General features: G+C 48.0%; 113 protein-coding genes, 3 tRNA genes, 2 pseudogenes and 1 riboswitch (1 of these 119 cut by a window edge). Of the genes and pseudogenes, 42 read left to right on the top strand and 76 right to left on the bottom strand.

Annotated features, from left to right (window positions below):
• Positions 1–30: 30 nt before the first annotated feature.
• Positions 31–978, top strand: a complete 948-nt coding sequence (gene prs / locus BN1044_RS02895) for a ribose-phosphate diphosphokinase (protein ID WP_008813270.1) — start codon at positions 31–33, stop codon at positions 976–978.
• Between the two features lie 197 nt (positions 979–1,175).
• Here prs and ychH read toward each other — a convergent pair whose 3' ends face one another.
• Positions 1,176–1,448 carry a stress-induced protein YchH gene (ychH, locus tag BN1044_RS02890; protein WP_025801841.1) on the bottom strand — a complete coding sequence of 91 codons (273 nt, stop codon included), beginning with the start codon at positions 1,446–1,448 and terminating at the stop codon, positions 1,176–1,178.
• A gap of 314 nt (positions 1,449–1,762) precedes the next feature.
• Here ychH and pth point away from each other — a divergent pair, with 314 nt between their 5' ends.
• From pth to BN1044_RS02875, 3 genes are all read left to right on the top strand, one after another.
• Complete coding sequence (pth, locus tag BN1044_RS02885) at positions 1,763–2,353, top strand: aminoacyl-tRNA hydrolase (protein ID WP_025801839.1); 591 nt, start codon at positions 1,763–1,765, stop codon at positions 2,351–2,353.
• A 135-nt stretch (positions 2,354–2,488) separates the two neighbouring features.
• Positions 2,489–3,580, top strand: a complete 1,092-nt coding sequence (gene ychF, locus BN1044_RS02880; protein ID WP_025801837.1) for a redox-regulated ATPase YchF — start codon at positions 2,489–2,491, stop codon at positions 3,578–3,580.
• 464 nt (positions 3,581–4,044) lie between these two features.
• Positions 4,045–4,959, top strand: coding sequence for a hypothetical protein (locus BN1044_RS02875; protein ID WP_139130873.1), 915 nt, complete (start codon positions 4,045–4,047; stop codon positions 4,957–4,959).
• A gap of 105 nt (positions 4,960–5,064) precedes the next feature.
• Here the strand turns inward: BN1044_RS02875 and BN1044_RS02870 are convergent, their stop codons facing one another.
• From BN1044_RS02870 to eutS, 20 genes are all read right to left on the bottom strand, one after another.
• Complete coding sequence (locus BN1044_RS02870) at positions 5,065–5,538, bottom strand: hypothetical protein (protein ID WP_072307472.1); 474 nt, start codon at positions 5,536–5,538, stop codon at positions 5,065–5,067.
• A 184-nt stretch (positions 5,539–5,722) separates the two neighbouring features.
• Positions 5,723–6,772, bottom strand: coding sequence for an HTH-type transcriptional regulator EutR (gene eutR, locus BN1044_RS02865; protein WP_072307471.1), 1,050 nt, complete (start codon positions 6,770–6,772; stop codon positions 5,723–5,725).
• Positions 6,773–6,798: 26 nt separating this feature from the next.
• On the bottom strand, positions 6,799–7,332 hold the full coding sequence (locus tag BN1044_RS02860) for a BMC domain-containing protein (RefSeq protein WP_247650392.1): 534 nt from the start codon (positions 7,330–7,332) through the stop codon (positions 6,799–6,801).
• Positions 7,333–7,392: 60 nt separating this feature from the next.
• Complete coding sequence (locus BN1044_RS02855; protein ID WP_072307469.1) at positions 7,393–8,745, bottom strand: 4Fe-4S dicluster domain-containing protein; 1,353 nt, start codon at positions 8,743–8,745, stop codon at positions 7,393–7,395.
• Positions 8,738–9,304 (bottom strand): BMC domain-containing protein, encoded by a 567-nt coding sequence (locus BN1044_RS02850; protein WP_072307468.1) that lies wholly within the window; start codon positions 9,302–9,304, stop codon positions 8,738–8,740. The genes BN1044_RS02855 and BN1044_RS02850 overlap by 8 nt, the downstream gene beginning before the upstream one ends.
• 12 nt (positions 9,305–9,316) lie before the next feature.
• Positions 9,317–9,976 carry an ethanolamine utilization microcompartment protein EutL gene (gene eutL, locus BN1044_RS02845; RefSeq protein WP_072307467.1) on the bottom strand — a complete coding sequence of 220 codons (660 nt, stop codon included), beginning with the start codon at positions 9,974–9,976 and terminating at the stop codon, positions 9,317–9,319.
• 12 nt (positions 9,977–9,988) lie between these two features.
• A complete protein-coding gene (gene eutC, locus BN1044_RS02840) occupies positions 9,989–10,870 on the bottom strand; it encodes an ethanolamine ammonia-lyase subunit EutC (protein ID WP_072307466.1) in 882 nt (293 codons plus the stop codon).
• Positions 10,871–10,888: 18 nt separating this feature from the next.
• Positions 10,889–12,250: an ethanolamine ammonia-lyase subunit EutB gene (locus BN1044_RS02835; RefSeq protein ID WP_025801782.1), complete on the bottom strand. Its 1,362-nt coding sequence runs from the start codon at positions 12,248–12,250 to the stop codon at positions 10,889–10,891.
• Positions 12,251–12,262: 12 nt separating this feature from the next.
• A complete protein-coding gene (eutA, locus tag BN1044_RS02830) occupies positions 12,263–13,675 on the bottom strand; it encodes an ethanolamine ammonia-lyase reactivating factor EutA (RefSeq protein WP_072307465.1) in 1,413 nt (470 codons plus the stop codon).
• A 1-nt stretch (position 13,676) separates the two neighbouring features.
• Complete coding sequence (gene eutH / locus BN1044_RS02825; RefSeq protein WP_072307464.1) at positions 13,677–14,924, bottom strand: ethanolamine utilization protein EutH; 1,248 nt, start codon at positions 14,922–14,924, stop codon at positions 13,677–13,679.
• A gap of 34 nt (positions 14,925–14,958) precedes the next feature.
• Positions 14,959–16,173, bottom strand: coding sequence for an iron-containing alcohol dehydrogenase (locus tag BN1044_RS02820; RefSeq protein WP_072307463.1), 1,215 nt, complete (start codon positions 16,171–16,173; stop codon positions 14,959–14,961).
• On the bottom strand, positions 16,166–17,008 hold the full coding sequence (eutJ, locus tag BN1044_RS02815; protein WP_072307462.1) for an ethanolamine utilization protein EutJ: 843 nt from the start codon (positions 17,006–17,008) through the stop codon (positions 16,166–16,168). The genes BN1044_RS02820 and eutJ overlap by 8 nt, the downstream gene beginning before the upstream one ends.
• Positions 17,009–17,019: 11 nt before the next feature.
• Complete coding sequence (locus BN1044_RS02810; RefSeq protein ID WP_072307461.1) at positions 17,020–18,447, bottom strand: aldehyde dehydrogenase family protein; 1,428 nt, start codon at positions 18,445–18,447, stop codon at positions 17,020–17,022.
• A 194-nt stretch (positions 18,448–18,641) separates the two neighbouring features.
• Positions 18,642–18,929, bottom strand: a complete 288-nt coding sequence (gene eutN / locus BN1044_RS02805; protein ID WP_025801770.1) for an ethanolamine utilization microcompartment protein EutN — start codon at positions 18,927–18,929, stop codon at positions 18,642–18,644.
• 135 nt (positions 18,930–19,064) lie between these two features.
• Positions 19,065–19,358 carry an ethanolamine utilization microcompartment protein EutM gene (eutM, locus tag BN1044_RS02800; protein WP_005189879.1) on the bottom strand — a complete coding sequence of 98 codons (294 nt, stop codon included), beginning with the start codon at positions 19,356–19,358 and terminating at the stop codon, positions 19,065–19,067.
• A gap of 74 nt (positions 19,359–19,432) precedes the next feature.
• Complete coding sequence (gene pta / locus BN1044_RS02795) at positions 19,433–20,485, bottom strand: phosphate acetyltransferase (RefSeq protein WP_072307460.1); 1,053 nt, start codon at positions 20,483–20,485, stop codon at positions 19,433–19,435.
• Entirely contained in the window at positions 20,475–21,329 is an 855-nt protein-coding gene (gene eutT / locus BN1044_RS02790) for an ethanolamine utilization cob(I)yrinic acid a,c-diamide adenosyltransferase EutT (RefSeq protein ID WP_072307459.1), read from the bottom strand. Before eutT ends, pta begins: the two co-directional genes overlap by 11 nt.
• A gap of 37 nt (positions 21,330–21,366) precedes the next feature.
• Positions 21,367–22,116 (bottom strand): ethanolamine utilization acetate kinase EutQ, encoded by a 750-nt coding sequence (gene eutQ, locus BN1044_RS02785; RefSeq protein ID WP_072307458.1) that lies wholly within the window; start codon positions 22,114–22,116, stop codon positions 21,367–21,369.
• Positions 22,116–22,577 carry a EutP/PduV family microcompartment system protein gene (gene eutP / locus BN1044_RS02780; RefSeq protein WP_072307457.1) on the bottom strand — a complete coding sequence of 154 codons (462 nt, stop codon included), beginning with the start codon at positions 22,575–22,577 and terminating at the stop codon, positions 22,116–22,118. The genes eutQ and eutP overlap by 1 nt, the downstream gene beginning before the upstream one ends.
• 2 nt (positions 22,578–22,579) lie before the next feature.
• Positions 22,580–22,915 (bottom strand): ethanolamine utilization microcompartment protein EutS, encoded by a 336-nt coding sequence (eutS, locus tag BN1044_RS02775; RefSeq protein WP_025801761.1) that lies wholly within the window; start codon positions 22,913–22,915, stop codon positions 22,580–22,582.
• A gap of 399 nt (positions 22,916–23,314) precedes the next feature.
• Here eutS and BN1044_RS02770 point away from each other — a divergent pair, with 399 nt between their 5' ends.
• Both BN1044_RS02770 and BN1044_RS02765 read left to right on the top strand, forming a co-directional pair.
• Positions 23,315–24,649 carry an AppA family phytase/histidine-type acid phosphatase gene (locus tag BN1044_RS02770; protein WP_072307456.1) on the top strand — a complete coding sequence of 445 codons (1,335 nt, stop codon included), beginning with the start codon at positions 23,315–23,317 and terminating at the stop codon, positions 24,647–24,649.
• Between the two features lie 94 nt (positions 24,650–24,743).
• On the top strand, positions 24,744–25,244 hold the full coding sequence (locus BN1044_RS02765) for a YqhG/Tai3 family protein (RefSeq protein ID WP_072307455.1): 501 nt from the start codon (positions 24,744–24,746) through the stop codon (positions 25,242–25,244).
• Positions 25,245–25,308: 64 nt separating this feature from the next.
• On the opposite strand, the gene BN1044_RS02760 is transcribed toward BN1044_RS02765, so the two are convergent.
• The 21 genes from BN1044_RS02760 to BN1044_RS02655 all read right to left on the bottom strand — a co-directional run bounded on the left by BN1044_RS02760 (position 25,309) and on the right by BN1044_RS02655 (position 44,084).
• Positions 25,309–25,944 carry a helix-turn-helix transcriptional regulator gene (locus BN1044_RS02760; protein ID WP_072307454.1) on the bottom strand — a complete coding sequence of 212 codons (636 nt, stop codon included), beginning with the start codon at positions 25,942–25,944 and terminating at the stop codon, positions 25,309–25,311.
• A gap of 144 nt (positions 25,945–26,088) precedes the next feature.
• Positions 26,089–26,601, bottom strand: a complete 513-nt coding sequence (locus BN1044_RS02755; protein ID WP_072307453.1) for a hypothetical protein — start codon at positions 26,599–26,601, stop codon at positions 26,089–26,091.
• Between the two features lie 13 nt (positions 26,602–26,614).
• A complete protein-coding gene (locus BN1044_RS02750) occupies positions 26,615–27,508 on the bottom strand; it encodes a hypothetical protein (RefSeq protein WP_072307452.1) in 894 nt (297 codons plus the stop codon).
• A 3-nt stretch (positions 27,509–27,511) separates the two neighbouring features.
• Positions 27,512–28,225 (bottom strand): hypothetical protein, encoded by a 714-nt coding sequence (locus BN1044_RS02745; protein ID WP_072307451.1) that lies wholly within the window; start codon positions 28,223–28,225, stop codon positions 27,512–27,514.
• Complete coding sequence (locus tag BN1044_RS02740) at positions 28,212–30,776, bottom strand: TcfC E-set like domain-containing protein (protein ID WP_072307450.1); 2,565 nt, start codon at positions 30,774–30,776, stop codon at positions 28,212–28,214. Before BN1044_RS02740 ends, BN1044_RS02745 begins: the two co-directional genes overlap by 14 nt.
• 16 nt (positions 30,777–30,792) lie before the next feature.
• Positions 30,793–31,308: a hypothetical protein gene (locus BN1044_RS02735; protein ID WP_072307449.1), complete on the bottom strand. Its 516-nt coding sequence runs from the start codon at positions 31,306–31,308 to the stop codon at positions 30,793–30,795.
• Positions 31,309–31,361: 53 nt separating this feature from the next.
• Positions 31,362–31,904 (bottom strand): hypothetical protein, encoded by a 543-nt coding sequence (locus tag BN1044_RS02730; protein ID WP_025801741.1) that lies wholly within the window; start codon positions 31,902–31,904, stop codon positions 31,362–31,364.
• Positions 31,905–32,272: 368 nt separating this feature from the next.
• Positions 32,273–33,523: a TadE/TadG family type IV pilus assembly protein gene (locus tag BN1044_RS02725; protein ID WP_072307448.1), complete on the bottom strand. Its 1,251-nt coding sequence runs from the start codon at positions 33,521–33,523 to the stop codon at positions 32,273–32,275.
• A gap of 347 nt (positions 33,524–33,870) precedes the next feature.
• Positions 33,871–34,458, bottom strand: a complete 588-nt coding sequence (gene tadF, locus BN1044_RS02715; RefSeq protein ID WP_081329524.1) for a tight adherence pilus pseudopilin TadF — start codon at positions 34,456–34,458, stop codon at positions 33,871–33,873.
• Positions 34,421–34,912 (bottom strand): TadE/TadG family type IV pilus assembly protein, encoded by a 492-nt coding sequence (locus BN1044_RS02710; protein WP_072307446.1) that lies wholly within the window; start codon positions 34,910–34,912, stop codon positions 34,421–34,423. The genes tadF and BN1044_RS02710 overlap by 38 nt, the downstream gene beginning before the upstream one ends.
• On the bottom strand, positions 34,912–35,649 hold the full coding sequence (locus BN1044_RS02705; RefSeq protein WP_072307445.1) for a tetratricopeptide repeat protein: 738 nt from the start codon (positions 35,647–35,649) through the stop codon (positions 34,912–34,914). The genes BN1044_RS02710 and BN1044_RS02705 overlap by 1 nt, the downstream gene beginning before the upstream one ends.
• Positions 35,636–36,475 carry a type II secretion system F family protein gene (locus BN1044_RS02700; protein ID WP_072307444.1) on the bottom strand — a complete coding sequence of 280 codons (840 nt, stop codon included), beginning with the start codon at positions 36,473–36,475 and terminating at the stop codon, positions 35,636–35,638. The genes BN1044_RS02705 and BN1044_RS02700 overlap by 14 nt, the downstream gene beginning before the upstream one ends.
• Positions 36,475–37,347, bottom strand: coding sequence for a type II secretion system F family protein (locus BN1044_RS02695; RefSeq protein ID WP_072307443.1), 873 nt, complete (start codon positions 37,345–37,347; stop codon positions 36,475–36,477). The genes BN1044_RS02700 and BN1044_RS02695 overlap by 1 nt, the downstream gene beginning before the upstream one ends.
• 3 nt (positions 37,348–37,350) lie before the next feature.
• Positions 37,351–38,631, bottom strand: a complete 1,281-nt coding sequence (locus BN1044_RS02690; RefSeq protein ID WP_025801730.1) for a TadA family conjugal transfer-associated ATPase — start codon at positions 38,629–38,631, stop codon at positions 37,351–37,353.
• Positions 38,632–39,759, bottom strand: coding sequence for a tight adherance operon protein (locus BN1044_RS02685; RefSeq protein WP_072307442.1), 1,128 nt, complete (start codon positions 39,757–39,759; stop codon positions 38,632–38,634).
• A 12-nt stretch (positions 39,760–39,771) separates the two neighbouring features.
• Entirely contained in the window at positions 39,772–40,266 is a 495-nt protein-coding gene (locus BN1044_RS02680) for a hypothetical protein (RefSeq protein WP_072307441.1), read from the bottom strand.
• Positions 40,263–41,666, bottom strand: a complete 1,404-nt coding sequence (locus tag BN1044_RS02675) for a type II and III secretion system protein family protein (RefSeq protein ID WP_072307440.1) — start codon at positions 41,664–41,666, stop codon at positions 40,263–40,265. The genes BN1044_RS02680 and BN1044_RS02675 overlap by 4 nt, the downstream gene beginning before the upstream one ends.
• Positions 41,663–42,484 carry an SAF domain-containing protein gene (locus BN1044_RS02670; RefSeq protein ID WP_081329523.1) on the bottom strand — a complete coding sequence of 274 codons (822 nt, stop codon included), beginning with the start codon at positions 42,482–42,484 and terminating at the stop codon, positions 41,663–41,665. The genes BN1044_RS02675 and BN1044_RS02670 overlap by 4 nt, the downstream gene beginning before the upstream one ends.
• A gap of 19 nt (positions 42,485–42,503) precedes the next feature.
• Positions 42,504–42,941: an A24 family peptidase gene (locus tag BN1044_RS02665; protein WP_072307439.1), complete on the bottom strand. Its 438-nt coding sequence runs from the start codon at positions 42,939–42,941 to the stop codon at positions 42,504–42,506.
• A gap of 142 nt (positions 42,942–43,083) precedes the next feature.
• On the bottom strand, positions 43,084–43,320 hold the full coding sequence (locus tag BN1044_RS02660; protein ID WP_025801724.1) for a Flp family type IVb pilin: 237 nt from the start codon (positions 43,318–43,320) through the stop codon (positions 43,084–43,086).
• Between the two features lie 173 nt (positions 43,321–43,493).
• On the bottom strand, positions 43,494–44,084 hold the full coding sequence (locus BN1044_RS02655; RefSeq protein ID WP_072307438.1) for a winged helix-turn-helix domain-containing protein: 591 nt from the start codon (positions 44,082–44,084) through the stop codon (positions 43,494–43,496).
• Between the two features lie 1,052 nt (positions 44,085–45,136).
• Here BN1044_RS02655 and BN1044_RS02650 point away from each other — a divergent pair.
• The 11 genes from BN1044_RS02650 (at position 45,137) to BN1044_RS02600 (ending at position 56,212) form a co-directional block, all read left to right on the top strand.
• Complete coding sequence (locus BN1044_RS02650) at positions 45,137–45,697, top strand: fimbrial protein (RefSeq protein WP_072307437.1); 561 nt, start codon at positions 45,137–45,139, stop codon at positions 45,695–45,697.
• 129 nt (positions 45,698–45,826) lie between these two features.
• A complete protein-coding gene (locus tag BN1044_RS02645) occupies positions 45,827–46,519 on the top strand; it encodes a fimbrial biogenesis chaperone (protein WP_072307436.1) in 693 nt (230 codons plus the stop codon).
• A 70-nt stretch (positions 46,520–46,589) separates the two neighbouring features.
• Positions 46,590–49,214 carry a fimbria/pilus outer membrane usher protein gene (locus tag BN1044_RS02640; RefSeq protein WP_247650374.1) on the top strand — a complete coding sequence of 875 codons (2,625 nt, stop codon included), beginning with the start codon at positions 46,590–46,592 and terminating at the stop codon, positions 49,212–49,214.
• Between the two features lie 15 nt (positions 49,215–49,229).
• On the top strand, positions 49,230–50,156 hold the full coding sequence (locus BN1044_RS02635; RefSeq protein ID WP_072307434.1) for a fimbrial protein: 927 nt from the start codon (positions 49,230–49,232) through the stop codon (positions 50,154–50,156).
• Positions 50,157–50,165: 9 nt separating this feature from the next.
• Positions 50,166–50,675, top strand: a complete 510-nt coding sequence (locus BN1044_RS02630; RefSeq protein ID WP_072307433.1) for a fimbrial protein — start codon at positions 50,166–50,168, stop codon at positions 50,673–50,675.
• Between the two features lie 30 nt (positions 50,676–50,705).
• Positions 50,706–51,239, top strand: coding sequence for a fimbrial protein (locus BN1044_RS02625; protein ID WP_072307432.1), 534 nt, complete (start codon positions 50,706–50,708; stop codon positions 51,237–51,239).
• A gap of 24 nt (positions 51,240–51,263) precedes the next feature.
• On the top strand, positions 51,264–51,797 hold the full coding sequence (locus BN1044_RS02620; protein ID WP_072307431.1) for a fimbrial protein: 534 nt from the start codon (positions 51,264–51,266) through the stop codon (positions 51,795–51,797).
• A gap of 511 nt (positions 51,798–52,308) precedes the next feature.
• Positions 52,309–53,256: a LysR family transcriptional regulator gene (locus tag BN1044_RS02615; protein ID WP_072307430.1), complete on the top strand. Its 948-nt coding sequence runs from the start codon at positions 52,309–52,311 to the stop codon at positions 53,254–53,256.
• Between the two features lie 335 nt (positions 53,257–53,591).
• Positions 53,592–54,443 (top strand): aldo/keto reductase, encoded by an 852-nt coding sequence (locus tag BN1044_RS02610; RefSeq protein WP_072307429.1) that lies wholly within the window; start codon positions 53,592–53,594, stop codon positions 54,441–54,443.
• Positions 54,444–54,491: 48 nt separating this feature from the next.
• Positions 54,492–55,481: an aldo/keto reductase gene (locus tag BN1044_RS02605; RefSeq protein ID WP_072307428.1), complete on the top strand. Its 990-nt coding sequence runs from the start codon at positions 54,492–54,494 to the stop codon at positions 55,479–55,481.
• Between the two features lie 296 nt (positions 55,482–55,777).
• On the top strand, positions 55,778–56,212 hold the full coding sequence (locus BN1044_RS02600; RefSeq protein ID WP_072307427.1) for a putative periplasmic lipoprotein: 435 nt from the start codon (positions 55,778–55,780) through the stop codon (positions 56,210–56,212).
• A 102-nt stretch (positions 56,213–56,314) separates the two neighbouring features.
• On the opposite strand, the gene BN1044_RS02595 is transcribed toward BN1044_RS02600, so the two are convergent.
• Positions 56,315–57,328 (bottom strand): magnesium transporter, encoded by a 1,014-nt coding sequence (locus BN1044_RS02595; RefSeq protein ID WP_072307426.1) that lies wholly within the window; start codon positions 57,326–57,328, stop codon positions 56,315–56,317.
• Positions 57,329–57,385: 57 nt separating this feature from the next.
• A riboswitch (M-box (ykoK) riboswitch) is annotated at positions 57,386–57,570 on the bottom strand.
• A 199-nt stretch (positions 57,571–57,769) separates the two neighbouring features.
• On the bottom strand, positions 57,770–58,342 hold the full coding sequence (locus tag BN1044_RS02590) for a TetR/AcrR family transcriptional regulator (RefSeq protein ID WP_072307425.1): 573 nt from the start codon (positions 58,340–58,342) through the stop codon (positions 57,770–57,772).
• 119 nt (positions 58,343–58,461) lie between these two features.
• Between BN1044_RS02590 and BN1044_RS02585 the strand changes: the two genes are divergently transcribed.
• From BN1044_RS02585 to BN1044_RS02575, 3 genes are all read left to right on the top strand, one after another.
• Positions 58,462–59,928: an MFS transporter gene (locus BN1044_RS02585; protein ID WP_072307424.1), complete on the top strand. Its 1,467-nt coding sequence runs from the start codon at positions 58,462–58,464 to the stop codon at positions 59,926–59,928.
• 22 nt (positions 59,929–59,950) lie between these two features.
• The gene (locus BN1044_RS02580; protein ID WP_072307423.1) at positions 59,951–60,472 is read left to right on the top strand and encodes a DedA family protein; all 522 of its coding nucleotides are present in this window, start codon (positions 59,951–59,953) and stop codon (positions 60,470–60,472) included.
• 89 nt (positions 60,473–60,561) lie between these two features.
• Entirely contained in the window at positions 60,562–60,909 is a 348-nt protein-coding gene (locus tag BN1044_RS02575) for a nitrous oxide-stimulated promoter family protein (protein ID WP_072307422.1), read from the top strand.
• Between the two features lie 75 nt (positions 60,910–60,984).
• Here BN1044_RS02575 and BN1044_RS02570 read toward each other — a convergent pair whose 3' ends face one another.
• On the bottom strand, positions 60,985–61,557 hold the full coding sequence (locus BN1044_RS02570; protein ID WP_072307421.1) for a DedA family protein: 573 nt from the start codon (positions 61,555–61,557) through the stop codon (positions 60,985–60,987).
• A gap of 290 nt (positions 61,558–61,847) precedes the next feature.
• Between BN1044_RS02570 and chaA the strand changes: the two genes are divergently transcribed.
• From chaA to BN1044_RS02555, 3 genes are all read left to right on the top strand, one after another.
• The gene (gene chaA / locus BN1044_RS02565) at positions 61,848–62,957 is read left to right on the top strand and encodes a sodium-potassium/proton antiporter ChaA (protein ID WP_040046923.1); all 1,110 of its coding nucleotides are present in this window, start codon (positions 61,848–61,850) and stop codon (positions 62,955–62,957) included.
• A gap of 191 nt (positions 62,958–63,148) precedes the next feature.
• Positions 63,149–63,433, top strand: a complete 285-nt coding sequence (locus BN1044_RS02560) for a type II toxin-antitoxin system TacA family antitoxin (protein ID WP_046457807.1) — start codon at positions 63,149–63,151, stop codon at positions 63,431–63,433.
• Positions 63,424–63,906 (top strand): GNAT family N-acetyltransferase, encoded by a 483-nt coding sequence (locus BN1044_RS02555; RefSeq protein WP_072307420.1) that lies wholly within the window; start codon positions 63,424–63,426, stop codon positions 63,904–63,906. The genes BN1044_RS02560 and BN1044_RS02555 overlap by 10 nt, the downstream gene beginning before the upstream one ends.
• Positions 63,907–63,968: 62 nt before the next feature.
• Here BN1044_RS02555 and BN1044_RS02550 read toward each other — a convergent pair whose 3' ends face one another.
• Both BN1044_RS02550 and phoH read right to left on the bottom strand, forming a co-directional pair.
• Entirely contained in the window at positions 63,969–64,811 is an 843-nt protein-coding gene (locus BN1044_RS02550; protein WP_072307419.1) for a DMT family transporter, read from the bottom strand.
• A 153-nt stretch (positions 64,812–64,964) separates the two neighbouring features.
• A complete protein-coding gene (gene phoH / locus BN1044_RS02545) occupies positions 64,965–65,753 on the bottom strand; it encodes a phosphate starvation-inducible protein PhoH (protein ID WP_025801705.1) in 789 nt (262 codons plus the stop codon).
• 523 nt (positions 65,754–66,276) lie between these two features.
• On the opposite strand from phoH, the gene BN1044_RS02540 reads away from it, so the two are divergent.
• A complete protein-coding gene (locus BN1044_RS02540; RefSeq protein WP_025801704.1) occupies positions 66,277–66,711 on the top strand; it encodes an Rrf2 family transcriptional regulator in 435 nt (144 codons plus the stop codon).
• Between the two features lie 87 nt (positions 66,712–66,798).
• Here the strand turns inward: BN1044_RS02540 and cheZ are convergent, their stop codons facing one another.
• From cheZ to flhD, 12 genes are all read right to left on the bottom strand, one after another.
• A complete protein-coding gene (gene cheZ, locus BN1044_RS02535) occupies positions 66,799–67,443 on the bottom strand; it encodes a protein phosphatase CheZ (RefSeq protein ID WP_025801703.1) in 645 nt (214 codons plus the stop codon).
• A 9-nt stretch (positions 67,444–67,452) separates the two neighbouring features.
• Entirely contained in the window at positions 67,453–67,842 is a 390-nt protein-coding gene (gene cheY / locus BN1044_RS02530; protein ID WP_025801702.1) for a chemotaxis response regulator CheY, read from the bottom strand.
• Positions 67,843–67,876: 34 nt separating this feature from the next.
• On the bottom strand, positions 67,877–68,929 hold the full coding sequence (locus tag BN1044_RS02525) for a protein-glutamate methylesterase/protein-glutamine glutaminase (protein WP_025801701.1): 1,053 nt from the start codon (positions 68,927–68,929) through the stop codon (positions 67,877–67,879).
• Complete coding sequence (cheR, locus tag BN1044_RS02520) at positions 68,926–69,801, bottom strand: protein-glutamate O-methyltransferase CheR (protein WP_072307418.1); 876 nt, start codon at positions 69,799–69,801, stop codon at positions 68,926–68,928. Before cheR ends, BN1044_RS02525 begins: the two co-directional genes overlap by 4 nt.
• Positions 69,802–69,868: 67 nt before the next feature.
• Entirely contained in the window at positions 69,869–71,500 is a 1,632-nt protein-coding gene (locus tag BN1044_RS02515) for a methyl-accepting chemotaxis protein (protein ID WP_072307417.1), read from the bottom strand.
• 254 nt (positions 71,501–71,754) lie between these two features.
• Positions 71,755–73,419 (bottom strand): methyl-accepting chemotaxis protein, encoded by a 1,665-nt coding sequence (gene tsr / locus BN1044_RS02510; protein WP_072307416.1) that lies wholly within the window; start codon positions 73,417–73,419, stop codon positions 71,755–71,757.
• 179 nt (positions 73,420–73,598) lie between these two features.
• Positions 73,599–74,093 carry a chemotaxis protein CheW gene (cheW, locus tag BN1044_RS02505; protein ID WP_040046929.1) on the bottom strand — a complete coding sequence of 165 codons (495 nt, stop codon included), beginning with the start codon at positions 74,091–74,093 and terminating at the stop codon, positions 73,599–73,601.
• A gap of 77 nt (positions 74,094–74,170) precedes the next feature.
• Positions 74,171–76,222, bottom strand: a complete 2,052-nt coding sequence (cheA, locus tag BN1044_RS02500) for a chemotaxis protein CheA (protein ID WP_072307415.1) — start codon at positions 76,220–76,222, stop codon at positions 74,171–74,173.
• Positions 76,223–76,231: 9 nt separating this feature from the next.
• Positions 76,232–77,221 (bottom strand): flagellar motor protein MotB, encoded by a 990-nt coding sequence (gene motB, locus BN1044_RS02495; protein WP_072307414.1) that lies wholly within the window; start codon positions 77,219–77,221, stop codon positions 76,232–76,234.
• Positions 77,218–78,111, bottom strand: a complete 894-nt coding sequence (motA, locus tag BN1044_RS02490) for a flagellar motor stator protein MotA (RefSeq protein ID WP_040046931.1) — start codon at positions 78,109–78,111, stop codon at positions 77,218–77,220. The genes motB and motA overlap by 4 nt, the downstream gene beginning before the upstream one ends.
• Before the next feature lie 183 nt (positions 78,112–78,294).
• Positions 78,295–78,876, bottom strand: coding sequence for a flagellar transcriptional regulator FlhC (gene flhC / locus BN1044_RS02485; RefSeq protein ID WP_046457813.1), 582 nt, complete (start codon positions 78,874–78,876; stop codon positions 78,295–78,297).
• A gap of 2 nt (positions 78,877–78,878) precedes the next feature.
• The gene (gene flhD, locus BN1044_RS02480; protein ID WP_025801692.1) at positions 78,879–79,229 is read right to left on the bottom strand and encodes a flagellar transcriptional regulator FlhD; all 351 of its coding nucleotides are present in this window, start codon (positions 79,227–79,229) and stop codon (positions 78,879–78,881) included.
• 1,106 nt (positions 79,230–80,335) lie between these two features.
• Between flhD and BN1044_RS02475 the strand changes: the two genes are divergently transcribed.
• The 4 genes from BN1044_RS02475 to BN1044_RS02460 all read left to right on the top strand — a co-directional run bounded on the left by BN1044_RS02475 (position 80,336) and on the right by BN1044_RS02460 (position 82,468).
• Positions 80,336–80,755, top strand: a complete 420-nt coding sequence (locus tag BN1044_RS02475) for a universal stress protein (protein WP_046457814.1) — start codon at positions 80,336–80,338, stop codon at positions 80,753–80,755.
• Positions 80,756–80,963: 208 nt separating this feature from the next.
• Positions 80,964–81,194, top strand: a complete 231-nt coding sequence (locus tag BN1044_RS02470; RefSeq protein ID WP_072307413.1) for a (4Fe-4S)-binding protein — start codon at positions 80,964–80,966, stop codon at positions 81,192–81,194.
• 10 nt (positions 81,195–81,204) lie between these two features.
• On the top strand, positions 81,205–81,477 hold the full coding sequence (locus BN1044_RS02465; protein ID WP_072307412.1) for a GNAT family N-acetyltransferase: 273 nt from the start codon (positions 81,205–81,207) through the stop codon (positions 81,475–81,477).
• A gap of 85 nt (positions 81,478–81,562) precedes the next feature.
• Complete coding sequence (locus BN1044_RS02460) at positions 81,563–82,468, top strand: alpha/beta hydrolase (protein WP_072307411.1); 906 nt, start codon at positions 81,563–81,565, stop codon at positions 82,466–82,468.
• 56 nt (positions 82,469–82,524) lie between these two features.
• On the opposite strand, the gene BN1044_RS02455 is transcribed toward BN1044_RS02460, so the two are convergent.
• Complete coding sequence (locus BN1044_RS02455) at positions 82,525–83,028, bottom strand: DUF2501 domain-containing protein (RefSeq protein WP_072307410.1); 504 nt, start codon at positions 83,026–83,028, stop codon at positions 82,525–82,527.
• Positions 83,029–83,401: 373 nt separating this feature from the next.
• Here BN1044_RS02455 and ftsI point away from each other — a divergent pair, with 373 nt between their 5' ends.
• From ftsI to BN1044_RS02440, 3 genes are all read left to right on the top strand, one after another.
• Positions 83,402–85,174 carry a peptidoglycan glycosyltransferase FtsI gene (ftsI, locus tag BN1044_RS02450; RefSeq protein ID WP_072307409.1) on the top strand — a complete coding sequence of 591 codons (1,773 nt, stop codon included), beginning with the start codon at positions 83,402–83,404 and terminating at the stop codon, positions 85,172–85,174.
• Between the two features lie 363 nt (positions 85,175–85,537).
• Positions 85,538–87,145, top strand: a complete 1,608-nt coding sequence (locus BN1044_RS02445) for a phosphoethanolamine transferase (RefSeq protein ID WP_072307408.1) — start codon at positions 85,538–85,540, stop codon at positions 87,143–87,145.
• A 503-nt stretch (positions 87,146–87,648) separates the two neighbouring features.
• Positions 87,649–89,013, top strand: a complete 1,365-nt coding sequence (locus BN1044_RS02440; RefSeq protein WP_072307407.1) for a GGDEF domain-containing protein — start codon at positions 87,649–87,651, stop codon at positions 89,011–89,013.
• 7 nt (positions 89,014–89,020) lie between these two features.
• On the opposite strand, the gene BN1044_RS02435 is transcribed toward BN1044_RS02440, so the two are convergent.
• The gene (locus BN1044_RS02435) at positions 89,021–89,725 is read right to left on the bottom strand and encodes a DUF2461 domain-containing protein (protein ID WP_072307406.1); all 705 of its coding nucleotides are present in this window, start codon (positions 89,723–89,725) and stop codon (positions 89,021–89,023) included.
• Between the two features lie 73 nt (positions 89,726–89,798).
• The gene (locus tag BN1044_RS02430) at positions 89,799–90,371 is read right to left on the bottom strand and encodes a hydrolase (protein ID WP_072307405.1); all 573 of its coding nucleotides are present in this window, start codon (positions 90,369–90,371) and stop codon (positions 89,799–89,801) included.
• Between the two features lie 275 nt (positions 90,372–90,646).
• Here BN1044_RS02430 and BN1044_RS02425 point away from each other — a divergent pair, with 275 nt between their 5' ends.
• Positions 90,647–91,831 carry a multidrug efflux MFS transporter gene (locus BN1044_RS02425; RefSeq protein ID WP_072307404.1) on the top strand — a complete coding sequence of 395 codons (1,185 nt, stop codon included), beginning with the start codon at positions 90,647–90,649 and terminating at the stop codon, positions 91,829–91,831.
• A gap of 60 nt (positions 91,832–91,891) precedes the next feature.
• Here BN1044_RS02425 and brnQ read toward each other — a convergent pair whose 3' ends face one another.
• From brnQ to BN1044_RS02400, 5 genes and pseudogenes are all read right to left on the bottom strand, one after another.
• The gene (brnQ, locus tag BN1044_RS02420; RefSeq protein ID WP_072307403.1) at positions 91,892–93,181 is read right to left on the bottom strand and encodes a branched-chain amino acid transport system II carrier protein; all 1,290 of its coding nucleotides are present in this window, start codon (positions 93,179–93,181) and stop codon (positions 91,892–91,894) included.
• Positions 93,182–93,752: 571 nt separating this feature from the next.
• On the bottom strand, positions 93,753–94,652 hold the full coding sequence (locus BN1044_RS02415; protein WP_072307402.1) for a DUF4434 domain-containing protein: 900 nt from the start codon (positions 94,650–94,652) through the stop codon (positions 93,753–93,755).
• Complete coding sequence (locus tag BN1044_RS02410) at positions 94,652–97,624, bottom strand: NfrA family protein (protein WP_072307613.1); 2,973 nt, start codon at positions 97,622–97,624, stop codon at positions 94,652–94,654. The genes BN1044_RS02415 and BN1044_RS02410 overlap by 1 nt, the downstream gene beginning before the upstream one ends.
• A pseudogene (gene nfrB, locus BN1044_RS02405) lies at positions 97,624–99,846 on the bottom strand (cyclic di-3',5'-guanylate-activated glycosyltransferase NfrB). The gene BN1044_RS02410 and the pseudogene nfrB overlap by 1 nt, the downstream one beginning before the upstream one ends.
• A gap of 521 nt (positions 99,847–100,367) precedes the next feature.
• Positions 100,368–101,309, bottom strand: coding sequence for a nickel/cobalt efflux protein RcnA (locus BN1044_RS02400; protein WP_072307401.1), 942 nt, complete (start codon positions 101,307–101,309; stop codon positions 100,368–100,370).
• 120 nt (positions 101,310–101,429) lie between these two features.
• On the opposite strand from BN1044_RS02400, the gene rcnR reads away from it, so the two are divergent.
• The 3 genes from rcnR to BN1044_RS02385 all read left to right on the top strand — a co-directional run bounded on the left by rcnR (position 101,430) and on the right by BN1044_RS02385 (position 104,052).
• Positions 101,430–101,702 carry a Ni(II)/Co(II)-binding transcriptional repressor RcnR gene (rcnR, locus tag BN1044_RS02395; RefSeq protein WP_072307400.1) on the top strand — a complete coding sequence of 91 codons (273 nt, stop codon included), beginning with the start codon at positions 101,430–101,432 and terminating at the stop codon, positions 101,700–101,702.
• Between the two features lie 513 nt (positions 101,703–102,215).
• Positions 102,216–102,818, top strand: a complete 603-nt coding sequence (locus BN1044_RS02390; protein WP_072307612.1) for a TetR/AcrR family transcriptional regulator — start codon at positions 102,216–102,218, stop codon at positions 102,816–102,818.
• 79 nt (positions 102,819–102,897) lie between these two features.
• On the top strand, positions 102,898–104,052 hold the full coding sequence (locus tag BN1044_RS02385; RefSeq protein ID WP_072307399.1) for an MFS transporter: 1,155 nt from the start codon (positions 102,898–102,900) through the stop codon (positions 104,050–104,052).
• Positions 104,053–104,485: 433 nt separating this feature from the next.
• Here the strand turns inward: BN1044_RS02385 and BN1044_RS24170 are convergent, their stop codons facing one another.
• The 9 genes and pseudogenes from BN1044_RS24170 to uvrY all read right to left on the bottom strand — a co-directional run bounded on the left by BN1044_RS24170 (position 104,486) and on the right by uvrY (position 109,258).
• Positions 104,486–104,695: a DUF4113 domain-containing protein gene (locus BN1044_RS24170; protein ID WP_254663912.1), complete on the bottom strand. Its 210-nt coding sequence runs from the start codon at positions 104,693–104,695 to the stop codon at positions 104,486–104,488.
• Positions 104,696–104,724: 29 nt separating this feature from the next.
• A pseudogene (locus BN1044_RS24165) lies at positions 104,725–105,097 on the bottom strand (DNA polymerase V subunit UmuC); the annotation flags it as partial.
• Complete coding sequence (gene umuD, locus BN1044_RS02365) at positions 105,076–105,453, bottom strand: translesion error-prone DNA polymerase V autoproteolytic subunit (protein ID WP_432613000.1); 378 nt, start codon at positions 105,451–105,453, stop codon at positions 105,076–105,078. The gene umuD and the pseudogene BN1044_RS24165, both read right to left, overlap by 22 nt.
• A gap of 260 nt (positions 105,454–105,713) precedes the next feature.
• Positions 105,714–105,800 (bottom strand) — tRNA-Leu (locus BN1044_RS02355).
• Between the two features lie 10 nt (positions 105,801–105,810).
• A tRNA-Cys gene (locus BN1044_RS02350) sits at positions 105,811–105,884 on the bottom strand.
• A gap of 52 nt (positions 105,885–105,936) precedes the next feature.
• Positions 105,937–106,012: transfer RNA gene (locus BN1044_RS02345), tRNA-Gly, on the bottom strand.
• A gap of 158 nt (positions 106,013–106,170) precedes the next feature.
• Positions 106,171–106,719 carry a CDP-diacylglycerol--glycerol-3-phosphate 3-phosphatidyltransferase gene (pgsA, locus tag BN1044_RS02340; protein ID WP_025801668.1) on the bottom strand — a complete coding sequence of 183 codons (549 nt, stop codon included), beginning with the start codon at positions 106,717–106,719 and terminating at the stop codon, positions 106,171–106,173.
• Positions 106,720–106,776: 57 nt separating this feature from the next.
• Complete coding sequence (gene uvrC / locus BN1044_RS02335; protein ID WP_072307395.1) at positions 106,777–108,609, bottom strand: excinuclease ABC subunit UvrC; 1,833 nt, start codon at positions 108,607–108,609, stop codon at positions 106,777–106,779.
• Positions 108,602–109,258, bottom strand: coding sequence for a UvrY/SirA/GacA family response regulator transcription factor (uvrY, locus tag BN1044_RS02330; protein ID WP_025801666.1), 657 nt, complete (start codon positions 109,256–109,258; stop codon positions 108,602–108,604). Before uvrY ends, uvrC begins: the two co-directional genes overlap by 8 nt.
• Positions 109,259–109,863: 605 nt before the next feature.
• Here uvrY and BN1044_RS02325 point away from each other — a divergent pair.
• The 7 genes from BN1044_RS02325 to BN1044_RS02295 all read left to right on the top strand — a co-directional run.
• Positions 109,864–110,088: a DUF2594 family protein gene (locus BN1044_RS02325; RefSeq protein WP_072307394.1), complete on the top strand. Its 225-nt coding sequence runs from the start codon at positions 109,864–109,866 to the stop codon at positions 110,086–110,088.
• 128 nt (positions 110,089–110,216) lie between these two features.
• Complete coding sequence (locus tag BN1044_RS02320) at positions 110,217–110,561, top strand: GlpM family protein (protein ID WP_072307393.1); 345 nt, start codon at positions 110,217–110,219, stop codon at positions 110,559–110,561.
• A 119-nt stretch (positions 110,562–110,680) separates the two neighbouring features.
• Positions 110,681–110,941 carry a DUF2545 family protein gene (locus BN1044_RS02315; protein WP_072307392.1) on the top strand — a complete coding sequence of 87 codons (261 nt, stop codon included), beginning with the start codon at positions 110,681–110,683 and terminating at the stop codon, positions 110,939–110,941.
• Positions 110,942–111,551: 610 nt separating this feature from the next.
• Positions 111,552–111,998, top strand: coding sequence for a VOC family protein (locus BN1044_RS02310; RefSeq protein ID WP_072307391.1), 447 nt, complete (start codon positions 111,552–111,554; stop codon positions 111,996–111,998).
• A gap of 694 nt (positions 111,999–112,692) precedes the next feature.
• Positions 112,693–112,938, top strand: coding sequence for an acyltransferase family protein (locus BN1044_RS24160; RefSeq protein ID WP_072307390.1), 246 nt, complete (start codon positions 112,693–112,695; stop codon positions 112,936–112,938).
• Positions 112,839–114,482, top strand: coding sequence for an acyltransferase family protein (locus BN1044_RS02300; RefSeq protein ID WP_081329520.1), 1,644 nt, complete (start codon positions 112,839–112,841; stop codon positions 114,480–114,482). Before BN1044_RS24160 ends, BN1044_RS02300 begins: the two co-directional genes overlap by 100 nt.
• Positions 114,483–114,949: 467 nt before the next feature.
• Positions 114,950–115,343, top strand: the start of a protein-coding gene (locus tag BN1044_RS02295) for an acyltransferase family protein (RefSeq protein ID WP_302622576.1). The gene runs 1,427 nt beyond the window's last position; only the first 394 of its 1,821 coding nucleotides appear in the window; the start codon lies at positions 114,950–114,952; its stop codon lies off the right edge, out of view.

Raw genomic sequence — 115,343 nt, 5'->3', positions numbered from 1 at the left:
TTCTCTGGACGCAAGCCTGAGGTTCTTCTCGTGCCTGATATGAAGCTTTTTGCTGGTAACGCTACCCCGGAACTAGCACAACGTATTGCCAACCGTTTGTACACCAGCCTTGGTGACGCCGCTGTAGGTCGTTTTAGCGACGGCGAAGTGAGCGTACAAATCAACGAAAATGTACGCGGTGGTGATATTTTCATCATCCAGTCCACCTGTGCACCAACCAACGATAACCTAATGGAACTGGTTGTTATGGTTGACGCGCTGCGCCGCGCTTCTGCCGGCCGCATTACCGCAGTTATCCCTTACTTTGGCTATGCCCGTCAGGACCGCCGCGTGCGTTCTGCGCGTGTGCCAATCACGGCGAAAGTCGTGGCTGACTTCCTGTCAAGCGTAGGTGTTGACCGCGTTCTCACCGTGGACCTGCATGCTGAACAGATTCAAGGCTTCTTCGACGTGCCGGTAGACAACGTATTCGGTAGCCCGATCCTGCTGGAAGATATGCTGCAACAGAATCTGGAAAACCCAATTGTGGTTTCTCCGGATATCGGTGGTGTTGTTCGCGCCCGTGCTATCGCTAAACTGCTTAACGATACTGATATGGCTATCATCGACAAACGTCGCCCTCGTGCTAACGTTTCTCAGGTGATGCACATTATCGGTGACGTTGCAGGCCGCGACTGCGTGCTGGTTGATGACATGATCGACACCGGTGGTACGCTTTGTAAAGCCGCTGAAGCACTGAAAGAACGTGGTGCTAAACGTGTATTTGCTTACGCAACCCACCCTATCTTCTCTGGCAACGCGATCGACAACATCAAAAACTCTGTGATTGATGAAATCATCGTCTGCGATACCATCCCTCTGTCTGACGAAATCAAGGCGCTGAAGAAAGTTCGCACCCTGACACTGTCTGGCATGTTGGCTGAAGCTATCCGCCGTATCAGCAATGAAGAATCTATCTCTGCGATGTTCGAACACTAAGATTTCGTTCAACATGCAGCAAAACGGCGGAGAAATCCGCCGTTTTTTGTTTGTACTGGGTAGGACGCAAACAAAAAAACGCCGCGTTGCGAAAGCAGTGCGGCGTTTTAATTTATCAAGCTAATATTCATTTAATCTTATTCACTAACAACTTCTAAAACGCAATCTTATTATTCAAAGCAACCGTTTGTGAAAGGTTAAGAATGACGAGTATTACGATTACAGCGTTTATCAAAGTGGCGAACCCACCAGTAACGGTCGGCAACACGTTCATGACCACCAATACGCGCACCGGCCAACCATAACAGCGCCCCAACGAAGATACTCATAACAGCGCCGTGTGACAGAAACTGAGGTAAATTGAGCTGAGGCAGCTGGGCAAGAACGGAGTAACCTACGCCGCCAACCATGGTGATCAGGCCTAACCCCATAAAAACGTTACCGAGCCTCATGGCAGTTTTACGTTTCATAAATCACCTCCTCAAGTTAGAACACTTAATGTGTTACGCCTTTCGGCGTTCAATCTTTCCTTATGCTTAAAGTATAGACTCATATGGCGTATGGTTATTGCGCCATACATCACAATTTGTGCTTTTTCGCTTATCTTTCTTTACGTTATTTTTACATAAACCTTAACACCACGGGTTCATAGCGTGCTCATGGTTTATCCAACCAATAATTATTTTTTAACTCCCCCTCCCTCCTTTAAGCCAAGTTTTTGCATTCCCGCCGCATAGGGGTAAAATGCGCGGCTGAATTTCTTCTCTGATACGTGGAATAAAACGTGACTATCAAATTAATTGTCGGCCTTGCCAATCCTGGAGCGGAATACGCACAAACACGTCATAACGCAGGGGCATGGTTTGTCGATGCGCTGGCTGAGCGTAACGGCCAGTCACTGAAAGAAGAAAGTAAATTTTACGGCTATACCGCACGCCTGAATCTGGCTGGCAACGACGTACGTTTATTGGTGCCAACCACCTTTATGAACTTAAGTGGTAAAGCCGTTGCCGCCCTCGCCACTTTTTACCGTATTCAACCCGATGAGATTCTGGTTGCGCACGACGAGCTCGACCTACCACCGGGCGTTGCCAAATTAAAGTTAGGCGGCGGAAACGGCGGTCATAACGGCCTCAAAGATATTCAGAGCAAACTGGGTAATAACCCAAACTTTTACCGTCTACGCATCGGTATTGGCCATCCAGGCGATAAAAGCAAGGTTGTCGGCTTTGTGTTGGGCAAGCCGCTCGCCAGCGAACAGCCATTGATTGACGACGCTATTGATGAAGCGCTGCGCTGTACCGAAGTACTGCTGAAAGAAGGCATCGATCGTGCAATGGCGCGTATGAACGGATTCAAATCTACGCCACGCTGATGATATACGCGCGCCCTTTCCCGATGGATGATTCGAGAAAAAGGTACTTTGCGTGTATAATTGGCGGATAATTTCCAATTTCTTCGACATACTATAATTTAGTTGTTGATATTCAATAAGTTAAGGTGATAACACATGGGATTCAAATGCGGTATTGTGGGCCTGCCAAACGTTGGTAAATCCACTCTGTTCAATGCGCTGACCAAAGCGGGTATCGAAGCAGCGAACTTCCCGTTCTGTACCATTGAACCGAACACCGGCGTCGTTCCTATGCCTGATCCGCGTCTGGACAAACTGGCTGAGATCGTAAAACCACAGCGCATCCTGCCAACCACCATGGAATTCGTTGATATCGCAGGTTTGGTAAAAGGTGCCTCTAAGGGCGAAGGCTTGGGCAACCAGTTCCTGACCAACATCCGTGAAACCGAAGCGATCGGCCACGTTGTTCGTTGTTTCGAAAACGACAACATCATTCACGTGAACAACAAAGTTGATCCTGCTGACGATATCGACGTTATCAACACTGAACTGGCGCTGTCTGACTTAGACACCTGCGAACGTGCCATGCATCGCGTGCAGAAGAAAGCCAAAGGCGGTGATAAAGATGCAAAAGCTGAACTGGCTGCGCTAGAGAAATGCCTGCCACAGCTGGAAAATGCAGGCATGCTGCGTGCGCTGGATTTAACCGATGAAGACAAGGCTGCCATCCGCTACCTGAGCTTCCTGACGCTGAAACCAACCATGTACATCGCTAACGTCAACGAAGACGGTTTTGAAAATAACCCGTATTTGGATATCGTACGCGAAATTGCTGCAAAAGAAGGTTCTGTAGTCGTTGCCGTGTGTGCTGCGGTTGAATCTGATATCGCTGAGCTTGACGATGCCGACCGTGACGAATTCATGGCTGAACTCGGCTTGGAAGAACCCGGTCTGAACCGCGTTATTCGCGCGGGTTACGAACTGCTGAATCTGCAAACCTACTTCACCGCTGGCGTGAAAGAAGTGCGCGCATGGACCATTCCTGTTGGCGCTACCGCACCACAGGCTGCCGGTAAAATCCACACCGACTTCGAAAAAGGCTTTATCCGCGCTCAAACCATCGCGTTCGACGACTTCATCACCTACAAGGGTGAACAAGGCGCGAAAGAAGCCGGTAAAATGCGTTCAGAAGGTAAAGACTACATCGTTAAAGATGGCGATGTGATGAACTTCTTGTTCAACGTCTAAATCGCCCCTTCTTGCTCTTGCTAGCTAAAAAAATCCACGCTTCGGCGTGGATTTTTTATTTCATAATGCCTTAGATAATATCTTATAAACGTAGCTAAAATTAATTACAGCGGTGAGTACAATAATGGTATAAAAATACAGATGGCATCGTTATGTTCACCAACACTCAATTTCGCAGATTATAATCCAATAAAAAACCCACCTATTCAATGACTTAAGCAACATTTACCTCGAAGTTAAATCCATAAGCCCAAAGATATGCCGATATAGATTCAGGCTAAGCGAAAACCGTCGTGGTACGCACTGAATATTGAAGAAATAACCTATGGCGTTAATTTAACATACAATGATACAATTGACTGGTGAGTCTGATGCCCTTCTTGTAAGCATCATGTAACTTATTTACATGGGAGATAATGATATAAATGGAATATGTTTATCTTGATTGGAATGTAATCCAGTACATGAAACACTCAACAGTTAGAGATTCAATTAATGGTCCAGAATTCAACAATCTGATAAATCGATTATCTAAAAAATACAAATTTCCATTTTCAGAGGGACACCTGAAAGATCTCGCTATCAGTTTTAACCCAGATAACCAACAAAATATAAAATCAGACTTAGAATATCTTAATAACCTATCGCAGGGATATGCTCTTGGAATTATAGGGCCAACAGAAAAAATCCTTCCTACAAACAATGTTAATATTTATAACTTTTTTAAAAAAATAGTCAGTGAAACTCAAGAAGAGCCAGATATTAAATTATCAGGTGGAAGCTACTCCGTTGATATGAATATTTTGCCAAAAGATGATATTTTTAGACCTTTCTTAGAGAGAAGTGGTGGCATACTTGATTCAGACGTAATGACAGAATTTTTACAGCATATGTGGCTATCTATGGACGACCCAGAGCATTACAAAAAATTCAGAATACAAGTCGCTGACATCAAGAAAAGCCTTAACAATAGAGATACAATTCTTAATAAAAAATCAGAATATGCAAAAAAGCTTATTCCATTTTTAGATTTCATTACATCAGAGCAGCCTGAAAATTACTTACACAACTTTGATGATGTCATCAAATCATTTTGCCATATCAACGGTAGGTCTTTTGATGATATGACTATTGGTGGAAAAATAGAATTATCATACATGCTACTTGATTTTCATCCAAAATTCAAAGATAAAATAAATAAGAAGAATAGACCGTCGAATATAATGCGTGATTGCAAAAACCTTTATTTTGCATCTCAGGCTAAATATTATGTCACAGAGGATAGTTCTACAACAAAGAAAGCTAAATTTGTATGTAGCGCTCTATCATTAAAGGTAAAAATAACAACGATGAGTGAATTTATGTCTAAATTTTGTTGAAATTTATGTGATTTTTACGCTTCAGCGCTATTTGATAGTAAGTTAGGATATTAAGAAAAACATGTGGGGATTACGAAATAATGAACGTCAGAATATCAATCCCCTTTAAATACTACAAAACCCTGTCATCTCAAGCTTCTTTTCACCACGGCTTGTTTTAATAACAACAACGGCGTTAAAGTCGCTTTCTTCTTCGCTGCCTACCTCTGCTTTGGGGTTTTTAATCGGAGTCAGCGTTGTGATGATAGTCGTATTATCATTTTTGAAAACGCTAGTGCCATTGTCTGACGATAATTGCTTCAAGATGGCTATCTTTCCATTCAATTTCATAACGCCTGAGTATGTGCATCGTTCCCCACCGGCAGGGCACATTTCGCCTTCAACAAAGTGATAAAAGTTCTCTTTCTTATTATCGCCTAAATTCCATGTGCAAACGGGATACGCTAAATCAGTAATCACACTAACGTCAAAATCCTCAGTAACGATGCTGCTTGGTGATATATTCTCGGGTATCACAGCAGCGTAAGCAGCAACACACGGTGACATCAGAACGGCAAAAAGCGTCATATTCTTAAACATCTATATCCTTCCTTGAATACCAATAATGTTATTTATCTATATATGAAGTGAGATGCCAGGGATTTGCCCTAATAAATATCTTCTGTAAGCCTGTTTACCTTAGCAATACTCTGGCCTGTTGTGAAATACGTTAATCGGTATATCTTTCATTGCCCATATTGCGACAACAAATATGATGGCAAAACTAAATAAACCTTGCCCCACGCGCCGCTAACGAAGCCGAAGGCTTCTCGTTAAACAGGCGCTGATAGTCAGTAGCAAACTGGCTTAAATGCCAAAAACCCCACTGCATGGCGGCATCCTTCACGGTATGGCACTCAGAATATGGGCTGACCAGTTCGCGGCGTACCGCATTCAAGCGCAGTGCTTTTAGCCATGCATTCGGCCCAATGCCCAGCACCTGATGAAATCCATTTTGCAGCGTTCGGCGGCTGACGTGTAATTCACGGCATAAATCGAGCACCGTCACCGGTTCAGACGTTTGGCTCAGCAAATATTCCCGCGCCTGTGAAACTAAGTGCTGGTAGTTAATTCGGCTATAAACTTGGCGAGTTGAAACTGGCTGTGCGCCTTCCAGTAAGTGGGTCATCGCAGTAAGTAGGTTGTGGCATAACACCTTACGCACGTTTGCCTGCTGCATCGATTCTGGATCAACGCTGCCGTGCGATAACGCCTGATTAATGAAATACCACAGCGCTTCTTTTTGATACGCATTGACTTCGAGCGCGGGGTTATTGTTAAGCAGTTGCAATAGTCGGTCGGGATCGATGAGCGACGAGGCGTGGCTAAACAACACATCGTACGAAACCACCACGCCAAGAATGGTGTAATCATCTGGCGTACTAAGCTCAAACTCTTTGCCTCCGGGACGTACCGCAATTTCTTGCGAATCCAACGGCTGTGAGCCGATAAAACCGTGCTCACCGCGCACATCAGGAATGCCAAACCAGAACGCATTCGGCCACACCATGCAAGATTGACGCAGCGTCAGGTTGGTGTACTCGCGGAAAATCTGCACGCCGTCGAACAGGATTTCGGTGAGTTCGCCTTTAAACTTGCCGGGGCGGAGCTGATCATAAAGTTGCTGCCATGCCGTGATGGTACAGGCATGTTCATACACATCTTGCGACTCGCGCTGATGAACATTTTCACGCTCAACCAGCGGTTTACTGTTTACAGGGTCGATATCCCCCGAAAAAAGATGATGCAAATTACGATCTGGCTTCTTTTTCATATGCGCTCCTCGACGGCAACCACGCGTTAACTCACCAGTTGCTGCCAGAATTCTGGATGTGGGTTAGGCACCACCATGCTGTATACCAGCGCGCCTTTTTCTCCTGCTGATTCACTTGCCGCCTGCGTAGCCGTAGTAACGCCAGCCACATCGCCGCTCATCACCACATAACATTTCCCGCCAATACCGTACGCCATATGCAAGCGAATTAGTGTGATGTTTGCGGTTTTAACCGCACAATCAGCCGCTTCGATACAGGCCGCTACGCTGAAGGTTTCTATAACGCCCACCGCCTGCTTATCGGGCATATCGGTCACGCCGCTGATAGCGGGCAGGACGTCAGGGTGCACGTTGGCCAGCAAAAAACTGTCAACCAACAGCGTGCCGCCCTGATGCTCGCCGGTACTTATCGCCTGCGTCACGGCGGCAACGTCCCCTCCCACCATCACCACATATTTGCCGGGGCAAACGGTCTTGGCCATTAGCAAACCGACGTTGGCGCTTTTCAGCATGAAGTCTGTCACCTGCATCCCCTTAGCGATGCTCGACAGCTCAACCATCCCGATAGCGTTATAAGTTTTCACCCCAGTGATAACCCTGCTCTGCGACACCATAACTCGCTACTCCCTCACCAACGTGATACTGCGTGATCCCACCTGGCTAACCACGCCGGAAATACTGGCGTGTAGCGCTGCGCCCAAAGCACCGTTCTGCATCTGCGCAATGCACTCACCCTGCGTGATACGCTGTCCGATCTCGACACAAGGCGTGGCTGGCGCACCAATGTGCTGATTAAGCGTCAGCTCGACCCGATGAGGTTGCCACGTCGTCTCTTGCATCGGCGCTTTATGCATGAAGGGAGCCAATCCCAAACGCGCCACCAGCCGTTTAACCGGCAGCAGTCGATACTCTGCCATCGGCGAAACTGGGCCTAGTTCACCTTGATAACGAACGCCCTTGGCACGCAGCTCCGCCTTCAGCAATTGATTAATTCGCATCGGGGAGATCTCTACCGGACACGACCACGCCTCGCACACGCCACACTCGGAGCAGGTTAACGCCGCCGTCACAGAAGAAAGTGAAGAGAGCTGACCATAGCTCACCGAACGCACAATCAAATGCGGCGGCAGTTCATGACCCATCAGATGTCGAGGGCACAATTCGGTGCACATGCCACACTGTTCACACACCGTTTTCGCTTGATTGAGCACCGTCCGCTCACTGCGCATTCGACGTTCAATCAACAGGTGATCGCTCGGCAGAACCAGCAGTCCACCGGTCGTTTTCGTGATCGGTTCATCCAACGATGCCAACAAGCGCCCCATCATCGGGCCACCGTTGATAAAGGCAGGATTGGCGACGGTTGCACCGCCGGCCAGCGCCAGCGCCTCGCGTAATGAAGTCCCCAGCGGCAGCGTGAGCGTCATCGGTTCAGCCACCGCGCCGTTAATGGTTAAGGTGCGTTGAGTCACCGGCGTTTGTGTTTCCACCGCTGCGGCAACGTTCAGCAGCGTTTGCACATTGTTCACCACCACGCCAACCGACAGCGGCAGCGACGCAGGGGGAACGCGCCGTCCGGTCGCCAGCCAAATGGTGATCACTTCATCTCCCGCAGGATAGACATCCGGTAAAATATGCAGCCGAATTCCGGCTGTCAGCAACGGCGTTAACGCCTCTATGGCGGCGTGATATTTACGCTTAATCGCAACTATGCCCTCGGTGGCACTCGTGGCACACATGGCATACTGCAGCCCACGCAGCAAGCGAGCCGCCGACTGAGCAGCCAGTTGCTGATCGACCTGCAACAGCGGCTCACATTCAGCGGCGTTGACTAAATAAATCTCCGCCTGCGCCTGAAGTTTCACGTGAGTCGGAAAGCCAGCACCGCCCGATCCCACCACACCCGCCGCTGCTACCCGAGTACGAATCTCCTCGGGCGTTAGCGTCATGCGTATTTGGCTCGGGTTATTCATGCCCCTCCTCCTTCGCCACTTTTATACGATAGCGGCTGCCCCGCTTACGCAGTTTGCCTTCCCGCAACAGCGTTTCTAACGTATGTCTGGTCTGCTTCAAGCTCAGTTGAAAGCGAGCCGCCATTTCACCCGCCGTCATACCTTGGGCATGGCTGGCGATCTCCGCTAGCCATACTTGCGTTACCGCAATTTCATCGTCTGAAGTCTCGGTTTCCGTCAGCGCTGGCTGTGCTATTTCAGGCGCGGGCGCAGCTTCAGGCGTAGGAGACGGTTTTGGCGCTAAACCTCTCAGCCCTAAAATTAACCATTCAGTATCAGGATCGGGGCGGCCAATCTCTTTGCGACTAATCACCATACCGGTTCGGCTGGCTGCCGCCGCACCGGCGTCCAGTGCCGCACGACAGGCCGCCAGATCGCCTTCAATCACCAGCGTCACCAGACCCGGATCAACCACTTCATGATTGAGGACCCGAACCTGAGCCGCTTTCAGCATGGCGTCGGCGGCGTCAATGCCCGCCACCAAACCTGACACTTCCAGTAATCCTAGTGCGTTGATCATGGCCGTCCTCCGTTAAGCGCGCTGAATAGGACAGCGAGCTATTTCCAATACTGCCTCGCTAAACGCATTACACGCCGCTTTGCACGCCGCCTGACTACCGCTTAAAAACGCGGCGGAATAGTTAGTTTCTGACGGCGGTGCAACATAGGTCACCAGCTGCACATCGGCGGCTTTCAGCGCCGCATCAATGCCAAAGGTCGCTTCTAGCGGCGGTGCAACCAAATACGCCAACGGATCGCCTAACCGAATGCCGGAAGAACCAGACAGATAAGAGCCGGTGCGCGAGACCACATGCGCGAGAAACGCCGTGTCTTCGGCATCGCTAGCCCATTGGAAGGCCGGCCCTTGTTCGATCATGGCTTGCATCGCATCTAAACCAGCGCGCACTTCAGCTGGGTTTGGCCCCCCGAGCATAATAATTACCTCACCCGAAGAGGGTGACGGCGAGTGCGCGGCACCGGCGTACAAAGAACGGCCATAAACGACTTCGACCTGAGCCTGTTTAGTGGCCTCATCGGCGGCAATATAAGCCACATCGTCGGAGTCCACGGTAATCAGGCCAAGGCTGCGAATATGCGACGGCAGCTTCAGCTCACGGTGGAAATCTTCCTGCAGCGCGGCAATCACCCTCATCGCTTTGACGCTCGGCTTAATCAAATCTAATGCTGGCATGGTGCTTACTCCTTAACGAGTCATCGAAATACCGGAGGCTTTCTGTTCCAGCATCCGTTTGGCCAAATCCACAATCACCGCTGCTGCTTCTACCGGAGGCGTGCCGCCACGATGGATATTTGAAATGCAGGTACGATCGGCCTCTACCGTGGTAGCCATGCGTGGTGAATAGACCGCATAACAGGAAAGGCTTTCTGACTGCCCCAGGCCTGGACGTTCTCCCACCAGCAAAATCACCACTTTCGCGCCCAATAACTCGCCAATCTGATCTTCTATTTTCACGCGCCCATAGCGCACAAAGAACGGCGTGCCGACGTTCATCCCCGCCTGCTCCAGCCCTTTCAGCAACGGCGGAAGGATCTCGTCATAGTTAGCGGTAATCGCATCGGTTGATAAACCATCAGAAATCACCACCTGTACATCGGGATTGGCTTTGCACTGGGTTTTCAAGGTTTCAATGGCATTAGCGCTAAGACGTCGTCCCATATCTGGACGGGTGAGATACAGATTTTTGTCGCTGATCTCCGACTGCACTTCCAACAGCCCGTGCTTTTGTACCCACTCCGGCGGCACTTCTTTCAACACCGTATCTTTGGAGCGCGAATGGTCAGCCAAAAAACGCAGCAGCGCCTGAGTACGTGGTCGAGGGCCAGCGCGTCCAGTACATACGCGGGCCGCGGTGCTCGCCCGCAGCTCCTGTAGCACGTCTAGGCGATGCGGATTCTTAACCCCGATCCACTGCTTAGCCTCGTCAGAGCCGAGATCGACAGCACAACATTCGCCGCTCTCCACGCCCGTGACGACTCCAGCTGCGGTCGGTTGCGCAGCGGTTTCTGGCTGCGCCATACGTGACATCACGCTGCGCACAATCTCTTCTATTTGCTTTTGATCCATGATGATTTACCTCAGAAATCAGAAAAAGAGCGACGGATCACCGGCGCGCGCAGTCAAACGGCCATTCGCCATCAGCCCCATGGTTTCGAGCCAGCGCTCAAACTCCGGCGATGGACGCAGGTTCAACAGCTGGCGCACCGTAGCCGTGTCGTGGAATGCCGTGGTCTGGTAGTTGAGCATGATGTCGTCGCCCAACGGCATCCCCATGATGTAGTTACATCCGGCAGTCGCCAGCAGGATCATCAGGTTTTCGTTCAGGTTCTGATCGGCATCCGCATGATTGGTGTAGCAGCAGTCGCAGCCCATAGAAATTCCGCTCAGTTTGCCCATGAAATGGTCTTCTAAACCGGCGCGAATAATCTGGCGATCGTTGTACAAATACTCTGGCCCAATGAAGCCGACCACGGTATTCACAATGAACGGATCGTAGTGATGCGCTAAGCCATAGTTGCGCGCTTCCATCGTGACCTGATCGGCACCGAAGTTAGCCCCAGCCGACAGCGCAGAGCCTTGGCCAGTTTCAAAATAGAGACAGTTGCTACCGGCAATTCGGTTGTATTCCGCACCGACTGCGCGTGCTTCATCAAGCATCGCCAGCTCAACGCCAAACTCTTTCAGCCCTTTTTCACTGCCGCAGATACTTTGGAAAATCAGACCACCCGGCGCACCACGCTTGATCGCTTCGATTTGCGTCGTCACATGCGCCAGCACGCAGCCTTGGGTCGGAATAGAAAATTTGTCGATGACGCCGTAGATGGTATCTAACACACGGCTCAGGTTATCGACGTCGTCGGTGACCGGATTCACCCCGATGACCGCATCGCCCAGTCCAAATGAGAGCCCTTCATAAATCTGCGCCACAATGCTCTGCACATCGTCGCGCGTATCGTTCGGCTGTAGACGTGCGCTAAACGTGCCGGGAATGCCAATGGTGGTATTGGCTTTCTTAATCACCGGCATCTTTTTAGCACCGTAGATTAAATCGGCGTTGGAGCAAATTTTCGCCACGGCGGCAACCACTTCGGAGCTGATCCCTTTGCGTAAAAAAGCGATGTCATCCACGCTGGTTTCATCATCCAGAATGTATTCGCGCAGCTCGCTAATGCTCCAGTTTTTTACTCGGGCATAGGCGGTTTCATTGATGTCATCTTGAATAATGCGCGTGACACAGTCTTCTTCATAAGGGATCACCGGATTCATGCGGATATCCGCAATCGTCATCTCGGACAGCACCTGCTTGGCCGCTACGCGCTCTTGCGAACTCTCCGCCACCACGCCAGCTAACACATCCCCCGAACGCAGTTCGTTGGCCTTCGCCAACACCTGCTTCACATCCTTGAACTGATACGACTTACCGAATAGCTGTGTTTTTAGTTTCATAAACAAATTCCCTTAAGAAGGAAAAGCCAGTGACTTGACGGTGACCGGCACCACTGCGCCGCCAAAGAGCGGTGTGCCGATATCGATGTAATCGCCGGTTCGAGTGATCACTTCATCGATCACCGCCAGCTGACGTTGTGCCATCATCGGCCGCAGCAGCATGCCCAAAGCCTTGCCAAAATCCTGACAGGCAACGACCAGCAGCGGATGCGGATTTGAAAAGCGAGTGCTGAATTCCTGCAAGGCGTCGATACAGTGCTGTACCGAGGCATAGTTCACCGGCAGCTCGGTAGGTAACGCCAATGCATAGAGATCGTGCTGGGGCTGTAAATCCATTTGGGTGAGCGCCTGCAACCACGCGTCTACCAGCGAGGTCGCATGACTCGCATCAGGATGAACAACCGGAATATTGCGAATAGGCAGAGATAAGCCATCCAGCCAGATAGTGCTGCCAGAAAGGGAAAGCGTATGCGCCCCCGCGCCGATCACCGTGGCTCGCACGGTTTGATTCGGTACCTGCACCGGCAGCGCGGCAAATCCCGGTTCTTGGTGAATCGCCTGCGCCAACAGCGGGCCGATATCGCCAAACCGGAATGGATTACTATTGTCGTTCGAGCGAAAACACTCGCCCACCCCGCCCGAAAGCGTTAAGGCGTATAGAGAATCACAGGCGGGTAGCGCATCGGTCATCAGTAACCGCTGAGCTAACGGAGAAGGTGCGCCATTGAACACTTCGAGCAGCAGCTGCGCCATGCGTGCGGCAATCTGATCAAGCTGTGCCCGCGTCAGGCTTGTCACGTTAACCCCTGCGCCAAACAGGGAATCCGCGATCCATTGCCCCGCCGGATGGGCACGCAGTACGCGACCGTCGGGGCTGGTTTCAATCAACCGCCCACCCACGTTTAAGCAGGCGGAGCTTATCACCCGTCCCGCTTCAAACAGCACATAGTTCGCCGTGCCGCCGCCGATATCAATGTTTAAAACCCGCGCCATTTTTTGTTCGGATAAGGCCTGTGCCCCCGAGCCAAAACCGGCAATAACCGACTCTAAATGCGGCCCCGCAGTGGCCACCACAAAATCCCCCAGCCGTTGAGAAAGCGCCACGATCGCCGGGCGTGCATTACGGGTTTTGGCCGTTTCACCGGTGATAATAATGGCGCCCGAGTCGATGGTTTCAGGCGCAATGCCTGCGGCCTGATACTGTGCGAGCACCAGAGCCAGCAGCTCTTCTTCGCGCAGAAAACCGGCAAAATCGACCGGTGTAAACAACACCGGGCTTTGCCAAATAATCTCGCGCTTCACGAACTCATAGCGAGGCACCTGAGAAATGGACGCACGGTTCACCAACGACAGGCGCGAGAAGATCACCTGCGTGGTGGTGGTGCCAATATCAATACCAACGCTAAGCAGTTCGAGAGTTTTCACGCTAGGCCTCCTCAGATACAGGTTGCTCAGCGTTAACGGCGACGTCTTCCCCTTTCGGCACTAACATCATGGCGACGCCGATAGCCGTAACCCCACCAACTAACTTGCCGACGATCATCGGGAAAATCATGCTAGGCATATTCGCCGCGGCAAAACCGAGGTGGTCGCCCAGCGCAAAGGCGGCGGATACCGCAAACGCACAGTTGATCACTTTGCCGCGCGCATCCATTTGTTTCATCATGCCAAACATCGGGATGTTGTTAGCCAGCGTGGCGACCATGCCACCCGCGGCCATATTGTTAATCCGCAGAACACCCCCCACGCGCATTAACGGTTTTTCAAACCAACGGGTTAGCAGCAATACCATCGGGTAGGCGCCGAGCAGAACACAGGAGATGGAGCCGATCACTTCAATCGCGCGCATCACCTGACCGGGCTTATCGCCTTCGCTCATGAAGATAGGATCTAGACCAGGAATGATCGTCCAGCCAACGGCAAACTTAGCCACCGCAGCAGCCAACCCCACGGTGATAATCGCCACCAAGATTTTGGCGAAAATCTGAAAACCGTTGATCATTTTTTCGGGGATCAGCTTCAGCCCCAGCGCAACCAGCGCCGCCACGATAAGTACGGGGATCATGTTCATCAGGATCAGGCTAAGCGTAAATACCACCGGCTGACCGTTCACTTCCACGCCGGAATACATCGCGACTAAGCCGCCCGCAATACAGCCAATCGGGATAGTGACAATGCCCGCTAATACACCTAACGCCAAATAACGACGATCTGATTTTTCAATAATCCCCAACGCTACGGGAATAGAGAACACGATGGTTGGCCCCATCATGGAACCGAGAATCAAGCCAGAGTAAAGCCATGCAGCGATGTCTCCGCCCGCCAGCTCTTTGGCAAGGAAGAAACCGCCCATATCACAGGCCAACAAGGTGCCTGCAAACATGGAAGGATTCGCCCCCAGCATTTCATAAATAGGGATAATGATTGGCCCGAGCAAATACGCCAGCACCGGCGCCAGCGCGGTCATCCCCACCATCGCTAAGCCCAAGGCCCCCATCGCCATAAAGCCTTCTTCGAATTGACCACCCGAGCCAGAAATACTCTTTCCTACCGAGCCAAGGCCGATTTTGCCTAAAATCTGTTCCGAGCCGCCAAACTGGGTAAATATGCGATCCACTGCCGCAATCAGCATGAAGATCATCATGATGTACATGATAATTTCGTTAATGCCCATAGCCTGTTCTCCTTCAAAGCCTGTTTAAGTCAGCTCACGAGCCCCGATACAGCGCCACAATTTGAGCCTCAGTGACGGTGCGTGGATTACTTTGAATGCACACGTCTTGTAATGCTGCACGGGCGAATTCGGCGTAGTCAGATTCCTGCCCGCCATAGCTCGCCAGATTGCCGCCCAATCCCACATCGTCAATCAACTGCGCGATTGCACGAATGGTGCCTGCCGCGTCGCAGGTTTCCCGCGTCAGGGCATGACCAATTTCGGCAAACGTTCTTTTGCATACCAAGCGGTTAAAATCCATCACCTGCGGCAGCATGATGGCGTTCGCCACGCCGTGCGCAATGCCATACGCCGCGCCAATCTGATGCGCGCAGGCATGGCATAGGCCTAAACCGGCGTTAGAAAACGCCATTCCCGCCATGTAAGACGCCATCATCAGCGACTCACGCGCAGCCAGATCTTGCCCCTGCCCAACCGCCTGCGGTAATGCCTGACCAATTAGCGTAATCGCACGATGTGCCAACGCACGGGTCAGCCCTGTTACATTGGTAGCCACATAGGCCTCGATGGCGTGAGTCAGCGCATCAATACCGGTGGCGGCCGTCACGTGCGACGGCACGCCCAGCGTTAAACAGGCATCAATAATGGCCATGTCAGGAATGAGCAGCGCGTGAACCAAAACCTGCTTACGGTGCTGGGGCATGGCGATAATGACCGAAACGTTGGTCGCCTCTGAGCCCGTTCCGGCGGTGGTCGGAATGGCAATCAGCGGCAAGCGACGTTTAAGGCGCAAAGACGGAGTCAGCTCAGCAAAATTCAGCGAGGGATTGGCCGCCTGTAGCGCGGCTGCCTTCGCCGCATCCAGCACCGAGCCGCCGCCCAACGCAATCACGCCGTCGCACTGCACCTGTAATAGTTGTGCCACCGCGGCGCTAACATCGGTATCAATAGGCTCACCCGGCGGACAGGCCCAAATTTCATAGGCCACGCCGCTTTGCTCCAGACTTCGCAGCAAAACCTGCGTCATTCCAGCCTGATGCAAACCGCCGTCAACCATCAGAAAGACACGCTCAATGCCGCGATCCACCAGAGACTGACCGCAACGGCTAACCGCCCCCGGCCCCATCAGGGTGGAAGGAGGCACTGCAAACTCACGCACCTGACGCGCATTCATCATGTCCAAGGCCTGATAAAGTGCGGTCTGGACTAAATCGTCCGGTGACGTTTCACATAATGATGCGTTATGCATGGCACCCTTCCTCTTCGCTGATCCCGCAGGCGGCAATCGCCAGCGGCGTCATAAAGATCGACTGCGGTGGCAGATGGATTTGATGTTGCGGAAAGCGCTGTTCAAATAGCGCCTTAACCCCTGGCTGCATACAAGAACCGCCAGCGAGCCAGAGCTCATCCACGCGGTGACCTTGCAGATGCTGCTCAACGATATCCGCCATTTTTTCGTAAACCGGACGCACCGCGGGCCAGATCTCAGCGCCGCGCTCGCGCTTTATTTGCTCGGCCTCTTCTAACGAAATTCGTTGATTTCCCGCAAGCGTAAGAGAAATGTGGTGGCCGCCAGTGGCCTCATCGCCGGAGTAAACCACCTTACCCTGCGCCACCACGGCAATACCGGTGGTTCCACCACCGATATCCACCACCGCCGCGCGGGTTAGGCCCATCATATCCGCCACGGCGGTGGGTTCATCTAACACCATGGTGACGCTGAGCCCTGCGGCTTCCAGCACATTGATGGAAATACGCGGATCGGTGCCCGGAGGAAATGAGGTCGCAGCATATTCAAAACGCCGACCAAACTGCGCCTCTAAGGTGTTTAAGTGCTGGCGCACGATATTGACGGCGCCAAAAAAGTCCCACACCACGCCATCTCTCACCACATCCGCCCAGTCCAAACACACCGCGACGGGAACAGCGTCTGCATCAACCACCATCGACACCACGTCGCAGGTACCCAAATCAATTCCTAGCCAAAGTGGCTGGCTGGTTTCAATTGGCGCGGCGGATCCTTGCTGCAATTCGGCGGCACGTAACAAACGCGGGTGAAGCCATTCCTGTGCGGTTCGAGTCATTGACGCCTCCGTTATACGATGCGGAATGTATCCACCAGCACGCAGCGGCGCAGACGGACAAAGGTTCTGGCGGAAGTCACACCCTCACCGGTTGGCGTGGTAATGGTCATTGACGTCCAGCCTTCACCGCCAAGCCCCAGCCCCGCTATGCACGGCCCGTTTTTGACAAAAATGCTGGTATCAATGGCATTGGCCATCTGGTTGAGATTTTCAATGTGGCGAGAATGCATCGCCGCCGTATGGTGGCAGCCGCCTTCCAATTTCACCGCCAGCGCAATCGCCTGTTCGACGTTGCCCACGCGGATCACCGGCAGTACCGGCATCATCATTTCTGTCACGGCAAAAGGATGTGAAGACGACGTTTCGGCCAGCAGCAGGCGCGTTTTAGCATCCACTTCTAACCCAATCGCCGCCGCAATTTTGGCGGCGTCACGGCCCACCCAGTCACGACAAACCGTTCCTTTGCCATGCTCATCGATATTTTTCAGCAGCAGAGGCATTAGCTGTTCCACCTGCGCCGAGCTCAGTAACACCGCATGTTGCAGCTTCATCTCAGCCAGCAGCTGGTCGGCCACGCTGTCGACGACGATCAGCACTTTTTCATCGGCGCAGATGATGTTGTTATCGAAAGAAGCGCCGTGCACGATAGCGCGCGCCGCGCGAGGAATATCGGCCGTTTCGTCGACGACTACCGGTGGATTACCCGCGCCTGCGGCGATCAAACGCTTGTTAGTATGCTTACGCGCCGACTCCACCACGGCTTCGCCGCCGGTCACGACTAACAAACCGATACCTGGGTATTTAAATAGGCGCTGTGCGGTATCAATGTCTGGGTTGGCGACGGTCACCATCAGGTTGGCTGGCCCACCTGCGGCCACCACCGCTTCATTTAATAGCGAGATGGTTTTCTGGGAGACTTTTTTTGCCGCCGGATGCGGCGCAAAAACCACGCTGTTCCCCGCAGAGATCATGCTGATGGCGTTGTTGATCACCGTTGCTGCCGGATTCGTGGACGGTGTGACGGATGCCACTACGCCCCACGGCGCATTTTCAATCAGCGTTAAACCGTTATCTCCGGTCAGCACCTGCGGCGCTAAGCATTCCACGCCCGGCGTACCGCGAGCCTGAGCCACATTTTTAGCGAATTTATCTTCAACGCGTCCCATGCCCGTTTCAGCCACGGCCATTTCAGCCAACACCTGTGCGTGTTTTTCCGCCGCGTGGCGAATAGCATCCACCGCGATCTTGCGCATACTCACGGTTTTGAGACCCGCAACGGCCGTTTTGGCAGCCGAAACCGCGTCGTCCAGCGAAGCAAAAACGCCTGCGCCGTACACGTGCGTATCGGTTGTTTTAGGTGCCGAAGCCGTTACCGCCGGAGCTGACGCTATGCCAGCGAGTACCGCCTTCACCACTTGTTCGATTTCTTTCTGATCCATGTTCACTGTTCGCCCCGTTTTATGACGGCCTGAACTTAAGCCACCCTCGGTAAGGAATACTTGCCACCTAAGCTCGATTTTAGGGGGAGTACACCGATGGGGTCGTAGCAGCTTTAGCTGCCGGAGCGCCCCGCGGTGTGCTAGACCCGTGTATCTCGATCTCTTAAACGAGCGGCATTACCCACGCTGGGAAATTACTTATGGAAAATCACCTGACTCTCCATCACGGCTTCATCTACGATGCCAATGACGCTGAGATCGACCGGTGACGCCTCGCTGTGCTGTGCGCGGCGGGCGGAACTTCCTCCCACCACCAGCACCCATTCACCGTTGCCTGCACCTATGCTGTCGGTGGCGACGCTGCATTCCCCGCTGGGTTCACCCTGTCGGTTGATGGTCTCAACCAGCAACAGCTTGTCGTGCTCAAGCCCGGGATGCCGCACGGTACATACGATCTGTCCTATCACGACGGCCAATTTCACGTTTAACTCCTTGCTCTGTTAAAAACGTTTTGGGTAAATGCAGGGTAAAAGCGTCCCACACCGCCCGCAGGCAGCAAAAAATGATGTGTTGCTAAAATAGCGTGACGTCAGATGACGACGTCACGCGAACATCGATTAATCCAGCGGGTTGTCGCCAGACATTTTGATAGGGAAAATTTCTTCCAGATCGCCATGCGGACGTGGAATAACGTGCACAGAAACCAGCTCGCCGATACGCTGCGCCGCTGCCGCGCCTGCATCGGTGGCCGCTTTACACGCCGCCACATCACCGCGAACCATCGCGGTAACCAAACCGCCGCCAATTTGCTTCACGCCCACCAATTTAACGCGAGCGGCCTTGACCATGGCATCCGATGCTTCGATCAGTGCGACCAGACCCTTGGTTTCAATCAATCCTAATGCTTCCATGATATATACCTCTCAATGAGATCCCGTTGGGACCGGTTTTATAACCACGTTTTCACTTGATGCAGCAACGCGGGCTACATCAACTCATTTGCAGATGCCGCCATTTCTGGCTGGCGCTGCGTTACTGATTTATTCGCTGTGACTGGCGCGATTGGCGACGTGCACTGCGTTTGTGCCACCAGCACCAGCTCAATAATTTCACGCGCGCTACATCCGCGAGACAAATCATGCATAGGCGCATTAAGCCCTTGAATCAACGGCCCTAAAGCGCGATACCCGCCCAAACGCTGAGCAATTTTGTAGCCGATATTTCCCGCCTCAAGCGAAGGAAACACCATCACATTGGCACGTCCTTCTAATACACTATCCGGCGCTTTTTGCCGCGCAACATCAGGCACAAAAGCCGCATCAAACTGTATTTCGCCATCCACGGTTAAAGCAGGTACGCGCTGACGAACCAGCTCCGCCGCCTGCTGCACTGAGGCCACCGCCGGATGCTTGGCGCTGCCGCGGGTCGAAAATGACAGCATCGCCACGCGAGGCTCTTCGCCCGTAATCGCGTGATAGGTCGCCGCGCTGCTGATGGCAATATCCGCCAGCTGTGCCGACGTGGGCTGAGGAACCACGCTGCAATCGGCAAATCCCAGCGTTTCCCCCTGCGGTGACAGCATTAAAAAGAGCGATGACAGCGTTTGGGTTCCCGCCCGAAGTCCGATAACCCGCAGCCCCGCACGTAATACCGCAGCCGTGGATGAGAGATTACCGGCAATGCATAAATCGGCTTTATCACCGGTCACCATCGCGGCGGCAAACCACAGCGGCTGACGCATTTTCTCTGCGCAGTCGGCGGGCGTTTTCTCACCCAAACGCTGAGTTAGGCGCTGGCAAAACTCATGGTGCCAATCATCGGCGCTTTGCGGATCAATCACCGTTAGGCCGTCCAGCGTTAAACGCTGGCTCAGCGCGAAATGACGTAGGGCAAAGGGATTCGCCAGCAAAATGGGCTGAGCCAAACCGTGGTGCAATAAATAGTGCGCAGCCTCAAGCACGCGCTTATCCAGCGCATCGGGGAACACCACCCGCCGTGGATGGTTCTGCGCTAGGCGGCGGCAGCGATCAATTAACATGAGCCCCTCCGCGTGCGATCGATTGTTTAAGCTGCTCAGCGCTCGGCCATTCACCTTGCTGCCTGTTTTGCCGTACGCACAGGATCATCAGCACATACACCGCGCTGGATAAGCGATTAAGCGCCTGCAGCAAATCGGCTTTCTGCACATGATAATCAGCACCGATAAACACCTTAGCCGCCGTGATTTCCGTTTCACGCACCGAGGCGCGCAGCAAATTCAGCAGCGCAACGTCGCGCCCTTGATTTACGTCGGGAACGATATGATCGTGCCCGAGGAATTTAAGCGGCTGATGCGATAAGCGATGGATCTCATCCGCCGTTAGCCCTGCAATCTCCTGTGCCGCTAAGGGAATATCTAAAGCATCAGCTCGCATGATGTTACCCAGCAGCGAGCGAATATCAGCCAGCCAGTGGGCTGCCGAATCCATCGCGCTCAGTTCACTTTGCAGCCAGACGGCGGTGGCGATACTGGCATCCAAGCGAGCGCGAAAGGCTAAGCGTGGATCGTTTTTAGCAACCATGACCTGTGCATTAAGGTGTGTCAGCGTATCGGGCTTATCCACTACGGCCTGATGACACAGCTCGCAGCTTGCCGCCGCAGCACGATCTTGGCTGGTCAGCCCATGCACCGGCTGCAGCTCAGGCTGCGCTTTATCTTCATCTAGCGACGCTGCGACAAATAATCGCCCTTGCTCATCCTGAAATTTCACCAACAGACGACGCCCTTCTATCAGCTCACGCGCCGATGGCGTCATGCGGCTATCTGACGGCAAACGAATTTCACTTCCCTCACTCAGGGTATGATTGGCTCGTAACCAGTCTTCAGTGATAAAAGTTGTCATAATTGTCCCCCTGCTTAGGGCCTATCCCAGTAGGCTCTTAGCATTCCTGCCAATTAGCGGGCCATGCGACGTAAAGAAAACGCACATGGCTGGTAGTACCAAATTCGATGCTCGAACCGCGCGGGATAAACATCACATCGCCCGCTTTACCCACCAGCGTTTCGCCTTGGTGACGGACGTGCAGTTCGCCTTCCAAAATCATGTCAACTTCGTCGTAGTTCAGCGTCCAAGGGAAAAAACCGTTTTCCCACTGCATGAACCCCGCCGCCATACTGCTGCCGTCTTGGGCCGTGATCAGGTCGGTCAGCCCCACCTGATGCTCTTTCGCCCCGTCAAAACGGCCAAAAGTCACCGAAGAACCATCCACCACTTTGACCCCGCCTTTACCCGTCACAGAACGAAAGCTCGGCTGGGCGCTATTTGATGCAGCCGCTGGCTGCTTCTGCGCACGCTGCTCTTGCTGTACCTTTTCGATAAGCTGCGCGAGGAGTGTTTCCGTCACGCTGCCTTCCGGCAGTTGGGCTAAGATATGTTCGCGGATACGCTGGCGTTCAGCGGCTGAGCTGCCCGCTTGCGACGCAGTGACTGGCACATCCGTGGCGGTGCTTGCCGCAGATGTGAGCGCTGTAGGTGCCGCGGTTAATTGCTCGATAATTTCAACCCCGAGCTGCTCGGCAACCACCCGCGCCTCTGGCGTGACGATGTAGTCGGCTAAAACGATATTGATGCTCTTTTGGCCTTGAACCTGTGCGGTGCGAATGTCATTCGCCGTGATCAGTTTTTTCATCACTTAACCCTTTTGTCCTGACCGTATTGTGCGGTCAAAAATGCCTTAAACTCGTCTAGGCTGTCGCTCGAGTGGCTGTTTACCACGAACATCGGAGGCTTGAATCCGGCCTCTGCCAGCATCTGTTTTGCGCCTGCCACATCTGCATCGGGCAAATCAGCTTTGCTGATCACGGCAACGCGCTGTAAGCGCGGATAAATATCCAGTAACCCTGCTGGAATGCGGCATTCAGGATCGTTGGCGGCGTGAACATAAATCAGCAATTCGCACTCAACTAACGTATTGATTAACGCGTGATAGAGACGTGGGTGACTAAAATATTCACCAGGGGTATCAATATCGCCCTCGTTATTAAACTCAATGGCCTGCGTTTTTCTGGCCAGCGCGTAATCACCCTGTAGCGCATTAAATAAAGTGGTTTTCCCGGCGCCGACCGCGCCCACAAAAATAGCGCGCGTCATCGTTAGCTCCGTGTCAACGAACACACGGCGTAGTTGAGCAAATTGCCCAGCCCGGTGACCGTTTGTTGTAGTGACTCTTCCACCGCACCGACCGAGCCATAAACCACTAACGCACCGGTAAAGCGGTCGAGAAAACCGATTTGCACGTTCGCCGCTTTGGTTGCTAAGTCGCCGGCAATCATTGCGGTTTCACCCGGCGTTAGCGTCATAATGCCAATCGCTTCGGCTCCGGGGACGCCTATCTTTTTGGCTAAATCCTCACCGGGATGCGCAATGATATGAGCCAGAGTCACCTGTTTACCGGGAACAAACTCTTGAATAATCCGTTCCTTTTCCATTGTGTCCCTTGTTTTTTTAAGCCCGATCCCCGCTGCAGCTACAACGGCTATGTTCAGCCCCATAAAGTGATGGGTATCATTTTATGGGGGTTAACCTAACGGCAGCGCCCACTCATCTGAAGTCATCCTCGCAGCAATAATAAAAAGGGAATAACAAAAATCGGCACACAAACAGAAAGGTTGAAGTGGGTCACAACCGGAGGGTTTTGAGCCAGAGGTTTGAACCAGAGTTAAATATTTCCTCACCGTCACACGTAAAACTCGCGCTGGCGCACCGCTCGCTTTCTCTTCTGGCGTATAGTGATTCGCATGCGGCCTATGCTCGGCATCGGCTCCTTGTAAACGCGTTTTTCACGCCGCAATGACTGACATGACAATTCGAAAATTAAGAGGCGATAAATGACAATTTCTCTGTTTACGCACTGCCCCACTCGGTTGCTAAAGCGCATACCTCTGGCACTGATCGCCGCCAGCATCCTAACCACGACGAGCTACGCCAGCGAAACCGTGCCTTCCGGCTATCAGCTTGAGAAAGTGGTTATCCTCAGCCGACATGGCGTTCGCGCCCCGACCAAAATGACGCAAACCATGCGTGACGTTACGCCTGATGCTTGGCCTGAATGGCCGGTCAAACTGGGGTATATCACGCCAAGAGGCGAGCATTTGGTGAGCCTGATGGGCGGGTTTTATCGACAGACATTTCAGCAGTTAGGGATCCTGTCTAAAGATCGCTGTCCGACCGCGAATGATGTCTATGTTTGGGCCGACGTCGATCAGCGCACGCGTAAAACAGGCGAGGCATTTTTGGCGGGGCTCGCACCTGAATGCCATCTGAGTATTCATCATCAGCAAGACATCAAGCAGGCCGATCCGCTATTTCATCCGGTGAAAGCGGGCGTCTGCAGCATGGAGAAAACACAGGTACAGCAGGCCGTCGAACAACAGGCCGGTATGCCCATAGCTCAGCTAAACCAGCACTATCGCCCTGCACTGGCGCTAATGAGCCGCGTGCTGAATTTTCCAAAGTCAGCGTACTGCCAGCAACATAGCGCAGACCAAACCTGCGACTTCGCACAGGCCATGCCAAGCAAGCTCTCAATCAAAGACGACGGTAATAAAGTGGCACTCGACGGGGCCGTAGGTTTATCGTCAACGCTGGCCGAAATTTTCCTGCTTGAACATGCGCAGGGCATGCCGAATGCCGCGTGGGGAAAGATCCATTCCGAGCAAGACTGGAACGCTTTGCTGGCGCTGCATAACGCGCAATTTGATTTGATGTCACGCACGCCTTATATCGCCAAACATAACGGCACACCGCTATTACAAACCATCGTTAGTGCAATCAACTCACAAACGGGCACGCGAGAATTGCCCGAGTTATCAGCGGATAACAAGATCCTGTTTCTGGCAGGGCATGACACCAACATTGCCAATATTGCAGGCATGCTCGGCCTGTCGTGGACACTCCCCGGCCAGCCGGATAACACGCCTCCCGGCGGCGCTTTAGTTTTTGAACGTTGGTCAGATAAAGCGGGTAAAAAATACGTGAGCGTACAGATGATGTATCAAACGCTGGCACAGCTGCGTAATCAAACCCCACTCACGCTGGATGAACCTGCGGGCAGCGTGGCGCTAAAAATACCGGGGTGTGACGATCAAACCGCGCAGGGATATTGCCCGCTAGATACCTTCACTCGTCTGGCGAAACAAAATGAATTGGCGGAGTGTCAATAGTTTAGTTTTACTCTGACTTTCAGCAACGAGATATGTGGGGCGGACCAGGCTATCGCTCGCATAAACCACCCCACATAATTTACAGGAAAGACTAATGCGCCTTTTAATCCTGCTTTTTAGCTTTTTTATCTCAGGCTGTGTGCATCAAAGCGCTGAAAAGCGTACTGAGGATTTTTATCAAAAATACCTTCGTGCTTATGCCGAAAACACATCGGAGATAAAGGATGACTCATCAGTTTCTCACGACTACATTGCCGCCGATACCGCACGGCGACTCACGGAAATTCATGCAATTCGCGAGCAGGAGATAACGGGATCTGACTATTTTACCTACACGCAGGATTATGCGCCAGAATGGATACCGCTATTAAAAGTTGGCCATGCTAGAGATTTTATGGGAGGGAAAGTGGTTGATGTCTGGCTCGGAATAGAGGATACGAAACATATTAAAATTGAGGTTTATCTCCGGTTAGAAGATGGAAAATGGAAAATTTATCGTGTCCGTAATATTTCAGGCAATACGGAGCAATACATTTTCGACGACCGAGCAATCGCTTCAGCAAAAGCCTATGCCGCAACAATACCCACAGAGTGACACTCTATGCAACAAACCTCCGCCCCCTATTTGGGGACGGGAGTCCTATATCATTATCTGCGCACTAAGGAATAAAACACACTTTGGAGTGATTGCTTATTTGCAGCGTCACTTTGCACAGCGTGATTAATTCTACGTTGCTTCTGATATTAAACTTTCGCATCACGCGGCGCTTATGTGCACTCACCGTTTTCACACTCAAACCCAAAATATTCGCAATGCGTGCAATGGTAAACCCGTGAGAAATATAGCTAATGATCTTTATCTCTTGCAGCGAAAGCTCTACCGACTTGCAGTCGCGGCACCCTTTCCGACAGCCGGTTCTTCCATCAACTTTTACTTTTGCACGCATCCATGCAAACAGAATTCGATTCATCAACCGTTTTATCGGCTCTGTTCGATGAATAAAAATCGTATTATCAAAGCAATTCGGCATTAATGATGAGTTTAACGTCTGCATATCCCCTTCATAAATTCCGACCAATAAGCTCCCCTGCTTACGTTCAATCAGCTCTGGGTGACATAATGTCTCTGCCCCTGCGGGATAGGCGCGAATAATAATATCAGCCCGCGTTAATTTTTTCTCTGAGCCTAATAGATGTATTTTTTGATCGGTATGAAGTTCTATAATCTCATGTAATAAACCTAGCAGCCCAAATTTATAATATTCATTCCTATCATCAAAAAAGATGTTTATCACTCAAGAAGCCCCGATAAAATAAAAGCGACATCCACATTCAATCAACTCCCCTATCGCATGAGTCTCATCGCTTTTACTATTCAATAATAAATATCTGATGACCGCTATCAGGGCATTTAAGCATCATTAAATGCCCTGATAGGACTATACGGATGGCGTTACAATAACTTCGTACGTTCCGCTGTAGGTGCCGAGTGGATACGTTTCACTGCGTTTAGCCGAGGTAAACTGCACTTTTACGCCCTGAGACGGATCGGGAATATCCTGAACAGTCGGATAAACAACCTGATTATTCAGTGGATATGATGCTGAAACCTCACCGCCATTCACGCGGATCCATGCGGGGTTAATTTGCATGGTATCGCCGTTATCCCCTACCAGCAGATTCCCTGCTGGCGTATTCAATGAAAGAGAGACTGCGCTGGCATTTCCCACAAAGTTAAATGCCGGCGTAACGCCGTACATATAGCCATTTTTATCGTTGAGCTTCAGGCTAATCGAGCCATTGGTGACATCGTTTCCCGCCACATAGACCCGCACGCTGGTGCTAATTTCAGCCTGCACATCGATGCTGGTTCTCACCGAGATCGCAGCCTGTGAACTGCTTACCGTCGTCAATGACATTGCCGCGAGGCTCAGCGCTAAATAATATTTCATGTCGCTTTTCCTTTTAACTATTTGGCGTAATAACAGCCGTCAACGTATCAATCAGCCGTGTTCCCGCGGCCAATCCACGGGTCGATTTACCGCTCAGTGCAAATTGGATATCCACCCAATCCACCGTTGCCGTGCCGCTGGGTATGGTTCCTCGATATTGAAAACCGGGCGCTATCTCTTTTCCGTCAATGCTTATTCGATACGGGATCGACATCGCGCCTTTCGACGCTCGCAGCTGATAGTGATTATCACGCTGCTGCGTAGACTCGAACGTTAGGATGTAAGGCAGTGCCTCATCGCCGGACTGCGATGTTTTAGCTATCTTCAAGCGCGCGTTAGCCGTGGCGTCGTTGAGTTCGCCCACTAAACCCATCGACAGTGCCGGCTTATCAAAAGAGGCTTGAATGGTGACTGCTTCAGTGTGTAATGCGGTAAGATCCAGATAGATAGGGTAATTTTCGCCATCGCTATCGCCCTCAACGTTAAAGCTGATGTTACCTACCTGCACGCGTGGAAACGCGCCAAACTCGCTGAATGAGCGCTCCCCTTTAACGCTGCGGTTTACCGCCCGCACCCCCACCCGAGTTTCGTTCGGCTGAGCTGAAAATTGCACCAGATCGCCACATACTACGGGGCGTTCCTGCATAAAAAGCTGCAGCGGAAAATGCAGGGTTCCGAGCACCAGATCGCCCCCCTCACAGCGTCCTCCGCCCGCAGGAGAAACCAGTAAAGTCAGCGATTTATGCGCGGGCTGACGCACTGTGAGCGTATCCGCTCCGCTCGCATCGCCGATCCCCTCATGCAGCATACGAATCGCGCCATTCGGCTGGGGCTGAATCACCCAAGCGCCCGCCATCACGCTGCTTGCCTGTAGCAGCAACGCGGCAAATAACACCGGAGATTTCATGAATTACTCCTTAAGCTGGCACTTTTCATAGGTATAAAGTTTGCCATCCATGTTAAATGCCAAGTTGTTATGCACCGCCAGCGTGCGCGAATGCTCTGGATAAACATTGAATATGGCTTTGTCCTTACGCCCATCGATCACTAAATCACGCATTTCACTGCGCACGTTGCCCGTTGCCGTCAACGTCCACTCATTACTGCTACAGCTCACCGCCAGCCCCTGAGTCCGCTTGCCTTCGGGCAAATAACGCAGCAAAACGTCATAGCCGATAGCAAAACGCACCTTACCTTTATCCATCTCTTGCTCTGGATAACTTGGCCGAATACGCAGGCGATATACGGTTTCGCGCTCAACCGGCTTCAGCGGCATAATTCTCACTTTGCGTTCTTCGCCAAAGGGAATAATCAGTTTGGTGGGTGAAAAAACTAGCGTCGGATCTTGAGCCCCGAGCTCTTTCACCTTATTTTCCTTGGTGTCGCCTGGATTAGTAATATGGAATAGCTCCAGCGTGACAAATTCATAGCTTTTATTTTCTGACTTATTAACGTCTACGCTATCCACCGCGCGATACATTGATTTAACGGTAATAAAATTATCACGCGGCGTTTCTTGCTTAATTTCTTTCACGATAGGAAAAACTTCAATGGCCTGCGAGAATCCCGCAGTCATCAGCAAAGCCATACCCACTGGCAGAATTGCCAATTTACTCAGTTTCACAATTAACCTCACGTATTTGCATAATGCCTTGAGTCATTTTGACGTTCGAACTATTTAATGGGCATACATAGCCTTGCCCTTCTTTATTCACCTTCAACTTATCTAACTGGCTATCGGTATCTAACGTGAAGTCACCCACAAATAAGCCTTCAGCATCGGTCATAGCGTTGCCACCCACCACGCGCGCATTGGCTAATGGCACACCGTCGAGATATAAGCGCCCGGTGACCGTCTGATTTTTCGTGGCGTTCACTTTGACGTGATAGACCTGCCCCGGCATGGCCCAGGTTGAAGATGATTGGGTAGAAAGGTTATAAAATGCGTTGGTATCGGTGGTGTAAACCTGCTCAGCCTTCGGTGAAATCTTTTGGTATGGCTGAATAGTCAGCGTGGTTTTTTTGCCACCTTCAACCACCACCGGTTCATTACTGCGGTTACGCACTTCAAAATATTGGTCTTCAGGTAGCGAGCTCGCATCCACAATCAGCGCCGCGGTATTGTCGACCTTACCGTATCCGAACTCACCGTCACCAATAGCAAACCCGCTACGTTGGGAAAGGTATTGTTGGCTATAGTTGTTATTACCAAATGATTTGGAGACGCCGACTGAGGTATAGCCATAATCGTTGTCCATAACGATGCCTGCACCGCTATTATTTTCGCTGTTTGGTCCGTGATTAACGCTGGCATTAACCGTGTATTTCCCACCGCGATCGAACTCTGGATTATCTAAATTAAGTGAATAGTCGGCGCTGTAGATATTTTGTTTGCTGCCCTCATCGCTCATCCGCGAACGTAAATAAAGCGATTGATAGTGGTTATAGCTGCGTTCACGCATACCGAGAGTAAACTGAGCAAAAATTTTGTCTTCCGTGGTGCTGTTATGAGAGTAACGGTTAACCAGCTCATTAATACCCCGGTGATAACCCAGATCGACGCGTAAATTAAGATAATCCGATAGCGTAAAGTCGCGATTTAAATTTACATCCCAGCTTTCAAATTCGGTTTTATTTTGTCGTCCGTAGTCTTGATACAGGGTATTTAAGCCGAAGTTAACGCCTAGGCCGATATTCCAAGGTAAAAACGTATTGGCACCGAACTGCAGATATTCAAAATCATAGGCGGGAACCAAACCATAGCGGTGATAATCCTGCTCATCGCCTTTAAATCGGTTATCGCGGTAGCTCATGTTCATACTCAGGGCATACAGATTTTTCATCAACCCAACCTGATAGCCGGTGCTGCCATCTGCGCCCATAACGCCATCGGCGTAAAGACGTTCGGCAAACCAGCTATTAATGGGCAAATCTAGGCTGGCATTGGCATAACCATCTTCGTTATCAAGGAGAAATCCACTGCCCAAAGACATCACAGAATTAGTGGTATATCCCAGAGATACGCCGGCAAAGTGGCTCGGGCTGCCGTTTTGATTGGGGTCATTGTCATCTTTGTCACAATGGCGGCAGGCGTAGCGATTCGACGAAAACTGCCCCTGATGATCGTCATAGCGCCCGAGCTGAACCACATACTCCAAATCACCGGAGCGAAACGACCCATTACGTTTAAGAAAAGGCTGTAGCTTCTCTTCGCGGCTGCCGTTCACCAGCTTAGACACCAGCAAAACGTCATAACCGCCAGATGGCCACCCTTCAGTCTTTAAATGCTGCAAACCGGCGGGAAACTGCTGCAGATCGATTAAACGCCCGTTGCGATAGACCTCAACCGTACCGGCCTGCGGCAAATAGACGGTCACCGGCGAGGCGGCACCGTCGCCGGGGTTAAGATAGTTATCCGTCATATACCCCAGCGATATACCATCAAAACTGACAGGATTAAAAAAACTGTAGGTGACCGACGGCGTACTGGACACCAGATTGTCGCTTAACCGCTGACGCCCCGCTTTAAAACGGGTATTTTCATGCTCGAGATACAGCGCCAATTCATCCAAATTAAAATCAATCTCTTTGGAATAACTCCATGCGCCTTTCACATAGCTATTACCGGTGAGGTTTAAGGTATCGTTGGAAGATAGACTTAGGCTGTCGCCATAGGTATCAGACAGGTAATTCAGATTATGACTATGCACAAAACCGGCAAGACTGCGGTGTGGAATATAGGTTTTGTCATAGCCCTTATCGCCCGCTTTAAACAACGTTCCGGGGAATATCAGATGCACTGACGCATCCGATTCATTGACCGTGGCGACAATTTCATCCTGTGAAAAACCTTGCTTATTCACCCGACGTAACGGAACAGAAAGCTTTTTGAGCAGTTCAGCGGCGGACACGCTGAGTGCGGGCATATCCACGGCGGTTATTTGATCGACAATCACCTGCGGCGACATCAACAAAACATCGTTTTGGTCGAACTCTACGCCAATAGAACCAATGGATGAGTCTGCATAAATAATATCAAGCACGCCGCTTTGTTTGGCATTAAAAATGTCTTCAAAGCCGGCAGGAAGCGGAATAGAAGACGCCATCAGCGGAGTAAATGCACAGCCAAAACCGACACCAAGAATAACAATGCTGGCAGTTATTTTATTATTCATTATTCTCTGTCTCTATCTATAAAATAGGCATTACAATTAATGTAAAGGTGTTTGCGTATTTACCCTTGGTATAATTTCCGGCTAACAGTTCAGAAATAAATTTGACCTTTACGCCGTTCGCCGTGGTGGCCTGACTAATATTATTTAAAACAGGCACGCGTAGATTTTTAGTAGCGTCGGTTTCTATCCCTTGGTGAATAAAGCTACCATCAAGATTAATGTGAGTATTGCCTCCAAACACCTGAGGGAGAACAAACTGCTTTTCTAAAAAGACAATTTCAGCATTATTCACATTCCCCACTAGGTGAAAAAAGCTCGACGTTTTTTCAAACTTTTGCGAGATGCCGTTAATAGGCAGTGGAAAGTCAAATTCTTTACCACTGAGCGGCTTATCTTCATAATATAAGGCGATTCTTGCTATCGACTCAGCGGTGACATCCAAATCAACCTGCGAATTGGGTACAGAAAACGCTGCCTGACTCCATAACAAAAGCACGGCAATAATTCCGGCGGCACAGTTATTTTTAATCATGTTTTAAACAGGGCCAGCATAATGCTGGCCCTGGCCTGATTTAATGAAGAGGATTAAGGCTTGGCATTGACGTTAGCGTATACAACGCCGGTGTAATGACCTTGGCCTAATGAATCATAGGTTTTATCTGAGACAAATTTAAACATCACTGGCAGTTCGCCGTGAGTACCGTTTGCATTCAGAGTAAAATCTTTGGAATCACCCGATGCAGCGAACTCCTGGCTCCCGGCAGAAGTAATGCTGCTGATTTTATAGGTCATATCGTTGAGCGTGCCGCCCTGAGTGCTATACAGGGTAAACGCATCACCGGTAACAGATTGGCTATCATCCATGGTCAGCGCGACTTCCAGCTTAGTCACGTCGTTGTTCCAGAGTTTCAACGCCGTGGTTTGTGCTTCCATGTAGCCTGATGCCGCTGGCGTCAGCTCTACGTCCATATCAGTAATAGGACGACCACCTGGATCGGTAATCGTTGCACTATCAGGAACGTTGGCGCTAACGTTGAACTTGGTATCATAGCTGGCAGGCGTAGAAGCCATTGCAGAAGCAGACATCACGAGACCGGCCAATACAGACAACATAGTTTTGGTTTTCATTTAAAAATTAAATCCTTGTTATATAAAATGCCTCTTTACAGATAGAGCAATACCTCGCAGGAAAATAACTCACCTTCCAGCTATAATATTTATCCGTTCTATTCTGTTTCATTGCGTAATAGACAGATGACAATACTTAAAAAAAGGCATTACGCGTCATTAAATAAACGATCAACTTCAAATTTAACGTTGCGATGTAATACTCCTTATTACACATTTACCTTTTAGTTCGTATCAGCGTCGTTATATTACGAAAGCAAGCTTACGGAATGGATTAGTTTTATTCTTGAAAAAAACCTCACTTTTCCTCACAAAGCTTCAGCAGTAATTAAAGCGATAAAAGTAAGACAGATGAATTAAGATGAAATTTAATTATCTTTAAGAATATTATGCCCAACCTCTTCAAATACGGCGCGTCGTAAGTCGTCTTCTAACTCGCTAATAGTTTGAGGGAGATAGAAATTTTTATCACCTACGCAGCTTTTCCAATCAACGGTAGGTGAATAGGCGATCCCGATAAATGAAATTTTCCCTACCGATTCGTCCGTACTTAGCACCTGCCGGATCTTATCGCACATGCCTGCTTTAATCAGATTTGGCGTGATATAAACATTGCTAGGATCATCGGTACCATCAGAGACAATCACCATCACTTTTCTCGAAGCTGTCCCTGAGGCTAAATAAGGGACCCCGAGCAACACGCCAGAGCTCACCAAGGTGCCGCCGGAGGCTGTCATATTATTAATCTGATTAATTTCGCTAGGATTACTGGTCAGGGGAACTTTCCACGAAGAACTTTGCTGTAGACATGTGCTGGCGTTCACGGCTGAAAGCGGAATTTGGATATCATGAACCGGGCTAGGGATCGCCGCCACGCTGCCCGCTATATTCACATAGGGCTCCAGCGCTTTGTAATTACCGTTGGAAAGTATATTCGAAGGCACCGGACCGTTACTGACAAATGGAAAATCACAGTTCGCCCCTTCTTTTCCTCCCCAGCCGAAAGGAACGAACCCCACTTTATTGTCAATGTTGTAGGAAAACAGTTCATCCGACAGCTTTAATACAATACGTTTTAATTCGGTCAGCTTATTACTGCCGCCAAACCCGTCATTCATCGAACCGGAAAAGTCGGTCACAAAAATTACGTCCATGTTTGAACGAAATTTACGCGCAGCGCCGTTGTCACCGATAACGACCCGATCGTCAAAGCTAGGAAAAAAAGTAGAAGAAAACCAAGAATCCTGCAAAGTCTGCCCGCTGACGCGATATTCCACGTAGGAGAGATTTTGATTATTCGGTGAAACACCGCTTTTCACAATGACGGTAGGTTTAAACACGTCAACGTCATGGCGCATATAGGCACGAAAATAGTCACTCGATAGATCATAATTTCGCTGTGCGCCGTCGCCGTTATCTTCTGCGGTTAACGCCAGAGCGGCTTGCTCCATCGCGTCGGAAAGACGCGCACGCTCGGTAATATAGCGCGATCCTTCCAGCCCAAAAGCCGCCATGCTAAGTAAAAAACCAGACATCATGACAAAACTAATCGCAAATGCCCCACTACGATCCTGTTTAAAACGTCGGATACTGGCTAACAATGGTTGGTACACAAACATAGTTGCTCCTTAGTATTTAAGGTTCCACGACTGCTGACTTTCTTCCCCGTTTGGCAAATTAAAAACGGCAACGGTCCCGGACGATATTGCGCAACAGCACGCCCAGTTCGGTCATGGATATATTTAATCTCACCGATAAACTCGGGCCCATCAGGGTTTATATCGAAAACATTAATACTGATTTTGGCTCTCAGCGTTGGGCTGTAAAAAAGCATTTAGTTTATTTCACCAATTAACGCCTGCTGGCGCTCCTTCGATGAATCAATAAAAATGACCGCCTGATTTTTTGCCGCATTAACCGGAAGAAACAACAGCAGCAGGCTAAATAAAAGTCCGTATCGCATCATCTATCGCAGCATCACGATGGCGAATGAAGACATCATGGGCGTTTCTTCCGTCGACGTTAAACGCGTAAACCAGCTAAACGTCGGCAAACAAACGGTCACCTGATACAACGGCACCCATCGCCCATAACTACCACGCGGCGTAAGTTGCTGAAGTTGGTTGAGCGGCTGCGGTGGTAAACATTGCCCCGCACTGCCGCTGTCCCACGACTTATACAGTTTGATCTGCTTTCTATCATCACCAAGACGAATGGGGTCTTCAAAATGCATCTCCTCAACGTGCAGGCTCATTTGAGAAAGATCGATAGTGCTATTCATATCGGTGAGTATTTTTTTCGCCAAATCAGCGGCTGCGTCAACATCCTGCTGATTCAGCGTTTCTCTGGCGTCATACAGTTGGATCCTTTCACGCAAAATACCGGCAACCGAATAGGACACGCGGTCTAATTTCCCGACCGTTGCCTGGCGAACCACCAGATCGGTGAGAAAGAAAATAAAAAATATTAGCGCAATAGAGATAAGAACAAATTCGACGGAAACCGCAGCGCGTTTATCAGTCCATAAATTTGGAACGTTCATATTCTTGAACAAAGATCACCTCCCTATTTAATAAGTTATTAACCCAAAATCCGGGGAATGGAAAAAACATTGGCGTATATTTATATTCCAACTGATAGCGAGCCAATGGCTTATAGCGAGAATTTCCTGTATTGCCACCGGTATTAATCATGTCGGTAATTGAGTCAGCATAGGTAATATCCATCGTAACGGCATCAGGACGTGTCAGAAATCCCCATATCGCACCACCTTGTTGTGTGATGCGTGCCTGAAAGCGACTGTCATAGCCCCCGTTATCGGAGGCGGAAGCATTTTTCGATTCCTTGGCGGCTTCGGAAACGGCTAAATCAATCACTGAGGATATATAGGCCATCCTGGCAATCTCAGCGACAAACAGGACCAAGGCGATAAATAATATAACCGTTAAAGAAAACTCAATGGAGGCGACGCCTTTATTATCTCTGACAAAATGTCTACATCGTTTCATTATCCTAACCCTTTTTCTGCGGGATTAATCATGGCCAACGCATCGATTAATTCATCGCCTTTCTCTGATAAACTCTCATTTTGAATAATGTCTCGGGCGTAACGCCGATCGCCAACCTTAACCAAAGATAAAACCAGATTATGCAGCAGTTGAGATTGCTTACGCCCGCGTAAATACTGTGGCAGCAGTAAACTCACCGCATCCTGATAACGGTGATCCAGTATGGCCACCATCGCCATATTGTTAATAGCAACATCGTCCGCAATGAATAAGCTGCGTGATTTCTCAATAGCGGCTAAGCCTTCCGTTAGTTTGCCTGACTGTGCCAGCGCGATCCCTTTGAGGTTATAGGCTTCGGCGCTCTGAGGTTCGCGCTGCAACATTTTTTCAGTGACGCGAATGGCCTGAGGATAATCGCCTAAGGCGATCATATTCTGCGCCTGCAAGGTATAAACATTCAGGTCCGGCGTTTTAAATAGCGGCTGCATAAAATAGATCGACGATTTGTAATCACCTGACTGGTAGTAATAACGTGCGAGCTTCAGACGTGCAGCCGGATCTTCTTTTTTCTTCAGCCAGCTACGATAAAGATTAATTAAACCATTATAGTTTTTTGCCTTAAGTAGAATATCCTCTTGATAATTCATATCACTGGTAGAAGTTGGTGCTCGTTGCACACATCCGCTTAATAAGACGACACACAAAAGTCCCATCGTGATTTTTTTAGAAATGTGCATTTTGCATAATCCTTAGAATACCTGGTGCGGCAATTAAAATAGTGATAGGGAACATAATAAAAAGAATAAGGGGTACGCTCATCTTGGCCGATAGCTTGCCAATTTTTTCTTCTGAGCTCAGCAGCTGCATATCGCGAATATCTTTCGATAGCTCCATCAAATTTTCATACAGCGACGTTCCGTAATGAACACTCTGCTGTAGCGTGGCACAAAACATACGCATTTCAGTCATATCCATTGAGCGATAAAGATCCATGAGTCCCTCTTCTAAACCGCTCACTTCGGCGCGCCTGACTAAATGCGACATCAAATCGGCCAAATTTTTATCCAGATCATCAGAGCGTTCGGCAATAAACTTCACCGAGCTTTCTACCGTCATCCCCGCTTGAACACATACGGCGATCAAATCGACGAAATAGGGAAGCGCATCCATCATTAACTTGATTCGTGTATTAATCGCCGGATTCAACATCATGGCCGGTAGCACCAAAACAATCATGAATACAAACAACATGATCATGGCTAAGGCTTTCATGCTGATAGAGAAAACACCGATAACCGTTAGAACCAGCAATACGCCACCAATAGCGCCACAAATGCGCGCTTTGAGCGGTAGGCTTTTCTCTAATTCATTGAGAAATGTCAGCCAAGGGCTATTGCTAATAATCAACGCACGATAGTCGATAGTAGAAAACTGATTCTGTTGTTTACCCTCTTTTCTCGGCTCAATAATTTCTCGCTGTTTCTTCCAATGCTGCTGTTGGCGTATAGCCACCAGCACCAGCAAAATACCGAGCAGCAGCATCGTTAAATAAAGCATCGTCATTAGAGCGCCCTTCTTAACAGAATCCAGATAATGATCATGCCAATCGCCTCACTGGCAATGACGTAATAAAGGATCAGGCGACCAACGGGATCGTGAACCACAAAATCAAAGTTTTGCGGGCTGAAATATTTCATGCCGCAGAAAAACAGCAGTGGAATAGATGCCACAATTTTGGCCGACGTTCTGGCCTCTGAGGTCATAGCAGACTTACGGCGCGCCATATTTTTGCTGTTATTCACAATCCGCGATAATCGGCCAATTAAAGTGCGCAGCTGCCCACCGTGTTGCAAACTCACCAGCATCACCACCACAAAGAAATAAAACTCTCGGTAGCGATAGTTTTGCCACGCGTCATTAAAAACGCGCTCGGGTTCTTCTCCAAGATTCAAACGACGATCGATGCGATGAAACGTCGCGCCTAAGTCGCCATCAATGCCTTCGCCACAGCGATGCAATGCCTGATGGATGCTGTTCCCAGCGGATACCGCCGCATTGACCACCGATAGCACTTCTGGGAAACGATCTTCGAAATAGCGCCGATGCAGGCTGCGTCCAATTCTCAGCTGGGCAATAAACATCACGATCAACGTCACGGGTAGAAAAAATGAAACGTCAAACTGTAGCCAATTGGCATTCAGAAACAGCAAGACCAGCAGCAGCCCACAGGCAATGATTCCGCCCTTCATACCTTTTAGGCTGTAATCTCCCAGCGCATAGAGTTTCCACTCTTGCCACGTATTTTTGATATAGCTAAATACAAGATACTGTCTGGGATTAAACGTGCTTTTAGCGGCTATCTTGGTCAGCTTTCGCCAGTTATAAAAGTTAAGACCAAAAACCACCAAACCAATAAATAGAATCAGAAACGACATTTCTCACTCCATGCCAAATATATGCTTTAGGTCATCGCTTACGTTGAACATCACCGCATTACGCATCACGGTAGAACGCATTAACAAACCATGGTTGATAAACTCACCTTTAATTTTTCCATTTTCGTCACGGTCAGATTGACTTTGAAAAGTAAAAATATCCTGCAGAATTACGCGATCGCCTTCAATCCCCATAACCTCACTAATGTTCATTACTTTTCGGCTACCATCATTTAATCTCGATACTTGAATAACGATGTTAATGGCGGAGACAATATTGCGGCGAATTGACTCCATGGGAATATTCATTCCAGCCATCATCACCATATTCTCCAAGCGGGAAATGGCATCACGAGGGTTATTCGCATGCAGCGTAGACATAGATCCATCATGCCCGGTATTCATTGCCTGAAGCATTTCAAAGGACTCTTCGCCACGGCACTCCCCAACAATTATTCGATCGGGACGCATGCGGAGTGAGTTAATTAATAACGCTCGCATGGTAATTTGGCCGGTATTTTCAACCCCCGCCAAGCGCGTTTCCATTCTTAAAACGTGGGGCTGCATCATGCGCAGCTCGGCCGCATCCTCCATGGTAATAATGCGTTCACTGGGATCGATATACTTCGACAGCGCATTGAGCAGCGTGGTTTTCCCCGAGCCCGTCCCGCCGGAAATAATAATATTGACCCGGCACCGCGCGGCGATGATCAAGAAGTTAGCCATCTGTCCGCTCATGGCGTTCATCCGAATAAGATCGGACAGCTCGATATTGCTTTTACCAAATTTACGGATAGAGATAGAGGTTCCGTCTAACGCTATTGGCGGGATCGCAACGTTTAATCGACTGCCGTCATGTAGCCTCGCATCCACCAACGGTCGTCCTTCATCGAGGCGGCGACCTACTTTTTGTACCAACCGTTTGGCGATATCGGTTAATTGATTATTATTAATAAACCGGCATTTTGTGAGCTCCAGCTTACCCGCTCGTTCGATATAAATATTTTCGGGGCCATTAACTAAAATATCGCTGACGGTTTCATCTTCCAGCAGCGGCCTCAATGGACCATAGCCAAGGATTTCATCCGCCATCATTTCAGCAAAGCTATTTTGGTTTTGGGAATTCAAATAGATATTTTGCTGTTCAGCCACGCGCTCCAGCACACGATTCATTTCAGCTAGCAGCTGGATACGATCGTCTACTAATGCTTCAATGGTATTAATCTCGATATTTTGTAATACGCCATCGCGCAGTGCTTCTTGAATTTCAACGCTGATGTCCATTTACGCCACCTGACTTTTTTTCAGCAGGCCATTTTTCATCAATCGATGGATGATCGATCCTTTGTGGACCGGAGCCCCGCCGAGAATTAAGCGAGTGAGTTGGTCGATAGGCGCAACTTTGCGATTTAGGCCAGCAAAACGCGTGATACCATCCTTTTGTTTGTTATAGGGAAACACCACATCCATTGGTCGTCCTAATAGCGACTGCAGATCTTCAATACTCAACATATTCATGCTGAATGGTCGACTGTCATTTAGGCATATAAATAGCCTACGCGGTGCCAGCTGGGAGCGATTAAGCGACTCGACGACTTCGATCATGCCGCGCGCAACCCGCACTGATGCCATTGAACGATCCATGACTAAAACTAGGCAGGAGGAACTTTCAACCAGCTGGCGTAGCGTCTCTTTATTGGCGGTATTAATAGCCTCTTCAAACAGCACAAAATTATATTTTTGGAAGCCATCTAATGAGAGATCGGGATATAGCGAGCTGCTGCTGCTCATAAGATCAAGATTCTTTTGCCCAGCCACAATTTCCTGCACCATTTTTTTGCCCGTAAGCAAATCAAGGTCGCGCGAACCGGCCGCGCCCTGAACAAAGAGCGACGGCATTTCTTTGGCTTGCACAATATTACTGATGGTCTGGTAGGCAATAGCGCTATTACCTACCCCACCTTTGCAGCCCAATATGCTAATGCTGACCGCCCAGCGCATTGATTTTAGATTAGTACTCGAAATAGCCGACTGAACAAAAAGCTCACGCTGAGAGTTTAAATTGAAATATTGAATACCATCGCGCAAGAACGCCTGTGCCAGCATAATAGAATCGCTGTCACCAACCACGCAGCACCATACGCCACGCGGCACCATGGCTAAAATAGCGGGCACAATATTATCGATATACTCTTGACGCCCAATATCAATAACGATGCCATAGTCTTTTTCAGAAATAGCCAGATTATGGCTTGAATCTAAATCTTGCAGGACGCTGGTGACCTGATTAAAACCGGCTAATCGCAATAATTGACTTAGCTCTTCATTAATGACCTTGCGCGAGGATAAAACATAAAATGCTTTCTCATTCTGCGCTGACTTAACATCGTCCTTTTGTGGGAATAACAGCATATTTGCTCTTCCTCAGAAATAATATTTGTATGGGCTAACCAGTGAGGAAGCGAGATTGTTGTTAATGGCGCATCCCGTATCATCATAAAGATCAAACTTATAATTCTGTGTCATATAGCGACACTCAGGTAAACGCAGCGTAATTTTTTGAATATGAACCTGAATACCCGAGGCTTCTTGAGTGCGATAGCCGCCGCCCTGATAGGCTAAAGAGATCCTCTCCGGCGTGATGCCTTTGGTAATCAGATCTTGTCTCACCTGCTTGGCGGTGGTCGAAAAATCATCATCAAACCACTCAAGGCGGATATAACCGTTAAACCCACCGCTGGCTTGATTAATAATTTTGCCCACCGCAATTTCTTTAGAAATTTGGTCGCTTGACGTTAGCGCAATGACCTGTTCAGTTATTTGTGGTGAACCGTGCTTTTCTAATTGGCTAGCCCAGCTGGCAGACGATGCCACCGCCATGAATAAAAGAGCACAACGGAATAGAGGTGAGATCCTCATTTAATAAATCCTCCCTGTTCGACAAAGCCTTCAGCAAGTTTTCTATCGCGTAAATTACTGATGCCTTCAAAATTCATAAAACGGGCAAGCGTTGAAGTACGTTGAAAATCTGGCAAAACGATGTCGCGCATGGTGACGGGTTTAACCAGGTTAACGGTGGCGACCACCACCAGTTCGCCGCGTGTGCGCTCGGTTTTCGCATTTCTAAACAGCGCGCCGAGAATCGGTACATCACCAATAAACGGTAGGCGCGAGAGATCTTCGCGTTCGTTATTGCTGATAAGCCCGCCCAGTAGGAAGCTTTCTCCATCGGCAAGTTCAACGGTAGTTTTTGCCCGACGCGTTTGGAATGCAGGGAACGAGTCGCCGGCGTTGGTGCTGTAGGTGCTATCCACGTTGCTGACCTCTTCCCCCAGCGTCACGCGGATACGTTTGCTACTGCTAACTTTGGCGCCCACGTTGAGCTTGATACCAAAATCCTTATATTGGACATTGGACCCATTGGCAGAGCTGGTAACCACCGGCACCTCCCCCCCAACCAGAAACTCGGCGGATTCGCCCGATAATACGGAAAGATTCGGCTCAGCCAGCACGCGAGCCACCGAGTCATTGCTAATGGCATGCACCAGCGAACTCAGCGTGTCGGCGTTGAATTTCACAAAGCGGAACGTGCCGGGCGTAATATTGCCGCCGGTTCCGCTGATGGTTCCCCAATCAATGCCCACGTTATCGCTAAACGTCTTGGTCACCTCGACGACCGAGAGCTTCACGTTGACCTGATTGGTGATCGGCAGTTTTAACTTGTTGATCACCTCCTGATAAACCACCTCATCAAGCCAGGCATTGCTGTTTTCGCTTCCACCCGCGCTGCCGCCGCTCATACTCGGCACATCTTTTTTATTCGCCGTGCGTTTAGCGCCGACGCCTTCACCCACAATTTGATAAACACGGTCGCGATCTTCTTCTGTGGCCACGGTTCCGCTCAAAATGTAGGTTTTGCCCACTTTTTGAATCGAAATTTGACTATCCGGTACCAACTGCCCCACTTTTTTTTGCACCGCGCTTAAAATGGGGTCAACCACCAGCGTGGTTTTAATGAGCTGGTCACCATTTTTATCAAAGGCAATGAGATCGGTTTGACCATCGCTTTTGGCATAAACCATCACGCCTCGGTCACCGATAATTTCATAGTCGGCCACTTTAGGCGCAGAGATGAAAATCGTGTCAATATTTCCGTCGACTTGAATAACCTGAGACTCTCCGGCCTCCATGTAGACCTCTTGAGCATGCGCACAATAGGAGAGAAATAAACCCGTTACGCCCAGCAGCCATAGCGCTCTTGAATTTACTCGTCTTATTTTTGGGTATTTATCGTGTTGCTTTGTTAAACAAAAACTCACTCTCCACCTCTCAACTCTTTAACGGAATTAAACTGGGGCAATACTTCATCCATTCTTATTTTTTGGTTGTTCTCATTCTCATATTCGTCAAACGGGAATAATAGAATTTCACCTGCCTTCTCAACGACCTTGAGTTCAGCCAGCTGTTGACTGTCTAATCTCAATACCACGGTTCCGACCGAATCATCCCCGCTATAGCTTTTGCTGACGGCTTTAGGTGTTTTTTTTATATCTACGATAGAGATGGGCCCCATCACGCGGCTAATTGCATAGCGCTTCATGTTTTTGTCTGGGTTATTACTGCCTTCAGTCACCAGACCCACATTATTTTTTTTGCTTTTATCAACCTCAACTAATCGGATGTAGAGTGAGACTTCATCACCAATAGAAAGAGAAGAAAGAAGATATTCGTCCTCCGGCTTAATTTTATAGCTATAAGGTGTCTCATTGCTTCTCAGTGAGTGAGCTGAGAAGGTTGGACTCTTCGGTGACTCCACCATTTCAGGTAAAATAATGCTGCCTTTTGAAATATTGTGTCTAATTAAGTATCCCTGAAGATCTCCGTTATCTAATGAGGAAATATCACGGCGATCTTTGCTTTCTTTGGAAATCTCAATCGACGTTATTTTGTAATCATCACGATCTAAGATGTCATAAGGTTTTAGCTCCCTTATGGCTTCAGCCACCATGATGGTATGACTTGTCTGAGGCGCAGACTTCACCTCAGCGATCTCTGGCGTTTGCTTTTGCACAAAAATACCGGCGATTCCGACTGCAATAACAATTATTGAAAGAAAAAAAAGCATGCGATGGTTCATTAAGATGTCCTAAGCAGGATTAATAATAAAAAGACGCCACGGGATAGATAAGGATAAATGCTAAAGAAATAGCGACACCGTAAGGCACGCCGTGACTACGTAGATTATTACGAAAAAAAATAAGACCGCCGATAGCGACAATGCCGCCAATAAATGCAGTTAAAAACAAAAAATCATAAAATGCGCTGCCCTGAAAGGAGATTGCTAATACCGTGACCAGTTTGGCATCACCGCCGCCCCATAACCGAGCAATGAAAAGAACAAAACCGCCGGTTAAAGCGATAAGACCGAACAGAATATTTGGCAGGTGTGATTGCAAAAGAATCATTGGCAATAGCGATATGGCGAGTAGCAAAAGACTCGTGTGGGTAATCTTTCTAAAAAAAATGTCCTGCCACATAATAAAAATCAAAATTATGCAGGTGACAATAAAATTAGCTTTGATTAACCACGCCATGTCTATTTCCATTTTAGTTATTAGAAAAGTGAACAATAAAATGCAGCAAGAATATCATCCATGATGTTCTTGCTGCTAAACAGAGAGCCTTACAATAAATACGTTCTAACTTATTGTTAGTGCATTATGGTGTTGTAATCCGTTACGGCGTAGTTTTGCTGATAGTAACGCTTTTGATTGCTTCAGCAATTTTATCAAACGTTTCTTTCAATGCGCCCAAGAAGCCGGAGTTCTGATCGCCAAGAATAAATGCCAACAGTGTAGCCATGGCTACGCCGATTAATGCATATTCAATCGCAGTCACGCCGCGTTGATCTTTACCAAACTCATGAAAACGAACATGAGCAGCCACATAACATTTAGTTAAAAAAGTGTTCATTGGTATTCCTTGTAAATTTAAATCCGCCATTTCGGTGGCGTGTTAATAACCATCTTGTTGTTGCCGATGCCCCATAGGTAACGACGGAGCCATTAGAATATATTGCGCCTCAGGAGTCCTTATTGAGGTCATATTTGTTTTTATAATTTATGATTGATAAACAACGCTGAGAGTTATTTAGCAAAAAATAAGATAACCACAACGACAAGCGTTGATATCCAACACACCGCCAGCAGCGATAATATTGAGATAAAAACATTCCACCGGCGTGAGTGATACCACTCTTTCCCGCTATTCGATGGCTCCTTCTGGTAAGCATATCCCATGGCCTCTAAGGGAGACGTTGGCGCGTCAGTGAGTCCAGTCGATGTGGCTAACGATAGTATTGCCGCGTTAGCCTCAGGACCGCTATCGGGTAGAAACTTTTTTTCACGTAGCACATTCCCCATATACTTAACGCCTTTTCTAGGTATCGTTTTTATAAATGCGCTTGAAAGACCGATCTGATCAAATGACTTTCTCAACATATAGATTTGGCCATAGTAGCTACTGTCACTCACCGAACCCCGCTGCTCATGCCATACCTGATTGATAATATTTTGTTTATCGGTTTCCCCTTCCAATAAAAGAAGCAAGAACCTATAACTATTTTCTGGTAGGTTAATCACTGTACCAAAGTCATTAATCAGACAGCGCTTTTCAGGCTCAAACCGAATGCCATCCCCAAGGATGAATATCGTGTCATCCTTACTTACATCATTCATTAGCCGTAAGCTCCTGTGTGACTTAAACCTTCAATATCATTGGCCTTCGCCGTTAAAAATAGAATCTCATTATCCTCATCCATCTTATCGAATAGCCTATTTAAGTTTGAATTATACAAGAGAGAAATAATCGAATAAACCCTATTAGTCTCATTTGATCTCATTCATAGAAATTAAGAATAATATAGCGGATATTATATCGATACCCCTTTTTTTAAAGGATGTCAGATCGCGAGAAATACAAAAAAAAGATTATTCATTAACACTATTCTGAAATAACCATAAATAACCTCATGTTGATAAAAAATATAACCATTATAAACCCGAATATTTCTTTGAAATTTAAAGAGTGTTATTACTTAGCTGGCGGTTGTTTTTTATCAACATGCCTAATTTATACTCTTAGGAAAATATTATTAATAAGAAAATACTGAACTTCGCGAGATTTATAATTATTTACTGAGAGTTATTGATACATGACGGCGCAGCGCTGCAAGGTTTTCTCATACTCTCACGCCATTTTTCTGAAGATTCCGTGCCAACGATTCTCCGGTCATTTTTCTAGCATACCGCCAGCTTGACGAAGTCACATTCGCCTTTAGGCTGCTGTTCAGGCATAAATTTAGTCCGTGTCATTCCTTTTGTTGAGAACATAGCCTGATCTAACGGCCTCCCTAAGGCGTTCTCAGATATATACTACGGCGGATTAAGGGGGTTCCTGCCTAAATAAATCGTAGCCAAGTTATCAAAGAATAATACCCTGCTGGAAATAACCGGGGTAAATTATCGATCATAGTGATTCATGACAATATAAACTGTTCTACCATGCGATATTTACGCAATATATCAGCAGGTATTTAATTAAACTAAATCGCACTGTTAGATATAATAACTTGAATGATACTTTTCTGATTGTATGATGCCTCCAAGATAAAACATCGATGCAAGGATGCAAGAGCGATGAGCATTTACTCTTCCAGTTCTCCGCATTTATGATTTATTTACACTACCTAGTATTATTTTAGTTATGTTAGCAAAAAAGGGAAATTTAAATGTCGACTAATAAAACTGCACTTCTTATTGCGCTGTCTTTGGCTTCTGCTGCTTCAACATCTGCAATGGCAGCCGATGGCAAAATCAACTTTACAGGTAAAATTACCGATGCACCGTGTACAGTTTCTATTCCAAGTCAGAACCGTGATGTTACGTTAGGCAACGTACCGTCATCACAAATGGCGACTGCTGGCGCAAAGTCAGAATCTAAACAGTTCCAAGTTGATCTGCTGAACTGTAGCGCAACAGTGAAATCAGCATCAATCACCTTTGGCGGATCAGTGGCCACACCAAGCGGCGCTGGCGTAGCGGATCCAACTCTGTTCGCCGTAAACTCTCCTGATGGTTCAGCCACGGGGACCACGGCAAGCAACGTAGGTATCGAAATTTCTGATTCAGCAGGTGCGATGCTTTCACCAAACAAAGCGTCAGCGGCTATGACTCTGACGCCTAAAGCAGCCTCTCAGTCTCTGTATTTCAATGCCCGCTATAAATCTTTGGGTACCGCAACCACGGGTGATGCTAACGCCACAACCGACTTTACTATCGCCTACCAATAATTTAATAGCCTTCATTTAATCTATTTATTGGCTAAAGCCCAAGGGACAACTGTTTTTCATATTTGTACTTGGGCTTATTTTTTATAAGGCGCTATGACCTAAAATCTCATAGGCCAAAAGGTTAATATCATGCACGCTAAATCCGCACTCTGCTCTTTTGTATTATTAGCTATTTCTCACTCCGCATTGAGTGCTGCGACGGACTCAGGGGGCGTGGTTTTAAGTGCCACGCGGGTTGTATACGATGCGAGTAATAAAGAAACCTCTGTTTCTATTAAGAATAAAAATATCGATCAATACTTCCTCGTTCAGTCATGGATTGATGACAATACGGGAAATAAGAAAGTACCTTTTGCAATAACCCCGCCGTTATTCCGTTTAGGTGCAGATAAGTTAAATATGCTACGCATTGTTAAAACATCAGGCAATCTTCCTGATGATAAAGAATCTGTGTTTTATATTAACGTTAAAGCTATTCCTCCCGTGCCTGATGACTCGGTTACACAAAATACGCTTCAGGTGGCAATTAAAACGCGGATTAAACTCTTTTATCGCCCAAAAGGTTTGCAGGGCAAACCTGAAGACGCCTACCAGCAACTTCAGTGGTCTATTCAGGGTAATGATCTGGTGGTGAAAAACCCTTCCCAATATTCCGTCAGCTTTAATGAAATCACCGTTGGCGGTAAAGACGTGAAAGAAATAAACATGGTTGAGGCCAAATCAGAAGCCCACTACCCGCTCTCTGCTGGGCAACGCGGGCAGATATCATTTAGTGCCATTAATGATTTCGGCGGCGTGTCAAAAACTGTAACTGCACACTAATTGCGTATTACCTCGATTGTTTATTAAAGAGACAAACATGTTGCCGTCAATAATATCTACAAAGAAAAAAATGAATGCATTGACTTCTTTGTGCAGGGAAAGCCATAGATATTTTACGTTAAGTACTCTTACCCTGCTGGTGTTGTCGGGGCACTGCTTTGCAAGATCAAACTTTAACCCTGCGTTTTTAGAAAACTTAGGCGCAGGCAGCGATGTTTCTGACCTTTCCTCCTTCGCAGCACAGTCTGACAACCAAATGCCGGGCAAATATCTGGTTGATGTTTATCTCAATGGTAATCCTGTCGATCACCGAGAAGTCGAATTTATCACGGCTCCGGCAGCGGTCGTGCAAAAAGACGCCACGGGATTAATCCCCTGCTTTACGGAAGAAACTCTGCGTAACTACGGGGTTAAAACAGATTCGGCCGAGTCAATGGCGGCAAGTTCAACAACGCCAACAACACCAACAAAGGCGGAGAGTACCGATAAAAAAGACACCGCGTCTTCAGCCACAACATCAGCATCAACCGCACAGTGCAGCAACCTTTTACAGGCTATTCCCGCGGCAAAAACGACTTTTGATTTTGACCGCCTGCGTTTAGATATCAGCGTGCCACAGATTTTTGTCTCTAATTCGGCCAGAGGATACGTTGACCCCGCTTTATGGGATGACGGTATTTCCGCATTATTGCTGAATTACAATTTCACCGGTGCCAATGGTGACGATCAGAATGACTACTATTTAAACCTTCGCAGCGGCTTCAACCTTGGTGCTTGGCGTTTGCGTAACTACTCTACCTGGAACCAAAACAACGGCCAGCGTGAGTTCAACAATGTTAACACTTATTTGCAGCGCACCATCGTTCCGCTTAAAGCGGAACTCACCATGGGCGACAGCTATTCTGGCGCCGACGTTTTTGATAGTTTTCAGTTTCGTGGCGCACAGCTTGCCTCCGACGATGACATGCTGCCAGACAGCATGAAAAATTTTGCGCCCGTGATCCGCGGTATTGCTAAAACCAATGCGCAGGTCACCATCAAGCAAAACGGTTATACCGTTTATCAATCCTATGTCACGCCGGGCGCGTTTGAGATTAACGATCTCTACCCTAGTTCTGACAGCGGTGACCTTACAATCACTATTAAAGAACAAGACGGCAGCGAACAAACCTATATTCAGCCGTACGCCTCCGTACCTATTTTGCAACGTGAAGGCCGCCTCAAATTCAGCGCTACGGCTGGGCAATATCGCAACGGCTATGGCTCCGATAAACCTGAGTTTGCGCAATTCACGCTGATCCGTGGTTTCAGCAAAGGGCTAACGGTTTACGGCGGTATGCAGGGCACGCAAAAATATGCCTCTGCCGCGCTGGGTATTGGTAAAAACATGGGCGATCTTGGCGCTATCTCGTTCGATGTCACTCAGGCCCGCACCCAACAGCCCGAAGATGAAACCGACAGCGGCCAGTCTTATCGCTTTTTATATGCCAAAACTTTCGCTGAGACAGACACCGATTTTCGCTTAGTGGGCTATCGCTATTCCACCAGCGGTTATTACAGCCTGGATGATTCGGTCACCCTCAACGATGACCACGACGATTATGCAGATTTTAACATTCGCACCCATAAGCGCAGCCGCGTCGAGGGGTCGGTCAGCCAGCAACTCGGCGAAAACGGCGGCTCTCTCTACTTTTCTGCCAGCCTGCAAGACTATTGGGACAGCAGTGAAAAAGAACAAACCCTGCAGGCAGGCTACAGCAATACATGGAACAGTATTTCCTACAACATTGCCTATAACGATAACTATGTAGGCAACGAAGAACATGACCGGCAAATATCGATTAATGTCTCTATCCCGCTCGATCACTGGCTAAAATCCGCCTCGGCAAACTACAGCATGAGTCACGATTCTAACGGTCGGGTGCAAAATCAGGCGGGGATTAGCGGTACGTTGCTTGAGGATCACAATCTTAGCTACAGCGTTTCTGAAGGCTATACCAATCAAGGCCAAGGCGACACCGGGAATACCAGCCTGAATTATCAAGGGCAATACGGCAACAGTAACATCGGCTACAGCTACAGCAAGGATTCACACCGGGTCAACTACGGGCTCCAGGGCGGTATCATTGCACATAGTCACGGCATCACGCTCTCGCAGCCGCTGGGAGATACCGTGGCTTTAGTCGAAGCGCCCGGCGCTGACAATGCCCGAATAGTCAATAACACCGGGGTGAAAACCGATTTCCGCGGCTATGCCGTTGTGCCCTTCCTTTCTCCTTACCGTCGAACCAGCGTGGGTTTAGATACCACAACGCTGGGCGATAAAGTGGAACTTGACGAGAGCGCCAAAGATGTTATTCCGTCACGCGGAGCGATCGTTCGAGCTAATTTTAATGCGCACGTAGGTTATCGCGTGATGATGACGCTGAAACGCGAAGATGGTAAGCCGTTGCCTTTTGGTGCCACCGTAACATTATTAAATGAAACGGAAAGCGATACAAAAAATAGTGATTCTATAAGTACAGGCATCGTTGGGGAACAGGGTGAAACATTCTTAAGTGGATTACCTGAGCAAGGATTGCTTATTGCTCAGTGGGGCACTGATAAAAACCGAAAATGTAAAATTAAATATGAGATAACTGCTCAGCAGCAGTCTGAATCATTACCGATCATCATTGCCACTTGCAAACTATAAATTAAAAGGTTTTCTATGTTTAATAGCATAAATAGCAAACTAAAACTTGCTTATTTTAGATTTATCATCTTCATTGTTATTTTTAGTTCGTCGTATGCATATAGCGATGATGTTATAGTTAACATGGGCACTTTGACCGTAAATAATATATCAACAACTGGCAAGGTTACTATTCCTGTCGGTGCTTATCGACGTGAAGGCACGCCTGCTATTGTCAATGATGATAATAAGACGCGCTACGATGCTGAGCATTGCTACGAAGTCATTTCAGGAGGTATCTGTTTACTCAAGATTACCGCAAATACAGGTGGGAAACGCGATGCATATTTGGCCCCAGGAGTAAGACGTGGTCAAACACAGCTTTTAGGAGGCGGTTTCTCTCCCCTTCTGCCTGGGGATATTATGACGCTAGATTTGGTTCTTGATAATAGTGGAATTAAAGGTTCAACCACGTGGGAAAATGCACTGGTGGGGAAATTTTACGATGATAAAAATAACCTTTCTGGATATCTTCGATTTAATGCAACCATAATAATAAACAGTGCCACCTGTGCAGTTTCAACAGCACATGATATGAATTTTACATGGCCCCAATTATCCCCAAGCCAAATAGAAAATGGCTCCGCAGAGGTAAAAAATGCGCCAATCGGTATGTCATGTTCTACTACAGATGAAAAAAAACCAGTGACTGTTACCGTGACATCTGCAAATGGATATGCCAATGCTTCCGACGGGGTTATTAATACAAACAAAAGCAATTTAGGCATTAAACTGACATGGGCGGACTCTGGGGAAGTCATACCATTAAATAAAGGATTATTAATGAATGCATACAATGAATCAAATTTCAGCATTAATGCAAAACCCGTATCAACTAGCAGCAAAAAAATAAGCGCTGGAGATTTTGAAACTACAGTAACAATAAGTTTTGATTATCATTAAGGAAACTTTATGATTAAAAAAATGATGTTTTTCTATTTATTATTAACAAGTAGCCATGCGTTTTCAGCGGCTCCTGAAATAGTACAAATACACTATCGTGGAACGGTAGTGATTCCACCATACACAATAGCAACACCTTTCGCATCTGTTAATTTTGGCAATATTATTGCTGCCGATTTTGCTAGCTCAAGCGCAGCCACGGACTGGAAAGAGTTAGATATAAATTTAACGGATTGCGTCGGAGTTACTAGCTTTACTATTTCGGTAAGCGCCCCAGTATCAACGGCAAACCCAGCATATATTGGTTCAACAGGAACAGCTGAGCATATTGGCATCGAAGGCGCTGCCATTTTGGAGACCGATACTCCCATTTATAATGGTGTTGTTATAGCACGTAATACAGGTGGGGAGTTGAGTCAGACAATCCCCTTAAAGTTTCGTTTACACAATGATGACTCTGGCGAGGCCACCACCGGTACTGTCAGCAGTACAGTTACGTTAACCTACGCATTTCAATAATGCGTTAATTTGAAAATGGAATTACATACTATGATAAACAAAAATATATATCCCCTTGCGCTAGCATTTATATTTCCCGCAGTATTATCCAGCTCCGCAGGAGCTGCCGATAATACCGTGATCAATATTACTGCGACGGTCTCTGCGGCAGCCTGCACCACCTCGGCTCCGGCATCCATCCCCCTCAATTTCGCTCTAAATGCCAATGATGTTGCCGCGTCAAATGCCAACTCGGCCTGGTCTGGTGATGCCACCATATCTTTAAGCGGTTGCCCATCAACCACTAAAAGCATCGACGCCGTGTTTAGCGGCCCGGCCATCAGCGGCGATACCAGCGGCTATCAAATGAAGAATAGCGCCGGCACCGCTGTAACCACCGGCAGTATTCAGCTGGCAAAGTCGGCAGACAGCACCCTGCTCACCAACGCCAGCGGCACCTATAACGTTGCGACAGCCAGCAATGCCGCCTCCTTTAAAGTGAAAGCGCGCATGCACTCTATTACGGGCGCAGTTATGCCGGATACCTATACCACCGCCATCGACGTTACCTTTAACTACCATTGATTTCACTGCTAACAGGAAGCCATTATGTTCATCCTTAGCAAGCAATCTAGGGTTGCCTTAAACAGTTTGCTGATATCAACGCTGTTTACCTCGCTCTCCTGTCTGGCATCGGATACAAGTCTGGGAGTGAGTGCAACCGTGATTGCCTCCTCCTGCACCGTTGAAGCCTCGGCAAATCAGGATGTAAATTTAGGCTCATTTTATGCCAACGTACTTAATTCGCCCGGCAGTGCAACGGATTGGGCTAACTTTACTATTGATCTAAGCAGCTGCCCTGCCTCAACGCGCTCAGTTGATATGAAACTCAGTGGAGAGGCCGAAGGTGCGACGAAATATTTTCAGAACACCGGGGGGAGTAGCACCAACGTGGCAATTGAAATTGCTTCTCAGCAAACCAGCTCAGCCACTATTGGTCCAGGAGATACCATCAGTACTGCCGTGGTTCAAGCCACACATCAGGCATCATTTCCGTTGCATGCCAGAATGATCTCTCCAGCAGGAGGGGCAACGTCTGGTACGATTGCAGGCTCCGTGGAGCTTACGTTCCAATATAAATAAATTCCGTATCACGAATAAATAGCTGAGGTTGTGTTTTATCAACCTCACCTAACATAGAGTTAAAACAGCGAACAGTGCGCATAATAAGTATATGCGGCAATATTATTAGCATGCTAATTCAAAGAATGAGGTTTCTGTCGCCAGTTAATTAACCCCATTTTCGGCTAATGAATTTATTGTCTCCACGACTGTAAGTTGCGTTCTTAATCTTTATAATACCTATAATAAAAACAACGACTCTCTATTTAAGCCATCAGCTTTACAATACCAATAAAGCGTATCACATTTTTAAAAAATCATTTCGCAAAACAATAAAGATAAAAAATTTATACAGTAAATCATTAACCAATACTAGCCACACAATCCACCTTACCATGTTAAATATTGGTTACTTTATTGTTTAATTTTTTGCAATTCAATTGCATGCTCTTTATAGAGTATATTTCCGTTATGAATAGAAAACAGATCATATATTTTTTCAATTGGAATTAAACATATAAAGGAAAATACCATGAAAAATACACATCGCAATCTCTCACCAAAAAGTAAAGGCATTGACTTTAATCTTCTGGTTATCTTTGAAGCCGTTTTTCTGCACAAAAGCGTGACTAAAACAGCGCTTATATTGAACGTGACGCCTTCTGCTATCAGCCAATCACTGAGTAAACTACGGCTCTATTTTTCTGATCCGCTATTTGTCCGTGAAGGAAATACGCTATTTGCCACCACGGTAGCTGAAAATATTTACGATCGCCTCAAGGATGGGCTATCCCATGTTCGTCAAAGTCTAGATTATATCTCAGACGTCAGTTTGCAGAGTTCATTTATCATTCACGCGTCCCCTTACCTCGGGGTGCGTTTACTCCCTGAAATTTGTGCTGAAATCGAAAACAGGGATCTTAATATCAATATCTCAAACAATTACAATGATACAAAAGAAAATAATATCGAAAACATCTTATTACAGAAGAAGGCTGATATTATTTTTGACGTCAAACCTTTTTACAGTTTTTCAACTGTCTCTGAAATCCTGCTCATTGAAGATGTTATTGCCGTATGCGCTAAAAATCATCCTCGATTAGACTCAAAATTAACCAAAGAAGATATACTTGCTGAAAAATCTATTTTCTCAAGCATCGCTCATAACGGAGGATTAAAAGTACAAAGCGATATCGATGATTACTTCCCTAACCGTAAATTTATTTTCTCCAGCAATTCCATCATTACGAATATTGCTATAGCAGAAAAAACCAGTGCAATTAGCTTTATTCCAAAATCGTTTTTTGATAAATTTTCCGATAGCTTTAACATTAAAATGCTTGAGCTTGATATCACACTAGAGCCTGTGAAAATTTATATGTCATATAATAAAATTTCGTTAAAAAATAGAAACTTTAATTCCCTTATCAATATTATCAAGGAGCATGTTTTTCCTTCAATAGTGCATCCTACACAATAATATAACTGGCCTGATAATTATGACCTCATTGTTCTAGCGGCTTATGTCCCTGAAGTTCATAACGGTGGCACAGCACCAACGTGACATAGCATTAACGTGACATAGCATTAACGCGGCACCGCGCCGCGGTTAATTAGCGAATACTGCTAATATTCATCAAGCAATCTACCTTCTATCAACGCGAATACCTCATTTCTTCAGTTGATACTCATAATGGTCCTACTCAGCTTATCATTCATGAATTTAACTCATAAAGGCTAGCGTATTTAGGCATCTAATCGAATAAATCTGTTTGGAGTATGCTTTCTCTATCGTCACATACGGAGGACTGCATCATGCAAACGGTCACACTTAACAACGGTATTGAAATGCCTTTACTCGGCTTTGGCGTCTTTCAGATGACGGACGCAGCTGAATGCGAACGTGCGGTGATTGACGCTATCGAAACGGGCTATCGCCTCATTGATACTGCGGCCTCTTATCAAAATGAAACTCAGGTGGGTAATGTCCTGCGACAAAGCGGGATTGCTCGCGATGAGCTGTTCGTAACCACCAAACTTTGGCTGCAGGATACAAATTATGAAGGTGCAAAGGCGCAGTTTGAGCGTTCGCTCAATCGCCTACAGCTTGATTATATTGACCTGTATTTAATTCATCAGCCATATGGCGACGTGCACGGCGCGTGGCGGGCAATGGAAGAATTACAGCAGGCAGGAAAAATTCGCGCCATCGGCGTGAGTAATTTCCATCCCGACAGACTTGCCGACCTGATAGCGTTTAACCGTGTTGTACCGGCGGTAAATCAGGTGGAGGTCAATCCGTTTAATCAGCAGCTGCACGCCGTGCCGTGGATGAACAGCCGCCATATTCAACCTGAGGCTTGGGCGCCTTTTGCCGAAGGCAAAAATGGTTTGTTTCAGCATCCGGTGTTGACGGCTATTGCCAACCACCACGGCAAAACCGTCGGACAGGTAGTGCTGCGTTGGCTATATCAGCGAGGCATTGTGTCGTTGGCGAAATCCGTTCGCAAAGCGCGGATGGAAGAGAATATCAATATTCTGGATTTTGCACTTTCTGATACGGACATGACGCAGATCGCCGCGCTTGATAGCGCCACCAGCGCCTTTTTCTCTCACCGCGATCCGGCGATGGTGGAATGGCTCACCCAGCGCAAACTAGACGTGTAACTCCGTTCATTTGCCCGCAATAAAGAACTCAATAACAAGGCGATTAATATGCAAAAACGTATGCTAGGTAAATCTGGGTTAGAAGTGTCAGCGCTGGGTCTAGGCTGTATGGGGCTGAGTTTTGGCTATGGCCCTGCTACCGACACCAAACAAGCAATAGAACTGATCCGCACCGCCGTTGAACAGGGAGTGACTTTTTTTGACACCGCCGAAGTCTATGGCCCTTATGCCAATGAATCATTGTTGGGCGAGGCGCTGAAGCCTTTCCGCGACCGCGTGGTCATTGCCACGAAATTTGGTTTTACCTTCGGTAATGATAATAAGCAGCAGATTTTAAACAGTCGTCCTGAGCATATTCGTGCCGCCGTCGAAGGCTCACTGAGCCGATTAAAAACAGACGTCATTGACCTGCTCTACCAGCACCGCGTTGACCCCGAGGTTCCTATCGAGGACGTGGCAGGAACCGTGAAAGATTTGATTGCTGAAGGCAAAGTGAAACACTTTGGATTATCTGAAGCTGGCGCCCAAACCATTCGCCAAGCGCATGCCGTTCAGCCCGTTACGGCGCTGCAAAGCGAATACTCAATGTGGTGGCGTGAACCCGAGCAGGAAATCATGCCGCTGTTGGAAGAGTTGGGCATTGGTTTTGTTCCCTTTAGCCCTCTGGGTAAAGGTTTTCTGACTGGCGCAATCAATGCACAAACCACGTTTGGCGCTGATGATTTTAGAAGCAAAGTGCCTCGCTTTGCCGCCGAAGCGCGGGAAGCTAACGAAAAATTGGTGTCGCTGCTTGCTGCGTTAGCCGCAGAGAAAAATGTCACTCCGGCACAAATCGCGCTGGCTTGGCTATTAGCACAGAAACCGTGGATTGTGCCAATTCCTGGCACCACCAAACTTCATCGTTTAACAGAAAACTTGGGCGCAGCCGATCTGGCGCTGAACGCAGAAGATTTGCGTAAAATCGCCAACGCGCTCGAAACCGTGAAAATCGTGGGCGATCGCTACCCTGCTTCATTGATGGCGCGCGTAGGACGATAAGGGATTAATGGCAGGAGGCCATCGGGTTAATACTCGCTATTTATCAGACCGAGATACACGGCTCTACCACACCGCGGGGCGCTCAGGCGGCTTACGCCGCTGCGACCCCATCGGTGTGCTCCCGCTAAAAATTGGCTTAGATCAGCAGTGCTAATCGTCCGATCATCTGCCTTCATTGACTATTCCCATTTTTCACGCCGTTTGATTGTGTGGGCAAAAATTGAAGTCTGAACATTTAAAGTTTGCACGTAATGTGTCGCTCTTAGTTCAGTACCCATTTGATAATAAGCCCTAACATGAAAAAATTATCCGCTCTCGCCTTAGGCTCCGTATTATCACTGACGGGATGTGCCGCCATCGTTGGTGATGAATCTCAAACTGTTTATGTAGATAGTTCACCATCTCAGGCTCTGTTTGTTATTTCTGATAATAACGGGCGAGTTGCCGCCACAGGAACCACGCCCACAACGGTTACTCTGCCAAAATCAGCGGGTACTTATTTGGGGTGGCTGAGCTATCAGATCACTTTTTCCAAGGCCGATTTCCAGCCTGTTATCATGCCGCTAAAAACGCGACCTAATGCCTGGTATATATTCGGTAACTTGACCACGTTAGGCGCGGGCTGGCTGATCGATCCTTTTTGGGGCGGCATGTATAACCTGCATCCCGATTCCGTTCATATCAATATGCTGCCGTGCCCGGTCGGTAGATTCGGTTCATTCTGTTCTTAATCTTGCCTAAATCATCTCATGAGTATCCCTTCCCACATGGGAAGGGATATTTGTATCAGTAAATATCTTCCGAACTTCGCTTAATATAAAGCGGCGTCGCCTTTAATTGATTCCCAAGGTGTACTGCGCAATTTTGAAATAAATAATCAAACCGGTTCCGTCGATAAACGTGGCAATAAACGGTGCAGATACAACCGCCGGGTCAATTCCCACGCGCTTCAATACCATGGGGATCACGGAAGAAACCACGGCGCTCCACAGCGTAATACAAACCAGCGTTAAGCTAACAATCAGCGTAATTTCGGGGCCAATCCCCATCATCCACGCACGCACACACCCCGCGAGTCCTAAGGTTGCCGCGATCATCAGCGACGTCGTCATCTCTTTACGGATAATTTTACCCAGATCGCGTAACCGCACCTCGCCCAGCGCCATCGAACGCACCAAGGTTGATGTTATCTGCGTGCCACTGTTTCCCCCGGTGCCAATGAGCAGAGGGATAAAGAAAGCTAACGCAATCGCAGATTCCAGTGCTTCTTCAAAATGCTGGATCACGCTGCTGGTGTAAGCTTCAGCCACAAACAGCAGCAGCAGCCACACCGAACGTTTCTTCCACAGCGTTACCGGACTGGTTTCCAGATACGGTTTTTCCAAGGGCAAACTGGCCCCCTGACGCTGCGCATCCTCAGTCACTTCATCTTCTAATAAATGCGCAATCTCTCTTTCGGTAAGGCATCCGACTAATTTACCGCCCGCGACGACGGGCACAATATCGACATCCTCCTTGGAAATACGGGAAATAACCTCAGTTCTTTCATCCGCAGGGCTAACATGAAAAAAATGATGCTCCATTAAATTCTGAATAGTCTGGTTATCATTCATTTCCTGAAGCAATTTTTTAACGGGTAATACCCCGCACAATTGCTCGCCGGCAACAACAAAGACCTGTGCTGGTATATCGTTAGTTTTGAGTTGGGAAAGAAAAACTTTACGTGCTTCTTGCACGCTAAGAATATGAGATAGCATGATGAAGTCAGTTCTCATATATTGAGCGATGGCATCATCTTCAAACTCATCATTATGATTGTGGATCGCATTTTTTACATGGTAAGACATAGTTTGATTCCCTATAGAATTAAAACCTCATAGGGGCGAACAAGACTAAGATAGGAAAGTAGATCCCTACGTCTTGGGTTTAGCACTATACAACGTATTCAGCAATGTATTGATTTTGCTGAAAGTTACCTTGGCAACACCTTGATTCGATGGATGCCTGTATTTCCCTGTGTGGTCTCTCTCGATACCATCAGGGCGATAACTTATGTTTGTATAGGAGCCTCGCCATAACGAGATCGTCATAAAACACGGAAATCCTACACTGCAAAAACAAACCCGTTTTAATAATCCGATTTTGGTTTATTGAATATTTAGAAAAATGCTTTCAAGTTAAACGAAATCTATTTAACTTAAACAACCCTTTACTAATGGTTACTTCTTTTTAGTTATTTACCACTCATTTTTTGAACAGCCATTAGGTTCTAAAACGTTAATCTCGCATTATTTATTGATGCCTTTAGCTGTGTTTTTGTCTGCGGGTAAAATAATCGTTTCAATATCCTTAAATATAGACTCCCACTCGGTTTCATCTATATCCATCAAACCAAAATACCGCAGCATAAATGCGCCCTCGGTCGCTAAAAACGCGATTCGAGCCTGCTTTCCTTGCTCGGAATCGAGGTCTAAATTCGCGATGCGCTCACGATACCAACGGCGCGTATTTTCGAGATGCTCTTTGGTCTGCAATAAACTGACCAATAGTCCTGCCGCCTTGGCGCTGGAAGCCTGATCGTATTTATGCGTGGCCACCACGTGCGCCGCAACGCGATGAGTCGGTGAGTCATCCTGCGTTGCCACCAGATCAAACACGCGATCGTAGGCATTTCCCCAGCGTTCAAACATGGCATCAATCAGCGCATCTTTGTTGCCGAAACAGTATTGTACCCCGCCTTTTGAGATCCCCATCGCACGCGCTACAGAGTCGATAGTCAATGCAGCAGCGCCAAGGTTTGCAATAATTTCTTCCGCTGCATCCAGCACTTTTTCTCTATCGATACTGCGTTGACGTCCCATTTAGACACCCTCGTTTTAAATACGTACGTATGGATTAAAACTATACATTATCAATTATAAACTTTGTTAGCTGAATGATTGTCGCCACCTGCGGCATCACAGACTTTAGAGACAAGACGATGAACGTACATTATCGCTGGTTAACGCTCACACTCGTATCCAGTGCGCTGTTTTTAATCGTTGTTGATATGACGGTACTTTACACCGCGCTACCTAAACTAACGCTGTCACTGAACGCAAATGCTTCAGAAAAACTATGGATTATCAACGCGTATCCGCTGGTTGTCGCTGGGCTATTGCCAGCCACAGGCATGCTAAGCGATCGTATCGGCCACAAAAAATTATTTATCTATGGCCTTCCGGTATTTGCCGCCGCCTCACTGTGCGCCGCATTTTCACCGACCGCGGCAACGCTTATCGCCTCACGCGTATTTTTGGCCGTGGGCGCGGCCATGATGATGCCGCCGACACTTTCGATTATTCGCCATACGTTTACCGAGCCTAAAGAACGCGCCTTAGCCATTGGTATTTGGTCTGCTGTTGCCTCCGGCGGCGCGGCGATCGGCCCCGTCATTGGCGGGGCTTTGCTGGAATATTTCTGGTGGGGTTCCGTTTTCCTGATTAACGTACCGGTCGTTCTGCTGGTTTTCCCGCTGGCGATACACCGGATCCCAAACTGTGGCAGCCTCAGTCGCTCTCCTTGCGACTACCTAGGTTCCATTCAGATCATGGTAGGACTGGTCGCATCGATCTACGCATTGAAAGAGCTCAGTAAACCAGATGCCTCGTGGCCGATAATGTTGCTTTCCGCCCTGATTGGCATCCTGTTTTTGGTGCTGTTTTATAAACGCCAGCGCAGATCCATGTCGCCCATGATTGATTTTTCGCTGTTTAGCAATCGCATGTTTTTCAGCGGCGTCTGCATTGCGTTGGTCGCTATGCTGGCGATGGTTGGCGTTGAACTGGTGCTCAGCCAACGCCTTCAGCTCGTGGTTGGATTATCCCCGCTGCAGGCGGCGTTATACATCCTGCCAATCCCTCTGGCCTCAGCGCTGGCGGGGCCTTTTTCTGGCCTTTTGCTGCCAAAATATGGCGAGCAGAAGATCGTATTGGGCAGCCTGCTGATAACCGGACTTGGCATCATTGGTTTAGCCCTGCGCTATCAGGAAAGCACTATCGAAATTTTTGGCTACTTGATTGCGATTGGCTACGGCATCGGCGGTGCATTTACCGCGTCGTCAACCGCCATTATGTTCAACGCGCCGAATGAAAAATCAGGCATGGCCGCCTCGATTGAAGACGTGGCTTATGAATTGGGCAGCGTACTTGGCATTACCCTGCTGGGTGGAATGATGACGGCGATCTATAGCAACAGCCTGATTCTTCCCGCTGAGTTTGAGGATAATGTTGAAGCCTACGACAGTATCGACGAAACCTTGAGGCTGGCGGGAAATATGGATATAGAGCAGGCGCAGAGCCTAACGCATCTTGCCCATATGGCGTTTGATCAAGCGTTTGTTTCCGTCTTGATTTCTGCCTCCCTTTTGCTGTTGCTGAGCGCCGTTACGCTAAAACGCACTCACTAGCGCCGATATTTTGGAGATTCTCATGGCATGGTTCGAACGCTTTTTATCACAGATTGCCGATCACCCCGCGCAAATTTTTGCCCTGTTGTTTGTTATCGCGCTCGGTAAATCTACCGTGATGATCTCCTCGGTCCTGCCGCCCGCATCCTTGATGTTGCTGGCGGCGATCGCTATCAGCCAGCCTTCGCTTTCTATTGAACTGGTCTGGCTCGCGATCACGCTGGGCGCCACTCTTGGCTCAATACTGACGTTTCATTTTGGCCAACTGATAAACCAGAAAATGCTTTTTCCACGTTTTTTCGCTCGCCATAACGGCAGGTTGCAACGCATCAGCGAAAAACTACAGCATAAGGGTGGCCTGCTGGTCTTGTTCACGTCGCGTTTTGTGGCCGTACTGCGCTATATGGTTCCAATGGCCGCCGGAATGCTGACTTTTAGCCGCACGCGCGTTTACTGTGTTACCGCATGTTCTGCCGCCATTTGGGCTTGCCTCTTTATCGGTATCGTTTCAGGCGCACTCTATTTCACCGCTCCCCTCATTTAGCCATCAGCGTTAAGGGGTATGGAATCGGCCTCATCAATACATGTATGATAAATGAATATTATATATTGATGATGCGGAGAGATTTAGCGATGCCAGACAGCCGAATTCAAAGGGAAAAGCTGACGATCAGAAAAATGATCTCGCTTTATCAGCGCCGCTGCCCGGATGCTCAGCGCGACAACCAGCACTACGACAACTTATATGCCTATGCGGTAAAACGCCTCGATCGTTGTGTTTTTGGCGCAGAAAAACCCGCCTGCAAGCAGTGTCCGGTACACTGCTATCAACCCGCCAAGCGCGAAGAAATGAAGCAAATTATGCGCTGGTCTGGCCCGAGAATGCTGTGGCGGCACCCTATACTTACCATCCGTCACCTGATTGACGACCAGCGTCCTGTACCCGAATTGCCGGAAAAGTATCGTCCTAAAAAACCGTAAACGATGAAACGCATGGGCAGCATACCCGCGCTAATACAAAGGACGCTCTGCCCTTTGTATTCTATGCATCGTTTGTTACGCATCGCTGTCAGGCTGTTTTGAGCGATACCACTTCACGCCGATTAATCCCACCAGCAACGCGACCATCAGCACCACAAAAGCAATGCGCCGTTGATGCTCGTGGGCGAACAAACGGAACAGCACCTCGCTGGCGGCATAGCCAAGCGTGACGATAATAAATGCCCAAATCGCCGCACCGATAACATTCAGCAGCACAAACTTGCGCAGCTTAACGCCCGACGAGCCGATGATGATGGGTCCAATGGTGCGAAAACCATAGGCAAAACGCATCCCTAAAATCAGCAGCGTTTCATGCTCACGCACTCGCTGTTGGAAACGTTGGATTTTTTTCTGCTGTCGCTTAAAACGCGCCAAGATCTGACGACCAAACCGCCGCCCCACCAGATACAGCGTGAAATCCCCCGCCGTCGCGCCCAAGAAAGTCATCAACAAAACCAAAGGATAGGACAGTAGATGCTTGTGAGCCGCTGCGCCTGCCAGAAAAGCGATGGTTTCGCCCTCAATAATGCTGCCAATCACCACCGCAACATAGCCGTAATCTGAAATCCACTGGCCTGCATCCGTCATATTTGCTTTCCTCTCACTAATATCCCTTAATGATACCGCAAAAAAGTCATTCCCTTTGGTTTCAGAAAACTAATGAATGTATTCTCAGCATTTCCCGCGCGGTTAAACGTATCGCCAACTAGCATGATTTAATTGAGCAGACCGTGATAAAAATTCATAAAATAAGTAAAGCTAGGTAAAAACTAATCGATAAAACACATTTTTTTGATAGGCTATATATAGTTTTATCGAAGTATTGATTGGATTTTGCGATTGACCGCCTGCGCATCGTTACACGGAGAATAATCATAATGAAGTCAGAAACTGAAGCATGCCGCGTGAAAACACGGCATAGCGAGTACTCATTAGCTCTACCTGTTATCGCCTTAGTTGTCCTGACTCTGTGGGGCAATACTCAGAGTTTACCCGCCGTTGCCGGCATCAATATCCTCGCGCTGATCGCTATATTGAGCAGCGCGTTTAGCGTGGTGCGTCATGCTGACGTGCTGGCACACCGTTTAGGTGAACCCTACGGCTCATTAATTCTGAGCCTTTCCGTGGTTATTCTTGAAGTCAGCCTGATCTCGGCGTTGATGGCCACCGGCGATGCCGCTCCGGCGCTGATGCGCGATACGCTCTATTCCATCGTGATGATTGTTACCGGTGGTTTGGTTGGTTTTTCATTGCTGCTCGGTGGGCGTAAATTTGCCACTCAGTTTGTCAATCTGGCCGGTATCAAACAGTATTTAATTACGCTGATCCCACTGGCGATCATCGTTTTAGTATTGCCAATGACCTTTCCCGGTGGAAACTTCACCACGGGTCAAGCGCTTATGGTGGCCGCCATTTCCGCCGCGATGTACGGCGTGTTCTTGCTGATCCAAACCAAAACCCACCAGAGCCTGTTTGTTTACGAGCATGAAGATGACGGCGACGATCCGACTGACCCGCACCATGGTAAACCTTCGGCTCACAGCAGCGCCTGGCACGCCGGTTGGTTAGTGGTGCATTTGATTGCCGTTATTGCGGTCACTAAGTTCAATGCCAATCCGCTTGAAAGCCTGCTGAGCACGCTAAATGCGCCACAGCAGTTCACCGGTTTCTTGGTGGCACTGCTGATTTTGTCGCCGGAAGGATTGGGGGCATTGAAAGCCGTATTGGCCAATCAGGTGCAGCGCGCCATGAACCTGTTCTTCGGTTCTGTGCTAGCCACCATCTCGCTGACGGTGCCTGCGGTCACGATTATTGCAACGCTAACCGGCCAGCCGCTGATCTTTGCGCTGGATGCCCCACAGGTGGTGGTGATGGTCGCCGCATTGATGCTGTGTCAGGTTTCATTTAGCACCGGGCGTACTAACGTTCTGAACGGCGCCGCTCACTTGGCGCTGTTTGCGGCTTACCTGATGACGATCTTCTTGTAGTCTTCCTGAAATATCTATCAGCGCGTGAAGCGGAGGAACTTATTCCTCCGCTTTGCTTTTTCACAAAGCAAAGCACGCTATCAGCACAAGCACCGCCTCTAGAGCAATCCTCATTGCACACCAGCATAGCAATCTGTTATCCGCCCTGCTATTATTTACGTATAGCAATTTGTTACCAATCGGAGGTTTCTATGCAAACAACTCCCCGTAAATCTACACGTAATAAGCAAATTAACGTTCGCGCCAGCGAAGAAGAGAGAGCCGTTATAGACTACGCTGCCAGCCTAGTGAATAAAAATCGGACTGATTTCATCATTGAGAAAGCCGTACATGAAGCCCAAAATATCATTCTCGATCAACGTGTATTTGTCTTGGACGATGCCCGTTATCAGGCGTTCATTGAACAGCTAGAAGCACCGGTTCAAAATGTTGAAGGCCGCCAACGCTTGATGGATGTGAAACCTGAATGGGAATAAATATCACGTCTCCTGAGCTACTGACCGAAGAGCACGAACTGCAATCTTTCAACAGTGGAAATGATGTGCTCAATGATTGGCTTCGCCGCCGCGCGATGAAAAATCAGTACCTTAATGCCTCCCGCACCTTTGTTATTTGCCTCGAATGTACCAATCGCGCCGTTGGCTATTACTCTCTTGCGACCGGGTCCGTAAGCCATGCCGACTTGGGACGTGGCTTACGCCAGAATATGCCAAATCCTATCCCTGTTATACTGCTGGGCCGCCTCGCCGTTGACGTGTCTACTCAGGGTCATCATTTTGGGAAATGGTTACTTAATGATGCGGTGATACGTGTTTCTAATCTGGCCGATCAGGTAGGAATTAAGGCCATTATGGTCCATGCCATCAATGAGCAAGCGCAGGCGTTCTATGAATACTTTGGTTTTGTTCAGTCTCCCATTGCGCCAAACACGCTGTTCTACAAAATTTAAACACCGTGTTATTGGGGACCTTTACCTCATGGTGCACGGTATAATATCTTGCACCCTCACCCTCACCCCAACCGCGACAGCATAACCCCCGTCACAATCACCAAGCTGGCGGCGATCCTTGCTTTCCCCAGCGGTTCTTTCAGTAACCACACCGAAAATATCATGGCGAATAACACGCTACTTTCACGCAGCGCGGCCACAACGCCAATCGGCGCCTGCGTCAATGCCCAAATCACAATGCCATAGGCCAGCAGCGACATCGTTCCACCCGCTAACCCCACCCGCCAGTTGCGCTTAATCTGCCCCCAGGTTTTTCCTCGCTGATGCAGCCATAACAGCGGTAGCATAATGATCCCGTTGAGCGTAAACAGCCACAGCGTGTAGGTCAGCGGAGCTTCGGCGGCGCGGGCTCCTGCTCCATCTGAAAGCGTATATCCGGCGGTAAACATGGCGGTGATGAGGGCATAGCGTACGGCTTTACCATTCAGCTTGCTGCGCCCGCCGCCGCGTAGCGCCATTAACAGCACGCCTGAAACCAATACCAGCGCACCGATAACGCCTAGCAGAGGCGGATATTCACGCAAAAACAGCGCGCTGAGCATCATCGCCAGCAGCGGCGCACTGCCGCGTGCCAGCGGATAAATTTGGCCGAGATCCCCTTGTCCATAAGCACGGCTGAGAAACAGGCAGTAGCCGGTATGCAACACCAAAGAGAGTAGCAACCACGGCAGCGATGAGAGGCTAGGTAAACCGACCCACGCTAAGCCACACAGCGAAACCGCGCCGGAGAAAACCGCAATCAGCGCCACGCCAACAAAGCGTTCCTCACCGATTTTAACAAGGGTATTCCAGCTCGCATGCAGCAATGCGGCACACAGCACCGCCAGAAAAACCGTGGTCGTCATACCAACTTCTCACTAAATTAATCGAGATACCAACAGCATAAAGTCTCCACGCTGGATTGTCATAAATACGTCATAGAAGTGTTATGTGTAGGCGTTTAAATAAGCAAGGCCACCCGAAGGTGGCCCTGAGAGCAAAATTGGATGAGGAAAAGCTTATTGGTAGGCGTTTAAGGTGCGCTGGCAAAGCGCCGAGCGAACGCAGTCTTGGCTGTCGAAGCGGATAATACTGACCATCCCATCCTCGGTGAAGCGTTGCAGCGCATCTTCGAGGCCGGATTTCACTCCGCGAGGCAAATCACATTGGGTAATGTCGCCGTTAACCACCACGGTGACGTTTTCCCCCAAACGGGTCAGGAACATTTTCATTTGGCTAGCCGTGACGTTTTGCGCCTCGTCTAGGATCACAAAGGCGTTTTCAAAGGTGCGACCACGCATATAAGCGAAAGGTGCAATTTCCACCTTGCCGATTTCAGGACGTAAGCAGTATTGCAGGAATGAAGCCCCTAAACGTCGAACCAGAACGTCATAGACCGGGCGGAAATACGGTGCAAATTTCTCAGAAACATCACCGGGTAAGAAACCAAGATCTTCATCGGCCTGTAGCACAGGGCGCGTAACGATAATACGATCGACCTCTTTATGGATCAGAGCTTCGGCCGCTTTCGCTGCGCTGATGAAGGTTTTACCGCAGCCTGCTTCGCCTGTTGCGAAGATTAACTGTTTGGATTCAATTGCAGACAGATAAGCGACCTGCGCTTCCGTTCTGGCCGTGACTGGCGCGTTATCACGTTTTTCCCGCGCCATGCCAATGGTTTCAATACCGCCCATCTGAACTAGAGAGGCAGCCTGATCTTCCTCGCGCTGACGTTGACTACGACCATCACGTTTAACCACACGTTTAGCCTCACGACGCGCTCTGATAACAGCTTTCTGTTTTCCCATTTTGGCACCTTACAGTTGGTTTCAATCGTCATTCCACGTTTCATGAACGAACTGTCACTCGCTTATCTGAGAACCTCCTCATAGGATAGAGACGTGCTTAATACGAACCCGCGCGCGAAGCCAATCCCTGCGGCGCGCAGTCGTAGCCAATAGAGTGAAAATAGAGGTATGGATAAATTTTTCGGGGAAGAAAGCCGTGACGCCCATTTTGCTGCGTCGACTTTTTGGCTGTCAGAGACAACCTGTTGAATGGTGCTGATTTGACATCGTGCTAGCCCAGGTAAGGACTGTTTCATCCGCGCTCCTCACAAACCTGCTGGTGCAATAACCTGCGTTGATGTGAATACTTCCGTCGCCTCATGAAAATGTACTGCTTGATAATGACAGTATAATGACAATGTTAATACTTTCGCCACTTATTGTTAATAAAGTTTTAACTTTGCTATTAATTCACTGACAGCCAGCCAAAAGCGCCATAATTATGTTATAAACATGGTTAATATTCTTTCTTTCACGCGGCTTCATGAAATTAACCACCTACACCGATTTTGGCTTACGCGCTCTGATGTATCTGGCCTCAATGCCCTATGGTCAGCGCACCAGCGTGGGCGAAATTGCGACCCATTACGATATTTCGCGTAATCATATGGTCAAAGTGGTGGCGCAGTTAGTGGGCTTGGGTTATATCCATGCGGTACGCGGCAAAGGCGGCGGCATCGAGCTGGGCAAGCCTGCGGCGGAGATTAATATCGGACAGGTGATCCGTGCGTTAGAGAGCAATCTCAGCGGCATTGACTGCAATTCACCCGGCTGCAAATTGATAAAAATCTGCAAGTTACAGGCTGCACTAAAAGTGGGTATGGAAGCATTTTTAACCGCAATGGAAGACTTCACGCTTGCCGATCTGGTCAGCAATCGCGGCGAGATTATTGCAATTCTGGGCATTCCCGCAGAGTAAAAAGCATCAAGGCGGAAAACGTTTCCCGCCTTGATAAAAACCGTCAGAGCGTCACAAACACATTCGTGCTATGCCAGCCTTAGGTGATTAGAAGCCTAAACTTCCCAGCAAATCATCCACCTGCTCCTGATTCGCCACAATGCCTGGGCCGTTTTGATTCATCTGAGGACCATTGAGCAAACCATCGTTGTCACGTTTTGGTTTTGCCGTCACGTCTGGAATGTTTTCGACCAACACCGCCAGCAGCTCTTTCTCGATTTCTTGCACCACGCCCATCATGCGCTTGATAACCTGACCCGTTAGATCTTGGAAATCCTGTGCCATCATAATTTCAAGCAGCTGAGCATGCGTGAACGCCGTGTGTTCTGGCACCGCAGCCAAATAGCTGCGGGTGTCAGAAACCAAAACGCGCGCATCAGAAAGCTCGATAGGATTTTCAAACCACTCATCCCAACGCACTTTTAAATCTGTCGCCCCTTTTTCTAACGTCGTTTGACGTGGCTGAGCCGCTTCAACGCAGTTTAAAGCACGCTCTGCGGCCTGAGCCGTCATCTGCACCACATAATCTAAACGATCGCGGGCGTCTGGAATCGCTTCTGCCGCCTGAGCAATGGCCTGATCCAGCCCAAGTTCTTTTAGGCTGTCGCGTAACATGCGAGTTAATTGCCCAATTCGAGCAATAATATCGTTGGCCGTCGCCGCATCAGTTGCTGGCATAGGATGTTCGTTCATTGTGACTCCTTAGATCCCCAACTTTTCAAAAATCTTATTCAGCTTTTCTTCTAGCGTTGCTGCCGTAAACGGTTTAACGACGTAGCCGCTGGCACCTGCCTGCGCTGCTGCAATAATGTTTTCTTTCTTCGCTTCCGCGGTCACCATCAATACCGGCAATGTTCCCAGACTGCCGTCGGCACGAATCGCCTGTAGCAGCTGCAGACCATCCATGTTGGGCATATTCCAATCGGAAACCACAAAATCAAATGCCCCTGTACGCAGCTTGGTTAACGCGTCCGCGCCATCTTCCGCTTCTTCTACATTGTTAAAACCCAGCTCTTTAAGCAGGTTTCTTACGATGCGGCGCATTGTGGCAAAATCATCGACAACCAAAAAACGCAGATTCTTATCCGCCATACTGACTCCTCAAAAGTCCCCCCATTAGGGAACGTTAAATACGCAGCGCCTGTCCGGCACTAATTTGCGTCAGCATTCGCTGACTGACTTGTTGCAGATCGACCACTTCATCGACGCCGCCCGTTAAAATGGCCTCTCTTGGCATGCCAAACACCACGCAGCTGGCTTCATTTTGCGCGATGGTATAGGCCCCTGCCTGATGCATTTTGAGCATACCCGCAGCGCCATCGTTGCCCATGCCGGTTAAAATCACGCCCACCGCGTTGCGTCCTGCATAGCGCGCCACTGAGTCAAACAGCACATCAACCGAAGGCCGATGACGGTTAACCGCCGGGCCCTGATGCAGGCGCACAATATAGTTAGCGCCGCTGCGCGCCAGCTCAAGGTGCATATCCCCCGGCGCAATATAGGCATGCCCCGGCAACACGCGCTCGCCCTCTTCGGCTTCCTTTACGGTGATCTGGCATAGTTTGTTCAGCCGTTCGGCAAACGAACGCGTAAACCCCGGCGGCATATGCTGGGTAATTAACAGCGCCGGACTTGATGAAGGCAGCGGCTGTAGCACATGACGAATCGCTTCCGTTCCGCCCGTTGATGCGCCAATTGCAATCAGTTTTTCACTGCTGAGCAACGGGGTATGGCTGAGCGTCACCGGCTTCACCGGCATCGTGCCGCGTGCGGGCAAACGCGCTTTCGCCGCCGCACGCACTTTATCGGCAATCATTTCGCTGTAGGCCAACATGCCTTCACGGATCCCAAGCTGAGGTTTGGTCACGAAATCCACCGCGCCAAGCTCAAGCGCCCTAAGCGTAATCTCTGAGCCCTTACCCGTTAACGACGACACCATCACCACCGGCATCGGGCGCAAACGCATCAGCTTTTCAAGAAAATCGATGCCGTCCATGCGCGGCATCTCAACGTCTAGCGTGAGCACCTGCGGATTAAATTTTTTGATCAGATCGCGTGCCACCAGCGGATCTTGCGCCACCGCCACCATTTCCATATCAGGATGGCTATTAATAATCTCGGTCATCAATTGACGCATCAGCGCTGAATCATCAACGCACAACACCCGAATTTTACTCATCGACTCTCCTTGGACAGCCCATACACGGTTTGTCCGCGCAAATAAAACTCTTGGCTGATATGGCTAAAGTTTTCCGAATGCCCCGCAAACAACAATCCGCCGGGTTTCAATAGTTTGATAAAGCGATTGAGGATGCGCGTCTGAGTCTCTTTGTCGAAATAAATCATTACGTTGCGACAAAATATGGCGTCAAACGGCCCCGGTAAATCCCACTGCGGAGCCAGCAAATTCAGCATTTGAAAGTGTACCCGCTGGGCAAGCTCTGGCCTGACACGGACAAAGCCCTCCTGCGGCCCGGTGCCACGCAGAAAAAAGCGTTGTAGCTGTGAAGGCGTGAGATGCTTGGTTTCTTCCTGTCGATAAACGCCGCGCACCGCTTTCTCTAACACCTGTGTATCGATGTCGCTCGCCCAGACCTGCGGCCCCACAGGCGTCGTGCCTAAGGCTTCCGCTAGGGTCATCGCGATCGAATAAGGCTCTTCTCCCGAAGAAGCCGCCGTACTCCACACGCAGTAGTTGTGTGGTCGCTTACGCGCATGCTCCGCCAAAATGGGGAAGTGGTGCGCTTCACGAAAAAAGGCGGTTAAATTCGTGGTTAATGAATTAATAAACGTTTGCCACTCTCCGTGGCTCTGGCTGCTTTCTAATAACGCCAGATACGCGCCAAAATCATTCAGATTCAGCGCGCGTAAACGCCGCACGAGTCGGTTATAAACCATCTCCCGCTTATGGTCGGCCAACACAATCCCTGCGTGTTGGTAAATAAGTTGGCTGATGCGACGAAAATGGGCGTCTGCCAGAGGCACTCTCTGCATCATTAATGCAGGTACCTGAGCATCATCGTTTCCTGACTGTGTAAATAAATTCGCCATCACTCACCCAATTTACAATACGCGAGCAGAGAACCTCCGCCCGCGATTAACTACCTTTTAGCCGATGCTAAATCGGTTGCCATACATCTTTGTCCTTGGGCAGCGACTGCTCTGAGCTGGCAATAGGATTATCGACAGCTCGGGCAGCGGGTGCTGATACCAGATGGAACGCGGCAACAGAGCGGGTCAGAGCATTGGCTTGCTCTTCCACCGCCTGCGTCGCTGATGCAGCCTCTTCGACCAGTGCCGCGTTCTGCTGCGTCACCTGATCCATTTGCGTTACCGCCAAGGCAACTTGTTCTATGCCTCGGCTCTGTTCATCGGAAGCAGAGGAGATTTCCCCCATAATGTCGGTGACGCGAGCTACCGAACGCACGACCTCATCCATGGTGCTACCGGCGTTTTCAACCAGTACCGATCCCTGCTTCACACGGCTGACCGAGTCATCAATCAGCCCTTTAATTTCTTTTGCCGCCTGCGCGCTACGCTGCGCCAGGTTGCGCACCTCTCCGGCGACCACGGCAAAACCGCGACCTTGTTCACCGGCACGCGCCGCCTCAACCGCCGCATTCAGCGCCAGAATGTTGGTTTGGAAAGCAATGCCGTCGATCACGCTGGTAATATCGCCAATTTTCTGCGAACTGGTGGCAATCTCGTGCATGGTACGCACCACATTGCCGACGATTTCACCGCCGGTGGTGGCCGTTCCCGAGGCTTCTTTGGCCAAGCGTGCCGCCTGACGTGCGTTATCGGCGTTCTGTTTCACCGTTGCGGTGAGCTGCTCCATGCTGGCGGCAGTTTCTTCCAGCGAAGCGGCCTGCTGTTCGGTGCGCGAAGAGAGATCGTTGTTACCCGAGGCAATCTCTTGCAGACCGCTATAAATCGCGTCAGATCCTTGGCGGACGGTTAATACCGTTTTCACCAGCGACTGCTGCATTTTTTGCAGGCTGCCAAACAGCTGGCTCAGTTCATTACGGCCAAATACGTGAATTTCGGCTGAAAGATCGCCTGCGGCAATGCGATCAAAATGCGCGCGCATGGTATTCAGCGGCGAAATCAGCATTTTGCGTAGCCAATACAGCGAGCCTAAAATCACAACAATCAGCATTGCCACGGCACCCACCACCATCAGCATTGAGAGGGTGTACGAGTTTTTATTTTCCGTTGCCGATTTTGTCAGCACATCATCTACGTGCTGGGCATAGGCCTGTGTCTGGACTTCAAACAGGTCTTGGACTTTCTGCGTGGGCTGATCCATAAAGCCTTGCAGATCGCCTTTCTCTAATAACGCAATGAGCTCGCGTAGCGTAGTACGCAGATTCTCGTAGCTCACTTTGGTGGTTTCCGTCAGCTCAATACCTTCTTTGGTCACGCGTGGTATGGCTAAGAACTGATTAAAATAAAGATCCGCTTTTTGCAGTGATGAGCGAGTACCGGCCATTAGTTCATTCACTTTTTCCTGCGGGACTTTCAACGCAGCCCTAGTGCCAGCGCGGTTAAGCGTGTTACGCGCCTGCAGCAAGGCAACCCATGACTGATTCAGCGCTTCTCGCTGATCGTTAACGATCTGAACGTTAGAAAAGTTGTTGTTATCGGAACGAATCGACATAAATGACAAGCCGGTAGATCCTAATTGCAGCAGACAAAACACCATCAGCAGCACGAATAGACTGGTTGATACTCGGATTCGGTTAAACACGATGCTTTCCTTTTGGGCCGGTTCGTTTGTAGGGTACCCGGCGCTGTCACGTTTAATGATTTCCAACGCAGTTGGCGCCGTGTTGCCAGCGACAGCGCCAATGCGAGGAAGACATACTCATAATTTCAAGGTGCAGCTCGCTTAAAACATAAAGCAGGTAAATGTCTTTCAGCTTTTCCGTGAGGCCGCTTTCTCTGCCACACAGACGGTGATCTTCGCCACCGTGTTGCTGGTTAGATCGTCATAGCGAAAACTTAGAACGTTTCCCAATTGTCTCCAGTATCCGCTGCCGCGATACGTGGCGCAGGCGTGGAAATAACCGGTTTGACGCTGCGACTTTCGCCGATGTCTTCTTTGAACTCTTGTTGGATACGGAAAACGGACACCGCCTGCGTTAGCATGCTGGCCTGTTCTTCCAAGGCAGCGGCGGCAGAGGCAGATTCCTCAACCAACGCGGCGTTTTGCTGGGTAACGCGGTCCATTTCAGACACCGCCTGACCGACCTGATCGATCCCGCGGCTTTGCTCATCCGACGCAGAGGCGATTTCGCCCATAATGTCGGTAACGCGCGTCACCGCACTGACGATATCGCCCATGGTTTCACCGGCGCTTTCCACTAAGGTTGAGCCGATATCCACACGGTTAACGGAATCTTCAATCAGGCCTTTGATCTCTTTAGCGGCCTGAGCACTGCGCTGGGCTAGATTTCTAACTTCGCCCGCCACCACCGCAAAACCGCGCCCCTGTTCACCGGCGCGCGCGGCTTCAACCGCCGCATTCAGCGCCAGAATATTGGTTTGGAAAGCAATGCCGTCGATAACGCTGGTGATGTCTGCGATTTTTTGTGAGCTGCCAGCAATTTCATGCATGGTCTGCACCACGTTAGCCACCACCTTGCCGCCGCGCTGGGCGGTTTCAGAAGCACTTAGCGCAAGATGGCTGGCCTGACGCGCATTTTCGGCGTTTTGTTTCACCGTTGCGGTTAGCTGTTCCATGCTGGCTGCGGTTTCTTCCAGCGATGCGGCCTGCTGCTCGGTACGTGAAGAGAGATCGTTATTACCGGCTGAGATTTCACTCGCGCCGCTGTAAATGGCGTTAGCGCCTTGGCGAACGTTGCCCACGGTACGTACCAACTCACCCTGCATGTGCTTAAGGCTTGCGGCTAACTGCCCCATTTCATTGGTGCCGCTCACATCAATACTGCGGGCCAGATCGCCATTGGCGATATGCTTGATACTGCCAATTAAGCGATTTAGCGGCACGATCAGCGTTCTGCGGATACCAAACCAAACCAGAATAATTGCGGCGGCTACCAAGGCAAGAACGCCGACTAAGATCCACATCGCCATGCTGTAAGAGCTGTTGTTATCATCAACGGCTTCCTGATACAGGCGATCGTTTTGAGTCAAATAGGTCACGTAGCTTTTCTCAAATCCGTCTTGGTAACCCTGAGTCGGTTGGTCAAAGAACTCATTGATTTTGCCGGTAGACAACAGCTGAATAAGCTCAGATAGCGCACCGTGCAGAATATCGTAGTGACGTTTTAATTCAGCGGTCGCATCTTGGCTTTGACGCGGGTCGATAGGCAGTGCCTCATATTCAGCCCAGCGCCCCTCTGCCTGTTGCAGCGTAGTTTTAGCAATTTGCAGTAAATCATCGACCGTCGCACCGCTGCCCGTTTTGTTAACATCCATCATGTAGCGAATGCCTGCACGGTTTAGCGTGTTTCGTGTTTGCAGCAAGGCTACCCAACTTCCGTTCAGCGTAGACTGTTGCTGCCGGATGGTTTGTAAAACAGTGAAGTTTTCCTTGTCGTTTTTCAGGGCGTTAAAGAACAATCCTCCGGATGTCATTTGCAAAATACCAAACAACCCCAGCACCAACAGCAAACTGGTGACAACTTTTATACGGTTTAACATGGTTTCTCATTCTCGGTACGTCGGATAGAAGGGATATCGGCGTAGCTGAGAAAAACTTTATGGGGAAAGTATTTTTTATTCGGAGTTTTTGTTGCGGAATTTGCGGAGACCCCCTCCCAGCCTCCCCCATCTCAAGGGGAGGGTTGGGGTGGGGTCATTTCAATGGGGCAATATAAAAGTTACACCGTAACACTTTCCACCAGCGCCATCTCTTCGCTGCTTAACAGCTTTTCAATATCAACCAGAATCAGCATACGCTCGCCCAGTGACCCTAAGCCGGTGAGATATTCGGTCGATAGCGTGACGGCAAATTCAGGCGCCGGACGGATCTGATCGGTGGTTAACGACAGCACATCGGATACGCCATCCACCACGATGCCAACCACGCGCTGGCTAAAGTTGAGCACGATCACCACGGTATTGTCGTTGTAGGTCACGTTTTCCTGTAAGAACTTCACGCGCAGATCGATGATCGGCACAATGACGCCGCGTAGATTAGTGACGCCTTTGATAAACGCAGGCGTATTGGCAATACGCGTGACCTGATCGTAGCCACGGATCTCTTGTACTTTTAATATATCGATGCCGTATTCTTCATCGCCGAGAGTGAAAACCAGAAACTCCTGCCCTACAGTTTCTCCCGCCAGTTTGGTTACAGAAGCCAGTCCTGTCATGTTAGTTCACCTTTATGCACAAATTACTTGGGTATAAGAGCCAGCGATCACCCACTGGCTAAAATAAAACGCTCACGCTATGCCGCAGATACCGCTACGCGCTTTTCACGGTTAATGTTTTGCAACGCGGCAACATCCACAATCAACGCCACGCTGCCATCACCGAGGATCGTAGCGGCTGAAATCCCTGGTACTTTTCGATAGTTGGTTTCCAGATTTTTTACCACCACTTGGTGCTGCCCAACGAGCTGATCGACCAGCAAGGCATAGCGACGGCCCGCACTTTGCAAGATGACCACAATGCCCTGCATGGCATCGGTTTTAGCCCCTTGCACTTCAAACACGCTATACAGTTCAACCAGCGGTAAGTATTCGCCGCGCACTTGCAGCACGCGCTCGCCGCCCGCTAACGGATAGAGATCTTCTTCGCGAGGCTGAAGGGATTCCATCACCGCATTTAATGGCAGGATGAAGACTTCGTTGTTCACTTTGACCGACATGCCGTCGAGGATCGCCAGCGTTAACGGCAACACGATGCGGATCGTGGTGCCCTTTCCGCCCTGCGATTGAATTTCAACGTGGCCGCCCATCTCCTGAATATTTCGCTTCACGACGTCCATACCCACGCCGCGTCCAGACACGTCGGTGACCTGTTCTGCGGTGGAGAAGCCCGGCGCAAAAATCAGCAACCCGACTTCGTCATCGGTCATGCTGTCGCTCACCGCCATTCCCTGAGAACGCGCTTTCGCCAAAATACGTTCACGGTTCAAGCCAGCGCCGTCATCACGCACTTCGATGTAGATATTGCCGCCCTGATGTTCCGCAGACAGCGTTAGATTTCCTACCGCGCTTTTTCCCGCCGCGACACGAACTTCTGGCGTTTCGATGCCGTGATCGAGGCTGTTGCGGACCAGATGGGTTAACGGATCGATAATGCGCTCGATCAGGCTCTTATCTAATTCGGTTGAGCTTCCGAGCAGGGTAATTTCTACCTGCTTGTTCAGCTTGCTGGCCAGATCGCGTACCTGCCGTGGGAAGCGGCTGAATACGTACTCCATCGGCATCATACGAATCGACATCACCGACTCTTGCAGGTCACGCGCGTTGCGTTCTAACTGGCCGAGACTGTTAAGTAAATCACCGTGCTCTACCGGATCGAGCATGTCTGAACGCTGCGCGAGCATCGACTGGGTAATCACCAGCTCACCAACCATGTTAATCAGCTGATCGACTTTCTCCACGGCCACACGAATACTGGTGCTTTCTGCCGCTTTGGCTGGGCGTTTTGGCGCTTCGGTCTGACGCGGAGCGGACTGCTCAGGCACCAGTTTTAATTCTGGCGCGGTGGTCGGTTTTGCTTCGGCGGTTGGGGCTGGCGACACGGGCTGAGCAGCAGTCGCCGTATTTTCAGCCGGAGCCATCGCACCGTGATTAAACGAAATTTGCTCAGGTTCCAGCACAAAACAGAGTACGGCAGCAATATCATCTTCGCTGGCCGTGGTTTCCAGAATCGTATCCAGCCCGTGCTCGGTTTCAGCGTGTTGGCGAATGGTGCCTAAATTGCCAAGCTCTTCCAGCATCAGCGGCACTTCTTGCGACTTCAGCCCGCACAGGGAAAGAGAAATGCACCCTTCGGGTACTGCCATTTCGCTGGTTTCGTTATTGCTGCCTGCGGTAGTTCCACTCTCTTGCGCGACGACGGTGAGATGCTGGCCGTCGGCGGCCTCGGGCTCGTTGGTTTCTTGAGCTTCTAACGCCAGTTGCCTTAATGCCTGACAGATGTACTCAAAACTGGCGTGATCGGGATCCTGAGTGGATTTATAGGCATCGAGCTGGTCCTGCATAATATCTTTGGTTTCCAGAAACAGGTTGATGATATCGGTGCTCAGTCGCATTTCATGACGACGTGCACCATCGAGTAAGTTTTCCAGCAAATGGGTGGTTTCTTGCAACATGTTGAAACCAAACGTCCCTGCACCTCCTTTGATGGAGTGAGCGGCACGGAAAATCGCGTTGAGTTGTTCAATATCTGGCTCTTCAGGATCCAGCTCCAGCAGGTGCTGTTCCATATCTGCCAGCAGTTCATCGGCTTCATCAAAAAACGTTTGATAAAACGCAGTAATATCCATGCTCACAGGTCACCTCTTTTCGGTCGGTGTTGTTGTAATAATATGGTCATTCATCGGTGCCAATGGACTGGCTTGCACCGGTGATGCCTGTGGCGCAAGGTTTACCGCGCCTCCTACGCTCCACTGCTTCATTGCCGCAGGATTAGAAAAATCCATTTCCTGACTTTCTGAATTCTCATGTTCAATGTTGTGCTGGGCGTTTTTATTTAACACTAAAATACTGATACGACGGTTTATCGCCGCGTCACTCGATTGGGATTTCAAACTCATGGTGTCGGCCATGCCGACTACGCGCAGAATTTTTCCTTCAGCAAGTCCACCGGCAATCAGCTCGCGACGCGATGCGTTGGCGCGATCGGCGGACAGTTCCCAGTTGCTGTAGCCGCGTTCACCGCTGGCATACGGCAAATCATCGGTATGCCCTGACAAACTAATTTTGTTCGGCACGTCATTTAAGATCGGCGCAATAGCCTGCAAAATATCGCGCATATAGGGCTCAACTTTGGCACTGCCGTTTTCAAACATCGGGCGATTCTGGCTATCAATAATCTGAATACGTAAACCTTCGTCCATCATGTTAATCAGCAAATGCGGCTGTAACGCTTTTAGTCTTGGATCGGTCAGGATGAGCTGATCGATTTGCTTACGCAGTTTCTTCAGTCGTTCGCTGTCTGCTTTGGTAGCGGGATCCGGCATAGATTTTGCGACCTCGCCCTCTTTTTGCATCATGTCGTCACCACCGCCTGGGATTGGGCTAGTGCTGGCGCTTGAGCGGTCGCCGTGAGTTAATGCAACAGCCAGCGGCGTTCGAAAGTACTCCGCGATCTTAGTCAGTTCCTGCGGGCTGGCGATTGCCAGCAGCCACATCACCAAAAAGAACGCCATCATTGCCGTCATAAAATCGGCATAGGCGATTTTCCATGAGCCGCCGTGATGTCCCCCCTTATGGGAGGACTTCCGTTTTTTAACCAGAATTATCGGGCGGTTGCCATTTTTCATACTTCCTCTTCCACCGCCGACTGTTGTACCGCAGGCGCTTTCACCTGACGTACATGCTCTTCAAGCTCGATAAACGATGGACGCTCGGTGGAGTACAACGTTTTACGGCCAAACTCGACCGCAATTTGCGGCGCATAACCATGCAGGCTAGACAGCAACGTGGTTTTCACGCACTGCATCATCTTGACGGTTTCGGCACAGTTTTGACGCATCAGAGAGGCCAGCGGAGAGACAAATCCATACGCCAGCAGAATGCCTAAGAACGTACCGACCATGGCATGAGCAATCAGCGCGCCCAGCTCTGCGGCAGGACGATCGGCTGAGGCTAAGGCATGAACCACCCCCATAACCGCGGCCACAATGCCAAAGGCCGGCAGCGAGTCTCCGACCATCGCCAGACTATCTGCCGGACCTTCTGCTTCGCTCTCGAAGGTTTCAATCTCTTCGTCCATCAGTGCTTCAATTTCAAAAGCATTCATGTTGCCGCTTACCATCAATCTCATGTAGTCCGTGATGAACTCAATAAGGATCTTATCGGCAAGAATTCGGGGATAATTAGAGAAAAGTTCACTTTCCTGCGGGTTTTCAATATCGCGTTCGAGCGTGAGCATGCCTTGCTGGCGTGCTTTCGCCAGTAAGAGATACATCAAACCCATGACTTCCATGTACAGTGCTTTGTTGTATTTAGCACCACGCCCCAGTTTGGGTAGCGTGCGTAGCGTCGCTTTGATGGCTTTGCCGTTGTTGCCAACGATAAATGCGCCAATACCAGCACCGGCAATGATGAGCAGCTCAGCGGGCTGATACAGAGCACCAAGATGCCCCCCAACGATCATGTAACCGCCGAGCACGGCGATAGTTACCACGGCATAACCCAATAGAATAAGCACGCGAATTCCTTAATGCTTAGAATGGAAATTGGGTGTAACGCGCTGTCCAAGAGGACGGAGAAGGAGAATTCAGAAGTCGTCAGATGACGGCTCGAAAGGAAGTTAACCGGTGGTTTAGCCAAACAATATCGTTTTTGCTACCCCACCGATTGCCAACCTATAAGACTGATTGCCTCAATCAGGTTACACCACGCGTTTCTCTTGCTCATTGAGCAATTGTGGGAACATATCGGCAAGATTGTCAGAAAGTTTACGTTTTTTTATTGCTCGTGACGGTGGTTGGCACAAACTGCAAACAAACGAGCTGAGCGGTTGGTGTGCATGCGCAATAAACGAGCCACCGCAGCAAGAGCATGGAGAAGACTCCAGCATCCCGCTATCCACAAAGCGAACCAATGTCCAAGCGCGTGTCAACGCCAAAACAGGCTGTTCACCTGGCATGACGGGGCATTGTTCAAGATAGAGTTTGTAGGCTCGTATCACGGCCTCCACGCCACGGCATGATTTACTGTTAATCATGAAGGCATAGACGTTATAGAACATCGAAGAATGAATGTTCTGTTCCCACGTCATAAACCAATCGGTTGAAAACGGTAACATGCCTTTCGGCGGAGGACTGCCTCGCAGCTCTTTGTAGAGCCGAATAAGGCGGCCGCGGCTCAATTGCGTTTCACTTTCTAACATCTGGAGGCGTGCCCCCAGAGAGATAAGCTCCATCGCTAGCTGAATGTCGCGTGCTTCCTGAATAATGCTTTTTTCACTCATTATCAGACTCTTTTGTGAGGGGGGCAGGCATCTGTTGGCGAAAGCTGCTTCAGCAAATGGCTGGAAAGCATAATTCCAGTATGGATCTGCTGGAGATCGTCAACGCGTGACTCTTGCGTCAATTTTTGAATCGTTTCGTGGTCGCTGAAACGGAACTGGCAAACCAACTGATTAGTTTCAGCTAATTTAACCATCTGCGGCAGGGTTAAGAGAGCCAAAGAATCTGCCATTTCATTGTTAATCCCCAGCCTAAACATCGCTGAAGCCTTCTCTTCATGAATTAGACGCTGTGCTAATAACAAATATGACAAATTGATGTCATAAATATGCTTGAGTATTTCAGAGGTACTCATTACTCCCCCTGTAAAATTTGTTCGCCAACATAATGAAACGCACCATTTACTTGTCACGCTCTCGCGGAGCGAAAAAGTAATGGCGCCTGATAACTATCTACTCAAATGAAAGCCTGACCCTATCAAGGCCCCCCCCTAAAAAGAGGAGATTTCAACCGTAATATCTTTGGAGGTTGTATCTTAGATGTACAATTTTTTCAGACTTACAATACTTAGGAATTTTACAATCAAATAAGAATATTCCTGATTCGTGGCAACTCTACCCCCGTTTAAGAGATATATACAACGAGCGCCTCAGGTTAATTTAAGAAAAACGTGACATGGATCACATAAAATCAGTAAATAAATATTACGAATGATTTAATAGTTCATTAATGCGTCAAAGATTACGACTTCCTAACACGAGAGCTAAGCGCTTGAATCTCAAACACATCACATACAAAAAACACATAAAAAAAGCAGGTATTTCGAGTAAAAAAACCTTAAATCTTAAATTAAAAGCTTAAAACGCTACTTATATAGCTTTTGTAGATATTTAGTCCTACATCCTTGTTGAAAGTATGTTTTCTATAAATAACCCATGTAAATTATGTTGCTGCTAGTACAGGTTTCTACGAGTAATTCTAATGTTAAAACGAAACAACATTTTATAATTTTAAACTATCTTTTGTTGAATGTTGGATAAGCGTAAATAATGTGAAATACGTCACGGTGTAATCGGTTTCATTGCAGACTAAAACCAACATAATACCTTTAAATTTATGTTTCATTAAGCCGCCCCGTTCCCTTCTTAATACCTATAGACTCAATATTTATATGTAATAACGTAATCTATTTTTATTTATAAATACGAAATCCCTGACGCTTTACCGCAATATCATCCAACCAGAATACCCATAAAGAGTTAGTGGAAATACATAGCTGGCTCATCAATACATTAACCCATCTGCTTTATGACCTACGTATCCGCGATAACATCCGGCAGGAATTTGATTAGACATAAGTGCTTTTTTCTCATGGTGTAAAACTGGTTGTGATTTTCCCCACAGCTTATCTGTGGTCTATTCTTTATCATGGTTATATTGTCATAGGGAATGGAGGCAGGTATGAGCTACAGGAGAGTTCTCGTTGCCGTTGCACAGGCACCGGACAGCATTAAACTCGTTGAAAAAGCTATCGCAATCGTTCGCCCCTATCAGGGCGAAATTACACTACTGACCTTGTGCAATGAGGCCGACCTTTGTTCTAGTTTTGCTGGGTCGATGCTGGGCTCTTTGCGAGAGCTTATTCACGAAGAGGCCAACCTGTTTTTAGAGCAGCTGCGTTCACAGGCTGACTACCCCATTAGCCGCACTATCGTTTGCAATGGGGAATTAGCTGATGGCGTGATTTATGCGTGTAGTGAAAGCCCGGTTGATTTGGTGATTTGTGGTAACCACTGTGAAGGCTTCCTAAAGCGCATTTTAAACTCGGCAACCCACATTATCGACAAAACCCACACCGATGTTTTAATCGTCCCGCTTTAAGGGCGATTCCTAATTTCTGCCTCGTTTGGATACTTATCCATCAGCAAGGCGATGACGTTAATGCCGTGAGGGGCATTTTTGGCTAATCTTGATCGGGCTACTAACAATACTGGCTACTAACAATACCGGCTACAGTCCATACCGGCTACAAACAATAAAAATGCAGATCGGCTCAGTCTGCTTACTGCAATGTCGTAGGAGAACACCCATGGATCAAGAGCTACAAGATGCGGGTTACCGCCTGTATCACGGCAAAGAAATTGACGTCTATTTTAACCTCAGCATTTGCCAACATTCTGGCAACTGTGTAAGAGGAAATAGCAGCCTATTCAAACTGAACCGCCAGCCTTGGATTGTTCCTGATAACGTCGATGCCAAAACTGCGATTAGCGTTATCAATACCTGCCCCAGCGGCGCACTGAAGTATCGTCAAAAATAGGGAGCTTACGGTGGAAATTCTTGAAGGTACTAACAATTTTTATGTGAATGATGCACAAGGTAACCTGATCGCCGAGGTGGTTTTTGTCCCAACCGGTGAACATCTGGCTATTATCGATCACACAGACGTAGATGAAAGTTTGAAGGGTCAAGGCGTTGGTAAACGGTTAGTCGCCAAAGTGGTTGAGAAAATGCGTAAAGAAAATCGCAAAATTATTCCGCTATGCCCGTTCGCCAAGCATGAATTTGACACCACGCCAGAATATCAAGATATCCGTGCCTGATTGTTTTTCTCATTGGCATAATCATAAGTCTTGAACCGCTTTCATTTGGCCGAACTCGGATGTTCAAGACAGAAAAGGAATTCACATGCGTAGTTTTAAAAGCCATCTGTTTAAGTATGCCATTAAGCGTCATTTTGCTCAGGCCGATCTAGATGACGTGGCTACCATGCGCAAACAAATGGATGAGTTAGGGGAGCGTCTCCCTCTCGCTCAGGGGACGCATCTTAAAAGCGTTGAGCCATCCGGCATTTATGCTGAATGGCTTACCCCAACCAACGCCCACGCTGATGCTGCTATCCTCTATTTACACGGTGGCGCCTATCACATGGGCTCATGTTCCAGCCACAGAGCGATGGCATCATTTATCGCCGATGCCGCCAAAATTCCATTATTGCTGGTCGATTATCGCTTAGCGCCAGAATCGCCCTATCCGGCCGCACTCAATGATGCAGAAACCGTTTATCGCTGGCTGCTGAATCAGCCTGAAATTAATCCCAAACGCATTTTCGTGATGGGTGATTCCGCCGGTGGTGGATTAGCCTTGGCGCTAACGCTGCGAATAAAATCAGATTCAGCGCTTCCACTCCCAGTAGGCATTGCGGTGTTGAGCCCTTGGGTCGACCTTTCGATGAGCGGAGAGTCCGTGAAAACACGTCTGACGCGCGATCCTTTTTTTGCGCATCATCTCCATCAAGCCGAGCGCTGTGTAAAAGCCTACAGCGGTGTTGCATCGCTAACCGATCCGAGTGTTTCTCCACTATTTGGAGATTTGAAATCGCTGCCGCCGCTATTGATTCAGGTTGGAAGTGAGGAGATTTTATATAGCGATGCCGAGCGTTTCGCCCAAAAAGCTGAAATCGCCGGGGCTGACATACGCTTCTCTCGCTGGCAGGGGATGTGGCATGTTTGGCAATATCTGGTACCTCGCATGAAAGAGTCACGCTTGGCAATTGCCGAAATTGGTGATTTCTGCCGCGATCGGCTGCAATAAAAAAGGGAGTGGCAACTTATGCCAACTCCCTGCAAAACGGGGATCATCTACGGTTATTAAACGATTTTTTTCGCCTGATCCAATACCATGCCGCACACTTTGGTCTTAATTTTTGCCTTCATGTCGGCCGTCATAGAGCCTAAGTTGTTCAGATTAACATCATCTTTACCCTGCAGATCCAAAATACCGTTCAAACCATTCTGGTAAGACTGGCTCTCTGTTTGAGTGCCTAATTTACTCAACAACGAGTCTTTAACAGATTCGATCTTTTGGTTACCAGCCGCCAGCACGTTGTTCTTTACGCAGTAGCTCAGCACACCACCAATGTTTGCACTGCTGGTAGATTGTAGTGCCTGAGAGTTTCCTCCCATCAATGAACCCAACGCACCGCCCAGCAACGAAGGGCTGTTTGCGCTAGTTGAAGTATTGGAACTGGTAGACGAAAGCTGTTCGCTTGCGCTTTTCAGTGAGCCCATGAGATCTGCATGAGCTGCGTTCATACCCATAACACCAGCTAAAATCAGCGCAGCACGGCTCAGTTGTTTTAATTTTTGGTTCATATTTAACCTCATTCTCTTAGTGAGACGGATAATAGGGTTGCCTATTAGAGAGATCAATATTTGTTTAATATAATCCACCCATTAAAGAATAATCTGTATCTATGGTTCATTATCAGTACAATGCACCAGACAATTCTCATCACCCATCTTATTTATTTTCTGGCCGTCTCGACGAAGGGCGTTGTGTTCAGGCCTCATGCGGCTTTGCCACAGGGTGAGGTATTTTTAATCATAATATTTTTAATTGTTTCATTTATTTCAATGATGATTGAAGTGCGAATAAATGTTTCATTTTCCTGCCTTTCCATCCTGTCTCTTTTATAGTTAGCGCATTCCAGCATCCCGCTTTTATTATTTTTTTACTGGCACAACTATGCGCAAAAAAAGCCCATCGAATTCACGTGGCAATTATTTTCAAGGACGATTTGTTCTCATCTGTATTGGTATCGTCGTTTTTCTTGTTCTGCTACTTGGCAGAGTGGGCTATCTACAGTTGATGAACCATCCCCTGTTGGAAAAAGAAGCCGATCAGCGTTCGTTGCGCTCGCTCATTACTCAGCCGTTGCGTGGCACAATAACCGACCGTGAAGGCCAGCCGCTGGCCGTTAGCGTGGCATCAAACGATATCATTGCTGACCCTATCCATATATTGGAGCGCGATCCTAACTTAACGAGCACACAGTGGCCTTATCTCAGCACGGCCCTTTCTATCCCTGAAAGAGATATTAAAGAGAAGATATTAGAAAATGCCCATCGCCATTTTCTTTATCTTGGCCGTCAAGTTGAGTCAAATATCGCTGAATATGTGAATAAACTGCACATCTACGGTATTTCTACCCCAGCCGATTCTAGCCGTTATTATCCAATGAGCGACGCCGCCTCTAACCTGATTGGTATCGTCGGTATGGATCAACAGGGTTTGGATGGTATCGAAAGCGGGTTCAATAACCTGTTGCAAGGTAAACCAGGGCACCGTGTGTACCGCAAAGATCGCTACGGCAACGTAGTGAGCCTGATGGAAGACGATCCTGCACAGCAGGCACCCACGCTCAGTTTGAGCATCGATCGCTATTTACAGTACGCGCTTTATTCCCACCTGCGTGAAGGTGTGTTGCTCAATAAAGCCGATTCCGGCGCAGCGGTACTGGTGGACGTTAACACTGGTGAAATTTTGGGGATGGCGAGCTATCCCTCCTACAACCCAAATAACTATCAGGGCGTTCCGCAGAAAGATATGCGCAACGTGGCGATTTCTGACAGCTTCGAGCCGGGCTCAACGGTAAAACCGCTGGTGGTCATGGCGGGCTTAGAGCGTCATTTGATCCGCCCTGATTCGGTTATCGACACAACGCCTTATCCCGTCAATGGGCACTTGATTAAAGACGTCGGCCACTGGTCGCGCTTAACCATTACCGGCATTTTGCAAAAATCGAGCGACATTGGCGTGTCACATATTGCGCTGGCGATGCCGTCTGACGTGCTCGTTAATCTTTATCATAGCTTCGGCTTGGGGGTTTCCACCGGTCTAGGCATCGGCGGTGAAAGCAGCGGCTATTTCCCGCTACACCGCGAACGCTGGTCAGACATTGAACGTGCGACCTTCTCATTTGGCTATGGTCTACGCGTTACACCGCTCCAGATGGCGCGTGAATATGCCACCATTGGCTCTTTCGGCGTTTTCCGTCCGGTATCTATCACTAAAGTCACGCCGCCGGTATTAGGGACGCGGGTCATGGATGAAAAAACCGTGCGTACCGTGGTTCATATGATGGAAAGTGATGCCCTACCCGGTGGTAGCGGCGTGACTGCTGCCGTGCCTGGATACCGTCTTGCCATCAAAACCGGTACTGCCGAGAAGATGGGCGACACCGGTAAATACGACGGCGGCTACGTCAACTACACCGCAGGTGTGGCACCCGCTAGCGATCCTCGCGTTGCGTTGGTGGTGATGGTCAACCATCCAAATGCGGGTAAACACTTCGGTGGCTCGGTAGCCGGTCCGGTGTTCGGTCAGATCATGGGCGACGTTTTGCGCCACATGAATATTCCTCCTGACGCCTTAACTGATCAGCAATCCATCAATTTAAACAACCAAACGCTGACACATAATATACAAAGCACCAACATCGTTCACAAAGGTGCCTAAAACTACGCATCCCGGATGATATCAACCGCGTTGGTATCATCCGGTGAGTATGGTTTTTTGTTCTGTTAACCCTCTGAGCTCTCTAACTTTTCGCTGTAAACACCGACTAAATTTCTGCAATTCTCTGTACTAGAAAATTTGCTTCCTAAATCACACTAAGAACCCGCAGTTTCTGTTGCTATTCGCGCCCGCTCGGCATATCTTCTTGCAGCTTTGCCCCATGAGATTAGGCATAGCGCAAAAAGTAAAATGGAAACTCCCCCATGACACACCAGAGACAATGATGACAGTGACCGTCAACATGCGAGTGGAGATGTATCCCGCGGTTAACTTTGGTGCTCTGCACCCTTTCAGATAATAAAAATGAACTTTACATCAAATCCTTTTGAGCCAAAAAATAAGGCTCGTGAATTACTGAGTCCTTATACCCTGCTCTATTTTGTGCTCGCAGCGCTGATTAATCTGGGCCTCGGCTACGAATTTAGCGTTATTTACGCCGTTGGCCTCGGCTGTTTCTTCCTGCTGCTCGGCAGCTACTTACCACGTCTGCAAAAAGCGGTGCTGTTTGTCTGTACCTTAACCGCCGCATTTTACTATCCGTTTGGCCGCGTTTTCGGCCCGCCAAACTTTAACTCGATCCTTTCGCTTTACTCAACGAACCCAGAGGAAGCCGGTGAGATGATGCAGATTTTCCCCTATTGGGACTATCTGATTGCCGTCTTTATTATGATCCTCGGTATCTTCATCTTGCGCAGAAAAACGCCGCAAATACGCCGTTGGACAATGGCTAAATCATTGTTCTTATTTTCTTTCGTAGGGGCATTGCTGCTCGCGCCGGTGACAAACCTGAGAGCCGGTGGCGAATTTAAACTCAGTGATACTGGCTATCCGGTAGTACGTTTTGTTGAAGACGTATCGCATGGGAAAAAAGAAGTCGAAGCCGAAATGGCTCGCATGAAAGAGTTATCCTCTGTACCGGCGACCTGGCACGTAGATAGCGTGAAAGCAAATCGTCAGGTATATGTGCTGGTGATTGGCGAAAGTGCCCGCCGTGACGCGCACGGCAGTTTTGGCGGCAAGTGGGCCAACACGCCGTTCGCAAGCCAAGTGCCCGGCGTATTCTTTAACGACTATCTTTCAGCAGCACCTTCTACGCAAAAATCACTCGGCCAAACGCTGAATCTGGTTCGTGACGGAAAACCTGAGTACCAAAACAGCATTATTACGTTGGCCAAATCAGCGGGGTTTCACACCTATTGGTTTTCCAATCAGGGGCAGATTGGCCGCTATGACACCGTGGTAGCCAGCGTTGCCAAGCGCGCAGACGATGTGCGTTTCTTGAAGAAAGGTGATTTTGAAGATGGTAAAGCCACGTCTGACTTCGATCTGCTTCGCTTTACCGATGATGCTTTACAGGCAACTACCGAGGGGCCAAAACTGGTGGTATATCACCTGATCGGTTCACATCCGAAGGCCTGCGATCGTACCGGTGACCGCTATGAGACTTTCGTGCACTCAAAAGAGACCTCATGCTATCTCTACAGCATTACGCAAACGGACAGCTTTCTCAGCCAGCTTTATAACCAGCTAAAGAGCAGCGGACAAAACTTCTCGATGATCTATTTCTCCGATCATGGCTTAGCATTCCATGAGAAAGGCACCAGCAACGAGTTTCTATCTCATGATGATAAATACCAGCAAAACTATCAGGTGCCGTTAATGATGCTATCTTCAGATGACACGCGTCATCGGGCGATAAAAGCACGCCGCTCAGCCGAAGATTTTTTGCTGCTGTTCTCGAAATGGACGGGAATTAAAAGCCAAGAAATTGCGGCTAAATATCAGTTTATTTCCAACCAAAAACGCCCTTCGCCAACGGTAATGAATTTTGCCTTAAAGCAGGTGCCTTATAGTTCTTTGGGCAACGATCCTTTTACGCCTAAAGCAACACCGGCAACCATGCATAAATAATTCATCTGATTGAATTTAATAAGCCCTACATTGTTAATTGCGCTGTAGAGCTTTTTTATATCATCTTATTTGTCACTAATACTCACTCATTATAGTTATTTCCCACTGAGCAGAGAGATATTTCTCCCCCTTCTGTCTAAGCGAATAACTATATTAACTCAGATTATTTATAATATTTACGTCACGCAGGCGGCACTCAATGTAGCGTTATTTTTACAGTTTCATCAAATTCAGCTCAGAAAATTCCTATTGAGAATTATTTCTTACACCTCTTCAGATAAGCTAAACTAGCGCCGAGAATAGCGTTCTTAACCCAGCAAATTTCTCTCATCAAAAAAATTAAGATATCGTTTCATATGATTTATTTATTAAATCTCTGGGTGCCTAATAATTAGGGCGAGTACAAAACCAAGAGCAAGACGCTCACTTAAAATTACAATGTTAAAATAAAGTCATTAAGCATTGATATATTGTAAACACATTGCACTGATGGAGTAATGGATATGTTTTTGAAGTTAGCCCCTAAGCGACTTCATACACCGCTTCTCATTTTTTTCACTCTGGCGGTGTTTATTTTCGCTGGTAGCTATCGCAGTGAAAGTGCGCCTGTGAATTTTTACTTTATGCCGGTTTTTTTAGCCGTTTGTGTGCTGTGCGATATCATTATTACCACCATTGCGTTTAGTCACTCTCGGGCTTTCAATAATCGACAAACCTACGCAATCGGCGGTGCATATTTAGCATCTGCAATATTAGCAGCCTTCATTATTGCGGATTATCCGACAGCTTTAGCCGTGGGTGCTACGTTTGATTATGATAGCAACTCAGTTTGGTTATGGTTCTTGTTAGAAATGAGCGCCTCAATTTGCGCTGCGATTCTGATTTCTTTACCCAAATCACTCAGCCTCAGGCGCACGGTGGTGTTTGTATTATTAGGTTGTCTCGTCGCCTCGTTCATTGGGCCATTAGTCTCTCATTTTATTCCACTGCTCACAGAGAAGTGTAATCACTTTCACTGTGAACTCACGATTAGATCGGGATTAATTTATATCTCTGGTTTGGTGAATTTTCTTTGTCTGATCTTTTTGTGGTTTAAATTAAAAAACAAAGGGCTTATCGAACAGTGTTTTCTTTTCACATTGTTCCTGCTGGTTCTGGATGACGCCTTTAGCCTATCGTGGCAAGCCCGCTACACCGTCGGTTGGTATACGTGGAAGATCATGATCATGCTATTAAAACTGGCTATGTTGATGATTGTGTTGCTGCGCATGATGGACGACTACAAGCTGATTGATGAGAATAATCGTCGCCATTATCGTCAATCCATTACCGACGATCTGACTGGGTTACATAACCGCCGTTACTTTGCGCAAAATACACCTGCGCTTTGGGAAGAAAATAGAGCCTCCGGCCAGCACATTGGTCTGATCATGTTAGATGTGGATAAATTCAAAAAATATAACGATCGCTACGGGCATTTAGCCGGTGACCGTTGTTTAGCGAAAATAGGCCACGCACTGGATCTGTCAGGCAATCTTGATGGAAATCTGGTGGCACGCATGGGTGGCGAAGAGTTTGCAATGTTTATTCCGTCAACGGACAAGCAGCAGTTAGCACAGCTTTGTGAACGCGTACGTTTGGCCATTGCAGAATTAAAGATCCCCCATGTTGGAAACCCAGAGGGGGATCACTACGTCAGCATGAGCATTGGCGCGGTCTTGGTTGATCCCAGCCAAACCGCCCTCGACATCAGCGGCACCATGAACCTTGCCGATAAAATGCTTTATCTAGCCAAAAAGCAGGGGCGCAATCAGTCTAAAACAATTAGCGAAGGCGAATTCACTCAGCAGATGAGCGAACAACTCTAACCCGCAATTATAGATCCTCGAGAGGAACCTGTTTTAGTGCCTCTACCTTCATCAAAAACTGATACAACGGTGCTAACTTCGTCAGTTTTTTTGCCAGCATGGTGGCCAGTTCAGGCGTGAAGAGCTGCTCAACGTGATGATCTGTTGCCATCACCGCAAACGTTTTGCGGTTGTACCAGTCAGCAATTTCAGGGGCTTGGTCTTTTATGAGTGGGCGCTTGTACATATCGCCCACCAGCTCAAAGGGCGCTTTGCAACAGGCTCGAGCCGCGGCAAACTCTGCGGGTTGGCGCAGCGCCAAATGACGAAAACGATCCATAGTTCCCTTCGACGCCGAGTAATAGCCCAGCCCATAGCGCAGCATGTCGGGGCTGATTTCGAAGAAAAACACCGGTGCATCGGTCCATTCTTTGGAATGGCGTTTAAACGTCAGCCACATCCGGCTGCGGTAGCGCGATTTATCATGTGAAAAACGGGTATCGCGATGAATACGAGAAAGCGTTTTGCCAATCGCTGGACGCGTTTCAAACAGTGGATCGATTTTTAGCATGGGTTTCGCGAGTTCATCGACTAAAGCGCGGAACGGTGTCAGAACATGTTGCTCATAAATCGGACGGTGTTCTTCAAACCAATCCTTACTATTCTCGATACGTACCTGCTGTAAAAAATTTAATCCCTGTTGGGTAAAACCGTTGAATTTTGTCTCTTTCACACCCTATTCCCTGCTTATCTTTCCACAGGCATCTCGCCTGTGGAAATGGCTCTCAATAACAGCCGTTATAGAATTAAGGCTTCATGGCTGCAATGATTTTTTCACTGTCAGATACCCGTGCAATACGCGGGAAAATATACTTAAAGCTGTGTTGGTGTTGGATATCATCAAAAGCGCTACAGGCGTCTTCGGCTATCACCAAAGCATAACCATGTTCCCAAGCATTTCTCGCGGTAGATTCTACGCCAATATTGGTGGAAATCCCTGCTAAGACAATATTGCGGATGCCACGGCGGCGCAGTTGGAGATCCAAATCGGTGCCGTAAAATGCGCCCCACTGATGCTTAATCACCTCGATGTCTTCCGGCTGCGCATTAAGCGCTTCAGGGAAGTTCCACCAATTCTCCGGCAGCGCGTGGGCTGGCGATGGTGCATCAACCGGCTGTTTAAGCGCTTCGTCAAATGACTCATTCCAACCAACGCGCACCAAAATCACCGGCGCATTCAGTTCACGGAAACGTTCCGCCAGCCGCGCCGAGCGGGCCACTACGTCACTGGCTGAATGAGGGCCGCCAGCAAAAGGCAAAATCCCTTCTTGAAGATCGATAAGCACCAGCGCGGTTTCAGCGGCATTCAATGTCAGCATATAAACTCCCGTTATTCTTTGAATAAATTATCACGCTAAATTTGACCTTAAGTACGGCACTAGTTTAGGCGTTAGGCGATACTCAAGGTGTAAATAAAACCTCCCACGCAGCGAGAAAGTGTTAGTAAATGTGATAAAAACTCGTTGATTCAATGAATTGAAAATAAAACGTCATTTCTTTTTACTTTTTTTGTGTAACAGGCACGTCATTACCAGTGATATTATTACATCGACAATCTTTTCATTTAGCCTTCTCCCCCGCATATTGAGACGTCATGGAATCTTGGAAAATAAACCTCATCTCGGTGTGGTTTGGCTGCTTTTTTACTGGCTTAGCCATGAGCCAAATCTTACCCTTCCTGCCGCTGTACGTTGAACAGCTTGGGGTTCACAATCACGAATCGCTGAGCCTGTGGTCAGGTTTAGTATTTAGCGCCACCTTTATGGTATCGGCACTGGTCGCTCCGCTATGGGGAAGTTTAGCCGACCGCAAGGGGCGCAAACTGATGCTGCTACGCGCCTCATTGGGCATGGGCGTGGTGATCGCATTGCAAGGCTTGGCGACCAACGTATGGCAGCTGTTTGCGCTGCGTGCGCTAATGGGGCTGACCTCTGGCTATATACCCAATGCGATGGCGCTGGTGGCCTCTCAGGTGCCTCGGGAAAAAAGCGGTTGGGCGCTAGGCACACTGTCGACCGGACAAATCTGCGGCGTGATCGCCGGCCCTCTATTAGGTGGCCTGATGGCCGACCATCTGGGGTTACGCACGGTATTTTTCTCCACCGCGACCATGATGTTCGTGAGCTTTTTGGTGACGCTGTTCTTAATCAAAGAACGCCGTGTGGTGGTTCGTAAAGAAGATCAGCTCAGCGGGAAAGAGGTTTTTCGCTCTCTGCCCTATCCAACGCTCATCATCGCTCTGTTTGTCACCACGCTGATGATCCAATTAGCGAATGCCTCGATCAGTCCTATTCTGACGTTATTCATCCGCCAACTCGCCGCAGACACCAATAATATCGCCTTTGTCAGCGGAATGATTGCCGCGGTTCCCGGCATTGCGGCGCTGATATCTGCACCGCGATTAGGCGGGTTGGGCGACAGAATCGGTACCGGCCGTATTTTGATCTTTGCGCTGGGATTCACCGTAGTGCTCTTTGCCATGATGGCCTGGGTGAGATCGCCGCTACAGCTGGGGATGCTGCGCTTTATGCTGGGCTTTGCCGATGGAGCCTTGATGCCGGCGGTGCAAACTTTGTTGCTGAAATACTCAAGCGATCGCGTGACGGGGCGTATTTTCGGCTATAACCAGTCGTTCATGTACTTAGGCAACGTGATCGGCCCAATGCTTGGCTCCAGCGTTTCCGCGGTGCTGGGCTTCCGCTGGGTCTTTGTCTTTACCGCCGTGCTGGTGCTGATCAACATGCTGCAAATTCGTCATGCGTTCAAAAAAATACGTTGAGGACTGACGATTCCGCATTACGGCAACACAACGCCATGTTGCCGTAATATCTGTTGGTATTTAATTCTCAACCGGTACCGGCTTCTTATATTTCGCACATACCGCGCTGAGCATAAAGACCACGATAGTTGGAATAATCCACGCCATACCCTCTTTATAGAATGGAAGGTTTCCGGCCACCCAAGGCAGCTCTTCGGCTGGAACCACGCTTTGTAAAATCCCGATGACGAACGCAACCAGCGTTGCAGGCATGCACAGGGCGACAGAATGATCGCCCGGTCTAGCCAGCGCGCCATATATCACCAGCACAATGAATGGCGGATAGACCGAGGTTAACGCGGGCAAAGAGAAGTGAATAATTTCGGTCAGCCCAAGATTAGACAGCAGCATAGAGGCGGCGGCCAAAATCACCACGAACATCTTGTAGGATTTACCCGTTATCTGACTGAAATAGGAAGCACAGGCGCTGGTTAGGCCAATCGCCGTCACCAAGCAGGCAACGGTAATGATAAAGGCCAAAAATACGCTGCCTTGATAGCCGAACCCATTCACGATGAAGGCATGTAAAACATCAGCGCCGTTAGTGGCTGAACGCGCCAGCGGCAGACTATAGGCACCTAAATAGAACAGGCTGACGTAAACATAGGTCAGCCCTGCTGCGGCAATCAACCCAGTGATAACCATGTAGCGCGTGATCCGCTGTGATGAGTCAACGCCATGTGACTTAATGGCATTCACGATAATAATACTAAACACCAGTGCGGCCAGCGTATCCATGGTGAGATAGCCGTTAATCATGCCGCTGGAGAGCGGATTCTCTACATATTCGGGAAACGTGAACAGTTCGTTGCCTGCCGGACGCCAGAATGCGTACAACCCCAAAGCGCCAAGCGAAGCCACTTTGATCGGCGAAAGAAACTTGCCCACAATATCAATCAGCTTTAGCGGGTTCAGCGAGCATAGAACCACGGCAATAAAGAACAATAGACTAAATACGCTGAGTGGCACATGGCCTGAAAACAGCGGATTAATACCGATTTCATAAGAAACGGTGGCGGTTCGCGGTGCGCCAAACAGCGGCCCCAGCGCCAGATAACAAATCAGTGAAAGGATCAGACCAAACAGCTTACCTGCCGGCTTAGTCAATTCCACCAATGAACCGTTGTTACGCGCCATCGCAATCAGCGCCAGCACCGGTAAACCCACGCCGGTAATTAAAAATCCCCCGGTGGCATACCAAAAATTCTCACCGGCTCTTAGGCCAATAAAGGGGGGAAAGATGATGTTTCCTGCGCCGACGAAGAGCGCAAAAGTCATAAATCCAAGTGTTATAGTTTGTCTAACATTCATAGGTTATAAGCCGCTTTGTGTCTGGGTGTTCTCTGAGCAAAACCTTACCGACCACGCGGCATGCGCACTCATCTAAAGTAATCAGAAATGATTCAAGCCGAAATATCAGCCTGATATATACATAATTTATCACATCGCTGCCCGGTGATGTGTTGGATTCAAATTATCAACGGGAAGTTGAAAAATCAACATTGAGTTGAAAAATAAACCTATGTTAAGGTTCGTCACCTCACGGTCTGTCATACCCATAATCGGCCTGTTCCGGCAGTTTGACCTAGACTTAGCCAACTCATTGACCTTTTGAGACCCGATATGCCTAACCAAAACAAATCTGATAGCAAACGCCAAGATCGGTATCTTGTCGCAGGAACCACTGTTGTGATGCTGGCGCTCTACATCATTATTTTGGCATCTAATCTGATGTGAATGTTTCAGCGTTAGCGAAAAGAGAATGGTAAATAGGTTCGGAGGGGTTTACTGCTGCGGCATCAGCTATCGCTTACACGCTATAAATTTCTTTAAAATGCTGGCACCCTGCAAATCATCCGCAAAGTGCCAACACATCATGAACTTAATAAGCCAAAATGCCCACAGCCGCGGGTAAATAGCGCAGCGAGAATATCAGCTTATCTTTTCCACAGGCTGAGGTTTGGCGCAACACCGAGCTAATTTCTTGCGCCGATGCCGGCTGTGCATGAAAGGCTTTATCGCCTTTGATTTGGCGGAAGATTTCAAAAACCTCACCCGCCGCTGGCGATGTTTTCTCGCATCCTACCGTGGTATTTAAATACAGTGAACGTTCGCGTTGGCTGAGTTTATCCACACCCGCGCCATCCTGAACCCAGATCTTCACCCCAGTCGCCGCAAAATCAGCCACCGTATCGCGGTAAGTGTCTGGCGTCATATTACCGGCAAAAAAGCTACTGATGCTCACCGGTTTATCGGCGACAGCCAGCAACGATTGCTTAGTTTCAGTCAGCCATTTCACGGCCACCGAACGACTTGTTTCATCACGCCAGCGTAAATCATCCAGCTCAGGCGTCAGATACCAACCCGCAATATTTGCGCTACCAAACTTATCTATCCAGCGCTGAGCAACGGCAACATCCTGTGTGCGCTGGCGGTTTAGGTAATTGCCTAATGCCTTCACGGGTTGGTTTTGGCGGGTGAAAAACTCGGGGTCAGCATGCAGACCCACCACGATATGCAATCCGCGGTCGTGCGCAACGCGTGCGCGATCCATCAGCCACTGCTGCTCTTCCCCTTGGCTAAAGGCGCTGCCATATTCGCTCCACTGCAGCACTAAGGTATCGAAACCCGCATCGCGTAATGTGTCCATCAGCGTTCGCCACTGGGATTTATCCGCGCTCATATCTCTAAGCTGCGGCTGATAAATTATGGCGTTCATCGCGTGCGCCCAAGGTGCTATCAGCAAGAGTAATAAGACGCACCAGCGAGAGATTATTGTCATTACCAGCGTCCTCCAAAGGTCACAAAGGCGCCATTTTTAGATTCCACGATTTGGTTCTTCCCACTAAATAAATGTTGGAATTCAATACCAACGCTGATTTTGTGCGGGTAGGCATCATAATGATTTTCGCCTGACCACATATTCCAGCGCACGCCAACGCCACCGAGTTTAGCATCAGAATATGCACCGTTCTGAGTGGCGTTATATTGCAGATGCCCATAGGGTTCCACAGTTTGCGCACTTGGAATATTAGGGATTTTCTGATGCCAGCTCAGTCGATAATCAGCGGTGTAACTTTGGCTATCCTGTTTGACGTAGTGAGCCGCATCCAGATAGAGGTTTTGCGCGATCCAACCGTTCCCATTAGGATGCCATTCATCGCTATACTTGCCGCCGTTAAGGAAGGATGCGCTGGCGCGCAGTAGCATATCCGCTTCGCTTTCATGTCTATCCAGCGGAATTTGCTGTTCTGCCGCTAAATAAAACACCTGCTCGCGCAGCGGTTTCCAGCGAACGCCAAGCCCCATCATCGGTGCCTTAGTGGGTAAGAAGTTACCTTCGTTTCCGCTACCGGCAAACACGCGACTGTAAACAGATAGCAAATCACCATCCACAATTTGGTTGTGTCCGATGCGGTATTCCGCCTCCATCTGCCCGTAACTTCTGCGCGCGGCATACGGCTGGGCCGAACTGCCTAATACACTGCTGTTTGGAATGCTATTCTTACCCGACAGCCCCATCGATGTATCAACGCTAAATGTCCAGCGACGCCCAGTGTCTTCATGCATGCGGCGGAAATTGAATCGACGCTCGTTATCCTGCTCGCTCAATCCCTGCGGCGCATAGGCTCGATCGATATCATCCACCACGCGTTCGGTATAGCTTTGCGCCTGTGGAATGTCATCTAAACGTTGATTTACATAGGCCAACTGTTGAATCAAAGCAGGATCGTCTGGCGTATTTTGTTCCGCCAGTTTCAGCTCATCGCGAGATAGCGCAATTTGATCCGCATCCCATAAGGCATAACCCAACGCCGCATGGTTGGCCGTATTATCAGGCTCTAAGGCGATCGCCTGACGCAAATCAGCCAACGCTAGATTAAGCTGACCTTGTTGGCGATACAGCGCCGCACGGTCGGCCAACGCTGATGCCATCGGTTTAATTTCAATGGAACGATTCAAGTCAGCCAGAGCGCCGGATGGAGCGTTTTGGCTATGAGAATGCAGCCACCAATATTCCGCCGTTTTATCTTGCTGATGCTTCTTCGCTTCGCGAAGCCACCCCGTTAACGCACGAATATCGTGGGCAGCCAGCGCACTATTTGCCGCCGCCATCGTGTCGTTCGCGCTCATATCAGCCACCGGAACCGCAGACCATGCGCGTGTAGCGGCTTGGAAATCTTGAACCGCATAGGCTTGGTAGGCGAGCGAGCGCTTGCTGAAGGTATTCGGTTGACGCCGATCGGCCTGCTGATACGCGAACAGAGCGAGCCCCGGCGAATCAGTGTGATAGCAGTTAGCTAATTGATACCATGCCGTAGCACCATATTCTGGCGACATATCGCCCAGCAAACGACGCACAATCGGGCACTGTTCCTCAGTGTTGAATACCGATGCTTGCTGCATTCGCTGCTGTGGCGTTGGCAACGGCACCGACAATCGTTCGATGTCTTTTGCCGTCAGCAAACGGGGATCCTCTTTTAGCAGAAGCATTAAGCGGCCAGTCAGGTTTTGTCCCGTTGCGCCCGCGTTTTGATATGGATAGCGCACCAGTAACAAGCGGCTAGCCTCTGCCTTCTGCCCGGTCTGAACCAGCTGATAGCTAAGCCGATCGAGTAATGTGAGATCCTGCGGCGATCGCTGATACATCTGTCGTGCAAGCTGCACTATTTGCGCAGTATCGTTTTCCGCTTCGCTCAATTGCAACCGCTGCTCTAACAGCTGATCGCGGGAATATCCCGCCAGTAGGCGTTTGGCCCCCGCAAGATCGTGCTGTGCAATGCGATCCGGGATTAGCGTTTGCGCGATATAGGTTTGGTTTTCAGCAAAGTCAGTGGGGTAGCTGGCTAACGCCTCACTTGGATCCTGACTATATTTTGCCAGTAAATAGAGCCAACCGCGTTCCTGATCCTGTTGTACAAAACGCGGCGTTCGCGTTTGAAGATAGGTACTAAGGCGAGCATTTTCATTACGCAGCGCCAGCGACTGAGCATAATGTAGCTGCTGCAAGGGCGCGTTCATCACGTTGATCCCTTGCAGCGCGACGAGTCTGTCGTCGCTATGCTGTGCCAGTAAAATACCAAACCACTGATTTGACTGTTCGTATGTCAGCTTACCCTGCGTGCGTAGTCGCTCGAAGCTGTCGTCAACGTCATCCCATTTTTTCAGGAAGATCGCCCTTTGCATAATGGCATCCGCCAGCGTATGTCCTTCCGGCGTGGCGTTGAATTTAGCATCGTTAAGCTGCACTTTAGCGATATCAAACTGACCCAGACGCAGTGCATGCTGCCCAACATCGCTGCGACAGTAACTCGTAGGATCGCTGTCGCAATCAGCTTGATAGCGTTTTAAATCTGCCAGCGTATTGATAGTCCACGTTTTTCCCGGAACCGCCTCGAGCGCCGCTTTTAATTCGATATAACCTTGCGCACTGCTTGGGGTTCTTTTCAACTGCCGATCTAATACCGCTTTCGCCTGCTTATCATGCCCAAAGTGGCGATAAGCTTCAGAGAGATAAAGGGCTAAACGCGCACTTTCCGGTGCTTGCCTGTGGGCTCGTTCAAATTCACTGATAGCCACATTTTCACGCTGTTCTTTGAGCGCCCGCATCGCTTTTTCCAGATGCGGGTAAACCATGAAGTATTGGCGGTCACTAATACCGAGATCCTCTGAACTTCCCGGTTCCGGCGCCGCAAAAGCCACCGTGCTCATCAAAACTGAGCCGATGAGCACGCTGAGGTGACAACGCTTAATCATGCGGCCTCCAGCATCTGAATTTGTTCCTGACTTAATCCCGCCTGCGCCAGCAATGACGCGAGCGTTGGCTGTAGTTCTTTTTGTATTTCGAGGGCGCGATTCAGCGTTGCTTGGCTCACCACATTTTCGGTCACTAAAAACTCGCCAAGTGGCAAAATGCTACGCTCGTGTCGAAGCAACAATGCCTTAAGCGAAGCACCATCAATGCTCCCAAGCGATGCCAAGATTTCCGCAAACAGCAATTGGCGCGAAACAAAGTTCGACCAGATTGACTCGCTTTGCTCCTGAGTAAGCCACTTCTCAGCCACCGCTCTTTCAAGCATGGCGTAGTGATCCTTTCCTCGAAGACGCGCATACCAATGACGCAGCCCCACCACCACCTGCCCGCTCGGCGCAATAACGTAGCTGACCCGCTTTCCAACTTTGCGCGCCAGCGCCGCCAACGAAACAGGGTCTATCGCACTTTCGCAAGCGAAGATCATTTTCTCATTCTCTTCGCGTATCGGCAGCGCCGCATAGTGCAAAGCGACAGAGGCAGGCACTTTTTCGATCAGCGCCGGATCTATTTTGCGTTCATCAATAGATTCTGCCGTAACATCATTTTGTACTGCTAAGGCTTGAGCCAGCTGCATTGGCGTGATGATGCCGCGATGTACCAACGTATTGCCCAGTTTTAAACCTGGAATACGGTTGACCAACGCATCTTCGAGCTGTTCCTGCGTGACTGCACCTTGCTCAATCAGAATCGAACCTAACAAACGCAATGCGCGGTTCTGACCCACGCTAGGAAAATCATGGGTGGTTTTGTCCCAAGCCACTCGCCGTGGATCGCCATGCTGAATCACCTGCCTTAACGCACGCCAGTTCGCCATAAAGTTGATCAGATTGCCCCAGAACAAGCGCAAAATCGACATCAAGCCTTGTCGCAGTCCATAATAAACCGTCACGAAAACGACTCGCTGGAACATACGATTTACCATAAGACCAAAGTTGATCCACAGCAGCGTGAACAACCATGTGTCGCCGGTAAAAATCGATAAAAAGCGCCACGCATCGGGCCAAAATCGTTGGTAGAGTGCCAGCAAGGTCAGTTGAATCATTACCAGCATAGCGAAGAAGCTCAGGAAATTATTGATAGCCCCTTTTCTGTCGCGCCAGAGGAAATAATTCATCATCGGGCTGCTGCTCCAATGATGAGTTTTGAACCCTTGAAAGACGATACCAATAATCCAACGTGATTTTTGTCTGACCGCGGTTGAGTAGGTATCGGGGAAATATTCACGCACGCAAATAACATTGGCCGATCTGGCTCGCTGGCCGAACGGCGTTGAATGCGGCTTAACCCCGTCTGGCAATACCGGGAAGCGAACAAAAATCTCCTTCATCCCTTTCTCTTTTAAACGAAAACCAATGTCATAGTCTTCGGTCAAACTTTGCACATCAAAAGCAATACCATCACCATCGGCTAACAACGCCATCACCGCTCGACGGCTAAAACAGGTCCCTACGCCAGCGCTCGGTACCTGCCCCGCGATAACTTCACGTACCGGTACATCTTTGCCGTGCTGTTCAGCAAATTCATCAAGGTAGGTCAGGCTGGTAAAGCTTGTCCAAGGGCGTTCAAATGGATAAACAGGGATTTGAATTAAATCTTTGCGTTCAACCAGATAGTTGAACAATCTCAGCTCCATCGGCGAAATCACATCTTCAGCATCGTGCAGGATAAACCCTGAAAACTTAAAATTGGCACTCTGCTCAAACTGAAGGATCGCATCGAGTACGTTGTTCAGACAGTCGGCTTTGCTGGTTGGGCCCGGTCGTGCACAGACAACTTTATGAATATTGGGAAATCAGGCACAAACCTCGTCGACATCACGCTGGGTGTCTGGGTCATTTGGGTAGGTGCCAACAAAAATATGATAGTTTTCATAATCTAGCGTCGTCGCGGCTAGCTCTGCCATATTGCCTATGACGCCGGTTTCGTTCCAGGCAGGAACCATGATCGCCAGCGGTTTTTCGTCAGGCTTATACAGCTCTTTGTGGCTTAAGTGTTTATGCTTTTTGTAGGTCGTTAGACTGCGCCAAATGCGCCTTGCCCAGTAAACAATATCGATGAAAAGATCATCAATACCGCTGATAAGCATCAGTATTGCTAAGGTTATCGCAATAATCTTTATGCCATAAAGATATGTGGTAAATGCATCAACCATCCAATCCATTAAAAACCCCAAAGTGATTTCAAAGTGGTGCAGAGCCGCAACTGAGCAGGTGACGTGGGCGTATCGTTGATCTATAGGAGATTTTTTTCACTTTGCCCAACCAGAGGGTAAAACTTATAGGAGCCGCAAATCTCAGGTATAAAAAACAGCCAGATGGCGGGCACTATGCAGCGAGCCCCAAGATTGCCACCTACACGCTGTTGGTTGCACAGCGCATAGTCGTTCCGTCGCTGTAACATAGATGGATAATTTGGAGGAAAAGATGTGGGCTACACATAGCAGTGTCTCGATTACCCGCTATATATCGAGGTGCAAACTACTATAAAATATCAATGAAGTAAATTTAGGAATTTTCCACAGTTATTAATTTCTTTATACAACACAACGACTTAATCTCTGTGAAAGAGATAAAAAACGGTATGACGGTGAGTGGATTTCCAACAGATGAAAGCCCTAACTTGCATCAGGGCTTGATAAAAAATTATGGACTCAATGCAATCTTCAAAGTGGACATCTGAAGATTATTTTAGGATCGCCAAACCCCCATGTATTGCCATGTATACCCCAACTAAACCAATAAGAGCGCTAGATAAGTAAGGCGCTTTTTGCGCGAGCATGTTAAATCCATGCCATCTTTTTTGTGCCTGCTTCACCCCCACCGCGGCGCCAACGCCAACAGCAACTAATGTCAGTGCAAGGCCAATACTGAAACAGACAACCATAGTGGCACCCAGCGTCAGCGCTTTGAGTTGGATGCAGATGAGAAGTACGGTAATAGCCGCAGGACATGGGATTAGCCCTCCCGTCAGGCCGAACAGCAGAATTTGTCCATTAGTCACGGTGCTATTTGTGAACCGTTTTTTGATATCATTGGCATGTGCCAGAGCGTGAGCGTCTTGGTACTCTTTGCTCCCTTGCAGCAAACCATCAAATTGATGTACGTGATCGTGGTCGTGGTCGTGGTCGTGGTCGTGGTCGTGGTCGTGGTCGTGGTCGTGGTCGTGGTCGTGGTCGTGGTCGTGGTCGTGGTCGTGGTCGTGGTCGTGGTCGTGGTCGTGGTCGTGGTCGTGGTCGTGGTCGTGGTCATGATGATCGTCAGACTCCATATCCGCCAACCAATTTTTTTCACCTCTCCACGTTCGCCAAAACATCCAAACAGCGGTGGTTAAAATGATCATCGCTGAGATCAACTGAAGCCAAGGTTCAACGGACTGGGCGGTAAACTTCTGACTCACATACATCCCACCAAATGCTATCAACCAAACAATGGTGGTATGAGAGAACGTCGCCGCGAGCCCGAGCATCACTGCCTGCCGAACCGTGCCTTTAATGGCAATAATGAATGCAGCCATCATCGTTTTTGAATGACCAGGCTCTAATCCGTGTAACGCCCCCAAAAGGATCGCGCTAGGGATAAAAAACCACGCATTACCTTGCTGAAACACTGACGCAAAATCGTTCATGATAATAATTCTTACTATTATGGGTGCAAAAAAGCATACTCCCCCCCAGTATCAAATACTACCCCCCAGTATAAATGAAGTGCTATATTGCATACCTGAGAATGTTATGAAGGTGTTGCTGTGTCACATACGATTAGAGATAAAAAAAAGCTGAAAGCCCGCACCAGCAAGCTTCAAGGGCAAGTTGCAGCACTCAATAAAATGCTCGATGAGCCCCATGAATGCTCTGCGGTATTACAGCAGATTGCCGCTATTCGTGGTGCGGTGAATGGATTAATGCGAGAGGTCATTAAAGGTCATCTGACTGAACATATTGTGCATCAGGACAACGTCGCACAGCGCGAAGAAGATCTCGACGTTGTGTTAAAGGTACTGGATTCCTATATCAAATAAGCTGAGATCACGTAAAGAGAGCCTTCGTTCTAGGAAAGCGCCCCCTTCAGCATTAGATATAACGCTCGAATCCCTGCGCATAAGAGCTGATGAAGACGATCAAGATAGCGATTGTTTATATTGATGCAGCGATCTGTAACCAAAGTGCCATCAGATATATTCCTTAAAAAGTCATGTAGAGCAGCATCAGCTGCTACTCTCTTCACATTAGAGGTTCATCGCTCTGAGAAAAAGTGAACCTTTAGGTCAGCCCTGTGCCAAGAGCGGAAGTTGTATGTTCACTAGAACGCGGCAGATTCAGATATGATGATTAACCATTACGCGTAGTTGCCATTTTATCAACGTACTATCCTGGAAAGGATAAAATCCACACGTTCCTCTACAGAAACGCATGGCAATTCATAAGAAAATTTGTCTGCGCATCACCGCTGATTTTTTTATGAAAATTATTTGACTGATCGTTCCATAATCAATACTATGCCGCCTCAACTCATTTCAAGTCCCCCCATCCCTATGAGTGCTGAAAAACCAACCTTTCCAGGTCGTCCACGTAAGTTCGAAGATCAGGATGTCATTGATGCTGCCGTTGCTGTTTTCAGCGCCAATGGCTATGCGGGTACCTCTGCGCAAGATTTATGCGATGGTACAGGATTAGGGCGGGGAAGCTTATATAATGCCTTTGGTAGCAAGCAAGCTCTGTACGAGCAAGCGTTGCTACGCAGCCATGAACAAACTATGTCAGCACAGTTATCAATACTCACACAATCTGGCCGGGTAAAAGAGCGGTTACATACCCTTCTGCTTTGGGGTATTGCCGAAGATCTTTCTCAGCCAGAGCAGCATGATGCCATGGTCTTATTTTCAGCGCTGGAGATGGGCAGTAAAGATGAAGCCGTTGCCAGTCTGAATAATGAATATCGTCAGCATTTAGAACAAACGTTGGTCGCCGTTTTTATCGAAGGTCAACGAAGCGGTGAACTAAACAATAAAGCATCAGCCGTCGAAATGGCGAGAGGCTTTATGGCAGGCTATTACGGTTTACGTGTACTGAACAAAAACATTTCAGATAGAAAAATCCTCGAAGATGTCGTCGCTGGTCTGTTAATCAATTTATAAATTTAAGCGCAAACGTTCATTAATTACTTGTATTCATTATTGTAACGATCATTCCAATACAGTAGGGAAATAAAAAAACATGCCATTAGTTGTATATATTTTAGGGTTAGCCATTTTTTCATTAGGCACAGCAGAGTTAATGGTGGCGGGTATGATGACCACGCTATCTGAAGCGTTTGGCGTTACTGTCGGTGAAGTTGGGCATTTGATTTCGTATTATGCATTCGGTGTGATGCTAGGTGGCCCAGTATTAACTTACGCTTTTCTTAAATTTAAAGCCCCATACCGGGCAACGTTATTATGGATGCTAGGACTCTATGTTATCGTGCAGGGGTTAAGTGTCTTTGTCTCTGATTACAATGTGTTAGTTGCCATTCGAATCGTTACGGGTATTTTGTGCGCGGGTTGTTTAAGCCTCTCACTAGCGACAAGTATGGCCCTTGTGTCTGTAGAAAATCGCCCAAGGGCAGCATCAATAGTGATCGCAGGCTTTATGGTATCCAATGTCTTTGGTGTACCTATCGCGACAATCATTGACCAATACTGGGGCTGGAAAATGAGCTTTGGGTTGGTCGCAGTCTTGGTATTGATATGTTTGTTGGTCTTAGTACGCTTATTACCGCAAATGACAGGCGGCAGTGCTATTAAAATGGCCGAAGAGATAAAGGCATTTAAAAATAAAGCCTACTGGAAAGCCTGTACGACCAGCTGTTTAATTTTAGGCGCAAGCTTTGCGGCATTCAGTTATTTTGTTCCCGTGCTGACTGATGTCAGTGAGTTTACAATGCAGACTGTTCCCTTCATTCTGATGCTTTATGGGCTAGCCAATATCATCGGAAATATGGTAACGGGACGTCTTGCATATCGCCATAGTTTAGCTGTTATGGTTGTCGGCTTAACAATATTGAGTATTTCTTTGCTCGGCATGGCACTATTTGTTCAATATCAGGTTATTGCTATTCTGGCTGTCATACTCATCGGTTTATCAGGCGTGCCAATGAATCCGGCAATGATGGCAAGAATTGTCAGCGTGGCGCATCCAGGTCCAATGGTCAATGCCGTTCATACTTCCGTTATCAATATTGGATTAGGTGCCGGTTCTTATTTAGGTGGGATGGCAATTTCATCAGGATTCGGTTTACGTTCAGCTTTATGGATTGGAATGGTATTAGCAGTTCTGGCTTTATTATCCGTATTACCTTATATCCGTCGCAGTAAACAAGGTTGGAGTTAATAGGTTCTGAAGATAAAAATGCCCTGATTATAAAAAATCACGGGGCGTCGATTTAGCCGTTAAATTTATTCAAAACTAACGGGCCTTTATCATCGAGTAGGCTCTGCGTGCCGGGGTCGTAATCCATCTGGATTTTGCCCTGCTGATAGCCATGTTTGATGCTTACAATACCGGGAGTTTGGTCGAATCCTGCTAGGGAAGATCATTGCGAAATATTTTATACGCTTCGCTCGAAGGGCGCTAAGAAAGCGGCAGAATTACTCGCAGTTCATCTCAGTGAAAGCCGCCTTCGCCTACTGGAATCCATCATTTCAAGCAGACATAGGCTGAGGGCAATATTCTTATATCCTGACCATGAGGCAAATTTCACCACCTCATGACAAAGGACAGCTTTTCGCTCTTAGCGGACTAAACCTGATGCAGGACTAGGCACTTACTTAGCAAACGCTATGGGCGACTCTGAAAACCGCGTGGTGTAGGCTGGCGAAAGCATGTTTCGTTTCATCTGCCAGCCCTTCATGATCCCTTGACCTGCAAACCAAATCTTGCCCCTACCCTTATTGTTTATCTCATCAAGGACCTTCATCAGCGCCTCGCTGTTGGGCTTTGGCCCCAACTCATCAAACAGATTAAGCTGCGACACGCCTTTATCGTAACGTGAAGACGCTATTCACGGACTTCACGCCCGAAACCTTCAAGATTACGGCAATGGCTCACACCACAGAGATCCATGAACGCCTCATCAATCGAATACACTTTCAACACGCGGAGCCATTGCATCAAGCAACCTCATCACTCTCTGGCTCATATCACCATAGAGAGCATAGTTGCTGCTAAAAACATGCACGCTATACTGCTCAATCAATTGTTTTTGCTTGAAGTAAGGCTCACCCATTTTTATTCCAAGTTTTTTCGCTTCAGCAGAACGCGCAATGACGCAGCCATCATTATTTGAAAGCACAACAATTGGCTTACCATTCAGATCGGGGCGAAACGCTGCCTCACAGCTGGCATAGAAGCTGTTCACATCAACAAGGGCAAACATCGCCGAGCCTCATTAATCGCAAACTTAACCACACCAAACGTCTCCTGATCCTCTCCTTCATAAAGCTCAATAGGTAGATAAGCTGGGTTCTCTGCTAAAAGCATGGTTCTTGGGCGAGTGACATAACGTTTTACGGTGAGCTCACCGCCAAGGCACGCAATGATGATGTCGTTATGCTGGGGTCTGATGCTCGAATCTACCAACAGCAGTGAACTGTCGAAAATACCCGCCCCTGTCATTGGTTCACCTGACACACGGACGAAGTAAGTGGCCACAGGGTGTGCAATTAAGAGCTCGTTTAAATCGATGGGCTTGTCAATGTAGTCAGCAGCAGGACTCGGAAAACCTGCCGGCACGCGATTGTCAAAGAGTGAAAGCAATAAGCGAAAGGAATTTCAGACTTGTCAGGATCACTTTATGACAAGCAGGCTATATCAGGACACAAAAATGCATCGCAAACGGCAAGATATGATAGGAAGATTGCGATAGTTCCAGCTGTAGGGGATCAATAATATTATGAAAGTGAATTCTGAAGGGGGAAAAATGGGCACAAAAAAACCGCCTCTCGGCGGCTACGACACTGCTTTATTGCTTTGATTATTCTAGTAAATTTCCTTGGTACCCGGGACGAGACTTGAACTCGTACAGCCTTACAGCCGAGGGATTTTAAATCCCTTGTGTCTACCGATTCCACCACCCGGGCTAAGGAAATTTGGAGGCGCGTTCCGGAGTCGAACCGGACTAGACGGATTTGCAATCCGCTACATAACCGCTTTGTTAACGCGCCAAAATCTTTAGCTTTCTAACTAAACCCGCACTTTCATGCCAGCTTTTAAATTTGGAGCGGGAAACGAGACTCGAACTCGCGACCCCGACCTTGGCAAGGTCGTGCTCTACCAACTGAGCTATTCCCGCTTAGCATTTTAGCTAGTAAATTTCACTAACTTAGCTGCTTGTATCTTCTGGCTTTTCGTCGTTGCCGTCTGATGCGATGCATTCTACTTATCTCACGAACCGCGTCAACATCATTTTTATCTCACAACGACTGTTTGCTGATTTTTAACGCATTTCGATCACGGTTCGAGCAAATCATTCCGCGCAGCGTTCAAATATTGGAACATTGACCAGAATGTCAGTACTGCTGCAATGTACAGTGCGATGACACCCGCAATGATCACATAGGTATCTGGACGCCATAACAGCCCCACTAAGGCCAGCATTTGAGCAGAAGTTTTTACCTTGCCGATCCAAGAAACCGCAACGCTGCTGCGTTTACCAATTTCAGCCATCCATTCGCGTAGCGCCGAAATAATGATTTCACGAGCGATCATCGTCGCAGCAGGCAAAGTGATCCACCAAACGTGATAATGCTCGCACACCAGTACCAGCGCCGTTGCGACCATCACTTTGTCAGCAACTGGATCAAGGAATGCACCGAAGCGCGTTGTTTGTTTCCACCGGCGGGCGAGGAATCCGTCAAACCAGTCCGTTACCGCGGCAAACACAAAAATCAATGCGCAGGCAAAAGAAGCCCAGGTAAACGGAAGGTAAAACGCCACAACAAAAAATGGGATCAGGACAACGCGAAACAGAGTGAGTAAGGTCGGTATATTTAATCGCATAGCGTGAGGTAACTATCTTCCATATGTGGATATTATTTGTATGTTGCTACAATGCCCCTAGTGTTTCAATGCATTGTGGATCTTTTCTGCCAAAGCCTGTGAAATACCTGGCACTTTTGCAATTTCTTCCACGCTTGCATTCATCAAAGGCTGTAGACCACCCATGTACTTCAAAAGCGTTTGACGACGTTTTGGCCCAACGCCTTCTATAGTTTCAAGAGAGCTGGTGTTGCGCACCTTTGCACGTTTCTTACGATGACCCGTGATCGCATGATTGTGGGAATCATCGCGAATATGTTGTATCAGGTGCAGCGCCGGAGAATCAGGCGGCAATGAGAAGCCTTCCCCTTCCGGTTGCAAAAAAAGCGTTTCTAAACCCGCTTTACGATCGCTGCCCTTCGCGATACCCAGCAATAAAGGCCGGTTTTTATCCCAAGGCACATCAAGTTCAGCAAAAACATCTTTTGCCTGCCCTAACTGACCTTTACCGCCGTCGATAAAAATAACGTCTGGAATTTTATCTTCTTCAAGCGCCTTGCCATAGCGCCGGCGCAATACCTGATTCATCGCCGCATAGTCATCACCCGGCGTAATACCGGTAATATTGTAGCGTCGATATTCAGAACGAACCGGTCCGTGCTGATCGAAGACGACGCAAGAAGCAACGGTTTCTTCACCCATAGTATGGCTGATATCAAAACACTCCATACGACGAATATCAGACAGATGCAGCACTTTCTCAAGCTCAGTCAGCCGCTGATGAATAGTCGACTGTTGAGAAAGCTTCGTGATCAATGCCGTCTGCGCATTGGTTTTCGCTAATTTTAGGTAGCGAGCGCGATCGCCTCGCGGCCGTGTTTGAATATTAACCTTGCGGCCAGCAAGCTCTGAAATAGAGTCAGACAGAATATCTTTTTCAGGCAGCGAAAAATCGAGCAAAATCTCGCCCGGTAGCGTACGTATTTGGCTGCCTTGCAAATAAAACTGCCCCACGAAGGTTTGCACCACTTCGCTCAGTTCAGTCCCGCTGGGTACTTTAGGGAAATAGCTACGGCTGCCTAATATTTTACCCTGTCGGATGAAGAGTACATGTACACACGCCATACCCGAGTCAAACGCCACACCAATAACGTCAAGATCATCACTGTTGCCAGAAACAAACTGTTTCTCCGTAACGCGTCTTACCGCCTGAATTTGGTCCCGGATCCGGGCTGCCTCTTCAAACTTGAGCGCTTGGCTAGCCTCTTCCATTCGAACAACAAGTGAATCGAGCACTTGGTTATCTTTGCCGGACAAGAATAAGCGAACGTAGTTTACCTGCTGCTCATATTCCTCATCGCTCACCAAACCTTTGACACAGGGTCCTAAACAACGACCAATTTGGTATTGCAGACAAGGGCGTGAGCGGTTGCGATAGACGCTATTTTCGCACTGGCGAATAGGAAAAAGCTTCTGTAAAAGTGCGAGAGTTTCACGCACTGCATAGGAGTTGGGGAACGGGCCAAAATATTCCCCTTTCGCATGCTTTGCCCCACGGTGAATGGATAACCGTGGATGGTTGTCAGCGCTGAGGAAAATAAGAGGATAGGATTTATCATCGCGCAACAATACGTTATAACGCGGCTGATAAAGCTTTATATAGTTGTGCTCAAGCAGCAAAGCCTCTGTTTCCGTATGGGTTACGGTAACATCTATCTGAGCGATATTTTTAACCAACGTTTCCGTCTTGCGACTTCCCACATTTTGGCGAAAATAACTCGATAGACGCTTTTTGAGATCTTTGGCCTTGCCGACATAGATAACCGTCTCAGTGGCGTCATACATACGATAGACGCCGGGCTGATTGGTCACCGTTTTTAGAAACTCTACAGAATCAAAACGTTCAGTCACTGTTTAACAGGTTCTCTGCATTGCACAATCCATGGCGAATTGCTAAATGAGTCAACTCGACGTCACCGTTAATATTGAGTTTGCTAAACATACGATAGCGGTAACTATTTACCGTTTTCGGGCTCAAATTGAGCTGTTCAGAAATCTCCGTCACTTTGCTGCCCTTAGTAAGCATCAGCATAATTTGGAGTTCGCGTTCGGATAAGCAACCAAACGGCGAATCTGTCTGCGGCGTCAGCTGGCTCAGAGCCATCTGCTGTGCAATGTCAGACGCAATGTAACGCTGCCCTGAATGAACGGCCCGTATCGCGTTCACCACTTCCTGCGGCGCGGCACCTTTACTTAAATACCCAAACGCCCCCGCCTGCATAACCTTTGCCGGCAGCGGATTTTCCGTATGAATCGTTAGCATAATGACTTTGACATCGGGGTTATAACGCAATATTTTCCGCGTCGCCTCAAGCCCGCCAATGCCTGGCATATTCATGTCCATTAATACGATATCTGCGCTGTTACTGCGGCACCACTTGACAGCATCTTCGCCACATTGTGCTTCACCAACAACTTTGATCCCTTTGATATCTTCAAGAATGCGTCGAATCCCTGCGCGCACCAGTTCGTGGTCATCAACAAGAAGAACGCTGATCAAAGAAAAGTCTCCCCAAAGAAGGAATTAATGACATGTTTTTATTGCCAGTAGGCTTCGATAATACTGTTTTTTTTAGCAAGAATGAATAGTTTAATCGCTTAATACTGATTTTATCTTCTTGAAGATACAGTTTTCTATTTCACAACCATTCTCATGTGAAAAAACTGCATGATTAGTGAATAAGAAAGAAGATTACGTGAAAATATATACAAAAAAATCAATAAGTTAATAATAAATCAACATTAACAATATCTTTGTATAATTAAACGTAAACAAGTCGTGAAGTTAATAGTTTTTTTGCTATACACGCGTACAGTCTCCAACCGAAAATATCGTCTTGGTAATGAAATCTATTATTACCAATAACAATCTGAATATATTTTACTCACCCAGAACAAACATTAACCGATTGAAACTATTTAACTCATCAGCAGATAAAAGTTAAACCGATGATTTGATAAAAGCAATCGTGCTCATCCATCCTCAAAGTTTCTAACCTGTGGTATACTCTTGGGCTTAAAAAATCCGCCCTTGATGAACAGTTCTTCCCATGCGCTGACCAATTTAAATGCATTTAGGGCAAAACACACCACTAAAGGTACAATATGAGCAACGTAGATTTCTCAACCGAATCCACTATCGAATCTCTGGCCAATGAAGTCGCGTGCTTAAAAGCCACTCTGACCTTCATGTTAAAAGCCATGGGCCAAGCCGATGCGGGTAAAGTTATTATTAACATGGAAAAATTTGCGGCCCAGCTCGAAGATGCCTCTCAGTCAGAGTCTTTCAAGCACGCTATTTGCCAGATTAAACACGCCTACCGCCAATAATCTGCCTAGATTTGGCTTACACCGCGCTGTAGGCCAAATCTTATGCTGTTCTGTATTGATATAGTTTTTCGCCCTGCTTTATTATGCAATGATAATGCGTAATTATATGAAAATGAGCGTGGCTGAAGATGGGATTGCTGTTCAAAGCATTATTGGGTGCATCAGTCGTTTTGCTGATTGCTATTTTGGCTAAAAGTAAAAACTACTATATTGCTGGCTTAATTCCTCTTTTTCCTACCTTTGCTCTTATTGCCCACTACATCGTTGGTACAGAACGCTCTATTGAAGCGTTGCGCTCAACCATCATCTTTGGCATATGGGCTATCATCCCCTACTTTATCTATCTTTTATCCCTCTATTTTCTGATTGCGCATTTGCGCCTCTCATTTTCCCTCATTATCGCCGTATTTTGCTGGGTTGGCTCTGCTTGGGCCCTTGTGACGTTGTGGAATAAATTTCCCGGCGTTGGGTGATGACCTACACTAAATTTTTTATCGTCAATAAAATCAAACATCTCATGACTAAGGTTAATGTTTTGATGCAAATTAAAAGCCATCATGTAAACAGGAAACTTAGCTAAAGGAGCTTGACGATGGAACCCCTCTACGGATTTGTTATCCTGTTACTCGCCATCCTTACCGTTAGTTTGTTTGCATATTCTCGCCGAGGTGCAATGTACGCGGTACTCAGCGGCCTTGGCATGGCGATCCTAGCTGCTGCTCTTTACTTCGGAGCATTGTATATCTCTGATGGCGCTGAACTCACGGCAGGAATATCCACTTTATTAGCACCTATTGCAGGAGCGTTAATCGTATTTACCACTAGCTATGGAACACACAATGGTGATGAATAAAAGGAATATTATTACTATGGTAAATTTCGGCTGAAATGAGTTTTAGACTTGCCACATACAAAAAAATAAGGCCACCCTTCGGTGGCCTTATTTTGTTAACTTCGGCCCCATCCCGGCGCTTATCTCCGGCACTCACTCTCGGTGGCGTTAGCTCTTTAACGGGGCCAAATCACTATGTCATAATACCGTATGTTATAATTAACAATTATTGCTATTGCACTTAGTCATTAGTTAACTAATAGATGCTCTCTTTACGAAATGACAGCCTGCGCATCAATAAACAACGTTCAATCCGGCGCTTATCTCCGGCGCTCGCTTTTCGCGGCGTTAGCTCTTTATATGAACGCCAACGCACTATATAGACAGCCGACTAAACGCTCTATGAACAAAAAACGATGAATTCCCTTGATACGCTTTCATACTTAGGATTACTCATCATCCGCTAAAAAAAGCAGACAAATCTAGCAACAAAAAGTAACCTTTTACATGTTTTTATATACAGTGTTATTTTTTTAAACTCGATAGAATATCGTTGTTGTAGGCGATAACGCTTCAATGGATGGACGCCTACATATAAATATTGAACAGCTAATTTTTGAAGGAAACAAAAATGGATAAACTCACCTGGTTCAACAATATTGAAGATCGTACACATCCGTGGGAAGGAATGGGCCTCACTTGGCTAACCACCGCGCTTAACGTTCCCAATGTCAGCGCAGCCGTTGATTTTTATACTCATGCTATGGGCATGGTGGCGATTGCCGAACTTGAGGGGGACGATGGTGAGTTACTGTTTGCTCGTATTCGCTACCGTGGTACGAATTTTACGATTAATAAGGAAGGCTGGGACTCTGACTTAAGCAGCCCACAAACATCAGGCTCTTCGACACCATTCATTTTCTATATGTACGTTGATGATGCAGTAACGCTAGTAGATGGTATGCAAAAAGCCGGAGCCACCATATTGAATCAACCAGCAGAAATGTTCTGGGGTGATTTAAAAGCACGCGTGAAAGATCCCTTTGGCTTTATTTGGGACATTGCACAGAAGATCTAGAAAACATGTTTCCGCTCGTCACCCTTGTGATATAAAAGCAAATAGACGTTTTCCTGGGAAAATGCTGCTGCACGGCCCAATAAACAAGGCCTGCGAGTTATCGCAAGCCTTTGGGTTTCTCAGTGGACCGTGGTGAGCTCAAGTCGCCGCCCATTGATTAAATTGTAGCCAAAAGCTAATAGCCGATTAATTCTAAAGACAGCTACTGCATTCTCGCGGCGTCATACCATACTAATTATTTGTCATATCCAACAGCCGCTACACAGAAACAACACAGAGAATTGCCGAAGCCTAGCCGACTATCGAGTGCTCAACGATTGTCCTCGTTACCCCACATACACGAGTTAGGATCAAACATGCTCACCGATATGTCATTAGCCACATGCATCGAATCCTCCATCTTCAGCAACAAACTTCACGTCATTGTAGTTTTCAGCATGAGCTAAATGGCTGTAGTTTCAATAACAATCGGCACAGGACGCCCCAGCAACGACCACACTCCCGTAAACAGGGCGACTTCAGTTCATATATTGAACAAATAATTTAATCAGTGAATATTTATACAACTATCTGCTTGTGGATATATGGTTACGATACTGATAAAATATCGCTCGCCTTTTGGTTTGTTTATTGGTTTAGTTCAAGTAGCATTTTTTAGTGCTACTTTTTTATTGGTTGATTAAACGAGACAAAGATGAATTTCAGATATGATATAAATGGACTACGCTGCTTAGCTGTAATGATGGTTGTTTTATTTCATTTTAAAGTACCATTATTGAACGGTGGATTTTCTGGCGTTGATATATTCTTTGTTATTTCTGGATTTCTCATGTCTAAAATATATCTAAAAAAATTAGACACAGGGCTTATTGGGATATATTCTTTTTACAAAAGCAGATTTTCGAGAATATATCCAGCATTATTTCAACAATCGCAATAACATATCTGTTTTTATACTTTACTGGTTCTCCATTTATATCGACTGATTTTTTCAATGAGTCAAAATATGCGCTTTTGTTCATATCAAATATTTTCTACATGTACAATTCCGGATATTTTGATGTGTCTTCAGATAGCAGATGGTTGCTACACACTTGGTCGTTATCTGTTGAATGGCAGTTTTACATACTATTCCCAATACTTACCTTCTTGTACTTTAAAATATTTGGGAAACGTAGTTTAATTGCACTTTACATTGTTCTTTTCACAATATCATTGTATTTCTGCCTATACTTTTATAGTGAGGATAAAAATACGTCGTTTTATGGAATTGCTAGCAGGTCTTGGGAGTTATTGTTTGGGGCCTTAATTTCACTATTGCCGCAACAAAAAAAACTAAACCCAAGAGTAATTGAGATCTCTGGACTTATATTAATTTTTTATTCATTATTTTTCTTAGCAAACCCACAAAACTGGCCTGATATCAGAACAGCGTTGCCAGTTCTTGGTGCTGGTCTTATTATCTACTCACAAGTAGATAATTCTAAAAGTCTACTTAAGAATTTTATTTTTCAATACATTGGCACAATATCTTACTCTCTATATCTTTGGCATTGGATTGTATTCTCTTATTTAGTAAATAATGAAATTGAATTTAGCCCACAAACTATAACGCTATCAATTCTCGCTTCGTTTGCTTTAGCCCATTTGTCTCACCGATTCCTTGAAAGATTCAACGGAGATAACACTAAGATTTTAGTTATAGCGCCTATAGTATTTTATTCATTAGCAGCTCCAGCCAACTACTTTATGAATAAAAAAATTGAAAAGTTATACTCGTATAAAAATTATGGTGGTTCTCCTCAATCAGAAAAACAATTTGGAGCTAAACCCCATTTATGTTTTTTGACAAGTGTTAACAAATCATTTGATGATTTCGATAAGGATGGATGCTTAAAATATGAACCTAACAAGAAGAACATACTTCTCATTGGTGATAGCCATGCGGCACAATACTCGCTAGCAATTAAAAACCTCTATCCCGGATATAACATTATTCAAGCTACCGCATCTGGATGTCATCCTTGGCCCAACTCGCTAGGTGCCAGCAGATGCACTGATATGATGAATTACATTTATGATACTTATATTGAAGACAAAAAATTCGATAAGGTTATTGTCTCGGCTTATTGGTTAACTGCAGGGCCTCACGATGCCAAAGTTGGTATATCATTAATTACTCAAAAATTTAAACCTATCACTGATAATTTATCCATCATTGGTCAAACACCAGTTTTTAAATCGCCATTTTATCAGGTAGCGATAAAAAGCGACCCCACTGAATACAAGCTTCACATCGATAAAAAAACAACGGATTTCAATGACCTTTTAGCTAACTATTCAAAAGAGGAAGGGATTCCGTATATTAATGTCTACGAGTTGTTTAACGAAAACGAAATGATATCAAAATCAGGGATCCCTTTCATGTTCGATAAAGATCATTTTACACAATATGGAGCAGATAAAATAATACCACATATATAAAATGTAAAAATGATGGCTACAGCTCAGTGATTGCGCGGTCATTTATATCTCCATGTATATTGGCATCACTAGGAAAGGGCTGGTAGTGATGCTTTTATCTGTTTTACTAAGCTTTGTGAACTCTAAACCCCAAAACCAGTATTCAAAGAGATGCGAAACCAGTTTTCTTAAACTATCTATAACAAGTAGAACACCTTTGAGTACATCAGTGCTAGAGCAATACACTTAATCAAAACTTATAGGCTTATCGATACAGTCTGACTCAAGAGGATGGAGAGCCTTTAAAGGAAATAAAAATTTGTAAATAAACAGCCAAACATAAACAATTCACACGATGACACCCTAATTACTGAGGGTTCTATGCGATCAATAGCTGATCAGATGCTCTCCAGATGATAAACTTATGGTAATTCTAACTATATAATTTATATGAAAATGGAAAATTAAGCAGTAACTTCAGGTATGACATTAACGGTCTCAGGGCTTTAGCTGTCATCGCCGTAATGGTATTTCATTTCAATCCTACATGGATGCCTGCTGGGTTTGTTGGTGTAGATATATTTTTCGCTATCTCTGGTTATTTGATGACATCAATAATTTACAGAGGGATTGATAGTGGGAGTTTTTCTCTTATAAAATTCTATGCAGCAAGGTGCAAAAGAATTATACCAGCGCTAACTTTAATGGTTTCAATAGTTGTTTTTATCGCCTATTTTATAATTGAACCATATGACTATCAAAAAATAGGAAAACATGCTAGAGACTCATTGCTATTTATATCAAATATAACTTATTTTAGTGAATCAGGTTATTTTGATGTTGATTCATTGGAAAAGTTTTTGCTTCATACTTGGTCTCTTT

Source organism: Hafnia alvei, assembly GCF_900095695.1.
GTDB lineage: Bacteria > Pseudomonadota > Gammaproteobacteria > Enterobacterales > Enterobacteriaceae > Hafnia > Hafnia alvei_B.
The sequence above is the reverse complement of the archived record's forward strand: the minus strand, read 5'-3'. Positions and strand labels throughout refer to the sequence as shown.

What these genes read in the sequence shown, in the direction of transcription:
- BN1044_RS02585 (WP_072307424.1), top strand. Translation starts at nt 58,462, where the DNA reads ATGAACGTACATTATCGCTGGTTAACGCTCACACTCGTATCCAGTGCG.
- BN1044_RS02525 (WP_025801701.1), bottom strand. Translation starts at nt 68,929, where the DNA reads ATGAGTAAAATTCGGGTGTTGTGCGTTGATGATTCAGCGCTGATGCGT.
- eutT (WP_072307459.1), bottom strand. Translation starts at nt 21,329, where the DNA reads ATGACAACTTTTATCACTGAAGACTGGTTACGAGCCAATCATACCCTG.
- eutL (WP_072307467.1), bottom strand. Translation starts at nt 9,976, where the DNA reads ATGCCAGCATTAGATTTGATTAAGCCGAGCGTCAAAGCGATGAGGGTG.
- BN1044_RS02860 (WP_247650392.1), bottom strand. Translation starts at nt 7,332, where the DNA reads ATGGTTGAGCTGTCGAGCATCGCTAAGGGGATGCAGGTGACAGACTTC.
- eutR (WP_072307471.1), bottom strand. Translation starts at nt 6,772, where the DNA reads ATGAAAAAGAAGCCAGATCGTAATTTGCATCATCTTTTTTCGGGGGAT.
- BN1044_RS02610 (WP_072307429.1), top strand. Translation starts at nt 53,592, where the DNA reads ATGCAAACGGTCACACTTAACAACGGTATTGAAATGCCTTTACTCGGC.
- pta (WP_072307460.1), bottom strand. Translation starts at nt 20,485, where the DNA reads ATGTTAATTGATCGCTGCCGCCGCCTAGCGCAGAACCATCCACGGCGG.
- BN1044_RS02540 (WP_025801704.1), top strand. Translation starts at nt 66,277, where the DNA reads ATGAAATTAACCACCTACACCGATTTTGGCTTACGCGCTCTGATGTAT.
- BN1044_RS02415 (WP_072307402.1), bottom strand. Translation starts at nt 94,652, where the DNA reads ATGACAATAATCTCTCGCTGGTGCGTCTTATTACTCTTGCTGATAGCA.
- BN1044_RS02660 (WP_025801724.1), bottom strand. Translation starts at nt 43,320, where the DNA reads ATGAACACTTTTTTAACTAAATGTTATGTGGCTGCTCATGTTCGTTTT.
- BN1044_RS02390 (WP_072307612.1), top strand. Translation starts at nt 102,216, where the DNA reads ATGAGTGCTGAAAAACCAACCTTTCCAGGTCGTCCACGTAAGTTCGAA.
- BN1044_RS02620 (WP_072307431.1), top strand. Translation starts at nt 51,264, where the DNA reads ATGTTCATCCTTAGCAAGCAATCTAGGGTTGCCTTAAACAGTTTGCTG.
- BN1044_RS02325 (WP_072307394.1), top strand. Translation starts at nt 109,864, where the DNA reads ATGAGCAACGTAGATTTCTCAACCGAATCCACTATCGAATCTCTGGCC.
- chaA (WP_040046923.1), top strand. Translation starts at nt 61,848, where the DNA reads ATGAAGTCAGAAACTGAAGCATGCCGCGTGAAAACACGGCATAGCGAG.
- BN1044_RS02400 (WP_072307401.1), bottom strand. Translation starts at nt 101,309, where the DNA reads ATGAACGATTTTGCGTCAGTGTTTCAGCAAGGTAATGCGTGGTTTTTT.
- BN1044_RS02700 (WP_072307444.1), bottom strand. Translation starts at nt 36,475, where the DNA reads ATGACGATGCTTTATTTAACGATGCTGCTGCTCGGTATTTTGCTGGTG.
- BN1044_RS02810 (WP_072307461.1), bottom strand. Translation starts at nt 18,447, where the DNA reads ATGGATCAGAAAGAAATCGAACAAGTGGTGAAGGCGGTACTCGCTGGC.
- phoH (WP_025801705.1), bottom strand. Translation starts at nt 65,753, where the DNA reads ATGGGAAAACAGAAAGCTGTTATCAGAGCGCGTCGTGAGGCTAAACGT.
- BN1044_RS02605 (WP_072307428.1), top strand. Translation starts at nt 54,492, where the DNA reads ATGCAAAAACGTATGCTAGGTAAATCTGGGTTAGAAGTGTCAGCGCTG.
- BN1044_RS24160 (WP_072307390.1), top strand. Translation starts at nt 112,693, where the DNA reads ATGAATTTCAGATATGATATAAATGGACTACGCTGCTTAGCTGTAATG.
- BN1044_RS02870 (WP_072307472.1), bottom strand. Translation starts at nt 5,538, where the DNA reads ATGTTTAAGAATATGACGCTTTTTGCCGTTCTGATGTCACCGTGTGTT.
- BN1044_RS02685 (WP_072307442.1), bottom strand. Translation starts at nt 39,759, where the DNA reads ATGCTGTTATTCCCACAAAAGGACGATGTTAAGTCAGCGCAGAATGAG.
- BN1044_RS02695 (WP_072307443.1), bottom strand. Translation starts at nt 37,347, where the DNA reads ATGTCGTTTCTGATTCTATTTATTGGTTTGGTGGTTTTTGGTCTTAAC.
- BN1044_RS02640 (WP_247650374.1), top strand. Translation starts at nt 46,590, where the DNA reads ATGAATGCATTGACTTCTTTGTGCAGGGAAAGCCATAGATATTTTACG.
- BN1044_RS02590 (WP_072307425.1), bottom strand. Translation starts at nt 58,342, where the DNA reads ATGGGACGTCAACGCAGTATCGATAGAGAAAAAGTGCTGGATGCAGCG.
- BN1044_RS02705 (WP_072307445.1), bottom strand. Translation starts at nt 35,649, where the DNA reads ATGCACATTTCTAAAAAAATCACGATGGGACTTTTGTGTGTCGTCTTA.
- BN1044_RS02475 (WP_046457814.1), top strand. Translation starts at nt 80,336, where the DNA reads ATGAGCTACAGGAGAGTTCTCGTTGCCGTTGCACAGGCACCGGACAGC.
- BN1044_RS02680 (WP_072307441.1), bottom strand. Translation starts at nt 40,266, where the DNA reads ATGAGGATCTCACCTCTATTCCGTTGTGCTCTTTTATTCATGGCGGTG.
- BN1044_RS02655 (WP_072307438.1), bottom strand. Translation starts at nt 44,084, where the DNA reads ATGAATGATGTAAGTAAGGATGACACGATATTCATCCTTGGGGATGGC.
- BN1044_RS02690 (WP_025801730.1), bottom strand. Translation starts at nt 38,631, where the DNA reads ATGGACATCAGCGTTGAAATTCAAGAAGCACTGCGCGATGGCGTATTA.
- BN1044_RS02560 (WP_046457807.1), top strand. Translation starts at nt 63,149, where the DNA reads ATGCAAACAACTCCCCGTAAATCTACACGTAATAAGCAAATTAACGTT.
- BN1044_RS02570 (WP_072307421.1), bottom strand. Translation starts at nt 61,557, where the DNA reads ATGACGGATGCAGGCCAGTGGATTTCAGATTACGGCTATGTTGCGGTG.
- BN1044_RS02670 (WP_081329523.1), bottom strand. Translation starts at nt 42,484, where the DNA reads ATGAACCATCGCATGCTTTTTTTTCTTTCAATAATTGTTATTGCAGTC.
- eutP (WP_072307457.1), bottom strand. Translation starts at nt 22,577, where the DNA reads ATGACGCGCGCTATTTTTGTGGGCGCGGTCGGCGCCGGGAAAACCACT.
- BN1044_RS02320 (WP_072307393.1), top strand. Translation starts at nt 110,217, where the DNA reads ATGGGATTGCTGTTCAAAGCATTATTGGGTGCATCAGTCGTTTTGCTG.
- BN1044_RS02615 (WP_072307430.1), top strand. Translation starts at nt 52,309, where the DNA reads ATGAAAAATACACATCGCAATCTCTCACCAAAAAGTAAAGGCATTGAC.
- BN1044_RS02740 (WP_072307450.1), bottom strand. Translation starts at nt 30,776, where the DNA reads ATGAATAATAAAATAACTGCCAGCATTGTTATTCTTGGTGTCGGTTTT.
- BN1044_RS02750 (WP_072307452.1), bottom strand. Translation starts at nt 27,508, where the DNA reads ATGAAATCTCCGGTGTTATTTGCCGCGTTGCTGCTACAGGCAAGCAGC.
- BN1044_RS02735 (WP_072307449.1), bottom strand. Translation starts at nt 31,308, where the DNA reads ATGATTAAAAATAACTGTGCCGCCGGAATTATTGCCGTGCTTTTGTTA.
- BN1044_RS02470 (WP_072307413.1), top strand. Translation starts at nt 80,964, where the DNA reads ATGGATCAAGAGCTACAAGATGCGGGTTACCGCCTGTATCACGGCAAA.
- eutJ (WP_072307462.1), bottom strand. Translation starts at nt 17,008, where the DNA reads ATGACTCGAACCGCACAGGAATGGCTTCACCCGCGTTTGTTACGTGCC.
- BN1044_RS02600 (WP_072307427.1), top strand. Translation starts at nt 55,778, where the DNA reads ATGAAAAAATTATCCGCTCTCGCCTTAGGCTCCGTATTATCACTGACG.
- eutS (WP_025801761.1), bottom strand. Translation starts at nt 22,915, where the DNA reads ATGGAAAAGGAACGGATTATTCAAGAGTTTGTTCCCGGTAAACAGGTG.
- BN1044_RS02445 (WP_072307408.1), top strand. Translation starts at nt 85,538, where the DNA reads ATGAACTTTACATCAAATCCTTTTGAGCCAAAAAATAAGGCTCGTGAA.
- BN1044_RS02850 (WP_072307468.1), bottom strand. Translation starts at nt 9,304, where the DNA reads ATGATCAACGCACTAGGATTACTGGAAGTGTCAGGTTTGGTGGCGGGC.
- BN1044_RS02385 (WP_072307399.1), top strand. Translation starts at nt 102,898, where the DNA reads ATGCCATTAGTTGTATATATTTTAGGGTTAGCCATTTTTTCATTAGGC.
- BN1044_RS02725 (WP_072307448.1), bottom strand. Translation starts at nt 33,523, where the DNA reads ATGTTTGTGTACCAACCATTGTTAGCCAGTATCCGACGTTTTAAACAG.
- flhC (WP_046457813.1), bottom strand. Translation starts at nt 78,876, where the DNA reads ATGAGTGAAAAAAGCATTATTCAGGAAGCACGCGACATTCAGCTAGCG.
- ychF (WP_025801837.1), top strand. Translation starts at nt 2,489, where the DNA reads ATGGGATTCAAATGCGGTATTGTGGGCCTGCCAAACGTTGGTAAATCC.
- BN1044_RS02665 (WP_072307439.1), bottom strand. Translation starts at nt 42,941, where the DNA reads ATGGCGTGGTTAATCAAAGCTAATTTTATTGTCACCTGCATAATTTTG.
- brnQ (WP_072307403.1), bottom strand. Translation starts at nt 93,181, where the DNA reads ATGAATGTTAGACAAACTATAACACTTGGATTTATGACTTTTGCGCTC.
- BN1044_RS02440 (WP_072307407.1), top strand. Translation starts at nt 87,649, where the DNA reads ATGTTTTTGAAGTTAGCCCCTAAGCGACTTCATACACCGCTTCTCATT.
- cheA (WP_072307415.1), bottom strand. Translation starts at nt 76,222, where the DNA reads ATGGATATTACTGCGTTTTATCAAACGTTTTTTGATGAAGCCGATGAA.
- BN1044_RS02425 (WP_072307404.1), top strand. Translation starts at nt 90,647, where the DNA reads ATGGAATCTTGGAAAATAAACCTCATCTCGGTGTGGTTTGGCTGCTTT.
- BN1044_RS02315 (WP_072307392.1), top strand. Translation starts at nt 110,681, where the DNA reads ATGGAACCCCTCTACGGATTTGTTATCCTGTTACTCGCCATCCTTACC.
- BN1044_RS02635 (WP_072307434.1), top strand. Translation starts at nt 49,230, where the DNA reads ATGTTTAATAGCATAAATAGCAAACTAAAACTTGCTTATTTTAGATTT.
- BN1044_RS02835 (WP_025801782.1), bottom strand. Translation starts at nt 12,250, where the DNA reads ATGAAACTAAAAACACAGCTATTCGGTAAGTCGTATCAGTTCAAGGAT.
- BN1044_RS02430 (WP_072307405.1), bottom strand. Translation starts at nt 90,371, where the DNA reads ATGCTGACATTGAATGCCGCTGAAACCGCGCTGGTGCTTATCGATCTT.
- pgsA (WP_025801668.1), bottom strand. Translation starts at nt 106,719, where the DNA reads ATGCGATTAAATATACCGACCTTACTCACTCTGTTTCGCGTTGTCCTG.
- ychH (WP_025801841.1), bottom strand. Translation starts at nt 1,448, where the DNA reads ATGAAACGTAAAACTGCCATGAGGCTCGGTAACGTTTTTATGGGGTTA.
- BN1044_RS02555 (WP_072307420.1), top strand. Translation starts at nt 63,424, where the DNA reads ATGGGAATAAATATCACGTCTCCTGAGCTACTGACCGAAGAGCACGAA.
- BN1044_RS02460 (WP_072307411.1), top strand. Translation starts at nt 81,563, where the DNA reads ATGCGTAGTTTTAAAAGCCATCTGTTTAAGTATGCCATTAAGCGTCAT.
- tsr (WP_072307416.1), bottom strand. Translation starts at nt 73,419, where the DNA reads ATGTTAAACCGTATAAAAGTTGTCACCAGTTTGCTGTTGGTGCTGGGG.
- BN1044_RS02645 (WP_072307436.1), top strand. Translation starts at nt 45,827, where the DNA reads ATGCACGCTAAATCCGCACTCTGCTCTTTTGTATTATTAGCTATTTCT.
- BN1044_RS02595 (WP_072307426.1), bottom strand. Translation starts at nt 57,328, where the DNA reads ATGTCTTACCATGTAAAAAATGCGATCCACAATCATAATGATGAGTTT.
- flhD (WP_025801692.1), bottom strand. Translation starts at nt 79,229, where the DNA reads ATGAGTACCTCTGAAATACTCAAGCATATTTATGACATCAATTTGTCA.
- motB (WP_072307414.1), bottom strand. Translation starts at nt 77,221, where the DNA reads ATGAAAAATGGCAACCGCCCGATAATTCTGGTTAAAAAACGGAAGTCC.
- BN1044_RS02770 (WP_072307456.1), top strand. Translation starts at nt 23,315, where the DNA reads ATGACAATTTCTCTGTTTACGCACTGCCCCACTCGGTTGCTAAAGCGC.
- BN1044_RS02550 (WP_072307419.1), bottom strand. Translation starts at nt 64,811, where the DNA reads ATGACGACCACGGTTTTTCTGGCGGTGCTGTGTGCCGCATTGCTGCAT.
- BN1044_RS02730 (WP_025801741.1), bottom strand. Translation starts at nt 31,904, where the DNA reads ATGAAAACCAAAACTATGTTGTCTGTATTGGCCGGTCTCGTGATGTCT.
- eutH (WP_072307464.1), bottom strand. Translation starts at nt 14,924, where the DNA reads ATGGGCATTAACGAAATTATCATGTACATCATGATGATCTTCATGCTG.
- cheW (WP_040046929.1), bottom strand. Translation starts at nt 74,093, where the DNA reads ATGACAGGACTGGCTTCTGTAACCAAACTGGCGGGAGAAACTGTAGGG.
- BN1044_RS02765 (WP_072307455.1), top strand. Translation starts at nt 24,744, where the DNA reads ATGCGCCTTTTAATCCTGCTTTTTAGCTTTTTTATCTCAGGCTGTGTG.
- BN1044_RS02580 (WP_072307423.1), top strand. Translation starts at nt 59,951, where the DNA reads ATGGCATGGTTCGAACGCTTTTTATCACAGATTGCCGATCACCCCGCG.
- BN1044_RS02875 (WP_139130873.1), top strand. Translation starts at nt 4,045, where the DNA reads ATGAAACACTCAACAGTTAGAGATTCAATTAATGGTCCAGAATTCAAC.
- cheR (WP_072307418.1), bottom strand. Translation starts at nt 69,801, where the DNA reads ATGGCGAATTTATTTACACAGTCAGGAAACGATGATGCTCAGGTACCT.
- cheY (WP_025801702.1), bottom strand. Translation starts at nt 67,842, where the DNA reads ATGGCGGATAAGAATCTGCGTTTTTTGGTTGTCGATGATTTTGCCACA.
- BN1044_RS02455 (WP_072307410.1), bottom strand. Translation starts at nt 83,028, where the DNA reads ATGAACCAAAAATTAAAACAACTGAGCCGTGCTGCGCTGATTTTAGCT.
- eutM (WP_005189879.1), bottom strand. Translation starts at nt 19,358, where the DNA reads ATGGAAGCATTAGGATTGATTGAAACCAAGGGTCTGGTCGCACTGATC.
- BN1044_RS02650 (WP_072307437.1), top strand. Translation starts at nt 45,137, where the DNA reads ATGTCGACTAATAAAACTGCACTTCTTATTGCGCTGTCTTTGGCTTCT.
- BN1044_RS02310 (WP_072307391.1), top strand. Translation starts at nt 111,552, where the DNA reads ATGGATAAACTCACCTGGTTCAACAATATTGAAGATCGTACACATCCG.
- BN1044_RS02855 (WP_072307469.1), bottom strand. Translation starts at nt 8,745, where the DNA reads ATGAATAACCCGAGCCAAATACGCATGACGCTAACGCCCGAGGAGATT.
- BN1044_RS02820 (WP_072307463.1), bottom strand. Translation starts at nt 16,173, where the DNA reads ATGCATAACGCATCATTATGTGAAACGTCACCGGACGATTTAGTCCAG.
- cheZ (WP_025801703.1), bottom strand. Translation starts at nt 67,443, where the DNA reads ATGAACGAACATCCTATGCCAGCAACTGATGCGGCGACGGCCAACGAT.
- eutQ (WP_072307458.1), bottom strand. Translation starts at nt 22,116, where the DNA reads ATGAAAAAACTGATCACGGCGAATGACATTCGCACCGCACAGGTTCAA.
- eutC (WP_072307466.1), bottom strand. Translation starts at nt 10,870, where the DNA reads ATGGATCAAAAGCAAATAGAAGAGATTGTGCGCAGCGTGATGTCACGT.
- BN1044_RS02575 (WP_072307422.1), top strand. Translation starts at nt 60,562, where the DNA reads ATGCCAGACAGCCGAATTCAAAGGGAAAAGCTGACGATCAGAAAAATG.
- BN1044_RS02625 (WP_072307432.1), top strand. Translation starts at nt 50,706, where the DNA reads ATGATAAACAAAAATATATATCCCCTTGCGCTAGCATTTATATTTCCC.
- BN1044_RS02710 (WP_072307446.1), bottom strand. Translation starts at nt 34,912, where the DNA reads ATGAAACGATGTAGACATTTTGTCAGAGATAATAAAGGCGTCGCCTCC.
- ftsI (WP_072307409.1), top strand. Translation starts at nt 83,402, where the DNA reads ATGCGCAAAAAAAGCCCATCGAATTCACGTGGCAATTATTTTCAAGGA.
- BN1044_RS02630 (WP_072307433.1), top strand. Translation starts at nt 50,166, where the DNA reads ATGATTAAAAAAATGATGTTTTTCTATTTATTATTAACAAGTAGCCAT.
- BN1044_RS02755 (WP_072307453.1), bottom strand. Translation starts at nt 26,601, where the DNA reads ATGAAATATTATTTAGCGCTGAGCCTCGCGGCAATGTCATTGACGACG.